Origin of the sequence: Streptomyces sp. NPDC059247 (assembly GCF_042754005.1) — a bacterium.
Taxonomy (GTDB): Bacteria; Actinomycetota; Actinomycetes; order Streptomycetales; family Streptomycetaceae; genus Streptomyces.
Map to the genome: position 1 here is coordinate 1 of NZ_JBHYZW010000002.1, position 115343 is coordinate 115343.

Here is a 115343-nt window from a genome sequence, read left to right on the forward strand (position 1 = left end):
CCATGAGACCGCCCCCGACCACCTATCAGCCCACTACACTCCCGCCGCCCGGTGAAAGCCACAGCTCAGACAGCGAAATCCTGCTGGAGTACTAGTCGCGGAGGGCGAACTCGCACCAGACCGCTTTGCCGCCGCCCGGAGTGCGGCGGCTTCCCCAGGACGAGGCGATCGTCGCGACGATGGAGATCCCGCGACCCGCCTCGTCCTCCGTTTCGGCGCGGCGGCGGCGCGGCAGGTGGTCGTCGCCGTCGGTGACCTCGATGATCAGGCGCCGGTCGGTGCGGCGGAGCCGCAGCCGCATGGGCGGGGTGCCGTGCTGGAGGGAGTTCCCCACCAGTTCGCTGGTGGCGAGGACGCCGAGGTCGCGGAGCTCCACGGGGAAGCGCCAGGACGACAGGACGCCGGAGGCGAAGGCACGCGCGCGGGGAGCGGCCTCGACACCGCCGAGGAGTTCCAGGGCCGCGTTGTGGAACAGCTCCGCGTCGGAGCCCTTGCGGGACGGGTGCTGGACGACGAGGACCGCCACGTCGTCGTCGTGTTCGGCGGTGACGCCCAGGGAGCGGAGCAGCCGGTCGCAGACCACCTGCGGGGTGCCGCTGGCGCCGGAGAGGGCGCGGGCCAGTGCGGCGACGCCCTCGTCGATGTCCTCGCGGCGGCGCTCGACCAGACCGTCGGTGTAGAGGACGGCGGTGGAGCCGGGCGGCAGGGCGATGGAGCCCGAGGTGTGGAGCCAGCCGCCGGTGCCGAGCGGGGGTCCGGTCGGGTCCTCCGCGCGGCGGACCGTGCCGTCCTCGTCGCGGACGAGGATCGGGAGGTGGCCCGCGGAGGCGTAGACCAGCTTTCCCTCGTTGGGGTCGTGGATCGCGTACACGCAGGTCGCGATCTGGCTGGCGTCGATCTCGGCGGCGAGACCGTCGAGGAGCTGGAGCACTTCGTGCGGGGGCAGGTCCAGGCGCGCGTAGGCCCGGACGGCGGTGCGGAGCTGGCCCATGACGGCGGCGGCGCGCACGCCCCGGCCCATCACGTCCCCGATGACGAGCGCGGTGCGTCCGGCGCCGAGGGTGATCACGTCGTACCAGTCGCCGCCGACGGCCGCGTCGGTGCCGCCGGGCTGGTAGGTGGCGGCGATCCGCAGGTCGTCGGGCTGTTCCAGTTCCTGCGGGAGCAGGGAGCACTGGAGGGTGACGGCGGTCTCCCGGTGGCGGCGCTCGCTGGTCCGCAGCCGCTCGGCGGCCTCGGCGTGGTCGGTGACGTCCGACGCGTGCACGAGGACCCCGCCGCCGTCGACGCGGGGGCTGTCGACGGGCAGGCAGGTGACCGTGTACGAGCCGCCGTCCCGGGTCCTGCGGGACTTCACGGTGCGGGGCTTGCCGCTGCGCAGGACCTGGTCCATGAGCGGCAGCAGGCCCAGCTCCTCCGCCTCGGGGCAGGTGTCGGCGACGGTGGCGCCCGAGGGGCGGGGTCCGAAGGCCGCGGCGTACGCGTCGTTGACGTACGCGATGCGGTGCTCCGGGCCGTACGCGAGGGCGATCAGGCCGGGGAGGCTGCCGAGCAGCTCCCGTACGGCGAAGTCCTCCAGGGTGGGCACGGCCGCTTCGGCCGCTTCGGCGGTGAGCTGCTCCCGCTGCCGCGCGTACTCACCGCGGGCGGCGGGCACGGAGCCTTCGCTCCCCCGCGCCGCGCGTCGCTGTGTGCCGGGGAGACGGGCGCTCCAACGGGTGAAGTTCACGGATCTGTATGCCTCGTGGTGTCGGTGCCGTGCAGAGTCACGCTGTGCAGGTGTGAGCCCACCTATGGTCACACGTCCAGTGGGGACGAGTGCACTGACAGTGATGTCAGGACGACCGCTCGTCGTCGTGGTCGGGCGGCGGTGCGGCTGCCAGTTCGAATTCGGCGCGCGGGTGTTCCAACGAGCCGAGGGAGACGATCTCCCGTTTGAACAGGCCGGACAGGGTCCACTCGGCGAGGACCCGGGCCTTCCGGTTGAAGGTGGGCACCCGGCTGAGGTGGTAGGCGCGGTGCATGAACCAGGCCGGATATCCCTTGAATTTGCGTCCGTAGATGTGGGCCACGCCCTTGTGGAGGCCGAGGGAGGCGACGGAACCGGCGTACGCGTGCGCGTACTCCCTGAGGGGCTGCCCGCGCAGGGAGGCCGTGATGTTCCCGGCGAGGACCTTGGCCTGGCGGACCGCGTGCTGGGCGTTGGGGGCGCAGGTCGCGCCGGGTTCTCCGGCGGTGGCGTCGGGGACGGCGGCGGCGTCGCCGGCCGCCCAGGCGTGGTCGACGCCCTCGACGGAGAGCCGGGCGGTGCAGCGGACCCGGCCGCGCGCGTCGAGCGGCAGGCCGGTCGCGGCGAGGACGGGGGCGGGCCGGACGCCCGCCGTCCAGACGACGGTACGGGTGGGCAGCCGGGTGCCGTCGCTGAGGACGGCGACGCGGTCCTCACAGGATTCGAGGCGGGTCTCCAGACGTACGTCGATGTTGCGGCCCCGCAGCTCGCGGACGGCGTACCGGCCCATCTCCTCGCCGACCTCGGGGAGGATGCGGTCCGCGGCCTCGACCAGGACCCAGCGCAGGTCGTCGGGCTTGACGTTGTGGTGGTACCGCGCCGTGTAGCGGGCCATGTCCTCCAGTTCGGCGAGCGCCTCCACGCCCGCGTACCCGCCGCCGACGACGACGAAGGTGAGGGCCGCCTCGCGGACGGCGGGGTCGCGGGTCGAGGAGGCGATGTCCATCTGCTCGATGACGTGGTTGCGCAGCCCGATGGCCTCCTCGACGGTCCGGAAGCCGATGCCGTGGTCCCGGAGGCCGGGGACGGGGAGGGTGCGGGAGACGGAGCCGGGCGCGAGGACGAGTTCGTCGTAGGGGAGGGCGACGGCTCCGACGCCCTCCTCGGCGGTGGCCAGGGTCGCCAGGGTCGCGATCCGTTTGGTGTGGTCGACGGACCGGACCTCGCCGATGACGATCCGGCAGCGGTCGAGGACTCGGCGGAGCGGGACCACCACGTGGCGCGGGGAGATCGAACCGGCCGCCGCCTCGGGCAGGAACGGCTGGTACGTCATGTACGGCTCGGGGGTGACCACGACGATCTCGACGGCACCGGCTCCGAGTTCGGCCCTGAGCTGCCGCTGGAGGCGCAGCGCGGTGTACATGCCGACGTAGCCACCGCCGACGACGAGGATGCGCGCAGGTTCGGTCACTGTCCCATGACGCACCGCCGTCCGTTGTTTGTCCACAGGCCCGGCAAATTGTGTGACGGGAGGGGTACGGAGGCGCGGGGTGGCGCGCGCGCCGGGAGCGGACGCAACCACGCAGGTCACGGCGGGCGCGCCGGGGCGTGCGGGGGGTCGGAATCGGGAGTGATCCGGTCCTTGCTCCGATCGGGGGGCGCACCGTACGGAACTCCCCCTTCTGAATTGACCCCGACTCAACTATGTTCGTACTTCGTCGGGGTGTCGGTGGGGAGCGCGTGGACCGATGCGCTCGCAGGCCGGAAGTCCCGTTTCAGGGCGGGGAGTCTCCGGGGGGAGACACCATGAGCGGGGGAACGCTTATGCAGATTCAGGATTCACGCTGGCAGTCGGGTGCCGGTACGGCGACCGTGGACGACGGGTTCCACGCGGGCGCCGGTGGTGTCGACGCACGGGTCGGCGCGCTGGCCGGTGGCCGGTCGGCGCCGCTGCGGGTGGACGCCCAGCGCAATCTGGAGCACGTGCTGCGCGCCGCGCGCGAGGTGTTCGGCGAGCTGGGCTACGGGGCTCCGATGGAGGACGTGGCGCGCCGCGCCCGGGTCGGCGTCGGCACCGTCTACCGGCGTTTCCCCAGCAAGGACGTGCTGGTGCGCCGCATAGCCGAGGAGGAGACCTCCCGGCTGACCGATCAGGCGCGGGCCGCGCTCGGGCAGGAGGACGAGCCGTGGTCGGCGCTCTCCCGGTTCCTGCGGACCTCGGTGGCCTCGGGCGCGGGCCGTCTCCTGCCGCCGCAGGTACTGCGGGTGGGTGTGGACGACGCGGTGGTGCTGCCGTTCTCCGACGGTACGGACGACGCGGCCCGGGTGCCGTACCAGCGGGGTGTCGGCGAGCCCGCCGACGCGCGCGTGGTCGCGCCGCGCGCCGTGCCCGCCGGTGAGCGGGACGACGCGGGGGCCTCGGAGCTCCTGGAGGTCGTGGGCCGGCTCGTGGACCGGGCGCGGGAGGCGGGTGAACTGCGGCCGGACGTGACGGTGTCGGACGTGCTCCTCGTCATCGCCACCGCCGCCCCGGCGCTGCCGGACGCGGTGCAGCAGGCTGCGGCCTCGTCGCGCCTGCTCGACATCCTCCTCGAAGGGCTGCGCTCCCGGTAGGGGGCCTGTACGGGAGCGGTAGGGGGCCTGTACGGGGCCGTTCGGCGCGGGTGACCGTGCCGGGGCCGGAGGTCGCCCTTCGGTGCCGGAGATCGCCCCGGTCCGGGAGACCGTCCCGGTGCGGGGTGGCTGACTCGTCCTCGTATGCCTTCGGGCGCGGGAGTCGGCCGAGGTCGCCGTGCGCCGTCGGTCACGGACGGGCCGGAGGTCCTGGTGCGCCGGGCGCTTCCGGGGCGCGGGGTTCTCCGTGCGCCGGGCGCGCACCCCGTGGTGTGCGGAGACTCCGGGGTGGCGGTGGGGCATCGCCCCCGTACGTACGGGCGGACCGCCGGGGAGCGAGGGCCCGCGCACTCCGCGGTCGACGTCGTCCGTGCGTCCGGGCGGACCAACCGGCATGACACGAACGTGTGAGCGGTTACGCCCGGATATGCGAAGTCGCCCCGGACGAGTGGTAAGTGGACGCGGCGCTTCGGCGTGCCCGCGCTCTGTGGCAGGCTTGACCGGTGTTCGGGTCCGAGCGTGCGTACGGGGGCTTCCGCGATGAGCGGTGACAGTCGGGACGATCCACTGGGCGGAGGCGGCGCGGAGACCGGCGGCCTGCCCTCCCGGCAGGTGCCGAGCCAGGGCGGGCCGGGCGGCCAATCCGGCGCCCCGGACACGGGCACGGCCGGTGCCGCATCCGGTGCGGACGCACCCGGCGCGGACCCTCGGGGGCCCGGTGCGGACCCGCCGGACTACGACGCGGACGCCAGCGTGCCCCCACAGCGGGCCGGGCACTCCCCCGCCACCGGGTGGGTACCCGGACCCGGCAGACCCTCGGGCACCGAGGGCACTCATCCCGGAGCGACGGCTCCCGGGGGCGTCGCGGGGGCGCCCACCGGGGGGTTCGGCGGAGACGGGGCAGGTGCCGGGGACTTCGGTGACGGTGGCGCCGGGGACAGTGGCGCCGGTACAGATAGCGCTGGTGCAGATAGTGCCGGTGCGGACGGCTTCGGTACAGATAGCGCTGGTACAGATAGCGCCGGTACGGACGGCTTCGGCACGGACAGCTCCCGTGCGGACGGCTTCGGTGACGAGGGCGAGGAGCCCGACACCGTACTGCCGCCGCCGCTCGAACTCCCGCCCTCCGACTCCGAACTCGTCCAGCTCATGCGGGACGGCGACGACTCCGCGTACGAAGAGCTGTTCCGCCGCCACTCCGACGCGGTGCGCCGGTACGCCAGGACCTGCTGCCGGGACGCGCACACCGCCGACGACCTGACCGCCGAGGTCTTCGCCCGCACCCTCCAGGCCGTCCGGGGCGGCGCCGGTCCCGAACAGGCCGTGCGCGCGTATCTGATGACCACCGTCCGGCGGGTCGCCGCGACCTGGGCCAGGACCCAGAAGCGCGAGCACCTCGTCGAGGACTTCGCGGTCTTCGCCGCCGACGCCGCCCGTACCTCCGAGGTCTCCGACCAGGACACCCTCGACCTCGGCGCCGACGTCCTCGCCATGCACGAGGCCGAACAGTCCCTCGCCATGCAGGCCTTCCGCTCGCTGCCCGAGCGCTGGCAGGCCGTGCTGTGGCACACCACCGTCGAGGAGGAGTCCCCGAGCGAGGTCGCCCCGCTCTTCGGGCTCACCGCCAACGCCACCGCCGTCCTCGCCAGCCGCGCCCGCGAGGGCCTCAAGCAGGCCTACCTCCAGGCCCACGTCAGCCAGTCCCTGACGGCGGGCGGCGACTGCGCCCGCTACGCCGACCGGCTCGGCGCCTACGCCCGCGGCGGTCTGCGGATGCGCGCCGAGCGCGGTCTGCGCAAGCATCTCGACGAGTGCGCCCGGTGCAGGCTCGCCGCCGGTGAACTCGCCCACGTCAACGCGGGCATCCCCGCGCTGCTGCCGATCGCGGTCATCGGCTGGTTCGCCGCCGGGTACTCCCTCAAGGCCGCCGGGGTCGTCGCCGGTGGCGTCGCGGGAGCGGGCGCGGCCGGTGCCGCCGCCGCTGCCACCGGGTCCACCGGCACCTCCGGCGGCGCTGCCTCGGGCGGCGCCGTCGCCGAGGGGCTCGGCGCGCCCGCGAAGGCGGGCATCGCCGCCGCCGTCGCGGTCGCCGCCGCCGCCGGGCTCGTCTGGGCGATGAGCGGGAACCCGCGGCCGGTCGCCGCGCCCCGGCCCTCCCCGCCGGTCGTCGCCCCCGTCGTGCCTGCGGCTCCCGCCCCGCCGCCCCCGGCGGCGCCGAAGCCCGTACCCCCGCCCCCGCCCGTACCGACCGTGGTGCCCACCCCGGCCCCGACGCCCCCGCCCAGCCCCGAGCCGCCGACCCCGACCCCCACCCCGGAGCCGACGCCCCCGCCCGAACCCAGCCCCACCCCGACGCCCACGCCCACCCCCACACCGACACCCAGCCCCGAGACCCCGTCCCCGGAGCCGACCCCGACGACGCCGCCGCCCGAGCCGCCGCGCGTCTACCAGGTCAACGAGCTGGAGTACGGGATCTTCGGCGACGGCAGCAAGCCCGAGGTCGCCCTCGCCGACAGCGGCTGGATGTGGCAGCGGGAGAACCTGTCCATCGGCGGCACCCCGTACGCGCACGGGGTGAGCGTCCACGCGCCCTCGTCGCTGCTCATCGACCTGAACCGGCAGTGCACCACTTACGAGGCGGTCGTCGGCATCGACGACCTGAGCGCCCTCCTCGGCATCGGCGGCGTCCGCTTCTCCGTCTACGGCGACGACGAGCGGCTCTGGCGCTCGGACGTGATCGAGGCCGGTGACCCGCCGGTCCCGGTGCGGGTGGACATCTCCGGCCGCCGCACGATCCGGCTGGTCGTCGAGGAGCTGACCCTGTTCGGCCGGGCCGCCGTCGCCGACTGGGCGGAGTCCCGGATCAGCTGCTCCTGACCACTGACTCCGCGAGGGCCAGCACCTCGTCGACGCCGAGGCCCGCGCCCGCCGCGCGGGCCTCGGCCACGCCCGCCGGGCCCAGCGCCGCGAGCGCCCGCTCCGTCACCTCACCGGCGTCCCGCATCCGGGGCACCGAGCGCGGCCCCCGGCCCGGCCACTCCTCCAGGGCGGCCAGGACCCGTATCGCGGGACCCGCCGCGCCCGCCTCCGACAGGACGACGGCGAGCCCCTCGGCCAGGCCCGTGGTGATGAACTCGGCGGACTCCGCGTCCCGTGCGACGCGCAGCGCCTCCACGGCCGTGGCGACCGCCTCCGCGCCGGGCTCCTCCTGCGACCGCACACGGGCCGTGAGCCCGACCATCACCGCCGCGAAGTGCGGCGGCGGCGCACCGGTCGCCACCGTGGCGCCCGCCGTCTCCAACTGGGCGCGGGCCTCCGCCGTGGCACCCCGGTGGACGGCGAGGGTGGCGCGCAGGAAACACACGTACACGGCGGAGTCGCGCACGTGATAGCGCTCCGCCTCGTGGGCGGCCTCGTCCAGGCCCCGCTCGGCGGCCTCCATGTCGCCCAGCCGGAAGGAGAGTTCGGCCAGACGGGCGAGGAGGAACGGGGACTCCGCGTGCGCGCCCACCTCGCGGGCCAGCCGCAGGCCCTCCCCGTACGCCTCACGGGCCTCCTCGCTGCGCCCGCGCATCATGTGGGCCTCCGCCGTGGCGCTGGCGATCTGCGCGCCCATCCAGCGGTCGCCGACCCGGCGGGCGAGGACGGCCAGCTCGGCCAGGTCCTCGTCGACGCCGGGCATACCGCCGGGCATGTCGACGACCATGTGCGTACGGAACATCAGACTGACGCCGATCTCCCAGTCACCGCCGTACCGGCGGCAGTTGGCCACAGCGGCGTCGAGGAGCCCGCGGATCACGGCGGGTTCCTCGGTGAGGTACGAGGTGAACGGCCAGAGCAGGCCGGGGAACCGGGCGGCCTCGGGCCCTGGGCGGGCTCCGAAGGCGTCCCGCACCCGCCGGACCAGCGCGATCGTCTCCGGCTGCTGGAAGTCGCCCATCGTGTGGCTCTCGACCGCGAGGAAGAACTGGAGCATCCGCAGATGCATCCGGGGCCAGTGCCGGGGGTCGTCCTCGTCGTCCGGGTCGGTGCCGAGGGCGGCTGCCCGGTCGGCCCAGTTCAGTCCCTCGGGACGGTAGTTGCGCAGCCACCAGAACCAGCCCATGGCGAAGACGAGCCGGTGGGCGGCGGCCTCGTCGGGGGCGGTGACGAGGGTGCGGTGCAGGGCGGCCCGGATGTTGTCGAGGTCGCCCTCGATCCGCTCGATCCACGGAAGCTGCCCGGCGGACCGCAGTTCGGGCTCCGCCGCCTCGGCCAGGGCGGTGAAGTGGGCGGTGTGGACGGCCTCGGCGGCGGCCAGCAGTTCCGGGGTCCCGGCGGCGCGCTCGGCCGCGTACTCGTGGATGGTCTCCAGGAGCCGGTAGCGCATCTCGCCGCCGGTGGCGGGGGTGGCGACGACGAGGGACTTGTCGACCAGGGCCCCGAGGACGTCGGCGGCGCGCGGGGAGAGGGCCTCTGCGGCGGCCAGGTCCCAGCCGCCCGCGAAGACCGAGACCTGGCGCAGGAGGGTCCGTTCGTCCTCGTCGAGGAGGTCCCAGGACCAGTCGACGACCGCGCGCAGGGTCTGCTGACGGGGCAGGACCGTGCGGGAACCTGAGGTGAGGAGCCGGAAGCGGTCGTCGAGGCGGTCGGCGATCTGGCGGGGGGTGAGCAGCCGCAGCCGGGCCGCGGCGAGCTCGATGGCGAGCGGGAGCCCGTCGAGGCGGCGGCAGATCTCGTCCACGGCCGCGCCGCCGTCCCGGGCCAGGTCGAAGGAGGGGCGGACCGCGCGGGCCCGCTCGGTGAAGAGGCGGTGCGCGGGGTCGGGCGGCAGGGGCTCGACGGGGCGGACGGACTCGCCGGGGACCCCGAGGGGTTCCCGGCTGGTGGCGAGGACGCGCAGGCCGGGGCAGTGGGTGAGGAGGGTCTCGGCGAGGGCGGCGGCGGCGTCGATCACGTGCTCGCAGTTGTCGAGGACGAGGAGCAGCGGGCGGCGGGCGAGGTGCTCGACGAGACGGACGGCGGGGTCGTCCTGGAGGGCCGTGCCGTCGCGGCTGATCAGGTTGACCTCGCGCAGGCCGAGCGCGGAGAGGACGGCGCCGGGCACGGCCCCGGGGTCGTCGAGCGGGGCCAGCTCGGCGATCCAGGCGGCGGGGCCCTCGGCGCGCAGCGCGGCCTCCTCCGCGAGCCGGGTCTTGCCGGAGCCGCCGGGCCCGGTGAGCGTGACGAGCCGCGAACGGGTCAGCTCGACCCGCAGCGCGGCGAGTTCGGGCTCCCGCCCGACGAAGGAGGTGAGCCGGGGGCGGATGTTGCCGGGGTCGGGAGTCCGGTCGGGGCCCGGGGCCGGGGCCCGCGCCCGGTCAGGGGCGGGATGGGTGGCCCGGTCGGAAGCCGTACCGGTGCCCCTGTCCGGGGTGGGGCCGGGGGCCGTACGGGGCCCGGGGAGTGGGGAAGGGACGGGCGTACGGGGTGAGGGGTCGGGCTCCTGGGGCGGACGGGGGTGGGGATCTGGTCGGAGCCGGGGCCGGGGGCCGGGTGGGGCGGCGGGTGCGGCGAGCGCGGCGGGGCTCGGGGGTTCGTCCGGGTGGCGGCTCGGGGGTTCGTCCGGGAAGGCGCTCCGGGGAATGTCCGGGGCACGTCTCGGGGAGCCGTTGGAGGGCGGGCTCGGGGGCGTGCCCGTGAGGAGCGCACGGTGGAGGGCGGTGAGTTCGGGCCCCGGGTCGGCGCCGAGGCCGTCCGCGAGGGTGCGGCGGGCCGCCTCGTACGCGGTGAGGGCGTCCGCGTGCCGCCCCTCGGCCCGCAGGGCGCGTATGAGGTGGGCGCGGAAGGTCTCGTCGTACGGGTACGTGGCCGTCAGCTCGGACAGCTCCGGTACGAGTCCGTCGGTGGCGCCCCGGCGCAGATCGGCCTCGACGCGCCGCCGCAGGGCCGCGAGCCGCTGGGCCTCGGGGCGGACCCCCGCCGGGTCGGGCAGGTCGGCGAGGGCGGGGCCGCGGAAGAGCGCGAGGGCTTCTCCGAGGAGCGCGGCGGCGGTGTCGGGGTCGCCCGCGTCGAGAAGGGCGCAGGCGTCCCGGACGCGGCGCTCGAAGACGTACAGGTCGATGTCGTCGGGGGTGGCGACGAGCCGGTAGCCGGGTCCGGGGGTGGAGACGACGGCCTCCCGGCCGAGGACGCGGCGGAGGCGGCCGACGAGGGCCTGGAGCGCGGCGGGGGCGTCCTGCGGCGGTTCGTCGCCGTACACGTCGTCGGCGAGTTCGCCCGTGGAGGCCGCCCGTCCGCCGCGCAGGGCGAGCGCGGCGAGCAGCGCGCGCAGCCGGGCGCCGCCGAGGGGGAGGGGCGTGCCGTCGGGACGAAGGGCCTCGGTGGTGCCGAGGATGAGATACCGCACCGGCTCATTGTGTCCGGTGGGTGCGGGCGTGCGCCTCGGGGTTTACCCCGGAGTGTCCCCGGTACGGCCCCGGGGGCGTGCGCGCGGGGGCGCGGGGGCGCGCGGCGCCGGAGGCGGGAAGCGAGCGGATCCGCACGGGGTGCGGGCGGGAGGAAGCGGGGGCGCCGGAGGCGTACGGGGCGGGGCGGAGGGTCTCCGGGCTCTGGCGGCCCGCCGGGCGGGGGCGGACCCTCGCGCGTACGGCCTCCGGAGGCGGGTGACACCTGGACGCGGGCGGCCTCCGAGGAGGGCGGCTCCCGAAGAGGGCGGCTTCCGGGCACGTACGGCACCCGCGACCTCCGGGCGCGTACGGCACCTGCGGCCTCCGGGCACGTACGGCCCCTGAGGAGCGGGCGGGGCCCCGTGTGCGTACGGCCTCCGAGGGGTGGGCCGCTCCCCTTCGGGCGGGGCGCGGCGGGTCAGAACGCGCCGGTGTCCAGTTCGAAGCCGAGGGGTGCGGGGAGCGGGACGACCGTCCCCAGCTTGTGGACGTGCTTGTGGGCGTAGTCGTCGCCCTGGGGTTCGGCGCAGACGACCGCCTCGCCCGCCTCGCGGTCGACGAGCAGGTACAGGGGGATGCCCGCGCGCGCGTACGCCCGGATCTTCTGTACGCGGTCACGGCGCGCGGTGGAGGAGGAGGTCACCTCGGCGACGAGGAGGACGGGGTCGGGCGCGTGCCACTCGTGCTGGTCGTCGAAGCTGCCCTTGGGGGCGATGACCAGGTCGGGGATGACCCGGACGGCGTCGGTGGTCCCGGGGAGGCTGAGGCCGACGCCGGTGTAGCGGCCGACGCCCTTGTCATGGTCTCGGACCTGCCCGTTCAGTTCCGAGACGATTTCCTCGTGCTCGCCGTTGGCCGGAGGCACCACGTAGATCTCTCCTTCGATCAGCTCCACGCGCCAGCCCTTGGGTGCCAGCGCACTGAACAGCTCGAAGGTCTTCCCGACACTCGCGCCCTCGTGGTCGGGCGTGCCCGGGGAGAACGCGTCTTCCGGAACCGGCAGGGGCATCGCCATGCTGGAACCTCCTTCGCTCGGTACGACGCTCTCAGCTTAGGACGGGGGGTCCCGCCGGGTCCGGAACCGCTTCACCCGAACGAGCGTGCTGAGACGTTTCCGCCGGTCCCGGCCCCGCGAACTCCCACGACCGGGCGAACTCCCCGGCCCGGCAAGACCCCCACGGCCCGCGGGCCCTCACGCCAGGAGCGATCTCGACGCCGGGATCAGGGGGCCCTGGACCGCCCGGTGGGCGCGGGGTTCCGCGGTGCTGGTCCAGCAGGAGCCCCTGCGGGCCATGAGGCGGCGGAGCCAGAGTTCGGTGGAGACCAGGTCGGCGAGGCCGTCGAGCGGGACGGGGGCGCCGTCGGCGGCGGCGCGGAGGGCCTCGCGGACGACCCTGGCCTCGACGAGGCCCGCGTCGGCGAGCAGCGGGGCGTCGAAGAGGGCCATGAGGTGGGGCAGCGCGGCGCGCAGCCCCGCGCGGGCCGCCGCGGCCGGGACCGCCGGGTGCGGGACGCCCCAGCCCGGCGGCAGTTCGTGGACGCCCGCGCCGGAGAGGACGGTGCGGAGCACGCCCGCGCGTGCGTCGGGCTGGACCCGGAGCGATTCGGGGAGCGTCCGGCAGGCGCGGACGACCTGGTTGTCCAGGAAGGGGGCGTGCAGTCGCTGGCCCCGGATCTCGGCGGCCTGTTCGAGGACGCGGTGGTCGGCGGCGGCGCGGACGAGGGCGGCACGCGCGCGTGCCTCGCCCGGCCGCTGGACGGCGGCGGGCAGGGTCGCCGCCCGGTGCAGACGAACCGATACTTCGGCCAGGGCCTCCCCCGTCAGCCAGCGCGCGGCGGGCCCCGGCCGCGACCAGGCGAGCGCGGACAGGGAGGCGCCCAGCGGGCCGAAGTCGTCCTGGGGGGCGCGGTTCGCCTCCAGGACCCGCCGGGCGGCGGCCTCCAGGCCCGTGCGGTACGGGGTGCGGGCCAGTCTCCGGGCCGCCCGGTAGACGGTCAGCGGCACCAGGAGCGAGCCCGCCGAGGGGCCCGAGGCCCTGGCGAGCGCGGTCACGGGACGGACCAGGGACCGGCGCCTGCGGTCCATGAGGAGGTCGGCGAGGCGCGCGGGGTGCGCGTCGAGGACCTGTTTGGCGCCCATGCCGGTGAAGTGGTCGGCGCTGCCGCCCGCGAGCCGTCTGCGGTGCCGTTCGGCGGAGACGAGGGCGGGTCCCGGCTCGTCGGTGAGCGGCCCGTCCAGGGCCGCGTACGGCAGGGCCTCCTCGCCCGCCGCGACGACCACGTGGTGCAGGCGCGGGTCGGCCGCCAGTTCGCCCGCCCGTTTGAGTTCCTCCGCGCGGCCGGACCCCGCGCGCGTGGCGAGGTCGTTGAAGGTGACGGCGAGGAGCCGTTCGCCCGCTCCGGTGCCGTGTCCGGTGATCGTGCCGGGCACTCCGGGGAGCCCGGCGGCGAGCAGGGCGAGGGTGCCGGAGGCGCTGCCGCCGGAGAGGTCGGCGCCGATGCCGGGGGCCGGTCCCGCGCCCCGGGCGGCCCGCCGGTCGGCGGGTCCCATGCCGGGGACGGGTCCGGGGTCGGGCGGGGGGGCCTCGGGGGCGTGCCGGGGGGCGGTGAGCCGGGCCCGTACGGCTTCGACGAGGGCGTCCCGTACGCCTTCGACGGCCTGTCGGGGGTCCGCCTCGGGGGCGGCGACCGCGAGCGAGGCGACCTGTTCGTATCCGGTGATCTCGCGGGCGCCCTCGCGCAGGATCAGGGCGTGGCCGGGGGGTACCCGGCGGACCCCTTCGTAGGGGGTGGTGTCGCGCAGGGCCTCGGGGGTCTCGGGGCAGGCCAGGAGTGCGGCGAGGTGGCCGATGTCGAGCTGGGCCTCGACGAGGTCGGCGAGCGGCAGGGCGGCGGTGGCGTAGGCGGTGCCGCCCGCCCAGGGGGTGTGGAAGACCGGCCGGGCGCCCGCGACATCACCCGTGACGGTGACGCGTCGACCGGCCTTGACGACGGCGGTGTAGCTGCCCGGCCAGGCGGTGAGGTGGCGCAGGGCGCCGCCGCGCGCGGTGAGCAGGCCGATGCGGAGGTCCTCGTCGCTCGCGGCGCAGCAGCCGAGGACGGCGAGCCGGGTCCGGTCGTCGACGGCGATCACGCGGACCTCGTCGGGGCGCCAGTCGCCGACCGCCCACAGCGGGTCGGGGTCGCCCCAGAGGAGTTGTGCGCCCACCGGTTGCACCGTGCGCCCCTCGGTGGCGGTGGTGGGTCCCGTGCCGGGGGTGCGGGGGCCGCGGCCGCCCCCGGGCGTGCCGTGCGCGCCGCTGACGTACCCGCCCCGCTCGTCGCCGTAGCCGCCGGGGCCGCCGTATCCGCCGGGCCCGGTGCCGTACCCGCCCGGTCCGCCGTCGGGACCGCCGTACCCGTCGCCGTACCCCCCGCCGTGCCCCGGGGGGGACCCGTACGGGCCGCTCGTCGATCCCGTCCGTGGCCCGGGGGCGGCGGCGAGGTTCGCGGCGGCACTGCTCCAGCCCACCAGCCATCGCATCGGCGCCTCCACGTCCGTTTCGGTGGAGGACATGCTGCCACGACAACGGCACACGGGGCGGAGACGGGGTGCGGGGGCGCGAAAGGTGAATGCGCCCCTGGCATGGGCCAGTTGGGGACCGACGTCATTCGGCCAAATATCGACCCTGCCCCGAGGGGCGGGAAGGCGCGCGGGCACGCGTCGGCGCGCCCCGGCGACGGCCGGGCGTCCGGCAGTCCGGGGGGCACGCGCGCCCCCCGGAGCCGTCCGCCGCCCGCGGGGAATGGGGCGGCGATTCCCCCAGCCCACTGGTCCGGGACACCGCTCCCGGCCGAACGGGCCGACCCACGCGTTCTTCATGGAAGCGCTCTCCGGCCGGAGGCGACGAGAGCGCACGGCCGGGCGCACGGCCACACGGCGGGAGCACGGGCCGGACGGCCAAGACCGATCGTCGGTCGTTCACACAACAATCTCGCCATACGGAACACCGCCCCTTAACGGTAGGGATGCGGCGAACTACGCTGTGCTTACGAATGCCGCACGCCTATGCCCGGTGTCGTGGCGGCCGTCTGGGTGGTCGAGGGGTGGCGTCATGTCCAGGGAGCAACGCGGGCCGAACGAAAAGCTCGGCACGGTTCTCGGCCTCGCGGGAATCAGCAACGCCGGGCTCGCCCGGCGCGTCAACGACCTCGGTGCGCAACGGGGCCTGACGCTTCGTTACGACAAGACCTCGGTCGCCCGGTGGGTGTCCAAGGGCATGGTGCCGCAGGGCGCGGCGCCGCATCTGATCGCCGCCGCGATCGGACAGAAGCTCGGCCGTCCCGTGCCGCTGCACGAGATCGGGCTCGCGGACGCCGATCCGGCGCCCGAGGTGGGGCTCGCCTTCCCGCGCGACATCGGCGAGGCGGTCCGCTCGGCGACCGACCTGTACCGGCTCGACCTCGCCGGGCGCAGGACCGGTGGCGGGATCTGGCAGTCGCTCGCCGGGTCGTTCGCGGTGAGCGCGTACGCGACGCCCACCTCCCGCTGGCTGATAACGCCCGCCGACCCCTCGGTGGAGCGGGACGCGCCGCGCCCGGCGGCCGGTCCCCGGCCCGGGGCGGTCGCGGAGCACGTGCGGGTGGGCCACAGCGATGTCGCCAAGCTCCGCGAGGCGGCCGAGGACGCGCGCCGCTGGGACTCCAAGTACGGCGGCGGGGACTGGCGTTCCTCGATGGTGCCGGAGTGCTTACGGGTGGACGCGGCGCCGCTGCTCCTCGGCTCGTACTCGGACGAGGTCGGCAGGGCCCTCTTCGGCGCGACCGCCGAGCTGACCAGGCTCGCGGGCTGGATGGCCTTCGACACCGGGCAGCAGGAGGCGGCCCAGCGCTACTACATCCAGGCCCTGCGGCTCGCCCGCGCCGCCGCCGACGTGCCCCTCGGCGGCTACGTCCTGGCGTCCATGTCCCTCCAGGCCACCTACCGGGGCTTCGCCGACGAGGGCGTGGACCTCGCCCAGGCGGCCCTCGAACGCAACCGGGGGCTCGCCACCGCCCGCACCATGTCCTTCTTCCGGCTGGTCGAGGCACGGGCGCACGCCAAGGCGGGCGACGGAGCCGCCGCGGCCACCGCGCTCAAGGCCTCCGAGGGCTGGCTGGAGCGCTCCCGGGACGGCGACGGCGACCCGAGCTGGCTGGGGTTCTACTCGTACGACCGGTTCTGCGCCGACGCCGCCGAGTGCTACCGCGACCTGCGGATGCCCCGCGAGGTCCGCCGCTTCACCGAGCAGGCGCTCTCCCGGCCGACCGAGGAGTTCGTCCGCTCGCACGGGCTGCGCCTCATCGTCTCCGCCGTCGCCGAACTGGAGTCGGGAAACCTGGACGCCGCCTGCGCGGCGGGCACGCGCGCGGTGGAGGTGGCGGGCAGGATCTCGTCGGCACGGACCACGGAGTACGTACGGGACCTGCTGCACCGGCTCGAACCGTACGGGGACGAACCGCGCGTCATGGAGCTGCGGGAGCGCGCCCGCCCGCTGCTCGTCGCGCCGGCGTGATCCGCGTCCCACGGCTCGGGCGTTTAACCGCGTTGTCAGTGGGCCAGTGCACTATCGGGGGTGGGAGGTGGCGCTGGTGTTTGACTGTGACGTGCTGGTGATCGGCGGCGGGATCGTCGGTCTCTCGACGGCGTACGCGCTGACGCGGGCCGCGCCCGGCACCCGGGTCAGCGTCCTGGAGAAGGAGCACGCCCTCGCGCGCCACCAGACCGGGCGCAACAGCGGGGTGATCCACAGCGGGCTCTACTACCGGCCGGGCTCGCTCAAGGCCCGTTTCGCGGTCGAGGGCGCGGCCGAGATGGTCAAGTTCTGCGCGGAGTGGGACATTCCGCACGAGGTGACGGGGAAGCTCGTCGTCGCCACCGCGCGCGAGGAGCTGCCCCGGCTGCACGCGCTCGTGCAGCGCGGCCGGGAGAACGGCATTCCGGTGCGCGAGCTGGGACCGGCGCAGATCAGCGAGTACGAGCCCCGGGTGCGGGGCCTGGCCGCGATCCACGTCGGGACCACCGGCATCTGCGACTACGGGGCGGTGTCCGCGCGGCTCGCCGAGTCCTCCGGCGCCCGGATCGCGTACGGGGCGGAGGTCGTCCAGATCGACCGGCGCCCGTGGGGCGTCGCCGCCCGGACGGCGGACGGCCGGATCGTCCGGGCGCGGGTCCTGGTGAACTGCGCGGGACTGCACTGCGACCGGATCGCCCGGCTCGCGGGCGACGACCCGGAGATGCGGATCGTCCCCTTCCGGGGGGAGTACTACGAGCTGACCGATCCGTCCCTCGTGCGCGGACTGGTCTATCCGGTGCCCGATCCGGCGTTCCCCTTCCTCGGGGTGCACCTGACCCGGGGCATCGACGGCGGCGTCCACATCGGGCCGAACGCGGTCCCGGCGCTCGCCCGCGAGGGATACGGCTGGTCCGTCGTCCGCCCCCGCGAACTGGCCGGCACCCTCGCCTGGCCCGGCTCCTGGGCCATCGCCCGCGCCCACTGGAGATACGGGGCGGGCGAGCTGCGCAGATCGGTGTCGAAGCGCGCCTTCACCGAGGCGGTACGGCGGCTGCTGCCGGTCGTCGAGGAGTCCGACCTGCGCCGGGCCGCACCCGGCGTGCGGGCGCAGGCGGTGCTGCGGGACGGCACGCTCGTCGACGACTTCCTGATCCGCGAGGCCGCCCGTACGGTCCACGTGCTGAACGCGCCCTCGCCCGCCGCGACCGCCTCGCTGCCGATCGGCCGTGAGGTGGCGGGCCGGGCACTGGCCCTGCTGTAGCCGCACCGGTCCCGGACCGCTCCCGGAGTCCGGCCGCTCCCGGACCGTACGGGCGCCGCCGGACCCCGGGGCCGTACGGGCGCGGCCGGGCTCCCCGAGGCCGCCGGGCCCCACCCGTAAGGCCCCGGAGCGCCTGAGGGCCGCCGGGCGCGCCGTTAGAATCGGGGCATTGTGTCTGAGCAGCCAGAGAACACCCCACAGCCCGCCGCCGCGCCCGCCGAAGCCGTCCAGCCCGCGCGGCGGGGCAGCAGGATGTTCGCCCCCGGCGAGGGACCCCTGCCCGACCCTGCGGGCGCCCACCACGAGCGGCGCATCCGGAGCTTCCAGCCGCGCCGCAGCCGTGTCACGTACGGGCAGGCCGAGGCCATGCTGAAGCGCTGGCCCGACTGGGGTCTCGACATCGACGGCAAGCGGGTCCTCGACCTGGGCGAGATGTTCGACGGTCTCCCGGTCGTCCTGGAGATCGGTTTCGGCATGGGCGAGGCGACCGCGCAGATGGCGGCGGCGGACCCCGGCACCGGCATCCTCGCCGTGGACGTGCACACCCCCGGCCAGGGCAATCTGCTGGGCCTCGCCGACCGCAACGGCCTGACGAACGTGCGGGTCGCCAACGGCGACGCGATCATCCTGCTCCGCGAGATGCTGGCGGAGGACGCCCTCGACGGCTGCCGGGTCTACTTCCCCGACCCGTGGCCCAAGGCCCGCCACCACAAGCGGCGGCTGATCCAGGCCGAGTTCCTCACCCTGCTCGCGACCCGGATGAAGCCCGGCGCCGTACTGCACTGCGCGACGGACTGGGAGGAGTACGCGGAGCAGATGCTGGAGGTGCTCTCCGCGCACCCCGACTTCGAGAACACGCGGGCCGACGGCGGGTACGCGCCCCGCCCCGACTTCCGCCCGGTCACCCGCTTCGAGGGACAGGGCCTGGACAAGGGCCACGTCGTGCACGACGTCCTCTTCCGCCGGAAGTAGCCGGACGGGGCCGGGATCGGCCCGGACCGGGACCGGGACCGGGACCGCCAGGCCTACTGGGACCGCCGGGACCGGCCGCCCGGCCCCGGCGGTCCCGGCGGTCCCAGTGGTCCCGGTACGCCCGGTCACCCGTTCGACGTGATCCTGTCCACGGAATCGCCTCGCCCTGTGTCGGTGCCGGTCGTTAGGGTCGCTGACGTGTCGAACCCCGTCCCCACCACAGCGGAGGCCACGGCGGACGCCCTGGCGGAGACCACGGCGGACGCCGCGTCCGAGGCCGCTCCCGTCCCCCACCGGGACACCGAGGAACCGGCCTTCCCGGCCGCCGCCGACCGGTCCCAGTGGCGCTACCGGCCGCGCCGGGACTTCTGGCGGAGCAGGCTGTTCCGGGCCGTCGTGGTCGTCATCGTCCTCACGACCTGCGCCCTGGTCATCCTGGCCCTGGTCCGTGAGCAGACCGGCACCCAGGGCTTCCTCGTCGGTCTGGGCCTCGCCGTGCTTCCCGTACCGCTGCTCATGGCCGCCTTCCGCTGGCTCGACCGGGTCGAGCCAGGCCCCTGGAAGAACCTGCTCTTCGCGTTCGCGTGGGGCGCCTTCGCCGCCGCGCTCGTCGCGATCCTGGCGAACTCCTTCGCGGTCCGCTGGATCGCGACCGCCACCGCCGACCCCGACTCGGCGGACACGCTCGGCGCGACGGTCGTCGCACCCGTCGTGGAGGAGAGCGCGAAGGCGGTGGCGATCCTGCTGCTCTTCCTCTTCCGGCGGCGGAACTTCGGCGGGCTCGTCGACGGTGTCGTGATCGCCGGATTCACCGCGACCGGCTTCGCCTTCACCGAGAACATCCTCTACCTCGGCAACGCCTTCGGCGAGGACCAGGCCTTCGGCTCCGCCGGGCTGGGCTCGGTGACCGCCGCGACCTTCTTCGTCCGGGTCGTCATGTCGCCCTTCGCGCACCCGCTGTTCACCGTGCTCACCGGCGTCGGCTTCGGTCTGGCCGCGCTCGCCCCGCGCGGAAGACGGCCGCGGAAGGTGCTGCTCCCGCTCGTCGGGCTGCTGCTCGCCATGGGACTGCACGCCGCCTGGAACGGCTCGGCCACCTTCGGCGGCCCGCTGGCGTTCTTCGCGGTGTACGGGGTGCTGATGGTCCCGGTCTTCGCCCTGCTGACCTGGCTCGCGCTGTGGAGCCGGCAGCGCGAGCTGCGCACGGTCTCCGGGGAGCTCCCGGCGTACGCGGCGGCGGGCTGGCTCTCCCCCGCCGAGCCCCCGGCGCTCTCCTCGATGCGCGCCCGGCGGCTGGCCCGCTCCTTCGCCGCCCGCGCGTACGGGCCGTCGGCCGCGCGGACCGTCGGCGAGTACGAGTCGTTCGCCACGGCCCTGGCGTTCCTGCGGGACCGGGCCCGGCGGGGGACGGCCGGGCCCGATTTCGCCGCCCGCGAGCAGGAGCTGCTCCATCACCTCTGGCAGCGGCGGCGGATCGCGTCCCCGGCGCTCACCCACGCGGCGCGGGCGACCGGCCGGGCCTGGTCGCCGCCGCAGTACCTGGACTACGACGGCTACAACCCGTACCGGGGCTGACCGCCCGCCTCCCGTCCCGGGACGTCCCCGCCCCCGTGGGACGGACCGCGGGGTCCCGGCCGCGCGTACCTTTGCGGGAGAACGACGGAACGGCGTACGGCACGTGCCCGTTCCGACGGGGGTACGGGAAGCCCCCGGCCCGGTGGAACGCCGGACCGGGGGCTTCCGCGCGCCCGTCAGGCGGACGCCTCCGTGAGCAGCTTCAGCTCGGTCTCCGAGAGGGTGAGCCCGGCGGCGGCCACCAGCGCCGGGACCTGCTCGACGGTCCGCGCCGAGGCGATCGGGGCGGCGACGGTCGGGCGGGCGGCGAGCCAGGCGAGGGCGACGGTGGCCGGTTCGGCGCCGTGCGCCTCGGCGACGGTGTCGAGCGCGGAGAGGACGGCCCGGCCGCGCTCGGTGTCCAGGTGCCCGCCCGCCCCGGTGGCGCGGACGCTGTCGACGGTGGAGCCGGGGCGGTACTTGCCGGTGAGGAAGCCCGCGGCGAGGCCGTAGTACGGGACGGCGGAGAGCCCGGCCCGCTCGACGGTCTCCAGGAGGGGGCCCTCGTAGGTGTCGCGGGAGACCAGGTTGTAGTGCGGCTGGAGGGCCACGTACCGGGTGAGGCCCTCGGACTCGGCGAAGTCGAGGGAGGCGCGCAGCCGCTCCGGGGAGATGTTGGAGGCGGCGACGGCCCGCACCTTGCCCTCCTTCACCAGTTGGTCGAGGGCGGTGACGATCTCCTCCACGGGGACCGTCTCGTCGTCGAAGTGGGTGTAGTAGAGGTCGACGCGGTCGGTGCCGAGGCGGCGCAGGGAGGCTTCGGCACCCGCCTTGATGGTGCTCGCGGAGAGGCCCTTGAACCGCGGGTGGGCGCCGACCTTGGTGGCGACGACGATGTCGTCGCGGTTGCCCCGGGAGGCGAGCCAGCGGCCGATGACCGTCTCGGACTCGCCGCCCTCGTTGCCCTCGACCCAGGCGGAGTAGGAGTCGGCCGAGTCGACGAAGTTGCCGCCCGCCGCCGCGTAGGCGTCGAGGACCGCGAAGGACTGCGCTTCGTCGGCGGTCCAGCCGAAGACGTTGCCGCCGAGGGCGAGCGGGAAGACGCGCAGGTCGGAACTGCCCAGCGGGCGGAGAGAAGTCATGGGACGCTCAACTTCCGCCCGCCCCGGAGTATTCCGGTCCCGCCCGGACGGTGCCGCCCGGGAGGGACCGGTGCCGGTGCCGCCCGGGAGGGACCGGCACCGAGGACGCCGGGTCCCGTCCCGGAGCGTTCCGGGACGGGGGCGCGGTCAGAGCGACAGGCCCTTGGAGCGGAGCCAGGCGGCCGGGTCGACGCCGCTGCCGCCGGGGGTGTGGACCTCCATGTGGAGGTGGGCGCCGGTGACGTTGCCGGTGGCGCCGACGCGGCCGATGGTCTCGCCGGTGCCGACGGACTGGCCCGCGCCGACCGTCATGGACGAGAGGTGGCAGTACCAGACCTCGCTGCCGTCGGGCAGTTCCAGGACGATCCGGTAGCCGTACGAGCCGGACCAGCCCGCCGACTTGATGGTGCCGCCGTGCACCGCCTTGACCGGGGTCCCGGTGGGGGCGGCGAAGTCGAGGCCGGTGTGCTGGCCGGAGGACCACATCGAGCCGGACTGCAGATAGGTGGCGGTGAGGGTGTACGAGGAGACCGGCAGCGAGTAGCTCGCGGCGAGCCGGGCGAGGCGCTCGGCCTCCGCCTTCGCCTCGGCGGCTGCTTCCGCCTTCGCCTTCGCTTCCGCCTCGGCCTTGGCCTTCGCCTCGGCGACCGCCTTCTTCGCGGCCTCGGCCTTGGTCCGCGCCTCCGCCGCCGCCTTCTCGGCCGCCGCCTTCTCCGCGGCGGCCTTCTCGGCGGCGTCGGCGGAGACCTGCTGCTGTTCGGCCTGCTGGAGGATGCGGGCGCGCAGGGCCTCGCCCGCGTCGCCGGTGGCGCTCGCGGCCGTGACGGTCCGCTCAGCCGATACGGCGGTGGCGGTGCCCGGCTGCTCGTCGACGGAGGTGTAGGAGGCGGTCAGCGGGTGCGGGTTGGCACGGGCGACGGGGACCGTCTCGTGGTCCTCCTCGGGGAGGAGGTCGCCGACGAGGGGGAGGTCGTGGGCGTCCGGGAGGTCCGGCAGGGATATCGCGACCTTCGGCTTCTCCTGCGCGGTGGCGAGGCCGCCCGCGCCGACCGCGGCGATGACGCCGACGCCGAGGACCGTGGAGGAACGGGCGAAGTTGGAGCGCTGCTTGACGACCCGGTGCCGGCCGCCGGAGCGGTTCTGGGCGCGGAGGGTGTCCTCGGTCGGGTTCCACTCGGTCCCGGGGGCGGCGGGAGCCGAGCCACCGCCGAAGGCGTCGAAGGGGGTTTCGGGTACGGGAGTGTGGGACGCCACGGGGGCGCGCTCCTTTCCTTCCTTCTCGCCTACCGGGTTAGCTGACGGGTTCGGAGCAGGAAGGTCTCCTACGGGCCGGTCGCACGGGTGCGAAGGGCCCGATTCACCCCAAGTGGTGGTTCCCCGGTTCCCTTTCGGGATTCGGCGCGTGCGCACGGTGCCGCCTCTTGCGACGGCTGGGACGACCGCGCTGCGTTATCGAACGTTAATAGACAGGGGCGCTCGATTCCAAGCCGTCCCTCTTGATCATTAACAGGAATGAGGGGAAATCGGGGGAGTTGACCGCGCTTCGACGGAGACCGGCGGAGCCGACGAGATCTGACGTTGTGTCAATTGTTATCGCAGCGACACCCGGTGACTACACCCGGTCACTACGGCCGGTGACCGGGTCTGCCCGGCGGCACCACCGGCATCGTCCGCCGCCTCGCCTGCTGCCCCGCCGCCGGGCGGCTCACCGCGAGCAGGGCCATGTCGTCCGTCGATCCACCGCCCGTGTGCAGCCGTACGTCGTCCACCAGCGCGTCCAGGAGTTCCTCGGGTCCCGGGAAGATCCGGCCCAGGAGCCGCGCCCCCGGGTCGTAGAAGACGCCCGCCGCGTTCCGCGCCTCCGAGAGGCCGTCGGTGTAGAAGAGCAGGGTCGCGCCCGGCGGGAAGGGCCGCGCGTCGGCCCGGTCCGGCCAGCTCGCCAGCTCGCCCATGCCGAGGGGCAGCGCGGGCTCGGGCGGCTCCAGGAGGTCGAGGCGCCCGTCCCCGTGCAGCAGCAGCGGCGGCGGATGCCCCCGGTTGACCATCCGTACGAAACCGTCGAAGGTGCCGTTGCCGTCCCCGCGCGGGATCTCGGCCAGGACGGCGGTGGTGAACCCCTCGAAGGCGTCGATGCCCTCTCTCCGGGTGCCCTCCCGGGCCAGCGCCCTTTCGAGACGGCGGGCCACGCCCTCCAGGTTCCGTTCCTGCTCGGCCGCCTCCCGGAAGGCCCCGATGACCACGGCTACGGCCTCGACCGCCTCCATCCCCTTGCCCCGGACGTCCCCCACCACCAGCCGCACCCCGTAGGGGGTGTCCTGGACGGCGTACAGGTCGCCGCCGATGAACGCGCCCGCGTGCGCCGCCTCGTAACGGGCCGCGCACTGGAGTCCTCCGATCCGCTCGGCGGGCGTCGGGAGCACGGCCCGCTGCACGGTCTCGGCGATGACCCGCGCCGAGGCGAGCCGTTCGCCGCTGCGGCGCACGACCCGGTTGATGAGGAGGGCGAGCGCGGAGACCGTGGCGACGGTCAGGGTCTCGGTGAGGGCCGGGATGCGGCTCGCGGTGTCGTTGTAGAGGTGCAGCCCGGCGGAGGCCAGGACGGCGGCGATCCCGGTGAGCAGGGTCGTCAGGGTGGAGAAGAAGGGCGCGGCGATCAGCGGGGCGGCGGAGAACAGCGGCGCGGCCGTGTACTCGGGCGGGGTCAGGATGTCGTAGACGGCCCCGCCCAGGATGATCAGCGGGGGCAGGGCGCGGATGAACCGCCGGGCGCGCCCGTACGGAAGCCCGTCGTCGCCCCGCCATCCGCCGCCCGCCGCTCTCAGGGGGTGCCCCACCTGTGCTCTCCTGCCCGGTCCGTACCGGCCGCGGCCCCGTACCGCGCCCTCCCAGGGTGGCCGCCGCCGGGCCTGGCGGCGACCCCCGGGGGCCGACTGGCTTACGGAGGGTCGGTACGGACCGGAACGGGAGGCCCCCGGAGAACCCCGAGAGCAGGACTACGGAGGCCAGCCCTTACGGGTCTTAGGGGTCTTAGGTGCCTTACGGGCCCTAAGGCGCCTTAGTGGTCTTACGGACCTTAAGAGACTTTAGGCCCCTAAGGGCCCTTAAGGCCCCTCACACCCTCAGCCGTCCCCCACGGGACAGCAGGGCCATCGCCCCCGCGCACACCAGGCCCACCGCGCACAGCGCCAGCCACGGCACCGCCGACCAGCCGGTCACGTCGAGCAGTGCGCCCGTCCCCAGGTTCCCCAGGGTGATCCCGATCCCGCACACGGTGTTGTAGAGCCCGTAGTGGGTGGCCACCCAACGGCCCTTGGCCAGCGCGACGACCGTGTCCATCTCGTACGGGTAGAGCACCGCGTTCGCCACGGCCAGGACCGCCGCGCAGAGCAGCAGCCCCGGCAGGCCCCGGCCCAGGGCCGCCGGGAGCAGGAACGCCCCGCCCATCAGGGCGAGCCCGAGGACCAGGCACCGCTCCCGGCTCAGCCGCCGCTTGCACCAGGCGGTGATCCGCAGCTGTCCGGCCAGCGCGACCAGCGCCGAGACGACGAAGAGCGCCGTCGTGGGCCCCGTCCCGCCCGCCGCGAGCGGCAGCGCCAGATAGACCTGGAAGGACAGCACGTACGAGCCGGTCATGGCGAGCGAGAAGAGCCAGAAGGTCCGGTGGGAGAGGACCGTGCGGAACTGCCCCCGCCCTTCCCCGTCCCCGGTCTCCCGCGCGTCCTTCCCCGCCCTCACGGGCATGTACCGGAGCTGCACCAGGGTCAGTACGGCGAACAGCACCGCCGCCACCAGGCACGTCAGCTGGAACGACACCCCTGTCAGGGCCACCCCGACGAGCGGCCCGAGCAGGATGCCCGCCTGGTAGTAGACGTTGAACAGGGCGAAGGCCTCCACCCGGCGCTCCTCGCCCGCCTCCGCCGCGAGGCAGGCGCGGACGGCGGGGTTGAACAGGGCCCCCGCGAGGCCCGTCGCCAGGGAGGCGGCGATCAGCATCGGCAGCGACTGGGCGAACGCGAGCGCCCCGAACCCGGCCGTCCGCAGCGCGCAGCCCGCCACGATGAGCGGCTTGAAGCCGAACCGGTCGGCGAGCGCCCCGCCGACCAGGAACATCCCCTGCTGGGACAGGTTCCTGGCGCCGAGGACGAGCCCGACCGCCCAGGCGGCCATGCCGAGCCCGTCCGCGAGGTGCGCGGCGAGGTACGGCATGAGCATGTAGAAGCCGAGGTTGATGGTGAGCTGGTTGAGGAAGAGGAGCCGGACGGCCGGTTCGAAGCTCCGGCTCTGCTTCCACACCCCGCCCCGGGCCGCCTTCGCGGGGCCCGGGGCGGGGTCGGTCGTGGTGCTCAACGGTTCCGTCCCGCCCGGTCCATGGCCCTGCGGGTCCAGCCGTCGACGGACATGCCGTCCTCGTACCCGGCCGGGTCCTCCCGTACGGGCCCGTCGAGCAGGCCGTGCGCGGCGCAGAACTCGTCGTTGAAGACGGTGTCGAAGTACCGCTGCGGGCCATCGGGGAAGACGGCCGCGATCCGGGTGCCGCGCGGCCGGGTGCGGGCCAGCCAGCCGGCGACGAGCGCCACCGCGCCGACGCTCCAGCCGCCGGTCGCGAAGTGGTGCGAGGCCAGGCGGCGGGCCGCCCGTACCGCCTCGGCGGGGCCCACCCAGTGGACCTCGTCGAAGGCCCCGTGGTCCACGTTGCCCGGGTGGATGGAGGAGCCGAGGCCGCGCATCAGCCGCTCCCCCGCGGGCAGTCCGAAGACGGTGGAGCCGATGGAGTCGACGCCGACGAGTTCGAGGGCGGGGCTGCTGGTGGCGCGCAGGGCGCGGGCGATGCCGCCCGAGTGGCCGCCGGTGCCGACCGCGCAGACGAGCACGTCGATCCGGTCGAGCTGCCCGGACAGTTCGGCCGCGAGCCCGGTGTAGGCCTCGGGGTTGTCGGGGTTCCCGTACTGGTTGGGCCACCAGGCCCCGTCGAGGGACCCGAGGAGTTCGGTGACCCGGTCCATCCGGGCCTGCTGCCAGCCGCCGTGCGGGCTCGGCTCCGGCACGACGTGGACGCGGGCGCCGTGGGCGACGAGCATCCGCTCGACGATCGGTTCGAGCCCGGGGTCGGTGACGACGTGCACGGGGTGGCCGTGCAGCACCCCGGCGAGGGCGAGCCCGAGCCCGAGGGTCCCCGAGGTCGACTCGACGATCGGGGCGCCGGGCCGCAGCTCTCCGCGCCGACGCGCCCGCTCGACCATGTGGAGGGCAGCACGGTCCTTGATGCCGCCGAAGTTGAAGCCCTCGAGCTTGGCCCAGTAGCCGTCGTCGGTCCACAGGACGGGCGTGTTGCCGACGGTCTGCTCGGCGAGCGGCAGCAGCCCCCCGGGCAGCGTCCGGTCCGTGGGCGGCAGCGGAGCCGTGGGGGAGCCGGGGGACGAAGACGAAAGGGGCGCCGAAGGCGAAAGGGGTGACGGGGACGGAAGGGGTGACGGGGACGGCGGGGATGCCACGGGGCCCGGGGAGGTCCGGGTCGCCCCGGAGACCGGGGGGACGGGTGCGACCGGGGAGGTCGCGGACAAGGTGGTGCCGGGCAGCGAGGTGCTCATGACGGATACGTCCTTGGGATGGCATGGGGAAGGAACCTGGTCACGCGTGAGGCGGGACCCGGCTCAGTTCCGGTCCACTCCGAGGGCGATCAGCAGCCTGCCGGGCTGGGGGCCGGGGCCCGCCCGGCCCCGGACGCACCGCGCGCGGGGGTCGGTGCCGGGGACGGGGGCGTACGGCAGGAGGACGGCTCCGCCCGCGTCGGGTGTGGCCAAGGAGGCGGCGGAGTACTGCGCGGGGAGGTGGGCGTCGAAGGACCAGCCGCTCCCCGACTGCTCGCAGCCGTGCGGCAGGACGGGCGCGGAGACCGTGGCCCCGGCACCTGACGAGGGCAGTATGTGCCCCTGCGCACCGTGGCAGACGCTGACGACGAGCGCGAGGAGCGCGAGGAGGACGAGGAGGGCAGGCGCCCTCCGGTGCACATCGGCGGGCGCCCGCCGATGCACGTCCGTCACAGTGTCGTCACTCATGGTGTGCGCGACACTACGATGGGACACCGCCCGCCCGCAAAACGGCGGGCGCGGTTTTGGACACCGTTTACTTCCGGTGCTTCCGGGACTTCCGGCTGCCGGAGCCGTCCGGCTCCGCGCCTCCGGCGCGTCCGGCCCTCCGGCTAGAGGTTGCGCTCCGCGTAGATCTCCAGCGCGTCCCGGACCAGGACGGCGGTGCCCTCGCCGTGCTGGTCGTAGTGGGCGGCGAAGCGCGGGTCGTCGACGTACATACGGCCGAGACCGATCACGTACTCCTTGGTCGGGACCGTGGTCGCCGAGAGCCAGACGACCTGGCGCCGCGCGATCTCCTGCACCGCGTCGTCACCGGCGGCGAGCCCGTCCGCCAGGGCTCGCGCGAAGTCCCGGGCGATGCCCTTCTGCTCGCCGAGGAACGCCTTGCGCTCCTCCTCGCCGAGCCCCCGCCACCACCGGTCGCCCTTCTCGTAGGCGCCACGCCCCCAGCGCTCGGTGACCTCCTTCTCGTGCACCGTGTGGTCGAAACCGTCGAACACTTCGTCTGCCATGAGTTCCTCTCCCTTCTCGGTCCTGTCGAGAGTGGTCCGTACGGACGCGATCCGGCGCCCCAGCAGCTCGCGCTCCTGCTCCAGGAGCGCGAGATGGGTCCGCAGGGCCGCCGCCGTGTCCCGCTGACCCGCGAGGACCTCGGCGATGGCGGGCAGCGAGAGCCCCAGCTCGCGCAGCAGCAGGATGCGCTGGAGCCGTACCAGCGCGTCCTGGTCGTAGTACCGGTAACCGTTCGCGCCGATCCGGCTCGGCTCCAGCAGTCCGCGCTCTCCGTAGTGCCGGAGGGTGCGGCTGGTGGTGCCCGCTTTCCTGGCGACCTCTTGGATCGACCACTCCATGCCGAGAACGCTAGAACTTGACGCCGCGTAAAGGTCAAGCCCGCGCGGGCGGGGCGGGGCGCGACCCCGAGGGCGCACACGACGAAGGCCCGGATCCAGTGACTGGATCCGGGCCTTCGCTGCTACTGAGTAGCGGGGACAGGATTTGAACCTGCGACCTCTGGGTTATGAGCCCAGCGAGCTACCGAGCTGCTCCACCCCGCGTCGGTAAACACGACTCTACGTCATGACCGGGGCGATCCGGAAATCGGACTCCACCGGCACCACGGAACGGGCACCGCCGACACCGGCGAGCAGCGGCCCGGCACCGGCGGACGGGGGCATCCGCCCTGGTCACCAGGGGTTTCAGCACCGACCGCCGACGGAGGTCAGCACCGGACACGGGGCCGCCCGCACCGGCCACAGGCCGAGGTCAGCACCGATCACGGGGCCGCCCGCACCGGCACCGACCACCCGGGGGCGCCCCGCACCGGCCACCGGGGGCCGTCCGTACCGGCCACCGGCCGACATCAGCACCGGCCGCCGAGGCCGTCCGCACCGGCGCCCCGGGGCCCCGCACGGGTCACCGGCCGTCGACCGGTGTCAGCAGCCGCACTCGCCCTCGACCGGTGCCGTGAGCGGGTCCGCGGTCTTCTCCGCGGGGCCCTCCCACGTCTCGTACGCGAAGCCCTCCCGCACCCAGTACTCGAAGCCGCCGAGCATCTCCTTGACCTGGAAGCCCCGCTCGGCGAGGGCCAGCGCGGCGCGCGCGGCGCCGTTGCAGCCGGGACCCCAGCAGTACGTGACCACCGGCACCGCCCGGTCGAGCAGCCGCTCGGCCTGCTCGGCGATCAGCGCGGTCGGCAGATGGGTCGCGCCGGGCACGTGCCCCTGGTCCCACGAGGCGGTCGAGCGCGAGTCGATCACCACGAAGCCCGGGTCGGTGCCGTCGGCCGCGGCGGTGGCCAGCGCGGACGCCACATCGGAGACGTCCGCGTGGAAGGCCAGGCTCGCGGAGAAGTACGCGGCAGCGGCGGCGGGCGAGGCCGGCGGGGTCCGGAGAACGGGGTTGACCTGCGTCGATGTCGTCGTCATGGCGATCAATCTACGGACGGCGACCACCGGGCTGAAGCGACGATCCACGGCGATCGGGGCCACCGGCCGGGGAATCCCGGGCGTTCACCCCGAGGCGGCGTGGATCTCACGCACCGGACCGGAACGAGCCGGAACGGACCCCACCGGACGGGACCGGGCCGGGGCAGGGCCGAGGGCCGGGCCTGTCCGGGGGGCCGGAGCCGTCGCCCACGCCACGAGCACCGCCGCCGCCCGCCCGTACACATCGGCGCGGTCCGATCCGCCATGAGGGCATGGGGGGCGGTACGCAAACGGGGGGGCTGGGGCCCGGCAGGGCTGGGGCCCGGCAGGGCTGGGGCCCGACGAGATGGGAGCCCCTGAAGGGTCCCCTGAGGGGTCCTTCAGGAATCCCTGGGGGGTCCCTGAGGGCCGGTCACTTCCTCCAGGTGCGCGGCAGGGACGCGCCGACCGCCAGGGACACGACGGCGCTGCCCATGCCGAGGACCGCGCCCGCGGCGACGTCACCGGGATAGTGCACGCCCGTGTGGACCCGGGAGTAGCCCACAGCCATCGCGAGCACCTGGAGGGGGACCGCCGCCGGGGGCAGCACCACGCCCACGGCGGTGGCGAAGGCGACCGCCGACGCGGTGTGCCCGGACGGGAACGACGCCGAGTCCGGCATCGGCACGTGCCGGCCCGCCACCACCCGGGCCGCTTCACGGTCCGGGCGCGACCTGCGGACCAGCCGCTTCCCGAACAGGTTCGCCGAGGCCGAGGCCACCGCGACGGCCCCGAGACCGGCGAGCGCCGCCCGGCGCGGACGCCCGGGGAAGAGGGCCAGCGCGCCCGCCACCGCGAAGGAGATCTTGGAGTGGTTCGCGGTGGTGGAGAGCCTGCGCAGGCCCGTGTCGAGCGTGGGCGTGGGAGTGGCGGCGACGGCCGCGTACACGGCTCCGTCGAGCGCGCGGAGATCCCGGAGGACCGCCCGGAGGGGTCGGGTCGTGGTCGTTCCGGTGGTGCCGGTCATGTGCCGCTCCTCGATGCGGGGTGATGGGTCGGGGGGAAGGCGAGCCGGACGACGCGCCGCCAGTCCATGGGCGGCTGGGGGTCCGCGGCCCCGGGCCGGTACCTCGGTACGAGCACCCGCAGCGCCCGGGGCCGGAGCACACAGACGACGGGGGTGTCCATGACCAGCGCCTCACCGTCGACGGCGACGGCGATGGAGGTGGAGGTGGAGCCGGTCCCGGAGCTGGTACGGGATTCCGTACGGGATTCGGAGTCGGTACGGGAGTCGGCGCCGCCCCCGGAACCACCCCTGGAACCACCCCCGGTACCGGACGCGGAACCGGACGCGGAACCGGACGCGGGCCCCCGACCGGGGTCGGACGACCCGCCGGAGTCCGGGCCGGGAGCGGACCCGGGTGCCGGGCCGGGGCCCGAGAAGAGGCCGGGTCTGGGGGCCGTCGGCGCCTCCGCCTTGCCCGTGACCTCGACGCGGGTCGCGGTAAGGACGTTCAGGCCGGTCGCCTGGGTACCCCGTACCGCCAGTTCCGCGGCCTGCGCGGCGCCGTCGACGCGGACGCCGATCACGCCCAGCGTGCCGCCGTCGAGCCGGGGACGCCGTGGCGTGGCCGCGCCGAACGGGTCGGGCGCGACGTACGGGTTGTTGCTGACGAGCAGGGCCTGCTGGGCCGGGAGCGGGGCGCCGTCCACGAGGGCGTCGAGCCGGTCGCCCTCGCCGCCCTGGAGCAGGTCGGGCAGGGCGTCGAACGCGGTGCCCGCCTTCGCGTCGCGGTACTCGGGGCGCTGGACGACGTCCGCGTACACGCCGAAGGAGACCGTGTTGACGAAGGGGCGGCCGGAGACCCAGCCCAGGTCGACGCGGAGTTCCTCGCCGTCGACGAGCGCGTCGAGGCAGTTCGCCGGGTCGACCCGGTCGAGGCCGAGGTCGAGGGCGAAGTGGTTGCGGGTTCCCGCCGAGACGACGAGGAACGGCAGGTCGTGCTCGGCGGCCACGGCGGCGACGAGCGCCTGGGTGCCGTCACCGCCCGCCACCCCGAGCAGATCGGCGCCGTCGGCGACGGCCCGACGGGCAAGGGCGGCGACGTCGGTCTCGACGGAGGGGTCGATCAGGATCACCCGGGCGCCGAGGCGTTCGGCGCGCTCGACGAGCCCGAACCGGCCGACCTTCCCGCCCCCGGACTTCGGGTTCATGATCAGGACGGGCTTCCGGGGCCGGGGCCGCCGCTCGCCGCGCGCCCGGTCGGTCCGCCCGCCGTCGCCGCGCGCCGCCCGCAGACGGCGCAGCGAGGCCCGCCCGCAGAGCGCCGCCCCGGCCCACAGGGCGAGGGCGACGAGCGCGATCAGCCACAGCCCGCCGACGACGTAGAGGCTGAGGACGGCGAGGGGCGCGCCGACCGCGAGGAGCGCGCCGAGGATGCGCAAGGTCCCCCGGTGCGCGAGGAACCACCAGAGGCCCACGGCCGAACAGGCGAGCCCGACGAGCCCGCTGAACAGGATCAGCAGCCCCCCGGCGCCGAGCCCGGCCAGCAGCACGACGGCACTGGCCGCCGCGGCACCCAGCGCGCACCGGGCCAGCAGTCTGGCCTCCCCCACCGGATCACCGGATCCGCTCTCCGTCACCGACCCCACCTCCACCATGTACGGCGTCCCCGCCCAGATTCCCCCACGCCACCCGGCACCGCGCCCCGGGGAACCCTTCCGACCCGGCACCGTCACTCTCCTACCCGTACAACGCGGGACATGCCTCACCGGGTTGAGCGAAGCGAACACCCGGCACCCCGTCCGGCGGACCGAGGCGGCATCCCGCCGCCCCCGTGCCGGGGTGGCGCCCCCACTCACCCACCGCGAAACCCCCCTCGTCCAGGCCGATGACACCACCAGCTCCAGACACCCGACGCCTTGACCGCCGCTTCCGTCCACGCACCGCTCACCCAGCATGACCGACCTCCGAGCCCTCCGACGAGGAAGCGCTTCCTCACAGGTCACAGGTCACAGGCTCGCGCCCGCCCCGTGCCTGGTAGGCCGTGTGGCACTCGAACCCACAACCAACGGATAAAAGTCCTGGCCGGGTCCGAGTGGGGGATGCCGGAAGGTGTACTCCGTCCGGAGATGTCTTGCCAGACAAGGTGAGCGGTGCCGCACGATCCGGCCGGAACCGGGCTGTACCGGGGAACGCCCCCTCACGCGTCGCTCACGCACGGACGGCGCTGTGACCCACCGTCGTCGTCGGGCCCGCGAGACATCCCGTCGTTTGTGGTCACGTCTGGTGGGCAGTGGGCTCGGACTGTACCGCGGAGGATTGGGGAGCAGGTCGGCTCCCAGTGGCTCTCCGTTTGCCACGCCGCCGGTAGTTTCCCGATCGGAGCCTCTTCCCGGACACGCTGGAGCGCTACGCGGAGGAATCACGCTGGTCAGCGGGACCCGCAGCTGGCTGGTTCGACGGGAAGGACAGATCGTGGATATGAGCTGGAAGCGCAGCTTTTCCGCCGATGAGTCGGGGGAGTAGCTGAACTGGTGCCCTGCAGTGCACCTCGTTGGCAATCGATTGGGTGGGTTGTATCTGATTCAGGCAGCGAACCGCGCTGCCCGCTCACGTAGCTCTTGGGCCTCCGGGACTCCGTCGTACCGGCGCAGGCGGACCCGCATGTCCTGGAGTGCGGCCTGGACCTTCACCGAGCGGATGCCGTCGGCGCAGTCGAGGAAGTCGCGCCAGGTGGCCATGGCTCCGTCGACGTCACCCTGGCGGAGGCGGACGCCGCCGAGGTCGGCGAGGACGATGGCACGGGTGCGGCGGCGGTCGAGGCCGTGGATGTCGAGGGCGAGGTGGAGATGCTCCTCGGCGGCGTCGAGGTCGCCCAGGCGGGAGAGGATCATGCCGGATTCGTGGGCCCAGCGGCCGGGGGAGTAGTGGGCGGCCCAGGAATCGCCGGGCGCGGCGGCCGACTTGCCGATGGCCGCCTCGGACAGGGCGAGGTGCTTGGTGGCCATGCGGCGGTCGTCGTCCTGAGCGGCGGCGTTGGCGAGGGTCGCCTCGTAGTAGGCGACGGCACGCGGGTTGTCGAGGTCGCGGCCGTAGTCCACGCAGGCTTCGCCGAGCTGGACGGCCTCGGCGCGGTAGCCAAGGTCGGCGCACTGCACGGCGAGACCGCGGAGAGCCGTCGCCGACAGCTCCGGGTCACCGGCTTCGGCCGCAAGGCGGAAGGAGTGCGCGTAGTAGCGCTGGGCGAGCCCGCGCAGTTCGGGGGTGTCGCCTTCGTCCTGGGCCATCCAGCCGGCGAGGTGCACGAGCTGGGAGGTCGCCGCGAACAGGTCACGGCCTGTGGTTTCGCTGAAGCGGCCTTCCAGCCAGGGGGCGACGTCCTGGGTGAGGTAGCGGACGGCCAGGTGGCGGGCGTGCCCGCCGCCGAGTTCGGAGGCGGAGTCACCGAGCGCCTTGACCATGTGACGTACGGCGGCCACCTCGCCCTGGCCGACGCGGACGGCTCCGGGAAGGGCGGTCTTGGTCCGGCGGGTGATGCTGTCCATGTCGGGCAGGCCGAGTGCGGACAACGCGTATCCGCTGGAGGCGAGGATGAACTCCCGACGTTCCACGTCGCTCCTTCCCAGGTGCAGGACTGATGCAACGGTATCTGCGCGGAGTGCCGCAGGCATGGGCTCCGGAAGGTTGATCGCCTCGGGGTCCAGCCCCAGCACCTGCGCGATGTAGGGCCACCAGTGGCCGGGAGTCCGTTCGCCCTCGATCCATCGTCGGGCGTGCTGGCGCTGCAGACGGCGCGGGTCACCGCATTCGGCGAGACCGAGGGCACGAGCCAACTCCGAAGGCCCCCAGCCCCGTTCCCGGCAGGCCCGCTTGATCAGCTCCGCGACGGCCGGGTTTCTCGGCACCCCGTCACCCTCCCCACCTGGATTACGCGGGATTACGCAGGACTACACCCTGGGCCCTGTCCCGGGAGTGCGGACCGCCGTTGACTGAACATCACCCCGCAGATCTCCGAATGGCTCGAACCGGCTCTTTCCAGGGCCTGTTGGCGCCTGTCCGGACACGTGAGAGGAACCGACGGTGGCGATCCCACGGACAGCACGCGGACCCGCACGAGCCCGCCTCCCACCGCAGGCCTTCCACGGTGCTTCGCCCGCCTGCCCGCTCTCCGCACCCAGCGAAGGGAAGCCGATGTCCAGTCCGTACGACAGCGACACGTACCCCCACCCCGTGTCCGTCGCTTTCAGCGGCCCCGACAACACCGGGAAGACCAAACAGATCGGGATCCTCGCCCGGCGCATGGGCCGGGCCGCGACCTCCGCGGGACCGCTCGACCGCTACGACCCCCGCTGGGCCGCCATCAAGGCCGACGGCACGGCCCGCTGGTGGTTCGAGGCCGGACCGGTCGAGGAGGTCGCCGACGTCCTCGCCGCTTCCTATCTGGAACGCTCCCGGCACTCCTTCTCCGCGCCGGTGCGCCTGCTGGACCGGGGCATCCCGATGCTGGAGGCGTCCCTCGCCGCCACGGTCGCCGTACGGGAGGACCTGGGCGCCGAGCAGGCCGCGGACCGGGCCCGCCTCCTGCTGGCCCCGTACGGGACCGACCTGCGCGCCGCCGAGAAGGGCGAGCACGCCCTCGTCCTCCTGCACTGCGACGACCCGGAGGAAGGCGCCCGCCGGAGCCTGGCCCACGAGGCGACCGTCACCGGCACCTACGCGGCGTACCAGCGCCATCTCCACGAGCAGATCAACCGGCTCGTGGACGGCGGGCGCTTCCCGATGACGATCCGCATCGGCGACCGGCCCACCATCGCCGTCCAGGACGAGGTGCGCCGACTCCTGTCGCCCTTACACCCGGACGTACCCCGCCGGGCTCTGGCTGGAGTCCACGTCACCGCGCTGGGCGGCATGTCGGAGAGCGGCAAGAGCACGACCGGCGAGTACCTGCGCACGCAGCACGGCCACGCCCGCCTCAAGATCGGTCACCTCATCGAGGAAGCAGCCGGCCGGGCGGGGATCCACGACCCGTACCGGCTGGGACCGGTCGTACAGGCCGAGCTGATCGTGGACGCCCTTGACCGCTTCTGCCAGGCCCACCACTTCCTCGACTCCGTCAGCATCGAGTCGCTGCACGACGTCGAATCGACCGCCGAACTCGCCCGGATGCTCGGACCTCAGCTCACCATCGTCTACCTGGACGCCTCCGAGGCCACCCGCACCCGGCGGGGCACCGCCGGGGCTCAGGACGTCACCGACCGCGACCGCGTCAAGAGCGCACGAGGTGCGGACAAGATCGTCTCCCTCACCCACGAGGTCATCGGCAACGACGGGCCGCGCCTGGAGCTGGAGCGACGCCTTGACCGCATCGCGCTCGACCGCCGCTGGCCGGAGCACCAGCCCTCCACCATGCCGGTCAACGCGCTCGGACTCCCCGTGCACCTGGAGTCCTACCTGGCCGAGTTCCTCGACCGCGCCACCGGCCTGCGACCGTTGATCGACCTGCTGGTCGTCACCGGCAGCGGCGCCCGGGGCAAGTACCAGCACGGCTGGAGCGATCTCGACGTCCTCGTCGTGGCCGACACCTCCTCCCTCGACGAGATGCGTCAGATCCTCGCGGACTTGGAAGCCGAACTCGGTGGGGTCAAGCTGGGCATGACCGTACTGACCCGGGCCGAGTGCCGGGCCGGTGCCGTCACCTCCCGGCTCCTCCACGTCCTCGCGCTCATCGGCAGCGGGGCGCTGGTCCCCCTGTGGGTCACCCCCGGGCTGACCCTGCCCGCTCCGGACGCGGCCACCGACGTCGCCGTGAGCCTGCGCGACGGCATCCAGGCCGCCGTCGAGATCCGCCGTCAGCTCCTCAAGGGAGCCCCCGACCTCCGCGCCCTCTACAAGGTCACCGCGCTGCTCTCGAAGATCCAGCTCCGCTTCAGCGGGATCGAGTGTTCTTCGGACAGCGACGCCCTCACCGTCCTCCTCGACGCCGGACGGCAGGACACGACGATGGCGATCAGGGCCCGCACGGACCGATCCGCCGCCGAAGCGCTCGCCCGCACCGTCCTCCAGGCGTGGCTGGACACCCTTCCCCGGGAGACACGGTGAGCGCCCCACGGCTCGTGCCGACGACGGACGTCTTCCACAAGCCGGTGGGTACCCGCGAGCGGGCCGAAGCCGAGGCGAAGGGATGGGCACGGCTCGCCTCACGCCTCGCGGTCCCGGCTCTCCGCGGACAGATCGCGCTGCCGGACGGGCGGCGGCTCTTCGTATACGAGGACGTCTTCGCCACCGGCCGGTGCGAGCTGCTCCTGGGCGACGTGATCGCCCTCGCCGACCGCGACCCGGCCGTGCGGCCCCGCCTGGAACGCCTCGTGGACGGCGTCTGCGCCGACCTGCGGGCAGCGGCCGAGGAGACCGGGAGGAGCGTGCCGCTGGCCGAGTGCGTCCCGGACCTCTCCCTCGACCGCATCCGTCCCGGCGGCCGACTGGACCGCTGGTACCTGCGCCACGACCTGCCGCTCACCCTGCCCCACACCGATACGACCCTCACCCTCCGGGAGCTGGCCGACTTCACCCTCACCGCCAACGGCAGACAGCTGAGGCTGAACGTCGCCGACATCATCGACAGCCTCCGCCACACCTTGGCCCCCGACCGTCGCAGGCTCGCCGGTCTGACGCAGGGCGACCCCACAGAACCCAACATCGCCGACCCGCTGTGCTGGCTCGACTTCGAGTTCGCCGGCCGCAACACCATCGCGGGCGAGGCCGCCAACCTGCTCTGGTACCTGATGGCCCTGGGCGGCTGGCTCGTCCCCCGCTACCAGCACGACGTCTACGCCCGCACCCTCCGCCTCTCCCTGCCTCCCCCGACCCGCCCGCGCATCGAGCACCTGGAACTGCACCGGAGCAGTCGGCACATCGACGTCCGGTACTCCTGGAACACCGGCCCCGGCCGGGGCGCGGCCCTCACCCGCGCCCTGGAGGGCCTCGGCGGCGAGCGCGGCAGCGGTCTGGAGGACATCCGTGCCTTCCTCGCCCTGCGCATCCTCGGTGTCGTCCCGCCCTCCCGGCTGACCGGACACGACCTCCTGCTCGTCCTGATCAAGCTCGCTGAGAGCCAAGACCCGCTCACGACGCTCGACACCTTCTTCACCACCGCGTCGGCCCCCCACCCTGGTGAACGGAGCAGCAATGTCCCTGCACCTGCTTGAGACCCCTCTCCGGACCCGGCCGCTCCAAGGCCGCACCGCCCTCGTCACCGGCGGGGCCACCGGCATCGGTGCCGAGATCGGGCGGGCGCTCGCCACCGCCGGAGCGACCGTCGCGATCAACCACCTCGGCCAGGACCCCGACGCCCACACCCTGCTCACCGCTTTCGAGCGCGCGGGCAGCCCCGGGATCGCGGTCAACGCCGACCTGACCGACCCGGGCTCCGTCCGGACCATGGCCGACCTCGTCCGTGCCGAGATCGGCCCCGTCGACATCCTGGTGAACAACGCGGGCGCCTACCCCCGCGTCGCCTGGCAGGACACCGACGAGGCCGCTTGGAACCACTCCCTCGACGTGAACCTCACCGCCCACTACCGCACCTGCCACGCACTCACCCCCGGCATGATCGAACGCCGCTGGGGCCGGATCGTGAACATCGGCAGCGTCAACGCCCGCGTCGGCCGGACGAACCTCGTCGCGTACAGCACCGCGAAGGCCGGACTCCTCGGCCTGACCCGCTCCCTCGCCCGCGAACTGGGCCCGTACGGGATCTGCGTCAACACGGTCATGCCCGGCGCCATCCAGGTCGAGGCCGAGAACGCCCTCCCCGCCCGGCACCGCGCGCGGCCGGAGGACCAGATCAAGCGCCAGTGCGTCCCACGCCGTGGCCGGCCCGAAGATGTCGCGGCCCTGGTGGCGTTCCTCGTGAGCCCCTCCGCCTCGTTCATCACGGGGCAGTCCGTCCACGTCGACGGCGGCTGGCTGCTCCACTGAGACCGCCGACAAGCAGACCCGGCGACAAGCAAGGAGACGAACCGAAATGATCGAACGAGTCCGCGCAGTCCTCGTCACAGCGGACGACACGATGCTGGTCATCCGCCGCACCCGGCCCGGCATCCCCGAGTACTGGGTCCTGCCCGGCGGCGGCGTCGAGCCCGGCGACGCGTCCCGGGAGGCCGCACTCCACCGGGAGATCCACGAGGAGATCGCGGGGAAGGCCGACATCGTCCGCCTCTTCCACACGATGGAGTCCGACGACGAGCGCCAGCTCTTCTACCTCGCCCGCATCGCGACCTGGTCCTTCGACGACCGCACCGGCCCCGAGTTCAGTGCCGAGGGCCGCGGTGAGTACGCGCTGGAGGAGATCCCGCTGACCGTGGAGGGGCTCGACGGCATCGACCTCAAGCCCGAGGAGATCGCCCACGTCCTGCGGGAAGCCATCGGCGCCGGAAGCCTCGGAGTCGAGGCATCGCTCTGAGCCGTCGAGTACGTCAACACGCCTCAGGGCCCATTCCGAGACGAGTCGGCCCTGAGGACATTGCCACGTGCTGCCTCTCCTCAGGCTCCGCGAAGACAAGAGGAACCACGGGCGATGGGCCGAGTAGGACTCGCCACTTGGGTCGCCACGGTCGCCGACGCGGACCCGAACTGGCTCAAGCAGTTCGACCTGACGTCCTGAACGAATTCGGCCTCTTCCTGTAGAAGCACGAGGCCCGTCCGCTCACCCACCTGCCCCGAACGACGGAGCGCCCCGATCAGCCGAAGCCAATCGAGGCGCTAAGTAGCAGGTCAGAGGGTTAACCTCCACCCGCGAGCAGTAGGCCATGTCGGACTCGAACCGACAACCAACGGATTAAAAGTCCGCTGCTCTGCCAATTGAGCTAATGGCCCGTGGACAGCACACCCGTGCAGCATAGCCCGAGAGGCACCCGGAACCGATCGGGTATCCGACACGGGGGTCTCGTGCCGTGGGGTGGAGGCCGGGGCGGGTGGTGGGTCGTCGTCCGTCCCGGTCGCCGCCGACCGTTCGGGGTCGGAGCCGGGACACGGGGACGTTCCAGCCGTCCGCCCCCGCCGGGTCGGGTCCAGGGCGGGCAGCGGCCCACCGCCGCCCGCCCCGGATCACGCCGCCCGCTCGGGGTCAGAACTCGGGCTCAGAACAAGGACGTGAAGACGTTCCAGCCGCCGCCGAGGAGCACCCGGCCGCCGTACAGGCCGCCGCCCGTGCCGTGGTACGCGTACAGCGCGCCGCCGGTGTCGCGGGCGACCAGGTCCGTGCGGCCGTCGCCGGAGACGTCACCGACGCCCGCCAGGGACGTGTACACGCCCCAGCCGCCGCCGACCCGCACCCGGGCCGTGACGCCGCCGGTGGCCGTGCCGTAGTACCGCCACAGCACGCCCGCGCCGTCCACGCCGAGGAGGTCGCCGCGGCCGTCGCCGTTCAGGTCGCCCGCGCCCACGATCTTCTTGTACAGCTTCCAGTTCGTGCCGGTCCTGACCCGGCTCTTCACCCGGTGGTCGGCCGTACCGGCGTAGAAGTACATGTCCCCCGTGGACGTCTGGCGGGCGATCAGGTCGGTGTATCCGTCCCCGTTCACGTCGCCGGGGGAGGTCAGGACGTCGTACTGGCCCCAGCCCGAGCCGATCGTCGTGTACGGCGACGACGCCGACACCACCGCGCCGCAGCCGGGGCGGTACGCGCGGAGCTGGTCGCCCACCTTGGCCAGGACGTCCGCGCAGCCGTCGCCGTTCACATCGCCGAAGGGCACCAGGACGGTGCCCTTCGCGAACTTCGCGCCGGTACCGGTGACGCGGGCCGCCAGACCGCCGAACGCGTTGCCCCGGTACATCGACACCTGCCCCGCCGCGTCCGTCGCCAGCAGGTCGCCCTGCCGGTCGTTCCCGGCCAGGTCCCGCCGTCCGGGCGTGCCGCCGGTGAGGGTGACCGTGCCGGAGAGCACCAGGTCGCGGCCCTTGCCGTCGGCGGTGCTCGCCGTCAGGTCCCAGGTGTACGGGCCGTTGGCCGCGAGCTTGCCCGCCGAGGTCCGGCCGTCCCAGACGGCCTCGATCCGGTCGCGGGTCTCCTGGCCGCCGAAGGAGCGGACGGCCGCCCCGGTGTACGGGTCACGGACCGTCAGCCGCCAGATCGACGCGGGCTTGGAGAGCGCCCAGGACGTCTTCCAGCCGTCCTGGACCCGTGCGCTGCCCGGAGTCCTCGCCGAGGCGGCGGTCAGGTCGGAGGTGGCGATGCCGGGCCACACCACGTGGACGAGTCCGTCGGCGTCCTTGTAGGCGACGCCACCGCCGAAGCGGTCCACGGCCCATGCCTCGCGGCGGGACCCGTGCACCGGGGCGGAGTCGGTGAGGCCGCTCACCACCGCACGGCCGGAGGTGAAGTCGACCAGCCGGAGCGAGGAGCCGTTCAGGTCCACGTAGTAGCCGTCGCCGAGGAGACCGCCCTCGCCGTACGAGCGGGGCAGGGTGATCCTGGCGCCGCTCTTCAGGTCCACGACGCCCTGCTTGGCGTACGAGCCGCAGGCCCAGTACAGCCAGCGACCGCCCGCCGCCTGGAGCTCCGTCAGGGGGCAGCCGGAGCCGGTCGCGACCTTGCCGAGGCCCTTGCCGGTGGCGAGGTCCTCGCGGGCGACCTCGCCGGTGGCCCCTGTACCGGTGAACAGGGTGTCGCCCCACAGGGCGGCGGCGGTCTGCGTCCGCCGGGACAGCACCTTCGAGGCGTCGGTGTCCACGACGACGGTCTGCCCGTCGCCGACGAGCTGCCCGGGGAAGGAGGGGGTGCCGGTCTGGAAGACCGTCCAGCGGCCGAAGGCGTCGGCGATCCGGCCGTCCTGGCCGACGGCGACCCGGGTCGTCCGGCCGTCGGCGGCGCGGGAGACGACCGCCCGGTCGGTGTACGGGATGCGGGGGTAGGAGACGGTACGGCCGTCGCCGCTGTCGAAGAGCGGGGTCGGCCGCTGCTCGGCGTCCTTCTCGACGCCCTGCCACACCGGGGCGGACTGTCCGCCGTGGACGGGGCCGACGGACAGGGTCCGGCCGTAGAAGCCCCGGCCCCCCGGCCCGTCCTGCTCCAGGGTGGTGAGGCGGCCCGCGCCGAACGCGATCCCGTCGGTCCTGGCCGCCAGCGGCTCGATCCGGCGGAGCTTCTCCAGGACCGGGGCGCCGCCGCCCTTGCCGGGGACGGCCTTGAGGAGGGACCAGTCGGTGGCGGAGGTGCCGCCGACGACGGCGGTGCCGCCGCCGGTGATCTGGGTCAGCCGGTCCTCGGCGGCGCTCAGCAGTCGCTGCCGCCGTCCGTCGGGGTGGAGCGCGACGAGCTCCCGCCGCAGGGAGGCGTCGGTGCCGGACGCCTCGCCGAGGGCGAGGACCCAGTCCCCGACGATCCCGATCCGGGCTGCGGAGAGGTCCTCCGGCAGGGCGAAGGCGCGCTCGGCGCCGGTCGGGTCGGTCCGGTCGCGCAGGTGCACGGTCCGGTCGCGGTCCACCCAGGCGAACCGGTCGGGGCTGACCGCGACCGGGGCGACGAGCACCTCCCGGGAGGAGGTGGGCGCCGGGACCACGGTCATCACGCCGGTCCGCAGGTCGACGAGACCGAGGTCGGTGAAGTCGTACGCGTACGGGTCGGGGGAGCGTCCGAAGCGGATCACGGCCGTGGTGGCGTCCCCGGCGGCGAGCCGCGCGCGGTGCGGCTGGGCGTCGGCGGGCCAGCCGGTGACCTCCACGGGCGGTGCCGCCGGATCGTCGGCGCGGAGCAGGTAGTAGCCGGTGGTGGTGCCGAAGTCGTCGGCGGAGGCGTACCGCTGGAAGAGCAGGGTGTCGCCGAGCAGCCCCCGGTAGCTCGCGTCGCGGGGCATGTCGAGCGGGCGCTGGGTGCCGGTGACGAGGTCCCGCAGGACGTGGATGCCGATGCCGGGCTGGGCGTACGCGTACCGGCCGCCGGTCCCGAAGTCGGCGAAGGTGCCGTTGCCCGCGCCCGCGCCGAGCGGGGTGTCCGTGCCGGTCGTGAGGTCGGTCCACACCACGCCGTCGCCGAAGGACTCGTCGGCGTCCTCGGGCGCGTGCGCGTAGCCGGTCGGGCCGGCGGAGAGGACGGTGTCGTGCCGGGGCACGGTCCGGGGGTTGGGCGTGATGGCGAGCCGGTCGAACCGGTCGGTCCCGGCGGTCGGCGCCGCCGTCGCGAAGGGCGCGAGACCGGCCCCGGAGGCGAGCAGCGCGGTGGTCAGGACGGCGATCCGCGCACGGGGTCGCCGCGCGCGCGTGAAACGAGACAAGAGGGGTCCCTCCCCGGGGGTGACCTGCTGTGCGGGGCGGAGGGGAGAGCCTTCGCCGGGCCCCCTGGCCGGCGCTCCCCCGCGTCTCCCCCGCGTCGATCGGCCGAGCGTATCCGGTCGTACGGGGGTACGAATCGGGGCCCGTACGACACGAGGTCGTACGGGCCCCGCACATGACAGGGCCCGCACGAGCGAGTGGTGCTCGTACGGGCCCTGTCAGGTCAGATCAGCGGCGCTCAGCCGTTGCGCTTCCAGCGCGGCTTGTCGTCGCGGCGACCGAAGGAGCCGCCGGTCGTCGGGCCGGTGCCACGGTGGTCGTCACGACGGCCGTAGGGACGGTCGCCGCCGGAGCGGAAGCCGGTCGACGGACGGTCACCGGCGGGGCGGTCGTCACGACGGTCGCGGTTGAACGGACGGTCGCTGCCACGGTGGCCGGTGGAGGGACGGTCGTCGCGGCGCTCGAAGGAACGGCCACCACGGTCGCCGCCACGGTCGTCGCGGTTGAAACCGCCGGACGGACGGTCGTCGCGGTTGAAGCCGCCCGAGGGGCGGTCGTCACGACGGAAACCACCGGACGGACGGTCGCCACCGGAGCGGAAACCACCACGGTCGCCACCACGGTCATCACGGTTGAAACCACCGGACGGGCGGTCGTCACGACGGAAACCACCCGAGGGACGGTCGCCACCGGAGCGGAAACCACCACGGTCGCCACCACGGTCATCACGGTTGAAACCACCCGAGGGGCGGTCGTCACGACGGAAACCACCGGACGGACGGTCACCACCGGAGCGGAAACCACCACGGTCGCCACCACGGTCATCACGGTTGAAACCACCGGACGGACGGTCGTCACGACGGAAACCACCGGACGGACGGTCACCACCGGAGCGGAAACCACCACGGTCGCCACCACGGAAACCGCCACGGTCGCCGCCGCGGTCGTCACGGTCGCCACCACGGTAGCCGCCACCGCGACGCTCGAAGTTGCCCCGCTCGTCACGGGCCGGGCGCTCCTCGCGGCGCTGCTCCTCGGCGCGCGCGGCACGCTCGGCCTCGACGGCGGCCGCGGCGACCTCGGCCTCGGCGGCCTCGGTCATCTCGGCCACGGCGGCCTCCGGGTCCTCGCCGCGCTCACGGGCGGCGCGGGCCACCAGACGGTCGGCCTCCTCGCGGAGCTCGACGGCACGGCGCTGGAGGCGCTCCAGCTGCTTGGTCAGGTCGACGACCTCGCGCTCGGCCTGCTTGGCCGAGTTGTTCGCGGAGTCGGCCTGGACCTCCGTCAGCGAACGGGCGCCGGTGATCTCGGCGACCTCCGGGTCGAACGCGCCGGCACCGCCGACGATGTGGCGCGTGGCGTCGACGCCCGCGTCCTCCATCAGCCGGAAGATCTGGCGGCGCTGGTGCGGCAGCGCCAGGGAGACCACGACACCGGAGCGGCCGGCACGGGCGGTACGGCCCGAGCGGTGCAGGTAGTCCTTGTGGTCGCCGGCCGGGTCCACGTTGAGGACCAGGTCGATGCCGTCGACGTGGATGCCACGGGCGGCGACGTCGGTCGCGACGAGCGCGTTGACGTAGCCCTCCTTGAAGTCGGCGAGGGTCCGCGTACGGGCGCCCTGGGTCATGCCGCCGTGCAGCGCGTCGGCCTTCACCCCGGCGTCGCGGAGCTGCTCGGCGATGCGGTCGGCGCCCAGCTGGGTGCGGACGAAGATGATGGTGCGGCCCTTGCGGGCGGCGATCGCGGCCGTGACCGGCGCCTTGTCCTTCGGCTTCACGACGAGGACGTGGTGGGTCATGGTGGTGACGGCACCGGCGGACGGGTCCACCTCGTGCGTGACCGGGTCGACCAGGTAGCGCTTCACCAGGGTGTCGATCTCGTTCTCCAGGGTGGCGGAGAAGAGGAGGCGCTGACCGCCCTCGGGAACCTGGTCGAGCAGCTCGGTGACCTCGGGCAGGAAGCCCAGGTCGGCCATCTGGTCGGCCTCGTCGAGGACGGCGACCTGGACGGCCGACAGGGAGCAGGCGCCCCGGTTGATGATGTCGCGCAGTCGGCCCGGGGTGGCGACGAGGACGTCGACACCGCGCTCCAGGGCGTAGATCTGGTTGCCCATGGACGTACCGCCGCAGACGACCTTCATCTTGAGGCCGAGCACGTCGCCGTACGGCTGGAGGGCGTCCGCGACCTGCATCGCGAGCTCACGGGTCGGGGTGAGGATGATGCCGCGGGGCTTCTTCTTCTCGGTGCGGCCCTCGGCCAGGGTGGTGAGCAGCGGCAGACCGAAGGAGAGGGTCTTGCCGGAGCCGGTACGGCCGCGGCCGAGGATGTCCTTGCCGGCCAGGGCGTCCGGGATGGTCGCCGCCTGGATCGGGAAGGGGGCGGTCACGCCGTTCTGCGCGAGCTTGCGGACGACGCCCTCGGGGAGACCGAGGTCACCGAAGGTGAGGGTCGGCTCGGCGGACTCGTCGTCGGCCTCGGACTCGTCGTCGGCGTCCGTCTCGATGTCGGCATCGAGCTCGGCGTCGATGTCGGTGTCGAGCTCGGCGTCGATGGTGTCGGCCTCGGTCACAACGGTCTCGGTGGCCTCGACGGCCTCGACGATCTCGTCGTTCTCGGGCATGACGGCGTGGTCAGAACTGAAAATGGACATGCGAAATGCGAAACCTTCCGGAGTCTCGGCACGCGCCCGTCAACTCCGTGATTTCGCAAACGACCGCCTCAATGCGGTCAGCCACGGCTAGGGAGAGTACGCGCCACACGGCGCTCTTCTGTGTCGGCGCCGGGCAATGGGATCAAACGATCTACCACCATACGCACCCTCCCCCACCTATGGCAAATCGGACTGCGTCACACCGGTCCGACCTGCGGAGATGCCACCGGCTCCGGGGGTGCGCCCGGTCCGTCCGCCATACGGAGGGCGCCCATCTGGGTGTCGGTGCCGGACTGCGGCGGATCGGTCGGGTTCGAGGTCGGTTCGGGAGTGGGTTCGGGCGTCGGATTCACGGTCGGCTCGGGGGTGGGTTCGGCGGTCGGCACCGTCGGCTCGGGGGTCGGGGTGGCCCCGCCGGGGCCGCCGGAGCCACCGCCGCTCCCGTTCCCGCCGCTCCCGCCGGAGCCGCCGGAGCCGTTCCCGGCGGTCCCGCCCGTACCGCCGCCCGGGTTCTCGTGGCCACCGCCCGTCGGCTTCGGCTTCGGGGTGCCGCCCGGCCCCTCGACCGGCAGCACCTCGCCCACCGAGGCGCGCGCGGTGCCCGAGGGGGAGCCGCTGGGCACCGGGGAGTCCCCTCCGGCTCCGGCCACGTCCGGCCCGGTCTGGCCGGGACGTCCGTTCCAGGATCCGGTGTCGCCGCCCGCGCCGCCGCCGGCCTCGGACTCGGCGGCCACGCCCCGCTTCCCGCCGGACGCGCCGGGCGTCGGCTTCGACCCGTCGTCACTCACACTCATACAGCCGCTCAGACCGGCACAGGCGGCGACGGCCAGCGCGGTGGCGGCCCATCTCACCGGGGTGGGCAAATGGCGCACGGAGGCACCTCCAGGGACACAACAGGCAGGAACGGAACGCGTTGCACTGCCCAACTCCCCAGGCGCCACAAGGGACACGCCCGAAACGGCCTCAGCCGTAGCCGAGGGCGTGCAGCCGTTCGTCGTCGATGCCGAAGTGGTGGGCGATCTCGTGCACCACGGTGATCTCGGTCTCCGCGACGACGTCCTCGCGCGACTCGCACATGCGCAGCGTCGGCCCCCGGTAGATCGTGATCCGGTCCGGCAGCACCCCGGCGTACCACTCCCCCCGTTCGGTCAGCGGCGTCCCCTCGTACAACCCGAGCAGCTCGGGATCGTCGGGGGCGGGCTCGTCCTCGACGAACACCGCGACGTTGTCCATCAACCGCGTCAGCTCGGGCGGAATCCGGTCCAGCGCCTCGGCGACAAGCTCCTCGAACTCCTCGCGCGTCATCTCCAGCACGGACCCATTCTCCCCCCGCCGGAAACCGTTTTGGCGATAGCGCCCGCCATCCCATATGCTTCTCACGTCCCCGAGGCGCTGCGAAGCGCCCAGGTGAGCCTCTGGCCCTCATCGTCTAGTGGCCCAGGACGCCGCCCTTTCAAGGCGGTAGCACGGGTTCGAATCCCGTTGGGGGCACGCACAACCCTGTGCGAGACTGGTTCTCGCACAACATATGGCTCTGTGGAGCAGTTGGTTAGCTCGCCACCCTGTCAAGGTGGAGGTCGCGGGTTCAAGTCCCGTCAGAGTCGCTGAGACTGGAAACAGTCTCGTGGCTGGGTAGCTCAGTTGGTACGAGCGATCGCCTGAAAAGCGATAGGTCGCCGGTTCGATCCCGGCCCCAGCCACACGACAGAAGGCCCCGTTCGAGAGAACGGGGTCTTTTTCGTGTCCGGACGGCACCGGGACGGCCCGGTCCGGGACACCGGAGACCCGGACCGCCGAGACCGGGACTCTGCCGAGCCCCGGAGCGGTCCGGACGGGGAGCACCGGACGGAAGAGGGGCCGGTACGGGGAGGAGCCGGGCGCCTCCCTTGAGCACCGTCACGCCCCTCCCCTGAGCACCGTCACGCCCCTTCCCGCTCCTGCTCCCCCTGCCGCCGCCCCCGCCTGCCCCGCACCGCGAGCACCAGCGCCACCACGGCCACCACCGCGACCAGCAGCGCCCAGTCCGGGACCGCCCTGCCGAGGGAGGCCACCCGCTGCTCCACCGCGAACGACTCGTCCACCGACAGCAGCCCCGGCAGCGCGGTCGTCCCGTCGAAGACCAGGAACAGCGCCCCGAGGGCCACGAAGAACAGCCCCGAGAGCACCGAGGTGGAGTGCAGCGTGAACCGGCCGAGCCGCAGCGCGCGACCGCGCAGCCAGGACCGCCGCCCCAGGTCGTAGCGCTCCCAGAGCAGCGCGAGGACGAACAGCGGGACCGCCATGCCCAGCGCGTACACCGCGAGGAGCAGTCCCCCGTACGCCGGGCTGCCGCTCAGCGCCGCCACCGTCAGGACGCTGCCCAGGATGGGGCCCGCGCAGAAGCCGGCCAGGCCGTAGACCAGACCGAGGGCGTAGACGGAGAACGCCGACGTGGGCCTGATGCGACCGCTCGCCTCGGCGATCCGGCGGGAGGCGAAGCCGAGACCCAGGATCTGGAGGACCCCGAGCCCGACGATCAGCCAGCCGCCGACGGTGACCAGCAGGTCCCGGTGGCCGTAGAAGAGGCGGCCCGCGAAGGACCCGGCCGCGCCGAGCGGGACGAGCGTGGTCGCCAGACCCGCGTAGAGGATGCCGGTCCTCGCCACCAGCTTCGCGCGCGTGTCGACGGAGTACGCGAAGAACGCCGGGAGCAGCAGGGCGCTGCACGGGCTGAGGAGGGCGAGCAGTCCGCCGAGGAACGCGGCGAAGTAGCCGATGCCGGAGGTCACTGTCCGGCCCCGGAGGACTCCGGGGTGCCGGGCTTCCCGGGAGTGCCCTTCGGGGCGTTCTCCGGGGTGTTCTTCGGGGCGCTCTCAGGAGTGTTCTTCGCCGCCTTCGCCGCCTTCGCCGCCGCCTCGATGGCCTCGGTGAAGGTCTCCAGGGGCTGGGCGCCCGCGATGGGACGGCCGTTGACCAGGAAGGACGGGGTGGAGGTCGCGCCCAGGGAGTAGCCCTGCTCCTGGTCGGCGCGGACGGCCGCGCGGGCCGCCTCCCCCTCGGTGTCCCGGGCGAACCGGGCCGCGTCGGGTACGCCCGCCTCCCGCGCGAGGGCGGTCAGCCGCTCCTTCCCGAAGCCCTTCTCCTTGGCGCCGTCCGCGTAGGCGGCCCGGTGGAACTCCCAGAACCGGCCCTGCTGCCCGGCGGCCCAGGAGGCGCGGGCGACGGCCTCCGACTCGGCGCCGAAGATCGGGAAGTTCCGCCACTCGATGCGCAGGACGCCCTCGTCGACGTACTTCTCCACCAGGAGCGGTTCGGTGTCCCGGGCGAACTTCCCGCAGTAGCCGCACTTGAAGTCGGCGTACTCGACGAGCACCACGGGCGCGTCGGCGCGGCCGAGGGCGAGCTTGTCGGCGGGGTCGCGGCGGGCGTACGCCTCCAGCTCGGCGTAGACCCCGGCGGACGGGTCCACGGAGACGTCGGCGACCGGGGAGGAACCGGAGGCGCCGGGGGCCGGGGGCTTGGTCGCGGTGTACGAGACGAGGCCGAGCAGCGCGGCGGCGGCGGCCACCCCGGAGACGACGGCGATCCGCCGGGACCGTGACCCGGCCGGGGACTTGGCCGGGGACTTGGGGGCGGCCTTCTTGGGCGTGGGCTTGGACTTGGGCGTGGACATGCGGAAGCGCTCCTGGACACGGAGAAGGGGACGGGAGGACGGAGGCGGAGTGCGGCCGTCCGTCTACACCCTCAGGACGGAGAGCTCCACGGGAGACGGGGGTACGCGCGCGGGTGGCTCCCGTCCCGGCGGGACCGGCGGGGCGTCCGCCCCGGGGTGCCGGGCGCCGGGCACCGTACGGTCGGCGGCGAGCGCGGGCAGCACCTCGGCGAAGCCGTGCGCGCGCGGCGGCAGGACCGGCCGGGCGGCCCCCTCGCTCCCGGACCGCCCCGGGCCGTCACAACCGGGCACCCCCAGGCCCTCTCCGACGACCGCGCGGGCCCCGGCGGGCCCCGGCGTACGGGCGGAGGAGGACCGGACGGCGGGGACCTCCGTGAGGAGATCCGCACGGACGGCGGAGGTCCGGACGGTACGGCCCCCGACCGGTCCGGCAGCCGTACGCGCCGCCGCCGCCCTGGGAGCATCCGCCCCAGCAGGGGCATCCGCCCCGGCAGACACATCCACCCCGGCAGGGGCATCCGACCCGATGGGCACATCCGGTCCGGAAGGAGCATCCGCCCCACCGGACACACCCGTCCTGGCAGACGCACCCGTCCCGGCGGACACGTCCGTCCCAGCAGCCACGTCAGCCCCGGTGGCCATGCCCGTACGGGCCTCGGAGGCGCCCGCCCCGGCGGCGGGACCGGCGGCGGGACCGGCCCGGAGGGCGGTCGGTGCGGGGCGGATCGTCGGGCCGCAGGTCAGCAGCAGACCCAGCACCAGGGCCGCGAGGGCGGCGAAAGCCACCGGCCCACGGGCGGTGCGGAACATGCGAAACCTCTCCGGTCCGGTCGACGTGTCCGAAATAGTACGCACCCGTGCCGCCACGCCCGGGGACGCCGCCCGTAAATCGGTTCGCCGCTTCTCGGCCGCAGGTGCGATCCTGGACGCCGTATGTCTACTTCCTTCGCCGCCCTCCAGTCCGTCCTGGCCGAGGTCTCGCTGCGGGACTCCCACCGGCTCGGCCGCCGTCTCGAAGGCGCCCGCCGCATCCGCAAGCCCGAGGCCCGCGCGGCCGTCCTGGACGAGATCGCCGCCGAGGCGGCCACGGCCAAGGAGCGCGTCGACGGGCGCGCCGCCCGCGTGCCCCCGGTCACCTACCCCGAACAGCTCCCCGTCTCGCAGAAGAAGGACGAGATCCTGGAGGCGATACGCGACCACCAGGTCGTGATCGTCGCCGGTGAGACGGGCTCCGGGAAGACCACCCAGATCCCCAAGATCTGTCTGGAGCTCGGCCGGGGCGTCCGGGGCATGATCGGGCACACCCAGCCCCGCCGGATCGCCGCCCGCACGGTCGCCGAGCGGATCGCCGAGGAACTGCGGACCCCGCTGGGCGAGGCCGTCGGCTGGAAGGTCCGCTTCACCGACCAGGTGAACCCCGAAGCGACCTTCGTGAAGCTGATGACCGACGGCATCCTGCTCGCCGAGGTCCAGACCGACCGCGAGCTGCGCGCCTACGACACGATCATCATCGACGAGGCCCACGAGCGGTCCCTCAACATCGACTTCCTGCTCGGCTATCTGGCCCAGCTGCTCCCCAGGCGCCCCGACCTCAAGGTCGTGATCACCTCCGCGACCATCGACCCGGAGCGTTTCTCCCGCCACTTCGGCGACGCCCCGATCGTCGAGGTCAGCGGGCGTACGTATCCCGTCGAGGTCCGCTACCGGCCGCTGCTCGAAGAGGACTCCGAGGACGCGGACCGCGACCAGATCACCGCGATCTGCGACGCCGTCGACGAACTCCGGAAGGAAGGACCCGGCGACGTCCTGGTCTTCCTCTCCGGTGAGCGCGAGATCCGGGACACCGCCGACGCGCTGGAGAAGCGGAAGCTGTCCGGCACCGAGGTCCTCCCGCTCTACGCGCGCCTCTCGCACGCCGAGCAGCACCGGGTGTTCCAGGCGCACTCCGGGCGCCGGATCGTCCTCGCCACGAACGTCGCCGAGACCTCCCTGACCGTCCCCGGCATCAAGTACGTGATCGACCCGGGAACCGCCCGGATCTCCCGCTACTCGCACCGCACGAAGGTGCAGCGGCTCCCGATCGAACCGGTCAGCCAGGCCAGCGCCAACCAGCGCAAGGGCCGCTGCGGCCGTACCTCCGACGGCATCTGCGTCCGGCTGTACTCGGAGGACGACTTCCTCACCCGCCCCGAGTTCACGGACGCGGAGATCCTCCGTACGAACCTGGCCTCCGTCATCCTCCAGATGACCGCCGCCGGGCTCGGCGAGATCGAGAAGTTCCCCTTCATCGACCCGCCGGACCACCGCAACATCCGGGACGGCGTACAGCTCCTCCAGGAACTGGGCGCGATCGAAGCGGCGGAGAAGTCCCCCCAGGAGGGGAAGCAGGAGGGGAAGCAGGAGGGGAAGCAGGAGGGGAAGCAGGAGGGGAAGAGGGGGCAGCGGCTGACCCCGGAGGGCCGCAAGCTCTCCCAGCTGCCCGTGGACCCGAGGCTCGCCCGGATGGTCCTGGAGGCCGACCGCAACGGCTGCGTCCGCGAGGTCATGGTCATCGCGGCGGCGCTCTCCATCCAGGACCCGCGCGAGCGGCCCTCCGAGAAGCAGGCGCAGGCCGACCAGCAGCACGCCCGGTTCAAGGACGAGACGAGCGACTTCCTCGCCTATCTGAACCTGTGGCGGTACGTCCGCGAGCAGCAGAAGGAGCGCGGCTCGTCCTCGTTCCGCCGGATGTGCAAGCAGGAGTACCTGAACTTCCTCCGCATCCGCGAGTGGCAGGACATCTACAGCCAGCTGCGGACGGTCGCCAAGCAGATGGGCATCCACCTCAACGAGGAGGACGCGCCGGAGCAGTCCGTGCACGTGTCCCTGCTGGCGGGTCTGCTCAGCCACATCGGTCTGAAGGACGTCAAGGAGTCCAAGGACGGGGCGAAGGACAACACCCGCCGGGAGGGCGGCCGGAACGAGTACCTGGGCGCGCGGAACGCCAAGTTCGCGCTCTTCCCCGGCTCGGCGCTCTTCAAGAAGCCCCCCCGGTTCGTCATGTCCGCCGAACTGGTGGAGACCTCCCGCCTGTGGGCCCGGGTCAACGCGCGGATCGAACCCGAGTGGATCGAACCGCTCGCCCAGCACCTGGTGAAGAAGACGTACAGCGAACCGCACTGGGAGAAGGACCAGGCGGCCGTCATGGCCTTCGAGAAGGTCACCCTGTACGGCGTCCCGATCGTCACCGACCGCAAGGTGAACTACGGCCGGATCGACCCCGAGGTCTCCCGCGACCTGTTCATCAGGAACGCGCTCGTCGAGGGCGACTGGCGCACCCACCACAAGTTCTTCGCGGACAACCGCAAGCTGCTCACCGAGGTCGAGGAGCTGGAACACCGGGCCCGCCGCCGGGACATCCTCGTCGACGACGAGACCCTCTTCGACTTCTACGACAAGCGCGTCCCCGAGCACGTCGTGTCCGGCGCCCACTTCGACTCCTGGTGGAAGCACAAGCGCCACGAGGAGCCGGAGTTCCTCGACTTCGAGCGCGAGATGCTCATCAACGAGAAGGCGGGGGCGGTCACCAAGGACGACTATCCGGACTCCTGGCGGCAGGGCCCGCTGAAGTTCCGGGTGACGTACCAGTTCGAGCCCGGCGCGGACGCCGACGGCGTGACCGTCCACATCCCCCTCCAGGTCCTCAACCAGGTCACCGACGAGGGCTTCGAGTGGCAGATCCCGGGGCTGCGCGCCCAGGTCGTCACGGAGCTGATCCGCTCCCTGCCGAAGCCGATCCGCCGCCACTACGTCCCCGCGCCCGACTTCGCGGGCCGCTTCCTCGACACCGTGGTGCCCGTGCAGGAGCCGCTGACGGGCGCGCTCGCCCGCGGTCTCCAGCGGATGGTCGGCGTCCCCGTCACCCCCGAGGACTTCGACTGGGCGAAGGTCCCCGAGCACCTCAAGGTCACCTTCCGGATCGTCGACGAGCGGCGCCGGAAGGTCGCCGAGGACAAGGACCTGGAGGCGCTCCGCCTCCAGCTGCGTCCCAAGGCCCGTCAGGCCCTCTCCCAGGCCGCCGCGGCGGCCACCGGCGGCCCGGACGGCTCCGGGCCCTCCCTGGAGCGCACGGGGCTCACCGACTGGACCATCGGGACGCTCACCAAGGTCTTCGAGACCCGGCGGGCGGGCCAGCCGGTCAAGGCGTACCCGGCGCTCGTCGACGAGGGCGCGACCGTCGCCGTCCGGCTCTTCGACACGGAGGCCGAGCAGGAGCGGGCGATGTGGCGGGGCACCCGGAAGCTGATCATGCTGAACATCCCGGTGAACCCGGCGAAGTTCGCCTCGGACAAGCTGACCAACCAGCAGAAGCTGGCCCTGTCGGCGAACCCGCACGGCACGATCCAGGCCCTCTTCGACGACTGCGCCACCGCGTCCGCGGACAGGCTGATCGCGGACCACGGCGGCCCTGCCTGGGACGAGGAGTCCTTCCGGAAGCTGTACGACAAGGTCCGCGCGGACCTGGTGGACACGACGGTGCGGACGGTGGGCCAGGTCCAGCAGATCCTGGCGGCCTGGCAGGCGTGCGAGCGGCGGCTGAAGTCCGCGAACAGCCCGGCGCTGCTGCCGAACCTGCGGGACGTACGGGCGCAGCTCGACCGGCTGGTGCCGGCCGGCTTCGTGACCCTGACCGGGCTGAAGCGGCTCCCCGACCTGATGCGCTATCTGGTGGCGGTGGACCGGCGGCTCCAGCAGATGCCGACCGGGGTCCAGCGGGACACCACCCGGATGGAGAAGGTCCAGGAGATGCAGGACGAGTACGCCTGGCTGCTCGAACAGCTCCCGAAGGGGCGCCCGGTGCCGTCCGAGGTCACCGACATCCGCTGGATGATCGAGGAGCTGCGGGTGAGCTACTTCGCCCATGCCCTGGGCACGGCGTACCCCGTGTCGGACAAGCGGATCGTGAAGGCGATCGACGCGGCGGCCCCCTGAGGGGCCCGGTCGTCGGCGAGTTCGACCGCACCCGCTGACCTGGGGTACAGTCATCCTCGCAGCCGCTTACAAGGGGTTGCGAGCAAGGTCCTGTGGAGCAGTTGGTTAGCTCGCCACCCTGTCAAGGTGGAGGTCGCGGGTTCAAGTCCCGTCAGGATCGCCCTCCGAAAGGCCCGCATCGTGAGATGCGGGCCTTTCTTCGTGTCCGCTTCCTTGACGGGGCCGGGCGGCCACCGGTACCCCGTACTTCAGGGAAACGGGGCCCCACACCGGAGGTGGCGCATGGCCGCGGCGTCCATGGCACGGCACGACACCAGAGCACTGCTGCGCGCCCATCTGGCCGCCGCCGCACGCCTCGGACATCTGACGCGCCACTGCGCGGTCTGCCACCGGCTCCTGAGGCTCGCCCTGGAGGGCGGAGAGGGGCCGGAAGCCGTCGGGTACGGGCGGAAGGACCCCGGGCCCCCGAACCCCTCCGTGCCGTCCGTACGGGCCGCGCCGCCGGAGCCCCGCGAATCCTCCGGGACTTCCGGGTCCCCGGGGTCCTCCGGGTCCGGCGACTCCCCCGACTCCGGTGGCTCCGGTGGCCCGAGTGATTCCGGTGATCCCCGTGGCCCCGGAGGCCCTGGTGACCCCGGGGACGAAAGTCCTGTCCGCCGGTGACCAACGGCGGGTCGAGCGCGCTCCCCGGAGTGGGAGGCTGTTCTTTGGCAAGGCTTCGCCAGTGTGACGGGTGTCACTGAAAGAGTTTTAGAAACCGCTTCACTTACACCCTTCCTACACCAGCACGATTTAATATGTGCAATTGCACCACCAGGAACAGAGTAGCGCCGGGCACAAAAGAAGATCGCGCCAGACCCGGCGGAGTCCAGCGCGATCGGTGGCGGAGTCCTGTTGGGGCAGGAGTTCGCCGGCAGAGCTAGGGGTGGGCGACCGGATTGGGGGATCCGGACGGGCCCGGTGTTACGGGTGGTGCGGGGTGTGCGCGACCTCAGGCCTCGCTGCGCTGCTGCGGAATACCCGCCAGCAGGGCGCGGACCTCAGCCTCGCGGTAGCGGCGGTGCCCACCCAGGGTGCGGATGGACGTGAGCTTCCCGGCCTTCGCCCAACGGGTCACCGTCTTCGGGTCCACGCGGAACATCGTGGCAACCTCGGCAGGGGTCAGCAGCGGCTCGGCATCAGGGGTGCGAGCGGTCATGAGCGGCCTCCTCGGGAGAACCGAACCAATCTCGGTTCTTTCCTCTAAATTCTGCACCTTGACCCGCGTTGCCCGAAATGGCAGAAGCGGGCCGAGTCGGTTATAGGACGAACGGCTTGTCCTCGGCACTACAACTACACCATCCGTCCAGCCACGTCGGCCAAACCGATGGAATTGCCCTCGCAGGTGTTCATCAGCGGCGGAAGTCGATGGACCATGCCATAACGGACAGTCACGCGACTGTGACGATCAGTCACAGAGCGATCAGGAGTCCTCAGACCCCCCATAGAGCGCAATGTCGAGCGTTCCGCCCATAGATGGACGGAAGGAACCCTCCCCGGACTCCTTGTCCTATTTTGGCACGAGGGTGGGCGATGGGCGCAAGGGTGCGTTAAGTGCTGTCCGTCACGCTTGAGCCAAAGGCCCGGATCGGGACCAACGGCCCCGCCCGGCAGGTGCCGAAGGACCCGGACACCACCGCGCGACCAGAACCGGCCACCCGGAACATCCACGTCCTGAAGATCATTTACACCGGTCGGACATGTCTTGTCGATACCGACCTGACGAAGATGCCCGACTGATGTCAGTTCGCGAACCTCAGCTCCCTGACGATCCGCCAGCGCTCGGCCAGCCGCCCGTACGCCTCGCCCGCCGCCTCGGTGTCCCCCTCCCGCAGCGCCGCGAACCCCTCCGCGAGCTGCGCGGCCGACCGGTCGCCCGCCAGCCACTCCTCGGGAACCGCGTGCACCAGACCGCCGAAGTCCAGCTCCACCAGGGCCCTCGGATGGAACTCCTCCAGCCAGCGCCCGACCTCGATCAGCCCCTCCGTCATCGGGCCCTCGTCGATCGACTCCCGCAGCGTCCGGAGCGCCCGCGCGAGCCGTCGGCGCGCCTGCGCCATCGTCGTCCGGTACCGCAGCACCGGAGCCCGGCCCTCCGCGCCCCCCTCCGCCGTTCCCTTCGCCCGCCCCGGCTCGTACTCCCGGTCCTCGTCCCCGAAGAGCGAGAACCACCGCAGCGGCACCTGCCACACCGCCGTACGGATCCACGGGCGCGCGTCCGGGTTCCGCTCCAGCCAGCGCTCGTGGTCCGCCGCCACCTGCGCCCGCACCACCGGCGGCAGCATCGCGTCCAGGACCGGCCCGGGGAACTGGTCCGCCAGCTCCCCGAGCGCCAGCCAGCCGCGCAGCCGGGTCCGCCACGGACAGATCACCACCACCCCGTCCAGCAGGGCCACGAAGGCGTCCGCGCTCTCGTGCACCGGCACCGGGACCGGCGGGGTCGGCAGCAGGTCGGCGAGGGACCCGCGCAGCTCGTCCTGCGCCCCCGGGGTGCGCGGGAGCCGCGCGTACCGGGCCCAGTGGCTCCGCTCCGGCTCGGGGAACGCGGCCAGCGGTTCGTACACCCGCAGATAGGACGCGTAGGGGACGAGGACCGAGGAGGCGACCGACATGTCGCGATCCTTCCACGGAGGTACCCCCCGAGGGGGTGATCCTGGGCACTGCCGCTGATCTACGCCCAGGTAGGACTTACCCTCGTGCCGAACTGGTCCTCCCCCACCCGTAGGGAGGCCCGAAACCGCCGCTTCGTACTTGGGAGTCACCACCGTGACCGATGTGACCGGCGTTCCTGCTGACGTACTGCGCACCCTGTTCCACTCGGAGCAGGGTGGCCACGAGCAAGTCGTGCTCTGCCAGGACCGCGCAACCGGCCTCAAGGCCGTCATCGCCCTCCACTCCACCGCCCTGGGCCCGGCCCTCGGCGGCACCCGCTTCTACCCCTACGCCACCGAGGCGGAGGCGGTCGCCGACGCCCTCAACCTGGCGCGGGGCATGTCGTACAAGAACGCCATGGCCGGTCTCGACCACGGCGGCGGCAAGGCCGTCATCATCGGCGACCCGGAGCAGATCAAGACCGAGGAGCTCCTCCTCGCCTACGGACGGTTCGTCGCCTCCCTCGGCGGCCGGTACGTCACGGCCTGCGACGTCGGCACCTACGTCGCCGACATGGACGTCGTCGCCCGCGAGAACCGGTGGACCACCGGCCGCTCCCCCGAGAACGGCGGCGCGGGCGACTCCTCCGTCCTCACCGCCTTCGGCGTCTTCCAGGGGATGCGCGCCTCCGCGCAGAGCCTGTGGGGCGACCCGACCCTGCGGGGCCGCAAGGTCGGCGTCGCGGGCGTCGGCAAGGTCGGCCACCATCTGGTCGAGCACCTCCTGTCGGACGGCGCCGAGGTCGTCGTCACCGATGTCCGCGAGGAGTCGGTGCGCCGGATCACCGACCGGCACCCCCAGGTGACCGTGGTCGCCGACACCGAGGCGCTGATCCGCGTCGAGGGCCTGGACATCTACGCGCCCTGCGCGCTCGGCGGCGCCCTGAACGACGAGACCGTGCCGGTCCTCACCGCGAAGATCGTCTGCGGCGCGGCCAACAACCAGCTCGCCCACCCCGGCGTCGAGAAGGACCTCGCGGACCGGGGCATCCTCTACGCGCCCGACTACGTGGTCAACGCCGGTGGCGTGATCCAGGTCGCCGACGAGCTGCACGGCTTCGACTTCGACCGCTGCAAGGCGAAGGCGACGAAGATCTTCGACACCACCCTGGAGATCTTCGCACGTGCGAAGTCCGACGGGATTCCGCCGGCCGCGGCGGCCGACCGGATCGCGGAGCGGCGGATCGCGGACGCCCGGCTCGTCTGAGCCGCGCACGGACCGGCCCGCCGCCCGGGGCGCGGAGGAGGCCACGACGGGGACCCTGGCGGGGGCCCGTGGCGAGACTTCCCTCACGCCCTTCGGCGGGTCGGCCCTCAAGAAGAGGTTAAAATCGCGATTGACCAGCGAGGGAAGGGCACCTCGATGGTTCTGTACCGGGGTATGTGATGCGCGCGGCGTACCGTAGACCCGCGGAAACAGGTACCGTTGAAGCCCTACGGGCCGGTCTCTCTGTCGAGAGTCCGTTCCGACTCATGAACGCGTGTCAAGACTCTGGGGCCGACGAGCCCCGTCACCGAGGGGGTCGAGCCATGGGGCGCGGCCGGGCAAAGGCCAAGCAGACCAAGGTCGCCCGCCAGCTGAAGTACAGCAGCGGCGGGACGGACCTGACGCGTCTGGCCAATGAGCTGGGCGCTTCGACTTCGAACCAGCCGCCGAATGGCGAGCCGTTCGAGGACGACGACGACGAGGAAGACGACCCGTACGCCCAGTACGCGGATCTCTACAACGAGGACGACGAGGACGAGGACGACGAGTCCGGTCCGAGTGGTGCGTCCCCGCGTCGCGCTTGACCTTCTGAACCACCGAAACCCGGTCCGGGACCACCCGGCCGGGTTTCCGTGCTGTCCGCACGCCCTCGTGCCCGGGACCGGACGCGACGCCGTGTCCACGGTCTGTGGACACAGCCTGTGTCCACAGATCTGTGTCCACGGCCCGGGGCGCCCCCGCGCCTCCCCGGACTGGCACGTCCCGTCCTCGTGGCGTCCGGTACCGGACGCGTCCCCGTGTCCGTACGGAGGGACCGGGCGCGGGCACCCCGTACGGGAGGCACGGCCCCCAGGCGTCGGACGGGGGTGTCACGCGGACGGGGCGCCCCTCAGGAGCGCCCCGTCGCGTACCGCTTGCGTCCCGCCTACCGCGCGTAGTCCCCGACCAGCTCGGCGCCCGTGGTGTGGTCGCCGCGCCCGGTGATCTCGCCCGCCACCCAGGACTCGACCCCGCGGTCCGCGAGCGTCGTCAGGGCCGCGTCGACGGAGTCGGCGGGGACGACGGCCATCATGCCGACGCCCATGTTCAGGGTCTTCTCCAGCTCCAGGCGCTCCACCCGGCCGGCCGTGCCGACCAGGTCGAAGATCGCGCCCGGCGCCCAGCTCGAACGGTCCACGACGGCGTGCAGGCCGTCCGGGACCACCCGCGCCAGGTTGGCCGCGAGGCCACCGCCCGTGATGTGGCTGAAGGCGTGGACCTCCGTGGTCCTGGTGAGGGCCAGGCAGTCGAGGGAGTAGATCTTCGTGGGCTCCAGGAGTTCCTCGCCCAGCGTCCGGCCCAGCTCCTCGACCCGCTGGTCGAGGCTCATCCCGGCGCGGTCGAAGACCACGTGCCGGACGAGCGAGTACCCGTTGGAGTGAAGCCCGGAGGAGGCCATGGCGATGACCGCGTCCCCCTCGCGGATGCGGTCGGGGCCGAGCAGCCGGTCGTGTTCCACCACGCCGGTACCGGCGCCCGCGACGTCGAAGTCGTCCGGGCCGAGGAGGCCCGGGTGCTCCGCCGTCTCGCCGCCGACCAGGGCGCAGCCCGCCAGGACGCAGCCCTCGGCGATGCCCTTGACGATGGCGGCGACCCGCTCCGGGTGGACCTTGCCCACGCAGATGTAGTCGGTCATGAAGAGCGGTTCGGCGCCGCAGACGACGATGTCGTCCATGACCATCGCGACGAGGTCGTGGCCGATGGTGTCGTACACGCCCAGCTGACGGGCGATGTCGACCTTCGTGCCGACGCCGTCGGTGGCGGAGGCGAGCAGCGGACGCTCGTAGCGCTTGAGGGCGGAGGCGTCGAAGAGTCCGGCGAAGCCGCCGAGGCCACCCAGGACCTCGGGGCGCCGCGTCTTCTTCACCCACTCCTTCATGAGCTCGACGGCGCGGTCGCCCGCTTCGATGTCGACGCCCGCGGACGCGTAGCTGGCACCAGTGGTCTCAGACATGGGTTGAGAGCTTTCGTGTCGTACTGCGGGGCGCAGCGGGGTGTGACGGGATTACGGGCGGCGGAGCGCGTCGGCGGCGGCCGTGGCCGCGGGACCGGCGGCCAGCTCGGTCTCCAGGAGCTGCTTTCCGAGCAGCTCGGGGTCCGGCAGTTCCATCGGGTACTCGCCGTCGAAGCAGGCACGGCAGAGGTTCGGCTTCTGGATGGTGGTCGCCTCGATCATCCCGTCGAGGGAGATGTACGAGAGCGAGTCCGCGCCCAGCGACTTGCCGATCTCCTCGATCGACATGCCGTTGGCGATCAGCTCCGCGCGGGTGGCGAAGTCGATGCCGAAGAAGCACGGCCACTTCACCGGCGGCGAGGAGATCCGGATGTGGATCTCGGCCGCGCCGGCCTCGCGGAGCATCTTGACCAGGGCCCGCTGGGTGTTGCCCCGGACGATCGAGTCGTCGACGACCACCAGGCGCTTGCCCTTGATGACGTCCTTGAGGGGGTTCAGCTTCAGCCGGATGCCGAGCTGGCGGATGGTCTGGGAGGGCTGGATGAAGGTGCGCCCGACGTAGGCGTTCTTCACCAGACCGGCACCGAAGGGGATGCCCGAGGCCTCGGCGTAGCCGATGGCGGCGGGAGTGCCGGACTCCGGCGTCGCTATGACCAGGTCGGCCTCGGCGGGCGCCTCCTTCGCGAGGCGGCGGCCCATCTCCACCCGGGAGAGGTACACGTTCCGGCCCGCGATGTCGGTGTCCGGGCGAGCCAGGTACACGTACTCGAAGACACAGCCCTTGGGCTTCGCTTCCGCGAATCGCGAGGTGCGGATGCCGTTCTCGTCGATCGCGATCAGCTCGCCGGGCTCGACCTCGCGGACGTAGCTGGCGCCGCAGATGTCGAGGGCGGCGGACTCGGACGCGACCACCCAGCCGCGCTCCAGTCGGCCGAGGACCAGCGGGCGGATGCCCTGCGGGTCACGGGCCGCGTAGAGCGTGTGCTCGTCCATGAAGACGAGGGAGAAGGCGCCCCGGACCTCGGGGAGGACCTTCGCGGCGGCCTGCTCGATGGTGAGCGGCGTGCCGTCCTCGTCCGACTGGCCCGCGAGGAGCGCGGTGACCAGATCGGTGTCGTTGGTGGCGGCGACGCGAGTCGTCCGGCCTTCCCTCTTGGGCAGGTCGGCGACCATTTCGGCGAGCCGCGCCGTGTTCACCAGGTTGCCGTTGTGGCCGAGCGCGATGGAGCCGTGGGCGGTGGCCCTGAACGTCGGCTGCGCGTTCTCCCACACGGACGCCCCGGTGGTCGAGTAGCGGGCGTGACCGACCGCGATATGACCTTGGAGGGAACCGAGAGAGGTCTCGTCGAAGACCTGGGACACGAGGCCCATGTCCTTGAAGACGAGGATCTGGGAGCCGTTGCTGACCGCGATACCCGCGGATTCCTGGCCCCGATGCTGGAGGGCGTAGAGCCCGAAGTACGTGAGCTTTGCGACCTCTTCACCCGGAGCCCAGACACCGAAGACGCCACAAGCGTCCTGGGGGCCTTTCTCACCGGGGAGCAAGTCGTGATTGAGTCGACCGTCACCACGTGGCACGTTGCCGAGTGTAGACGGGCTCGACCACTGGTCCGAATTGAGGAAATGCGGGGACGTCCGTACTCGTGCGATCGCACGAAATGATCGTTTCCGGCTCGGAGGGGCCCACACATCAGGCGCGGGAAGGGATTCCGGCCCACGGGCCCGGCCGGACGGACGCCCGTACCGGCCCGGACGACCCCCCGCGATGTGACGGAGTGCACCTTCCCGGGCCTGCGGGAGCCTTCGCCGGGCCCCGGGGACGATCACTCCTTCCGGGGCTTCTGGGAGGTTCCTCCCGAACGTCCGGGAGGGCCGGGTGGCGGTCGGGGAGCGGGGCGGTCGGGCCGCTGGCCCGGGGCGGGGGAGGGCCGGGCGCCTGTCCCGGGGAGCGGGAGAGCCGGGCCGCGCCGTCCCCGGGAGCGGGAGGGCCGGGTGCCCGACCCGGGAAGAGATGGTCGGGCCGTCGTCCCGGAGGGCGGGAGGGCCGGGCACCTGGCCCAAGGAAGGACGGTCGGGCTGCCGCCCCCGGGAGCGGGAGAGCCGGGTGTCTGCCCCAGGGGCCGGGAGAGCCGGGCGGGAGCGGGAAGCCGGGCGCCTGGCCCGGGGAGCGGGAGAGCCGGGCCACCGTTCCAGGGAAGGACGGTCGGGCCGCCACCCCCGGGAACGGGAAGAGCCGGGTGCCCGACCCAGGAAGGGGCGGTCGGGCCGTCGTCCCGGAGGGCGGGACGGTCGTTGACAGGTGCACGCGGCTTCCTCCAGGCTCACGTCCATGCAGCTCCCGCGTGACCGTTCGGTCACCCTCGTCCAGCGCCGACACGTGGACCTCGTCCGTGTCACCAGCGCTGCCTGTCGCTGCGCCTGACGCTCCTTCCGCTTCCCGGAGCCTCCGCTCCCCCCTCCGTGCCCCCGTGCCGTGCCGTCCCCGGCCGCCGGGTCCCGGAGCGTCCGCGCACGCCCGCTCCTCCCCCAGGAGACCCGTATGTCCACGCCCCCCGGGCGCCTGTCCCGCCGCGCCCTCGGCGGTGCCGCCGCCGGTGCCGCCGCGCTCGCCGCCGTCGGCACCGCCCCCGCCGAGGCCGCAGGTCCGGCCTCCCGCACCACCGGGGAACGCCCCTTCGCCGCCGCCCGCCCCCGCCGTCACTCCCGCCGCCCCAACATCCTCTTCGTCCTCGGCGACGACCTCGGCTGGGCCGACCTCTCCTCCTACGGCTCCCCCCACATCAGGACCCCGCACCTCGACCGGCTCGCCCGGCAGGGCGTCCGCTTCACCGACGCCTACTCCGGCTCCGCGACCTGCTCCCCGACCCGGTTCAGCCTCTACACCGGCCGTTACCCGGGCCGTACGAGGGGCGGGCTCGCCGAACCCATCGCCGACCGGTCCGTCGGCCTGGAGCCCACCCACCCCACGCTCGCCTCCCAGCTGCGCACCGCCGGTTACGCCACCGCCCTCATCGGCAAGTGGCACTGCGGCTACCTCCCCGACTACTCCCCCACCCGGTCCGGCTGGGACGAGTTCTTCGGCAACTTCGGCGGCGCCCTGGAGTACTACTCCAAGCTCGGGCTCTCCGGCGAGTACGACCTCTACGAGGGTGACGCGCCCTACCAGGACCTGCGCTACTACACCCGTGTCCTCACCGAGCGGGCGAGCGCCTACATCGAGGACCGCGAGCACGACCGGCCCTGGCTGCTCAACCTGAACTTCACCACCCCGCACTGGCCCTGGATCGCCGACGGCGACGAGGAGCTGAGCGCTGAGATCGTCCGCAGGATCAGGGCGGGCGACCGCTCCGCGCTCTGGCACCAGGACGGCGGTTCCGTCGAGAAGTACGCGCGGATGGTCGAGGACCTCGACCGCTCGGTCGGCCGGGTCCTCGACGCGCTGCGCCGCTCCGGCCAGGAACGCGACACCCTCGTCTTCTTCGCCAGCGACAACGGCGGCGAACGCTTCTCCTACAACTGGCCGCTCGCCGGGAACAAGGGCTCCCTCCAGGAGGGTGGCATCCGGGTGCCGTCGATCCTGCGCTGGCCCGCCCGGATCGACGGCGGCCAGGTCAGCGACCTGCCCGTCTTCACCCCCGACTGGACCGCCACCCTCCTCGAACTCGCCGGAGCCCGCGCCCATCCCGCGTACCCCCTCGACGGCACCAGCCTCGCCGGGTACCTGCTGCGCGGCGAGGAGGTGCCCGACCGGGACCTGTTCTGGCGGGTGCGCGGCGAACGGGCCCTGCGCCGGGGCGACTGGAAGTACTACCGGGGCAGGAACGGGCGCGACCAGCTCTTCGACCTGGGCACGGACGCCCGCGAACAGGCCGACCGGGCCACCGCCGAGCCCGCCCTCCTCGCCTCGCTCAGGACCTCCTGGGAACGGACGGACGCGGGGCTGCTGGCGTACTGAGCCGGGGGGCGGTTGTCGGGGATCGGGGGTGGGGCGGCCGTACGGGGATGCTCGTACGGGTCCGGGGGCGCCGCCCTGCCGGTTCCCGAGCCGCCCCCGCCCCTGCCCCCGCTTCCACTCCCGCTTCCCGCTAGCGGTCGCCCGGTTTCGCGGCCGTCGCCGTGAGGCCCTCGCCTGAGGCGTCGGTGAGGGTCAGGACGCGGTGGTCGAGCCGGTAGGTGAGCGGGCCGCCCAGCAGTTCGTACAGACGGGTCTCCAGCCGCATCCGCAGGCCCGTGCACATCATCCGGGTGGTCGCCACCGGGCCCTCGACCGTGAGGGTCCCGCCGGCGGTCCGGGCGGTCGCGGAGAAGTTGTTGCAGCCCAGGTTCCCGGTGACCCGGCCGTCCTCGCCGATCACCAGGCGCGCCTTCGTCCCGCTGTCCCCGGGCAGCGAGGACACCGTGGCCCCGGAGACCAGGCCGTCGATCCGCCAGGTCGTACCGCGCAGCGGGGCCGCCGGTTCGGCGGTCAGTTCGAGGACGTACCGGCCGTCGGGGGCGGTCAGGGTGAGGCGGGGGCCCTTCAGGGTTCCCCGGAGGGGTCCGGCGAAGGCCTTCGTCCACACGGTCTCGAAGCGCACGGCGTCCTCGGGACAGGCCGTCTCCGACTTATCCCGCGCGGAGACGGTGAGCGTGTCCCCGCTCAGGACGACATCGGACGCGAAGGCGTTGCAGCCGGTGCTGCCCCGGGCGGTCCCGTCCGTCCCGAAGTCGATCCGGGCGCCGTCCGGGGCGGCGGACCTGACTCCGTCGCTCGTCACGGCGCCGATCGTCCAGTGCGTACCGGCGACGGGCAGGTCGGGCGAGTCCGCGCCCGAGCCGCCTCCCCGGCCCCCCGCGCCGCCGCAGGCGGTAAGGAGCGCGACCAGGGCGGTGGCCACGAGGAGGCGCGGCGGCGCGTTCCGTCCCGGCCTCCGCCCCTGCCGTCGCTTCCGCTGTCGCGTCCGGCGCTGTGTCTGCCCCTGGGGCTGCGTCTGCTCCTGCGTCTGCTCCTGCATGGCGATGGGACGGATCGGGGTGCCCCCGGGTTCCCCTACGGGGCGCCCCGGAGCGCTCGGGGGCGCTTCCGGGGTCAGCCCATCAGGGGCAGGAGGTCCGTCAGATCGGCGCGTTCGCCGCTCGCGCGGACGTGCGCCGCGTCGAGTTCGGCGGCCCACCGCGTCCGCCCGGCCGCCAGCCTGATCCAGGTCAGCGGGTCCGTCTCCACCACGTTCGGCGGGGTGCCCCGGGTGTGCCGGGGGCCCTCGACGCACTGCACCACCGCGTACGGCGGGACCCGGACCTCGACCGCCCCGCCGGGGGCCCTCGCCGCGAGCGCGTCGGCGAGGAGCCGGGTGCAGGCGGCGAGGGCCTGGCGGTCGAACGGGATCCCCGCGCCGGTCGCCGCGTTCAGGTCGTCGGTGTGGACGACGAGTTCGACGGTCCTGGTGACGAGGAAGTCCGCGAGGCTCATCGGCCCGAAGCCCACCGGCAGCAGCCGCCCGTCGGGGGCGTCCGCGACCGCCCGCCCGTAATCCTCCGCCACGCGCGCGTAGAGCCCCGGCAGATCGGCGGCGTCGAGGCCCCGGGTGTGCGTGTCGATCCGTCCGGCCGCCCCGGCGGTCACGAACGGCCAGTCGAGCAGGGCCAGCCGGTCCTTCCCCGGCTCGGGCTCGGGCTCCGCCAGGAGCAGCGGCACGGAGTCGACCATCCACGCGAGGTGCGCCGCAAGGTCCCGGACCGTCCAGCCGCCGAGCCGGGTCGGCCCGTCGAGCTGGGCGGGCGTGAGAGCCCCGACGGCCTCCCGTACGTGCCCGAACTGGGCGAGCACGGCGGCCCTGGTCCTGGCGGAGTCGTAACTGCGGGTGCGCTTCTTGGCCGGTGGCATGGGGGCGAGGGTAGCCGGAGCGCGGGACCCGGCCGAGCCGCCGGGCCACCCGACGGCCGTGGCCCCCCGGCGGTCCCCACCGGGCCCACGATCACCGGACCGTACGGGCGTACGGGCGGACTCCGCCACGGACACGGCGGCCGGGCCGCGCGGGCGCCCCGGAGCACGGCCGGGATCCCGGCCGGGAAGACGGCCCCGTGGCCGGGCCGCGCGGGCGGATCACGCCGTGGCCGTGGGCACCTGACCGTACGACGGTTCCGCCGGAGCAGACGTCACCAGGCCTGCCGGGACCCTCCTGGCCGAGCAGGTCAGGCCGCGCGGGCGGTCCCGGGCACGGGCTCAGCCTCGGCATCGGCATCGGTCGCGGGCTCGGCCTCGGCCTCGGCATCGGGCTTCGCCGTGGTCACGGCCTCGGGCTTCGCCATGCACTCGGCCTCGGGCTTCGCGTCGGTCGCGGGCACGGGCCCCGTCCCCGCTCCCTCGCCGGTCTCGAACGTCTCGCCGTTCGCGGGGACGCCGACCCCGTGCCAGGTGAACGGGACGCCCACCGCCGTGTCCAGGTCCGGGCCGTCCATCAGCTGGAAGTGCACGTGCGGCTCGGTGGAGTTGCCCGAGTTCCCGCACCGGGCCAGTTCCCGCCCGGCCGTCACCCGGTCGCCCGCGCGGACCGTCAGCGAGCCGTGCCGCAGGTGCGCGTACATCGCGTACGTACCGTCGCCCAGGTCCAGGACCAGGTGGTTGCCGGTCACCCGGCGCGCCCCGGCCAGCGACCTGACCAGGGACTCGACCACCATCAGGTACACCAGGGCGGGCAGCGAGGTGCGGCTGCGGTGGTCGCGCTGCCGGTCCTCGGCGTGCACGACGACGGCGTCCGCGACGGCGTACAGCGGGGCGCCGAAGCCGGGGTACTCCTCGCTGCGGCGGCTCAGCGGCCACAGCGCGGCGAAGGCGGGCCTGCCGTCCCCGGCGCCGTCCGAGGGACCCGCCGCCACGATGTCGATCGCGTACGTCTGCCCGTACAGGTGCGTCCCGTGGCTCGGGGTCCGGTCCGCCGGGCTGTTGAGGGCGGTCCAGCGGCCGGTGACCGGCGGGGCGATCTTGACCGGGGGCCGGTCCGCGGCGGCGGCGCGGCGGGGGCGGGCGGTGACGAGGAGGCCGATGCCGACCGCGGCGGCGGCGACCGCCGGGAGCCAGCCCACCGCGTACGGGTAGGGCGGGGTCACGAAGACCGAGGCGAGCGCCTGCGCGACGAACAGCAGCGTCAGCAGCCGGACGGCGATGGTGGCGAGTTTCCGTGACGACATGGACGTTCCCCCTGGACGGACGGTGGTGACGGGTTCGGACGGGCGACGGGCAGGCGACGGGCGAGCGACGCGCGGCCCGTCGGAAACGGGCGGCCGTGAAGGACGGACGACCGTGAAGGACGGACGGCTGGGAAGAACGGACGGCCGGGGAGGGACGGGCGGGACCCGTCAGGGCCGGGCGGCCGTGAGGACCACCAGGAGCGGGACGACCCGGGCGGCCGGGACCTCGTACCGGCCGCGCCCGCTGGTGTGCAGCCAGCCCGCGCCGGTCAACTGGCGCAGGTGGTGGTAGATCTGGCCGGTCGTGCCGGTCTCGGCCGACTCCGCCAGCTCGGCGGCGGTGCGTCGGCCGCCGAGGATCTCCCGCAGCAGCCGGAGCCGTACGGGATTCCCGAGCGCGGCGAGGCTCTCGGCGCCGAGGGCCCAGTCCTCGTCGAGCAGCCGCCCGGTGAAGGCGCCGAGCTGCCACTCGTACCGCTCGTCGGTCGGCAGCCTGACCGAGCCCGTGAACAGGACCGCGCCGTCCTCACCAGCCGCCCCCGCCTCCTCGATCCGCGCTCTGAGCCCCTCCAGGGCCCAGAAGGTGCCGTCGACGGTCTCGGGCGCGGGCCGCTCGACGCCCTCCAGGGCCGCGACGCGCTCTTCCAGCGCGGCGACCCGCTCTTCCAGCTCCATGACCATGAGATTACGTAATTACGTAATCTCATGCAACCAGTCGTCGGAGCCCACACGCGCCGCGAGACGCGGCCCGCACACGGAAGAGCCCCCGCCCGGACCCGAAGGCCGGACGGGGGCTCCCCCGTCACTTCCGCGCGACGCGATCAGGCCAGCAGGCCCGGGATCGTCGCCTCGTGCGCCGTGCGCAGCTCCGCGAGGGAGAGCGCGAACTCGCCCTGCACGTCCACCGCGTCACCGTCGACGACACCGATCCGGGCCGCCGGGAGACCGCGCGCACCGCACATGTCGGTGAAGCGGAGCTCCTCGCTGCGCGGAACGGCGACGACCGCGCGGCCCGCCGACTCGGAGAACAGGAACGTGAACGCGTCCAGGCCCTCCGGAACGACCAGACGCGCGCCGTTCCCGCCGCGCAGGCAGGACTCGACGACCGACTGCACCAGACCGCCGTCGGACAGGTCGTGCGCCGCATCGATCATGCCGTCGCGGGACGCCGAGATCAGGATCTCGCCCAGCAGCTTCTCGCGGTCGAGGTCCACGGCCGGCGGCAGACCGCCCAGGTGCTGGTGGATCACCTCGGACCAGGCCGAACCGCCGAACTCCTCACGCGTGTCACCCAGCAGGTAGAGGAGCTGGCCCTCTTCCGCGAAGGCGATCGGCGTACGGCGGTCGACGTCGTCGATCACACCGAGGACGGCCACGACGGGCGTCGGGTGGATCGCCACGTCACCGGTCTGGTTGTAGAGCGACACGTTGCCGCCGGTCACCGGGGTGCCGAGCTGGAGGCAGCCGTCCGCGAGACCACGGGTGGCCTCGGCGAACTGCCACATCACGGCCGGGTCCTCGGGCGAGCCGAAGTTCAGGCAGTCCGAGATGGCGAGCGGCTTGGCGCCGGACGCGGCGACGTTGCGGTACGCCTCCGCGAGGGCGAGCTGCGCGCCCGTGTACGGGTCGAGCTTCGCGTACCGGCCGTTGCCGTCGGTCGCCATGGCCACGCCGAGGTTGGTCTCCTCGTCGATGCGGACCATGCCCGCGTCCTCGGGCTGCGCCAGGACCGTGTTGCCCTGCACGAACCGGTCGTACTGGTCCGTGATCCAGGACTTCGACGCCTGGTTCGGCGACGACACCAGCCTCAGGACCTGGTCCTTCAGCTCGGCGCCGGTCGTCGGCCGGGGCAGCTTGCCCGCGTCGTCCGCCTGGAGCGCGTCCTGCCACTCGGGGCGCGCGTACGGCCGGTGGTAGGTCGGGCCCTCGTGGGCGACGGAGCGCGGCGGCACGTCGACGATCTGCTCGCCGTGCCAGAAGATCTCCAGGCGCTCGCCCTCGGTCACCTCACCGATGACGGTGGCGATGACGTCCCACTTCTCGCAGATCTCCAGGAAGCGGCCGACGTGCTCGGGCTCGACGATCGCGCACATGCGCTCCTGCGACTCGCTCATGAGGATCTCCTCGGGCGAGAGCGTCGCGTCGCGCAGGTGCACCAGGTCGAGGTCCACGCGCATCCCGCCGGAACCGGCGGAGGCCAGCTCGGAGGTGGCGCAGGAGAGCCCGGCGCCGCCGAGGTCCTGGATGCCCGCGACCAGCTTCTCCCGGAAGATCTCCAGGGTGCACTCGATGAGGAGCTTCTCCTGGAAGGGGTCGCCGACCTGCACGGCGGGGCGCTTGGTGGGCTTGGTGTCGTCGAAGGTCTCGGACGCGAGGACCGAGACGCCGCCGATGCCGTCGCCGCCGGTGCGGGCGCCGTACAGGATGACCTTGTTGCCGGGCCCGGAGGCCTTGGCGAGGTGGATGTCCTCGTGCCGCATGACGCCGATGCAACCGGCGTTGACCAGCGGGTTGCCCTGGTAACAGGAGTCGAAGACGACCTCGCCGCCGATGTTCGGCAGGCCGAGGCAGTTGCCGTAGCCGCCGATGCCCGCGACGACACCGGGCAGCACGCGCCGGGTGTCGGGGTGGTCGGCGGCGCCGAAGCGCAGCGGGTCGACGACCGCGACCGGGCGGGCGCCCATGGCGAGGATGTCGCGGACGATGCCGCCGACGCCGGTGGCCGCGCCCTGGTAGGGCTCGATGTACGAGGGGTGGTTGTGCGACTCGACCTTGAAGGTGACCGCGTACCCCTGGCCGACGTCGACGACGCCCGCGTTCTCGCCGATGCCGACGAGCATGGCGTCGTTCTCCGGGACCTTCTCGCCGAACTGCTTCAGGTGGACCTTGCTGCTCTTGTACGAGCAGTGCTCGGACCACATGACGGAGTACATGGCGAGCTCGGCGCCGGTGGGACGGCGGCCGAGGATCTCGCGGACGCGCGCGTACTCGTCCTCCTTGAGGCCGAGCTCCTTCCAGGGCTGCTCGCTGTCCGGCGTCTCGGCCGCGTGCTTGACCGTGTCCAGAGTCATCAGGCGTTGACCAGCTTCTTGAGGATCGAGGTGAAGAAACCGAGGCCGTCCGTCTTGCCGGTGCCGATGAGCGGCTCGACGGCGTGCTCCGGGTGCGGCATGAGGCCGACCACGTTGCCCGCGGCGTTGGTGATGCCCGCGATGTCGCGCAGCGAGCCGTTGGGGTTCACGTCCAGGTAGCGGAAGGCGACCCGCCCCTCGGCCTCCAGCGCGTCGAGCGTGTGCTCGTCGGCGACGTACCGGCCGTCCATGTTCTTGAGCGGGACCTCGATCTCCTGGCCCTCGGTGTAGTCCGAGGTCCAGGCGGTGCCCGCGTTCTCCACCCGCAGCTTCTGGTCGCGGCAGACGAAGTGGAGGTGGTTGTTGCGCAGCATCGCGCCCGGCAGCAGATGAGCCTCGGTGAGGATCTGGAAGCCGTTGCAGATGCCGAGGACGGGCATACCCGCCTTCGCCTGCTCGATGACCGTCTCCATCACCGGCGAGAAGCGGGAGATGGCTCCGGCCCGCAGGTAGTCGCCGTAGGAGAAGCCGCCGGCCAGGACCACGGCGTCGACCTGCTTGAGGTCCTTGTCGCGGTGCCACAGCGAGACGGGCTCGGCGCCCGCGAGACGGGCGGCGCGCAGCGCGTCCTGGTCGTCGAGCGTGCCGGGGAAGGTGACGACGCCGATGCGTGCGGTCACGACTCCACCTTCACGACGAAGTCTTCGATCACGGTGTTGGCAAGGAAGGTTTCGGCCATCTCATGGATGCGGGCGAGGGCGGCGTCGTCGACCGGTCCCTCCACCTCCAGCTCGAAGCGCTTCCCCTGACGGACGTCGGCGATTCCGGCGAATCCCAGGCGAGGCAGTGCACGCTGCACCGCCTGCCCCTGAGGGTCGAGGATCTCCGGCTTGAGCATGACGTCGACTACGACGCGTGCCACTGGCACTCCCGGTGGTGTGTTGCGTGGGCGGTTCACTCAGCGTACCTGCCTCCAAATTCTACGCGGGTAGAGATCTGAAGGATCCTACAAAAGCCAGGTCACGGACCTGCCCGGCCGACGGACGCCACCCGCACCCGAGCCCCTCCCCGCCCACGCAAAATTCCTGTGAAATATCGCTGTCCCCGCCGGATCTCATCGACTCCCGCCACACTCCCCGGCGGTTCTCGGCCGGATCTCCGCCACATCTCCGTCGCATCTCCGCCGGATCTCATTGCGCCGGGACACGCTCAAACAATTGCCGGGGCTTCCCCCTGCGACACCTGCCGCTGTAGAAAGGAATCCAGAAGAAAGCAGCTTTGTCCCGGCACAGCCGTAAGGTCGTCATCGCCGCACGTCAGAGGCGCCACAAGCGTCCTCACCCCGGCGTCGGCCACAGGAAAGGACCTATATCCGTGGCTCAGCGTGTGGTGGTCACACTCTCCGACGACATGGACGGCGGAGAAGCGGCTGAAACGGTCGCGTTCGGCCTCGACGGGAAGATGTACGAGATCGACCTGAATGCTGCCAATGCAAAGAAACTCCGCAAGGCACTCGCCCCGTACCTCGCGGCCGGACGCAAGCAGTCCGCGCGCGGGGCGGCCGGCCGGAGCGCCCCGGCGGAGACGTACACCCACACCTCCGTGGCCCCCGCACCCGCGGCCGTCCGCGCCTGGGCCCAGTCCAACAAGATGGACGTGCCCGCCCGGGGCCGCATCCCGAAGCGGGTCTACGAGGCGTTCCAGGCGGCGAGCTGAGCCGAGGAGCCGCCGGGCCGCCCCCCGAGGAGGGGGCCCGGCCGGACCGTCCGGGGAACCGATTTGCATTCCACCCCCCATGATCGGCTAAGGTTTGGAACACGCCGAGGGGCAAGGCCGAAAGGTCCGGCCCCGAGCAGCGTGCGGGTGTAGTTCAGTAGCAGAACATCCCCCTTCCAGGGGGAAGGCGCAGTGTGCAATTCCTGTCACCCGCTCTGCATCGCAAGACCGAAGCACTCCTGTGCATCGGGTAGAGTGATGCCCGCACCGCCCGGTGAAAGCCGAGCGGCAGCAATGCGGACGTAGCTCAGCTGGTAGAGCATCACCTTGCCAAGGTGAGGGTCGCGAGTTCGAATCTCGTCGTCCGCTCCAGATCGAAGGCCCGGTTCTCAGGAACCGGGCCTTCGTCGTGTTCCCGACCGTTCCCCGGCCGTCCCAGACCGTTCCTGGGCGCCTGGCCGTTTCGTCGCCTGGCCGCCCGTCCGTCCGTCCTTCCTCCGTCGACCGGCTGACGGACCGACGGACCGGCCGACGTCGGCGTCCTCGCCCGTCCCTGTCTGTCCTCGCCGCTCGGCGCCCCTCGGCACCGGTCGGTCCGTCCGCCGCATGACATTTGTCAGACGCGGGTGATGACGGCACGCACTGCCGTACGTCCCGCGGCGCCGGGAACCTGGATCCATGACCCACGCGATCCAGGCGGAAGGCCTCCGCCGCACCTACTCCGGCGGTTTCGAAGCCGTCCGCGGCCTCTCCTTCGCCGTCCCGCGCGGCGAGGTCTTCGCCCTCCTCGGCACCAACGGCGCGGGCAAGACCTCCACCGTCGAACTCCTGGAGGGCCTCGCCGCCCCCAGCGCGGGCACCGCCCGTGTCCTCGGCCACGACCCGTACCGGGAACGGGCCGCCGTCCGCCCCCGCGTCGGCGTGATGCTCCAGGAAGGCGGCTTCCCCTCCGACCTCACCGTGGCCGAAACCGTACGGATGTGGGCGGGCTGCACCAGCGGCGCCCGGCCCTCCGGCGACGTCCTCGACGCCACCGGTCTCACCGGCCGCGAGAAGGTCCGCGTCAAGCAGCTGTCCGGCGGCGAACGGCGGCGCCTCGACCTCGCCCTCGCCCTCCTCGGCCGCCCCGAGGTCCTCTTCCTCGACGAACCCACCACCGGACTCGACGCCGAGGGCCGCCGCGACACCTGGGCCCTCGTCCGCTCCCTCCGCGACGACGGCACCACCATCCTCCTCACCACCCACTACCTGGAGGAGGCCGAGGTCCTGGCCGACCGGCTCGCGATCATGCACGGCGGCCGGATCGTGCTCTCCGGCACCCCCGCCGAGGTCACCGCCGCCCGCCCCGCCCGCATCCTCTTCACCCTCCCCCACGACGTCCCCGCCGCCCGGCTCCCGCTCCACCTGCGGGCCGCCGAGGACGGCGGCCGGGTCGAGATCCGTACCACCGCGCTCCAGGACGACCTGGCCGCGCTGCTCGGCTGGGCCCGGGACCACGACGTACGGCTCGGCGGGCTCGACGCCCGCGCCGCCTCCCTCGAAGAGGCGTTCCTCGACATCGCCGGACGGATCACCACGGAAACGGAGCCCGCCCGATGAGCCTCCTCGCCCCCTCCCGAGCCCGGCCCGCCGTCCCCTCCCGCGCGCGGCTCGCCGCCCTCGGACGGGCCGAACTGACCCTGCTCCTGCGCAACCGCACCGCCCTCTTCGGCGCCCTCTTCGTCCCCGTCCTCATGGTCGAAGCCGTCCGCACCTCCCTCCGGAGCGCCGACCTCGGCGACACGGGCACGAGCATCGCGGAGATCGCCGTCACCGGCGCCGTCGCCATGGCCCTCCTCATGGGCGTCTACAGCAACCTCGTCGGCGCCTTCGTCACCCGCCGCGAGAGCCTCGTCCTCAAACGGCTCCGCACCGGCGAACCCACCGACCCCGAGATCCTCACCGGCATCGCGCTGCCCGCCGCCGCCCTCGCCCTCGCCCAGTGCGCCCTGCTCACGACCGGCGGCCTCACCCTCCTCGGCCTGCCCGCGCCCGCCCGGCCCGAACTCCTCCTCGCCGGGGTCCTCCTCGGCACCGTCCTGCTCGCCGCACTCGCCGCCGTCACCTCCGTCGTCACCCGCACCACCGAGAGCGCCCAGCTCACCGCCCTGCCCCTGGTGATGCTCTCGGCCGTCGGTTCCGGTCTCTTCGTCCCCCTCTCCGCCCTCCCCGACCGGATCGCGTCCTTCTGCGAACTGCTGCCCCTGACCGGCTCCGTGAGCCTCCTCCGGGCGGGCTGGACGGGCGGCGCGACGGCGGGCGACCTCGCCGACGCCCTGCTGCCGACGGTGGCCTGGATCGTGGTCTCGGTGTTTGCTGTCCAACGGTGGTTCCGCTGGGAACCCCGCCGCTGAACCCCGCACCGGCCCCAGGCACCGGACACCCCGCACCGGACACCCGCCGCCCGGCCCCGGACGACGGGCGAGGGGCACACCGCGCACCCGTGCGCCGAGACATCGAGAGGGGCCGACACCATGAGGAGCCTGCGCGCCCTGAGCCGCCGCAGCGGCCTGGACAAGGTCGACCTCTACACCCGCGTCACCGCGTACATGCTGCTGTGGACCGCCGTGTTCGTCCTCGGACTGCTGCTCCTCGTCCGGCAGGTGCGGCACGAGGCCCCGCTGCCGCTCGTGGTCGTCGCCCCGCTCCTCAACCTCGCCAACGGGCTCTTCTGCCACCGCTTCCTGCGCCTCGCCATGGACGCCTATCTGCGCCCCGGCACCCCGGTCCCGACGCACGTCGTGCGGTACGCGGCGACCGCCGGGGCCGCGACCGTCGGCGCGGTCCTCCTCGAAGCGGCCACCGCGAGCATCGGGGACCTGCTGCCCTCGATGCTCGCGGCGGCGCTCATCCCCTTCGTCGCCGGGCACTGCCTGGTCCTCCCGGTGCGCCGGATCGTCCTCCACCAGGCGCTCCTGATCGCCCTGCTCGCCGCCCTCGTCCCGCTGACCGGCCCGAACCTCGGGCAGACCCTGGCGGTCCTGGGGGTCGTCGTGTTCTTCACCGGCTGGCTGGCCGTGACCATCCGGCTCTCGCTCTGGGTGCTCGGCGTCGTCTTCGAGCTGCGCGCGGCACGGGACGTGCAGACCCGGCTCGCCGTCGCCGAGGAGCGGCTGCGCTTCGGCCGCGACCTGCACGACATCCTCGGCCGGAACCTCTCCGTCATCGCCCTCAAGAGCGAGCTGGCCGTCCAGCTCGCCCGGCGCGGACGTCCGGAGGCCGTCGACCAGATGACCGAGGTCCAGCGGATCGCCCAGGAGTCCCAGCGGGAGGTGCGGGACGTCGTGCGCGGCTACCGCGAGGCGGACCTGCGGGTGGAACTGGAGGGCGCGCGGGGCGTGCTCGGCGCCGCCGGGATCGGCTGCGCCGTCGACGCCCCCGCGCTCGACCTGCCGGACCCGGTCCGGTCGGCGCTGGGCTGGGTGGTCCGGGAGACCACCACCAACGTACTGAGGCACGGGGACGCGCGGAACTGCGCGATCACCGTGCGGGAGGAGAACGGCACGGTGCTGCTGACGGTCGTGAACGACGGGGCGGACGCCCCCGGGGCGGGCACGGACCTGCCCGGCCGGGGCTCCGGCCTCGCCGGACTGCGCGAACGGCTCGCGGCCGTCGACGGCACGCTGGAGGCGGGCCGCGGCGACGGCGGCACGTTCAGGGTGACGGCCCGGGTACCGGCCACGGGCTCGGGTACGGGTGCGGGTGCGGGTGCGAGCCTGGGTACGAGAGCAGGTACGGGCTCGGGTGCGGCCACGGCTACACCGGTGCCGCCGGTGCCGCCGGGGACGCCGGGGACGCCCGTGACCGTGCCGGTGACGCCCGTACGGGCCGTGGCCCCCGCCCCGGAACCTCCGCTCTCGGGGCCCGCACCGGGGAGGGCACCCGCGCCAGCCTCGCCCCCCGCACCCGAGCCGCCGACCTCGCCAGCCTCGCCCCCCGTACCCGAGCCGCCGTCCACGCGGTCCGTTCCTCCCCCGCCGGGGCCGCCCTCCGCTCCGGTGCCGCTGCCCGCGCCCCCGCACGGGTCCCCGTCCGCGCCGCTGGCGAAGGCGGTCGACCGATGACCGCGCCCGGACCGGGCTCCGTACCGGAGCAGGGCGACGCGCCCGCCCCCGGAGCCGCACCCCACCCCGTACCCACGCCTGACCCCGTACCCGTACCCGCGACGGAGCCGGTGGCCGGGAGCTCCGCCCCGGCCACCGCGCCCGTACCCCCGCCCCTCCGTGTGCTGCTCGCCGACGACGAGCATCTGATCCGGGGCGCGCTCGCCGCGCTCCTCGGTCTTGAGGACGACCTCGTGGTCGTGGCCGAGGCGGCGACCGGGCCCGAGGCGCTCGCCATGGCCCTGGCCCACCGCCCCGACGTCGCCGTGCTCGACCTCCAGATGCCGGGGGCGGACGGTGTGAGGGTCGCCACAGCCCTGCGGGACGAACTGCCCGGCTGCCGCACCATGATCGTGACCGGCCACGGCCGTCCCGGGCACCTCAAGCGGGCGCTCTCCGCCGGGGTCCGGGGCTTCGTGCCGAAGACCGTCAGCGCCCGGCGGCTGGCCGAGATCATCCGTACCGTGCACGCCGGAAACCGCTACGTGGATCCGGAGTTGGCGGCGGACGCCATCGCCGCCGGGGACTCCCCGCTGACCGCCCGGGAGGCCGAGGTGCTCGAACTCTCCGCCGACGGAGCCCCCGTGGCGGAGATCGCCCGGCGGGCCTCCCTCTCCCCCGGAACCGTCCGCAACTACCTCTCCTCCGCCGCCGCGAAGCTCGGTGCGGAGAACCGGCACACGGCGGTGCGTCTCGCGCAGACCAAAGGATGGGTATAGTTAGCCCCGCGCAACAGCACATGCGGACGTAGCTCAGCTGGTAGAGCATCACCTTGCCAAGGTGAGGGTCGCGAGTTCGAATCTCGTCGTCCGCTCCACGAAGAAAGCCCCCGGTCAATCCGACCGGGGGCTTTCTCGTGCCTCCCGCCCCCACCGGCGGCGGAGGCGGGAGCACGGGCGGCTAGAAGCTGTCCGACCAGGTCTTCCCGGTCAGCAGCTCGTACGCCTCCAGGTACTTGGCACGGGTGGCGTCCACGATCTCCTGCGGGAGCGCGGGCGGCGGCTGCTCGCTCCGGCGGTCCCAGCCGGAGGCCGGGGAGGTCAGCCAGTCACGGACGAACTGCTTGTCGTACGAGGGCTGGGCACGGCCCGGCTCCCACTGGGCGGCGGGCCAGAACCGCGAGGAGTCCGGGGTGAGCACCTCGTCGGCGAGGACGAGGGTCTCCCCGTCGAAGCCGAACTCGAACTTGGTGTCGGCGAGGATGATCCCGCGCTCACGGGCCACGTCCCGGGCCCGGCCGTACACCGCGAGCGTCGTCCGGCGCAGCAGCGCGGCGGTCCCGTCGCCGACCTGCCGGGCGACCTCCTCGTACGAGACGTTCTCGTCGTGGTCGCCGACCGCCGCCTTCGTCGCGGGGGTGAAGATCGGGGCGGGCAGCTCGGAACCGTCGCCGAGCCCCTCGGGGAGTGCGAGACCGCAGACCGTACGGGACTCGTCGTACTCCACGAGACCGGAGCCGGTGAGGTAGCCCCGGGCCACGCACTCGACCGGGACCATGGCGAGCGACTTGCAGATCAGGGTGCGCCCGGCCCAGTCGGCGGGGGCGCCGGCCGGAAGCTCGGTCGAGAGCACATGGTGCGGGACCAGGTCGGCGAGCCGGTCGAACCACCACAGGGAGAGCTGGGTGAGGACCCGGCCCTTGTCGGGGATCTCGGTGGGCAGGACCCAGTCGTACGCGGACAGGCGGTCGCTCGCCACCATCACGAGGTCACCGGCCTCGTTCCGGTACAGGTCGCGCACCTTGCCCGTGTGGAGATGGGTCAGGCCCGGGACCTGGACGGGCTCGGGCTTTTCTACGAATCCGGACACGGTTCCTCCGCGTAGGTTGATCCAGGAGCGCTTCGATTCTCTCGCACCCGGCCGCCACCACGGCGAGCGGCCCCGGTCATCCCTGGTCAACCCCGGTCGGTCCCGGTCTGCGGACGCCCGGACCCGGTCAGTCCCTCTTGCAGATCCGGTCGAGGAGGTTCGCCGTGGCCCGCTGCACCCGGGCGTCCACATGCCCCGGCCGGTCGAGCGCGGGCGACCAGGCGAAGGTGCCGGAGGCGAAGACCCACGCCCCCGAGGGCGCCCGGTACAGCGAGGTCTCCTGGTGCCGCAGCGCCCCCTCCCCGTCCTGGTACGGCGAGTGCGCGAGCAGGATGCGGCCCTGGTGCTCGGGCAGCGGCGTGCGCGGGAAGTAGCGGTCCGCCTCGCCCGCGACGAGTCCGGGCAGTTCGTCGCCGTCGCCCGCCCCGGTCGCCTCCCACAGCCAGTGCCCCGCGTTCCTGACGACCAGCGGACGCGGCTCCGGCACCCGCCCCGCGTACTGGATGCCGAGCAGCTGCTGCTCCGGCCGGTCCACCTCGCGCCAGAGCGCGGACCGGCCGGGACCGCGCCGCTTCCGGCAGGTCAGGAGCCGGTCCGGCACCCCCGAGGGCGACGGGCCCAGCTCCACCTGCCAGTACATGGTGTTGGCGGAGAGGAAGACCAGCGAGGTCCCCTGGTCGCGGGCGCGCTCGACGGTCCTGCGCATCGGCACCGACCAGTACTCGTCGTGCCCGGGGAAGACGAGGCCCCGGTAGCGCCCGGGATCGACCCGGCCCGCGTGCAGGTCGCGGGTCTCCGCGTACGCCAGGTCGTAGCCGTAGCGCTCGGCCCAGCGGATGAAGTCGTACGCGTGCCCCACGTGCAGCGGCAGTCCCGCGCCCGCGTAGGGACGGTCGAAGGAGACGGTGACGGCCGCGTCCTCCTCGCCGAGCAGCCGGCCCTCCTCGTCCCACGCGTGGTAGAGGCTCGCGCCGGTGTGCCCGTCCTCCGGGTAGAGGTTGTACGCCTGCCAGGTCACGTCCGGCAGGACGAGCAGCAGGTCCGCCGGGTGGCTGTCCCGGACGGTGAAGGGGATGTGCGAGCGGTGCCCGTCGACGGTGGTGAGCACGGCCACGTACGCGCCGATCGACCAGTAGGACGGGACCTGGAGCCGCCAGGACTGCCACCAGTGGTGACAGGAGACCGTGCGGTCGGCGGTGAGCGGGGCGGGCTGGACGATCCCGGAGAGCCGGGGACTCGTGGTGATCTTCGCGGCGCCGTGGCCGCCGTAGTGACCGATCCGGTAGATGTCCACCGAGAACTCCTGCGGCGGGTCCACCGTGATGTGGAAGTCGATCGACTCGCCCGGTGCCACCGCGCCCTCGGAGGCGAAGCCCTTGATCTGGCGGCGCACGTCGTCCGCCGTGCGCGGGCCCCCGTTGCCGCCGCTGGCCAGGATCTCGTCCGCGTACCAGGGCACCATCTGCCCGGTGTCGTCGAAGTAGTTCTCGGAGCCGCGCAGCCAGGGCAGCGGGCCCTGGCCGAAGGGATCGGAGACGGCGTGTGCCAGCGCCCCCGATTCCCACCTCCTGATCTGGTCCGCCCCCATGGTGCGCCCTCCCTCGACTCCCCCGGTCGTTCCCGGTCGGTCTCGGTTCCCCCGGCTCGGTCGATCGGCCCGTGGCTGGTCCGTGCCACTGGCGCGGACGTCCGGTGCGTGCCTCTGTCAGTGGCGGTCTCCAGCACATCACATAACGCGCGCACTCCGTCACCGTTCGTCGCGAATTGACGAGAGTGGAACCCCTGACTCCGGGCGGAACGGCCGGAGAGGCGGCCGAAAATAGCCGTGAAACCAGGACAACAGCCATGAAATCGCACCGAGCCCTGTCCGAGAACCATCGGGTGACCCGCCCCGGGAACGGCCCGGTGGCCGGTCCTGGCTGGTTCAGACCAGTCGTACGGGCTTCTCCGGGCGCACTCCGGTACGGGCCAGCCAGAGCCGTAGCGGCTCGGGGTCCCCGTCCTCCACCAGAGCCAGGACCCGGGGGCCGAGATCGGCCGCGCGCTCGCCGCCCACGAGCAGGGAGGGCCCGTCGAGCCAGTCGAGTCCGGGTACCGCCTCGGCGGTGTCGACGGCCGCGCAGCAGACCATCGCGGTCACATGGTCGGCGAGCAGGTCACGGCCGCTCCGGGGCGGCTGGAGCGGGAACAGCGGCAGGGGCCCGTCGGGACCGCTGAAGACGACGGGCGGCGGCGGGAGGGCCCGATCGGCCTCGGAGTCGGACACGGAGCCCGCCGACCGGGCTCCGATGATGAAGTCCGTCCCGGACGCGGACCCGGCCCCGGGTGTGGACCCGGACGTCGGGGCGGCCCCGGACCCGGATGTGGACCCGGACGCCGGGGCGGCCCCGGTCGCGGACTTCGCTCCGGACCCGGACTTCGTCCCGGACTTATTCTTGCCCGACTCGGCCGCCTCGGCCGACTTCGCGGCCTTGGCCGTCAGGGACGCACCGGCGGCCACCCGTGCCTCCCTGACCGCTTCCTCCCGCGCGAGGAGACCGCTCAGCGCGGCGGCGAGGGCCTCGGCGGCGGGATTGACCGGCTCGTCGTCGAGTACGTCGAAGGCGTCGGGATCATCGGGGGAGCCGGGCCCGGCGGGGGTGCCGGGGACGACGGAGGCGCCGGGGACGCCCGGATCAGCGGGGGCGTCGGAAGCGGGACCGGGACCGGGACCCGCGAAGGCATCGGGCCCGGCGGGGGCGCCGACTTCGTCAGGACCGGCGGGTGAGCCGGGAGCGGTGGGGCCGCCGGGATCGATGGGGCGGCCGGGAGCGACCTCGGCGTCCACCGCCCGGTTCTCCGTCCAGCCTTCCGGACGGTCTTCCAGATGGCCTTCCGTCCAGCCTTCCGGACGGCCCGCCGTCAGATGGTCGATCACCCGGGCCAGGGTCGGGCCGTCGTCGGGCGCCGGGCCGCCGCCGGTCACACCGAGGCCGTCGAGGACCCGGTGCAGCCGGGCCGCGTCCGTACGCCACTTCCGGTCGACGACCTCCTCCGGATACTGGCTCCACTCCACCGGCGACCAGTCGGGACACGGCTCGGCCGGGCCGCCGTGGAAGAGCCGGGCGGCGAGCAGCGAGGTGGCCTCGTCGACCGCGCCGGGCTCCTCCAGGAGGTCACAGGCAGGGCGCTCGCCGAGCCGCGAGGAGAAGCCGTCCGCGAGCCGGTCCCGGCGGGACAGTTCGGTCAGCGCGGAGACCACACCCGCGTCGAGCCGGGCGGGCCAGCGGCCCATGCGCCAGGCGGGCAGCGCGACCCGGGTCAGGAGCCGGTCCCAGCCCGCGTACGCGAGACCGACCTGTTCCTGGGCGACGATCCGCACCCCGTAGTCCACGGCCTGGGCGCGCTCCGAGCCCGCGGCGGCTACCCCGCGCTCCATCTCGGCGGCGTGCGTCCGGCAGGCGCGGAGCAGGACCCGGGCGATCCGGGCGACCCCACGGGCGCCGAGCCGCCGGAACGGGTCGAGACCGGGCTCGTCCGGTACGGCGACGGCGGCGTCGAGCCCCCGGACGAAACGGCGGGCGGCGGCTATGTCGGGATGCGCGGCGGGGCCCGTACCGGCGACGACGGGGGCGAGGATCGCCCGCAGTTCGCCGACGCGCATCCACCACAGGAAGGGCGAGCCCATGACGAGGACGGGGGCGCTGCCGGAGCTCCGGCCACCGGCGCCGCCCGGGGCGCGCAGCGCGCGATGGGTGCGGTCCTCCAGCCAGCTGTCGCAGTCGGGGGTCAGGGCTATCGCGGAGGGCGCGGGGACGTCGAGCCGGTCGGCGAGGTCCCGGACGAGCCGGTAGAGGTCGGGGGCGGCGGTCTCGGAGAGCTCCACCGTGGGCGTGGCCGCCGGGCGGGCCCGGACGACGACGAGCGTGACGGCCGCGGCGACCACGAGGACGACGGCGGCGAGGACGTCGACCGCCCAGCGGGCCGCCTCCCAGCCGGGGCCCGTGAAGTGGCCCGCGGCACCGCCCGCGTGGAGCACGACGGCCACGGCGGCGGGCAGGACCGCGAGGCCCAGGGCCCTGCCGCGGACCCGGAGGACCGCGAGGGCCCGGGAGTGCGCGGCGCGCGCTCCCCACTCCTCGGCGACAACGGAACCGGTACCGGACACGCCGTACATCACCCCCTCCTGCCCACGTCGGGACTGCCTGTGGCGGTGTTGCTCACTCCCCCACTGTGGCACCCGGCACCGACATCGCAATGCCGGTGGGCCAAGTGCCGGAACGCCTTCGCCGCACCCTAGTTGGGGCTGTGGCGGACGTCATCCGGATGGCTCAACCGTCACTCGATGGAATGGCCTTGGGCAAAGGTGATGGCGTTCGGGAGGCCGTGCGGTGCAGTGTTGCTCCACCGCACGGCCGGGGCGCTCCCCCAAGGGGGATCAGGCCTCGGCGGCCTTCCGCGCGATGTCCGTGCGGTGCTGGGAGCCGTCAAGACGGATGCGGCCGACCGCCGCGTAGGCGCGCTCACGGGCCTGCGCCAGGTCCGTACCGGTGGCGGTGACCGAGAGGACCCGGCCGCCCGCGCTCAGCACCGCGTCGCCGTCCCGCTTCGTACCGGCGTGGAGGACGTACGCGAGCGGGGCGTCCTTCTCCGCGACCTCGGTCAGGCCCTCGATCGGGTCGCCGGTGCGCGGGGTGTCCGGGTAGTTGTGCGAGGCGACGACCACGGTGACGGCGGCCTCGTCGCTCCAGCTCAGCGGGGCCTGGTCGTCCAGGGTGCCGTTGGCCGAGTTCAGCAGGACGCCCGCCAGCGGGGTCTTCAGCCGGGCCAGGACGACCTGCGTCTCGGGGTCGCCGAAGCGCGCGTTGAACTCGATGACCCGCACCCCTCGGCCGGTGATCGCGAGGCCCGCGTACAGCAGGCCGGAGAACGGGGTGCCCCGGCGGCGCAGTTCGTCGACGGTCGGCTGGAGGACGGTCCCGAGGACCTCCTCGACCAGCTTCGGGTCGGCCCAGGGCAGCGGCGAGTAGGCGCCCATGCCGCCGGTGTTGGGGCCCTCGTCGCCGTCGAGCGCGCGCTTGAAGTCCTGCGCGGGCTGGAGCGGGAGGACGGTGACGCCGTCGGTGATCGCGAAGAGGGAGACCTCGGGCCCGTCCAGGAACTCCTCGATGACCACGCGGTCGCAGGCGAGCGCGTGCTCCCTGGCCCGTGCGAGGTCGTCGGTGACGACGACTCCCTTGCCCGCGGCCAGACCGTCGTCCTTGACCACGTACGGGGCGCCGAAGGCGTCGAGCGCCTCGTCGATCTCCTCGGGGGTCGTACAGACGTAGCTGCGGGCGGTGGGCACCCCGGCACCCGCCATGACGTCCTTGGCGAACGCCTTGGAGCCCTCCAGCCGCGCCGCTTCCCGCGACGGGCCGAAGACGGGGACACCGGCGGCGCGGACCGCGTCGGCGACCCCGGCGACGAGCGGCGCCTCGGGTCCGACGACGACGAGTTCCGCCCCCAGCCGGGTCGCGAGGCGCACGACGGCGTCGCCGTCGAGCTGGTCGACCGGGTGCAGCTCGGCGACCTCCGCGATTCCGGCGTTGCCGGGCGCGCAGTGCAGAGCGGTGACGTCGGGATCGAGGGAGAGAGAGCGGCACAGGGCGTGTTCGCGGGCGCCGCCGCCGATGACGAGGACCTTCACGCCTGCCAGGGTAGCCCCCGGCACGGGATGCCCTTTGTGCGGGCCACCGAGCGAGACGGTCCTACTGGTTCGGATATTCCTCCACAACGGTGGCGCCCAGCTCGCGCACGATCAGGTCGTGACCGGAGAGCGCCGAGTCGACGAGGTCGGGGTCGTCCTCCTCCGGCACGTCGTCCTCGGGCGCCACGGGCTGCGGCGCGGACGGCGCGTACGAGGGCGGGGCGGCGGGACCGGACGCCGGGGCCGACGGGGAGCCCGCACCCGGGAAGCCGCCGCCCCTCGGCGGGAAGGCGGGCGCGGACTGCTGCTGCTGTACGGGGGCGGGCGGGGCCTGCGGGAACGCCGGGGCGGGCGCCTGCGGACGGCCGCCGCCGAAACCGGTGGCGGCGGGCGGGGGCGAGGCGCCGCCCGAGGGATCGATGATCGCCTCGATCTTCCAGTTCACCTGGAACTGCTCGGCGAGGGCCTGCTTGAGGACTTCCTCGCTGCCGCTGGTGGCGAAGTTGTCACGGGCGCCCGCGTTGAGGAAGCCGAGCTGGAGGGTGGCGCCGTCGAAGCCCGCCACCTGCGCGTTCTGGCTGAGCAGGATCCACGTGAAACGGCGCCGGTTCTTGACGGCGTCGAGGATCTGCGGCCAGAGGTTCCGCACCTGTGCGGTGTCCCCGCCACCGGAAACGGCGGCCGGGGCGGGCGCCTGCGGCTGCTGTACGGGCGCGGGGGCGGGAGCCTGGGCGGGCGCGGGTGCCGCCGGGGCTCCCGCGCCGGGCCAGGCACCGGGGGCACCGCTGCCAGGGGTGGCGGCGCCGGGCCACGCGCCGGGCCGGGACGCGGCGGGCGCGGCCTGCGGGGGCTGTGCGGCCTGCTGCGGCGGCTGCGGCTGCTGTACAGGAGCGGGCCCGGCCGGGGCGGGTGCGGGGGCCGTCTGCGCGGGGGCGGTCGGGGGGAGCGGGGGCGGGGCCATCGGGGTGTGGGCCTCGGGCCCGGGGACGTATCCCATCGCGGGCGCGGGCGGCCCGGCGGTGAAGACCGGCGCGGGCGCGGCGGCGGGCGGGGCGGACGCCATCCCGCGCTCCAGGCGGTCGAGGCGCGCCTGGAACGACCGCTCGTCGTCGAAGGCGGCGGGCAGCAGCACGCGCGCGCAGATCAGTTCGAGCTGGAGCCGGGGCGAGGTGGCGCCCCGCATCTCGGTCAGCCCGCTGTTGACGAGGTCGGCGGCCCGGCTCAGCTCGGCGGCGCCGAACACGGACGCCTGGGCCTGCATCCGCTCGATCACATCGACCGGGGCGTCGATGAGGCTCTTCTCCGCGGCGTCCGGGACGGCGGCGAGGATCACCAGGTCGCGCAGCCGCTCCAGGAGGTCGGCGACGAAACGGCGGGGGTCGTTGCCGCCCTCGACGACCCGGTCCACGACCTCGAAGGCGGCGGCGCCGTCCCCGGCGGCGAACGCGTCCACGACCGCGTCGAGGAGCGAGCCGTCCGTGTAGCCGAGCAGGGAGGTCGCCATCGAGTACGTCACACCGTCGTCGGCGGCACCGGCGAGGAGCTGGTCCATGACGGACATCGAGTCGCGCACGGACCCGGCGCCGGCGCGCACCACGAGCGGCAGCACGCCCTCCGCGACCGGGATGCCCTCGCGCCCGCAGACCTCACCCAGGTACTCCCGCAGGGTGCCGGGGGGCACGAGCCGGAAGGGGTAGTGGTGGGTGCGGGAGCGGATGGTCCCGATGACCTTCTCGGGCTCGGTCGTGGCGAAGATGAACTTGAGGTGCTCCGGCGGCTCCTCGACCACCTTCAGGAGGGCGTTGAAGCCCGCCGGGGTGACCATGTGGGCCTCGTCGATGATGTAGATCTTGTACCGGCTGGAGGCGGGCCCGAAGAAGGCCTTCTCCCGCAGGTCACGGGCATCGTCGACACCACCGTGCGAGGCGGCGTCGATCTCGATGACATCGATCGAACCGGGCCCGTTGCGCGCGAGGTCCTGGCAGGACTGGCACTCCCCGCAGGGGGTCGGAGTGGGCCCCTGCTCACAGTTCAGACAGCGGGCCAGGATGCGCGCGCTGGTCGTCTTCCCGCACCCGCGGGGCCCGCTGAACAGGTACGCGTGATTGACCCGGTTGTTCCGCAGGGCCTGCTGCAACGGGTCGGTGACATGCTCCTGCCCGATGACCTCGGCGAAGGACTCGGGGCGATAGCGGCGGTAGAGCGCGAGAGACGACACGTGTACGAGGTTATAGGCGCACACCGACAACCCGGGAAAATCCGCCGCGGACGGACGCCGGGACCGGGCCGGAGCGGGACGGACACGTGGTCCGTACGGGGCCGGGGCCGGAACAGGTTCCGGAGCGGGACGGGACGGCGAGGCGGTACGGGCGGGGCACGGACCGCGCGGTCCGTGGGGCGCCGGGCGGCAGGCCCCTGGAGCACGAGGCGGGCCCGCGTGGGGCAGCGGGGCAGCGGGGCAGCGGGGCAGCGGGAGATGGTGGGGGGCGATCGGGGAACGCAAGCGCCCCCCACGCACCTGCCAGAGCCGACCTACCCTTGCTGCCTTCCGGCCCTGGGGGAGTTCAGTCAGATAGCACCGCGTGAGGGGCTCCGCTCAGCGTACCCGATCCCGGGGGCTCCCCGGTCCGACTCCCCCACCTGGAACACCTCGGGAACCCGGCCCCGGATCGAGTTCGCAAGCACCCTCCTCGGTCATGTAATGTTCGGACCGGAGGATTCGCCTAGTGGCCTAGGGCGCACGCTTGGAAAGCGTGTTGGGGGCAACCCCTCACGAGTTCGAATCTCGTATCCTCCGCCATTGCTCTCACCGGGCAATACGTCGAAGGGCCCCACCGCTTGCGGTGGGGCCCTTCGACGTTCCCTGGTCTCAGTTCTGGTCTCAGTTGCCTCCGGAGCCCTGGCTCGGGCTACCTCCCGTTCCGCAAGGCATGACACACGCCACAGAACATGGCCGCGTCACGCCCGTAGCGGCGCATCACCTGGCCACACTCGGAGCACGGCCCCAGCTCCCACGGTGGGCAGCCCAGGGCGGCAGAGGCGGCAGAGGCGGCAGAGGCGGCAGCCCGCTCGACGGGCGTGATCAGCAGGGGTTCCGGGACCTCTGCGGCGGCATCCTGGGCGGGGTGAAGCCGTCGGCTGACCAGTAGGAACACCACGGCCTTCGGGTCGCCGCCCTTTCACCAGCAAGGACATCCCAGGCTGATGGCAGTGACCCAGCAGGGGATCGAGAACCGTTTGGGGGACGCCGCCGACGAGCTGCGCGTGGCGATGACCGAAGCGCAATACGCCTCGGTCGTCTTCCCGCTGATGTTCTGGAAGTACCTGTCGGACACCTGGGAGCACCACCACCAGAAGTTCCTGGCCGAAAACGAGGGCCTGGACGACCTGTCCGCCGAGGAAGCGCACGAGATCGAATACCGCGACTACCAGTCGTTCGAGATCCCCTTCATCCACCCCGGCACCGTCCAGCAGCGTCATGCCTCCTGCTCGTCGGTCCTCGCCACCATCGCCCACCCCAGCCCCGACGACGACAACGCGCTCCCCGGCAGTCATGACCGTGGCCCGAGGCCGCTCAGGAAGGCAGAGCCGCGTCCAGGTACTCCTGCACCGGCTCGAACAGTCCGTACGGCACGTACTCCGGGATCTCGCCATGGGCGACCCAGGCCAGTTCGGCCAGTTCCTCGGTGTCCGCGACGTGGGCCGTGCCGACGAGTGCCTCGCAGGCGGTGTACGACATGAGCCGACCCGTCTTCGGGTGTACGCGCTCACCGAGCAGCTTGACGGCCTTCACGGTCAGCCCGGTCTCCTCCTGGGTCTCCCGCACGGCGGCGTCCTCGCGGGCCTCGCCGGGCTCGACCTCGCCGGCCGGGAACTGCCAGGAGAGCTGTCCCTCGCTGACCCGGCGGCGCACCATCAGCACGCGTCCCTCGTTCACGACGATGGCGGCGGCGATGCCCGGGCGCTCGTCCGTGTTCTGGTTCGTCACGTCTGCTCCTCCAGGGCGGCCAGGATGGGTGGGAAGATCGTATCGACGGGGATGAAGCGGGGCACCGAGTTTCTGGGGACCCACATGACGTCGATGTTCTCGGCCGTGTCGCTGTTCGTGGCCTCGCCCGCCAGGTACTCGCACAGGAAGTACTCGCACAGCACGCCGGTTACGGGGTGAAGCCGGTTCCCGAGGTGCTGCCGGACCGCGCAATGGACACCCGTCTCGTCCAAGGTCTCCCGCACGGTGGTGGTCTCCGCCTTGCCTCCTGGCTTGATGACCCCGGCCGGGAACTGCCACGTGATTCCAGCAGCGTCGTCGTCCCGTCGGCACACCAGGAGGACATCGCTGTCGCGGACGACCACCGCGATGGCCACGCGCAGCGCCTGCGCGCCCGGCGGTGTCGAGTCGGCTGGGGCCCGTTCCTTCGCCAGCAGGAGCGCGAAGCGCTGTCGAGCAGTCTCCGGAGCCTGCTCGTGGGCTGTGTCGAGGAGCTGCTGCATCTCCCTGCGAGGCACGAGGGTCGCGTCGGAGTGCCAGGTGGCCACCGTCCTCACGGCGATGCCGAGGTGGGCGGCGAACTGTTCGTTGCCGAGCCGTAGGGCGGACTGCAGCAGGCAGGCGTACCGGCCGCTCCAGCGCTCGATCACGTCCACAAGACTGCCCCCCTCGTCGCCGCCCCGGTGCAGGAATTCGCGCGCCGAAAGTGCACTCCCACTGCACTGGCACTTCATGGTCACGCGGGAAGAGCCCCGGAAGAATCGGAGTCACCAGGGCCAAGGAATCACCCGTCGAAGGCTCGGTCCCTGGAAAGCGTATTGAGAGGCGCGAGAGCGCCAGACGACCACAGGGAGATTCTAGATGCGTACCCCCAGCGGATAGCGGAGACAGAGAAGTTGGCCGAATCGGGCCTCTCGGTCAGCTGATCGGCCGCATCCTGGCCGGCATTCGCCCGTCTGGGGCATTGCCCGCACGCCCGAACCGCCCCGCCAGCGCCGGTAACCTCAGCAGATGACGGCTGATCGTCCGTCATGTTCGGTTGCTAGCAAGGCGAAAGGGAATCAATGGCCGAGGTTCAGGCACACACTGTCGAGCGCACGCTCGTCCTGCTCAAGCCCGATGCGCTGGCGCGTGGCCTGGCAGGAAGGGTCATCACTCGATTCGAGGATGCCGCGCTGAAGATCGTCGGCACGAAGATGAAGTGGATGGACGAGGAGTTCACCCGCAAGCACTATTTCGATCTTGAAGAGCGGCTGGGTTCGGAGGTCTACAACCTCACGGCGACATTCATGCAGCAGGGGCCGGTTATCGCCCTGGTGCTGGAGGGCTTCGACGCCATCGCCACGGTTCGCAAGATCGTCGGCAGCACGTACCCGAACCAGGCTCCGGCCGGAACGGTACGAGGTGACTTCTCGCACTACAGCGCGGCGGCCAGCATCGCCTCGGGCAAGGCGGTCGCGAACCTCGTGCACGCCTCCGGCAACGCGGAGGAGGCCAAGCAGGAGGTGGAGCTGTGGTTCGACAAGGACGAGCTGCAGGACTACAAGACGCTGGCCGAGATCTACACGTACTAACGGCGGGTCACGGCGTCACCGCAGGGACGCCGGGGCGTTGATCACCAATGGGGCACGACCGTTTGAACCGAGAGGGCACCATGACCAACCAGACCCGCCTGGCCTCCACCGACGAGCTGGAGTCGATCTTCCAGCGTGAGCTGGCGACCGACCGGTGGGCGGCCACCGAGACCGCGTACGCCCTGGCTCTGCGCCACCGCGACCTGGGCGACTGGCCCGCGTCGCAGGAGTGGGCCCAGCAGTGCCTGCGTCTGCTGGAGGGCTTCCCCAGCGAGACGGAGGAGCAGGTCGCCACCGGTCGTACGTCGGTGGGAGGCGTCCAGCTGCCGACGTACCTGCACTCGGGTGTGGTCAAGGAGCGCTTCGGCACCCTCAGCTGAGACCCACCGATCCACCGGGGTGATGCGGTCGGCACCCGCATCGGCCGCATCACCCCGCGCTCGACCACCAACCCCCATAGCGATCGCCCGACCGGACGGCCCCCCACACGGCAGGGTCCGGCTGGCTTCGCCATGCCTGAAACGAGGAGGCAGCAGCCCCGTGGCCGTCGAGATCGAGATGCGCGCCCGCTTCACCAAGGAGGTCCACGACCAGCTCGTCACCCGCCTGAAGGCGGACGGGAAGGACCTGGGCCCCGACGACAAGCACATCTACTTCTACGTGCTCCCCGACCAGCTCCTGAAGGTCACCGACAACACCGTCGTCGGCACCGCCAAGATCACCCTCAAGGGGAGCAAGATCGGGCAGGGTGCGGCCTTTGCGGAGACCGAGTTCGCCATCGCCCCCGCCGACGTCCCCGCCGCGGTGAAGGTGTTCAACGCCCTCGGATTCGAGACGGCGATGCACGAGGCGTTCAACTTCCGCCACAACTTCCGCTTCGACGGGGTCGAGATCGCGGTCAAGTGGAGCGAGGCGTGGGGCTACCACGCCGAGTTCGAGGTGCTGCTGGAGGACGACGCCTCGGACGCGGCCCGCGCCGAGGCGGAAGCCAAGATCACGGACGTCGCCACGGCGCTCGGCGTGACCCTGATGACGGAGCAGGAGCTGGCCGACTTCACCGCTGCCTTCGAGGCCGCCGAGAAGGACCGCAAGGAGCACGAGCAGCAGGCCGCGCCGATCCGGTAGGGAACACCACCGCGGAGACCACCAAGGGGGTGGGCACGAATGAGCACGACCCCGTTGACCGCAAGTCTGATCGACCTGGCTGCCCGAGGGCAGCTCCCGCTCCACCAGCACATGGACCACGCCACCATCGCGTGGATCAGCGACCACAGGCCCGACCTCCCGCCGGCACCGCAGCCGGCCTTGCGCCCGCGGTCGAAGGAGCTGCTCGCGCACGGCGGACTGCCCACCCGGTGGTGGGCCGACCCCCGCCTGTACACCTCGCTCCACGGCGTCCGCCACGCTATGAGGACGGCGGCGCTCGCCGCCGTCCTCGCCGAGACGAACGGCCTCGACGACGCCGACACCGCCACGGCGATCCTCGCCGCCGCCGTACACGACTGCCAGCGGCGCCACGACCAGGACGACTGCGGACATGGCGCCCGCGCGGCCATCTGGCTCGCCGCGAACGCCGACACCGTCTGGGGCCACTTCGGCCTCGCCACCGCACCCCGGCGGATCGTGCAGGCGGCCACCGCCGTCCGCCTGCACGACGTCCCGTACGAGGCGTTCACCGCCGACGACAAGTCCGACCACGCTCGGGCCGAGCGCATCACCGACGTGGTCAAGGCCGCCGATGCCCTGGACCGCTACCGCCTGCCGAAGCTGAAGTGGTGGCCGGACTCCCGGTACGTCCGCGAGCCCGCCTTCGACCAGCTGCGCGGCCTCGCCTTCGATCTGGTCCTGATCTCGGAGCGGGCCTACCTCGCCGGGGCCAGCGGCACTGCGGCCGTCCGCTACGCGCTCGCCGAGAAGGGCCTGGTCTGACCATGGACTTCCTCGACGCCTACCGCCTGTGGGCCGACGCCCACGCCTTCTTCGACTCCACCCTCATCCCCAGCCCCTCCGACCACACCGACCCGCTCGCCACCCAGACGGCGGGCTGGGAACGACGGCTCGCCGAGGAGACCCCGAACGGCCACCTGCTTCGGCAGAACGCCCTCTTCGAGGCCCTGAGCGGAAACGGCAAACTGCACCTGCTGCACGTCACCCACGCCCTGGAGGAGATCAGCCGACAGGGAGTGCTCTACCCGTCGGGCGGCTGCCTCGTCGGAAGCATCTACTGCGCGCCGCTCACCGCGACCGACCAGGGCTTCCGTATGCACAACCTCGGCGCCTACGTCCTGACCAAGGAGGCGCCGACCTTCCTGGCCAAGCTCGGCGTCACCGATCGCGCACCCACCCCGCTGATCTTCGAGATCGACACCCCGCAGCAGGCATACCGCGGACTCGCCGGAGTGGACTACCTGCGGCTGGGACTCATCCACCTGCAGATCTACAGCCACCTCGAATACCTGCTGAGCAAGAGCGAGCGGTACCAGCTGCGCGAGACAGTCGTCGGCCGCGTCAAGAACTCGGCCTCATTCCTCTCCACCGCGGCGACCGTGGCCTACCAGGGCACCCGTGTCGACGCCGAGCCGTACCTCCGGCTGCTCGACGAGACGATCCCCCGCCTGCCGATCCTCGGCTACCTGTACTTCGAAGCGGTCGCCGAGTACCTGATGCTCCACTCGGCCTCGCACCACACCCGGCGCCTGGCCGAGCTCGGCGAGCTGAACAACTGGCTCTACAAGGAGATGCTGTTCGTCTCCTTCCCCGCCATGGCCGGCAAGTTCGACCTCGCGAGGTTCCGTCCCCGCCCGAAGCAGCTGGCCGCACTCATCCACCGAGTCGATCCGACCATCGACACCAGCCACGCGAGCGCGTACCTGGTCGAGCGGATCAGCTACCTCGTCGCCGCCCGCCTCTTCGCGCCCGGCGACGCCCCGGAAGCCTGGCACCACACGCGCTGGGAGTTCGACTCCCTGGCCACCCAGCTCGGACCGCTGCTCGGCCACCTCATCCACCGGGAACTGCGCACCTTCGGCCGCTACCCCGACTTCTACTTCTACTTCGACCAGCACAAGGCGCTGCAAGCCTGGAACTACTGGAACCACATGGACATCGTCGCCCCGTTCAACGGCACGATGCCCAAGGGCGAGATCGGCATCAACCCGGCCTACCCCGACCTCGACTACCGCGTCTGGCGCGCCGAGCAGGACGGCGCCGGCCACCTCCACCCGGCCGAGGAGCTCTCGCTGACCATCGCCCCGCGCCTGGTGGACATCAAGTACACCCTCATGCGCAACAACCAGTGGACCGCCCCCGCGCCCAGCGCCGCCTGATCACCGCCGCCGCCATCCGCGGCCCACCCACCCCGAGCAACCTCACACGCAGGAGATCCGTGATAAGTCCCTCCGCCATGCCCTCCGTCGACCTCCTTGGCGAACAGATCGCCTCCGTCCTCGCCGACCTCGCCACCACCCACGGCCTCGCCCGCACCCTCCGGGCCGCCGCCAAGGAGATCGAGCTCCACCGCCACCACCACGCCAGCCGGCGCGCCTGGCCCAACGGCCGCATCGACGACAAGCCCGCCAGGGTCCAGATCGGCGGCGGAGCCCACCGCATCGACGGCTTCTTCAACATCGACCTCGTCCCGCCGGCCGATCTCCTCTGGGACATCCGCGAGGGCATCCCCCTCCGGGACGACAGCACCGACGAGATCTTCTCCGAGCACTTCCTGGAGCACATCGACTACCCGCGCTCGGCCAAGCATTACGTCCGCGAGGCCCACCGCGTCCTCGCGCCGGGCGGCCGGATCATCACCGGCGTTCCCGACGCCGCCTTCGCCCTGAGCCAGTACCCCGGTCCCCTGGACACCTCCGACGAGACGATCGAGCGCTGGTACGCCAAGCGCGACTGCCGCGGCGACATCAACACACGGCTCGACCTCGTCAACCTCGTCTTCCGCGACCAGGACGACGACCCCACGTACACCCCGCACCTGTGGGCCTACGACCACGAGAAGCTCGTCCAGCTCTTCACCGAGGCCGGCTTCACCACCGTCGAGCCCTGGACGTTCGACCCCACCATGGCCAACCCGAAGCGCCGCTGGGGCAGCGTCTACGTCGTCGCCACGAAGTAGCGCCTCAAGCAGCCCGCGAGGCCGAGACACCCCGTCCCTAGCCGCCCCGGACTCGCGGGCCTCCACCCACGCCAAAGCGCCGCACCCGCCCGGCCACGCCGCCGAGGGAGCCACCTACATGAACCAGGTCCCACCACCCATCAGCGAGCTGACCCTCACCGTCACCCCCAACGCCGTCGGTTGGGCCCGCCGCCACACCGTCGACATCCTCAAGCGCTGGCACTTCCCCGACGAGGGCATCGAAGTCGCCCGGCTTCTCGTATCGGAGCTGGCTACCAACGCGATCCGGCACGCACGCCCCACGAAGACGTCTGAAGCGGCCACTCATTCCGTCGGCATCGGCACGATCGTGCTCCCGCTCTGGACCACCGATGGCGGCATCATCCTCGCGGTCAGTGACCCCGACCCGCGACCGCTGGCGCTTCGCGCCAGTGACGCCAGCGCCACCGGGGGCCGCGGACTCGTCCTCATCCAGACCATGGCCAACCGCTGGGGCTACTCCCCCACAGGGCCGCACCCCGGGAAGGTCGTCTGGGCAGAGGTTCCCGATCATCCCAGCAGCGCCCTGGGTGAGCCAGGCTGCGGCGGCCAGCAGGCCGCTCCGATGCTCATCGGACGAGTCCTGACCGGCCTGCGCGAGCTGTAGTCGAGCCGATTAATTCGGAAGTCGGGCGCACGAGCAGCGCCACTGCCTATCTCTGACCGAGCGGAAACCCTCAGTCAGGCACGGAAGATTTCGGTCGGAATTTCAGTTGCTGCACCGAACACCGCGGTGCGGGATAGGCATTGAGTAAGGGATGCCGTTCAAAGGACCGGCACCACGAAGTCCCAGGGGGTACGCATGGCCCACGAGCTGAGCGATTTTCGAGCCTGGCTCATGCGTCACTTCGAAAGCAGCGAAGATGAGCGCCCCAAACTCGGCTTTCAACACGTTCTCCTCCTCCGGAACATCGAGGGGCTCATCCCCATCGCAAGTCCCTATGCCCCCGCGTAGTTCACCAACGCCTCACTGGCAGTACGAAACTCCGTGCGAGCCGAGTACCGTCGATCTGGCCACCGCGGGCCCGTGACCAGCTACAGGATCAGGCTGCCGGTCTGGAGACGACCCAGCTTCGTAGTCTCAGTTCTGGTCTCATTCGCCGCCGTCCGGCTCCGTCCGAACAGGGCCATCCCGAACGCTCCGCACCAGTTCAGGACGGGTGCACCCCCCTCCGGCCCCCCGTACGAAAATTTGGAAAGCGTGTTGGGGGCAACCCCTCACGAGTTCGAATCTCGTATCCTCCGCCATTGCTCTCACCGGGCAATACGTCGAAGGGCCCCACCGCTTGCGGTGGGGCCCTTCGACGTTGTCGGGTCCAAGGTTCGGAGGGTGTTCGGCCGTCGGTCCTCGGCGCTCGGCGCACGAGGGGTGTCGGTCATACCGGGCAGGGGCGGTACTCCAGGCTGAGCGCGCGGTCCACGGCCTGGCTCGTCCGCTTCGACGCGTCGATCACCTGCCGCCAGGAGCCGTACTTGGCGTAGAGCTGGTCGGCGGTCGGGCCGAGCGGATTGCCGTACTTCGCGATGTTCCGGGCCTCCAGGACGCGGACCTCCTCGGGGCTCATGCCCGCGCGGGTGATCTCCTTCGCCTCGTTCCGCATGTCGACCAGTTCGCGCGCGATCTCCTCGTCCGTGGCACCCGCCTCGCGCATGGCCGCCTCCGTGCGGTGCATCTCCTCCAGGAGCCCGTGGTAGCTCATCCGCGTCCGCTGCGCCTCGACCTTCTCGTCCATCGGCAGGACGCGGATACGGCACACGACGGGGTCGGCACTGGGACAGGGCTCGTCGGCGGGTACGGGCCGGTCGAGCGGCGCCGTGATGATCGAACCGCACGACTCGACGGCACCGGCGACGGTGGTCCCGGCGGTGCCGAGCAGCGCGACGGCGGCGACGAGGGGGACGAGGGCACGGCCGAGGAGGGAGGAAGAACGCATGGGGGCCACCCTGACGACCCCGCCCCCGCCCCTCACGCAGGCGCACCGGCGATCACTCCTACGGGGAGTGAAAGGGGCGCGTTCACCGGGAGAGGGGCGCGTTCACCGGTTCGGGGGGTGCTGAGGGGGAGGGACGTTCCTGCGCCATCCGGTGTGTAGTGATGTCGATACTTTCTGTGATGACCAGTCGGCACACGAGCCAAACAGGGGTTATCGATGAGGAAGTTCGCTACGGCAGTGGTGGCCGGGGGGCTGTTCTTCGGGGGGATGGGGGTGGCGGTGGCGAGTTCGGAGCACCGCTTGACGATGCAGACGCCTGGCGTCTCGTTCGTCGGCAAGTACCAGTGGCAGCCCACCGACAAGGCCCCCAGCGGGCTGCGGGTGAGGGGCGATCTGTACGACAAGATCCCCGACGACGGCCACAACGTCTACCTCCGCGTCAAGATCGAGAACTACGCGTGGGGGAAGGTCAAGGGCGTGCAGAGGAAGGCCGTCAAGATCGACAAGGTCTTCTACGACGGCGCGGTCCTGAAGACCAAGGAAGTGCGGATGCAGGTGTGCCTCGACCGTGGGTCCCTGCAGCCCGACAGCTGCTCCGAGGAGCGGCTGTTCGCCCGGCGGTAGACGAGAGCCAGGGGCTGCCGACCCGTGGCAGCCCCTCCTGCAGAAAGTGCGCGATCACGATGGACGTCATTCTCCGCGCCGAGGGCGTGGATCTCTTCTACGGCACCGAACAGGCCGTCAGCGGTGCCGAGTTCACGCTCGAGCGCGGTGAGGTGGCCGCCGTCATGGGCAGCAGCGGGTCGGGGAAGTCGTCGCTGCTGTACTGCCTCGCCGGTGTCCTCCCCCCGTCCGCCGGGACCGTCACCTTCGACGGGATCCGGCTCGCCTCCCTCCCCGACGGGGAGTTGAGCGCCCTGCGCCGTACCCGCCTCGGATTCGTCTTCCAGTACGGCGAACTCCTCCCGGAGCTGACCGTCGAGGAGAACGCGGCGCTCCCCCTCCGGCTCGCCGGGATCAGCAAGGCGCACGCCCACGTCATGGCCGCCCATGTGCTGGGGCGGCTCGGCATGAGCGATCTCCTCCGGCGCAGGACCTCCCAGCTCTCGGGGGGCCAGAGCCAGCGCGTCGCCGTCGCCAGGGCCCTGGTCCACCGGCCGGACGTGGTGTTCGCGGACGAGCCGACGGGATCGCTGGACAGCGTCAACGCGGAGACCGTCCTGAAGGAGTTCCTCTGGCTGGCCCGACGGCAGAAGACGGCCGTCGTCATCGTCACCCACGACGCCGAGGTCGCCGCCCGGGCCGACACCCGGTACACGATGTCGGACGGCGTGCTGGCCCAGCGGGTGGCGGTGTGAACCCGTTCGTCCTGGGGATCCGCCTGCTGTGGAGGAGCGGTCGCAGGGGGAGGATCCGCTTCCTGCTGATGGCGTCCGGTTCCGCCCTGGGGGTGGCCTGTCTGGCGGCCGTCCTCACCATCCCCACCATCCTCGCCGCGCACGACGGGCGCACGGCGAGCCGCGCGGTGTACCCGGGCGACAACAGGAACGTCGTCTACCAGGAGTACCTGGACCCGTACGGCTCCCAGCCGCTCCGCCGTGTCTTCCTCGGCCGTACGGGCTCCGGCCCCGCGCCCGTTCCGCCGGGGATCACCCGACTTCCCCGGACGGGCGAGGCCCTCGTGTCGCCGAAGCTGGCCGAGGTCCTGGCCGCCAACCCCCGGGCCGCCGGGCTCGTACCGGGGCGGGTGACCGGCACCATCGCGCCGGCCGGACTGGGCGGCCCCGACGACCTCTACGCCTACATCGGCGCCGATCCCGCCGCCCTGCCGGAGGGCAGGGCCCTCGGCCACTTCGGCGCCGACGGCGTGCGGGACGAACTGGTCGACCCCTCCACCCTCGACATCCTGCGCTTCACCCTCGGCTGCGTCGTGCTGCTGCCCCTCGTCATCTTCCTCTCCGTCTGCGCCCGGCTCTCCGGTGAGTCCCGGGCCCGGCGGCTCGCCGCCCTGCGGCTCGTCGGGCTCAGCGCGAAGGACACCCTCCGCGTCAACGCCGGGGAGAGCGTGGCCGCCGCCTCCGCCGGGGCCGTGATCGGGATCGTGGGGTACCTCGGGGCCAACGAGCTGATGGCGCGGATCGGGCTTCCGGGGCTGCGCTGGTATCCGGCGGACGGACGGCCCGAGGTGACGACCCTCGTCGTGTGCCTGCTGGGATGTCCCGCGCTCGCCTGGGTCGTCGGGCAGTACGGCGCCCGCCGGGCCGCCTCCTCCCCGATCAGCGTGCGGAGGACCGGTGAGCGCCGGGCGCCCCGGAAGCTCGGGACGCTGCTGCTCGTTCCCGGGCTCGGGATCATCTGCGGGTACTGCGTGCTCAGCCTGATGGGGCGGGATCCCTCGGGAGGCCCGGCCAGCGCGGTCCTCGTGCCCGGCGCCGTACTGCTGACCGGTGCCGGGCTCGTGTTCGGTCTGGCGCCGGTCACGGCGTGGCTCGCGCGGCGGGTGGCCGGGACGACGAAGTCGTTGCCGGTGGCACTGGCGATGCGACGGACCGAGGTCGATCCGGGGTCGTCCCTGCGGGTGGTCACCGGGCTGGTCCTGCTGGTGTTCGGGGCGTCCCTGACACAGGGGGTGCTCGTCGAGCTGGACCAGGTGAGCCGGCAGACCGCTCCCCTCCAGGAGTACAGCGTCGGCCTGGGCGACCTCGACACCGCCCAGCGGCAGGACCTCGGGAAGGTGCCGGGGGTACGGACGCAGGTGGCCGCGTACGACTCCTGGGATCCGCTCGACGGCAGCGACGTACCCCACGCGCACATCGTCGTCGCCACCTGCGCGCAGCTCACCGCCTCGACGGAGCGGGCGACCGGCTGTGTCGACGGCAAGGTCATGCAACTGCGTGACGAACGGAGCACCTTCGCGTACGACCCGAAAGCGGGCGAGCGCTATCCCTTCGCCCTGGAGCACGGCCGGAAGGCCGTGTTCACCGTGCCGAACGAGCGGATCGACGTACGGCCCTGGGACCTGTCCGTCTTCTCCTCCGGCGCCCTCCTCGTCCCCCCCGCCCTCCTCCCGACCGATCTCGACGACTCCGCGGGCACTCTGACGCTCGTCAGCGCCGCCGACCCCGCCACCGTCCGTTCGGTGCTCGACGGGATCGGGGCCGTGGCTCCCACCGCTGACGTGCAGCCCGTGGGGATCGTCATCGACTCGCTCGCGCAGCTCGCCGTGATCCGGAGCCTGCTCGGTGTGGGGATGGTGCTCGGGCTGGTCATCGGGGTGGCCGCGTTCGTCGTGTCCGTGGCCGACCGGGCCATGGAGCGGCGGGGGCAGGTGGCCGCGCTCGTCCTGCTGGGGGCGCGGGCCCGGACCTTGCGGGTGGTGCAGGTGGTGCAGGTGCTGCTGCCGCTCGTCGTGGGGCTCGGGGGCGCCCTCGTCGCCGGGTGGCTCGCCGAGTCCAGCTATCTGATCACCGGGGGCGGTGCCGTGCACTGGGACTGGGACGGGCTTCCGCCGCTGCTCGGCTGCGCCCTCGGCGTACTGCTCGCCGCCGCCCTCGCCTCCCTGCCGATGGTGCGGCGGCACGTCGATCCCGAGCACATCCGACGGGACTGACACCCGTACGGCCACGGGTCCGCCCCCGCCCACGCCGACGCGACGGCACTCTGCGGCTCGTGCGGCGGCACCGCTCGCCCAGCCGAGACCAGACCGGCTCGGGGCCGCCGCTCGTTCCGGCCGTCTTCGTCCGGCCTCGGGTCCTCACTCGGCCGAACCGCCAGGACAGAACTAACTCACCTGTTCCACACGGGGGTTGGGGGCCATCCGGGAGGCCCGTACCACCGAGGCGGCGGAGGTCGTCGCCGCTGCCCTCGGCCAGTTCCGGACCCTGCCGCCGCCGAACTGGGCGTCCCCCACCCCCGTACGGAAGTCGCCGATCGGCTCCCCGGCTCGTGTTCCACACTCACCCCCTAGGGAACTCCCCGGACTTGATGGATCATGGAAGGATGACGAATTCCTCCGGTTCCCCCTGGTCAGAGCGGCATGTCAGCAGGGGCGGGATACGGCTGTCCGTACGCGACTGGGGTGGCTCCGGCACCGATGTCCTCCTGCTCCATGGGCTCGCCGGGCACTCCGGCGAATGGGACGCCACCGCACGGCTGCTGCGCGACTCCGGGTACCGGGTCGTCGCCCTCGACCAGCGCGGGCACGGCGCCAGCGAGCGCCGCCCCGAGGACGTCTCCCGGGCCGCGTACGTCTCCGACGCCGTCGCCGTCGCCGAGGAACTCGGCCTCGACCGGCCGGTGTTGATGGGTCAGTCGCTCGGCGGGAGCACCGCCCTGCTCACCGCCGCCGCCCATCCCGCCCTGCCCCGGGCCCTCATCCTCGTCGAGGCGGGGCCCGGGGGCGCGCACCCCGGCGCCCAGGAGCAGATCGCGGGCTGGCTGGCCGCCTGGCCGGTGCCGTTCCCCTCGCGGGAGGTGGCCGCCGCCTATCTGGGCGGCGGGAAGGACCCCGTAGGGGACGGCTGGGCGGGCGGCCTCGAAGAGCGCGCCGACGGGCTGCACCCCCGGTTCGACCCCGAGGTCATGGTGCGCTCCCTCGACGAGAACGTCCGCCGGGCCTTCTGGGACGAGTGGGCGGCCGTCGCCTGCCCCGTCCTCGCCGTCCTCGGGCAGGGCGAACAGGGCGGGATCGTCGGGGGCGACGAGTACGCGGAGATGGTCCGGCTCCGGCCCGCGCTGCACGGCGTCAGCCTGCCCGGCGCCGGGCACGACGTCCACCTCGAACGTCCGGACCTCCTGCACCGGCTGGTCCTCGGCTTCCTGCGGGACGTCTCCTGACATCCGGGGCCGATGGGCTGTCGGCACCCGGCACCTGACACCTGGGGGCCGTGGCGCCCGAGCACCGGGAAGGACGGCGAGGACCCCGGCATCCGGACCCCGGACCCCGCACTCCCGTACCGCTCCGGGCCGCTCCCGTACCGCTCGGCTTCCTTCCGCTGCCGCCCCTCGCCCTCGCCCCTTGCGCTGGAGCGCACTCCACTTCCTAGAGTGCCGCCATGCGCTATCGCACACTCGGCGGGACCGGGATCGACGTCAGTACCTACTGCCTCGGCACCATGATGTTCGGCGCCATCGGCAATCCTGATCACCAGGACTCCGTACGGATCATCCATGCCGCCCTCGACCGGGGCGTCAACTTCGTGGACACCGCCGACATGTACTCGGCCGGCGAGTCCGAGGAGATCGTCGGCAAGGCGCTGCGCGATCCGCACCGCCGCGCCGCGACCGTCCTCGCCACCAAGGTGTACTTCCCCGTCGGCGAGGAGGGGCCCAACCGGGGCGGCTCCTCCCGCCTCTGGATCACCCGGGCCGTCGAGAACAGCCTCAAGCGGCTCGGCACCGACTGGATCGACCTGTACCAGGTCCACCGGCCCGACCCCCGTACGGACATCGAGGAGACCCTCGGGGTCCTCGGCGACCTCGTCGCCCAGGGGAAGATCCGGGCCTTCGGCTGCTCGGCCTTCCCCGCCGAGGACATCGTCGAGGCGCACGCCGTCGCCGAGCGGCGCGGGCTGCGCCGCTTCCGCACCGAGCAGCCCCCGTACTCGCTGCTCGCGCGGGGCGTCGAGGCGTCCGTCCTGCCGGTCGCGCGGCGGTACGGCATGGGCGTCCTGACCTGGTCCCCGCTGGCCTCCGGCTTCCTCACCGGCACGTACCGCAAGGGGCGGCCGGTCGATCTCGGCAGCGGGCGGCCCGCGCTCACCCCGCACCGCTTCGACCCGGCGGCCCCGGGCAACGCGGCCAAGCTCGACGCCGTCGAGGAGTTCGTCGCCCTCGCGGACGAGATCGGCTGCTCGCTGCCCGGACTCGCCCTCGCCTTCGCCGCCGCGCACCCGGCCGTGACCTCCGTGATCATCGGGCCGCGCACCGGGGAGCAGCTGGAGGGGCTCCTGGAGGGGGCTCCGCTGGTCCTGACGGACGAGGTCCTGGACCGGATCGACGCGATCGTGCCGCCGGGGACGAACCTCTACCAGCCGGACGGCGTCTGGCGCCCCCCGGCCCTCACCGAACCGGCGCTGCGGCGCAGGCCGTTGGCGGAGCGGGCGGCGGGCTGAGCCGTGGGCCCCGCGCGGCCCGGCCGGGTTCCGGGAGACTGTCGGTGCGCTGCGCCATCCTGGGACGCATGGGTGAGACGAGGACGATCGGCACGGCGGAACGCAGGGCGCGGCTCGGGGCGCGGCACCTGCTGACGGAGGGCGCGCGGGCGGGCTCGGCGGAGGAGGTCGCGGACGCGCTCGTGGCGCTGCACGGGACGGACCCGGCGAGCGTGTTCCTCGCGGTGGGGGCCAGGCTGGCCGGGACGGTCGGCCCGGTGGCGGACGTGGAGCGGGCGCTGTACGAGGACCGGTCGCTGGTGCGGATGCACGGGATGCGGCACACGGTCTTCGTCTTCCCGGCCGCGCTCACGCCCGCCGTGCAGGCCTCGACGACCCGGCCCGCCGCCGTCCGCGAACGCACCGCGCTGGTCAAGCACTTGGTGGCGGGCAGCTCCTTCGACGCGGCCTGGCTGGCGGCCACCGAGGACCTCGTCCTCGCCGAACTGGCGCGGCGCGGGGAAGCCACGGGCGCCGAACTGGGCGATGCCGTGCCGGAGTTGAGATCGACGTATCTGTACGGCCTCGGCACCCGGCAGGAGGGCGTGCAGTCGGTGTCGAGCCGGGTGCTCCGGGTGCTCGGGATGGAGGGGCGGATCGTACGGGGCAGGCCGCAGGGGTCGTGGACGTCGAGCCGTTTCCGCTGGGCGCTCGGCGCTCCGCATCCGGAGCGGGCGCCCGCCGAGGCGCGGGCGGAGCTGCTCCGGCCCTGGCTGGCGGCGTGCGGTCCGGCCACGGAGGCGGATCTGAAGTGGTGGACGGGGTGGAAGGTGACGGAGGTGCGGGAGGCGCTGGCCGCCGTCGGGGCGGTGCGGGTGCGCCTGGAGCCGACGGAGGGTGAGGGCGGGACGGCGGGCGAGGGCGGGACCGGGTTCGTGCTGCCGGACGACCTCGCGCCCGTACCGGAGGGGGAGCCGTGGGCGGCGCTGCTGCCGACGCTGGATCCGACGGTGATGGGCTGGCAGGGCCGTGACTGGTATCTGGCCCCGGAGTTCCGCCCGGCGCTGTACGACCGCAGCGGCAACATCGGGCCGACGGTGTGGTGGAACGGCCGGATCGTCGGCGGCTGGGCGCAGCGCCCGGACGGCACGGTCGTCCACCGGCTCCTGACGGACGTGGGCGCGGAGGCGGAGCGGGCGATCGGCGCGGAGGCGGAGCGGCTGGCGGCCTGGGTGGGGGACGTCCGGGTGACCCCGCGCTTCCGCGCTCCCCTGGAACGCGAGCTGAGCGCGGGCTGAGAGCGGGCTGAGCCGGGGCGGCGGCGCCCTTCGGCGAGCGGCTCGGTGGCGCCCGTACGGACTCACGGTCGTACGGCCCCACGGTCGTACCGGACTCGGGGTCGTACCGGACCCACGGTCGTACGGACTCGCGGTCGGGTCTGCGGACGTACGGGCCTCCGGACGTGCGGGCCTGTGGACGCGCGGCTCCCTGGTGTGGGCGCGGGTCGGCTCAGTGGCGTACGTACAGACCGGGGACGCCCAGGGCGGCGAGGCCGTCGAGGACGAGGTCGACGCCGACGGCGGCGAGGAGCAGGCCCAGGAGGCGGGCGAGGAGTTCGATCGTGGCGTGGTGGGTGCGGCGCAGCACACGGGTGAGCAGCAGGACGCAGATCAGGTCGAGGGCGATGACGGAGACGTACGCGCCGACGACGGTGGAACGCCAGCTGAAGGAGTCGCGGGCGGCGCCCTCGATGAGGACGGCGGTCAGGGCGAGGGGGCTGACGACGTACGGCACGAGCAGCTCGCGCACGCCGCTGGCCAGGTCGGGGCCGTCCTGGTGGGTGGGGGCGGAGCCGATGTGGAGGCCGAGGACGAGCCCCACGGCGTAGATGAAGAAGATGACGCCGCCCGCGATCTGGAGTGCGGGTGTGCTGATGTGGAAGAGGTCGAGCAGCCAGGGGCTGGCGAGTCCGGTGAGCAGTCCGACGAGGACGGCGGCGCCGGAGGAGATCAGGGCGATGGTGCGGAGCTGCCGGACGGGATGCACCTGGGCGAGCCCCGCGAAGGAGAGGAGGACCTTCGGCGGGCCGACGACGGAGAAGAAGGTGATGAAGGCGGCGGAGTAGGTGAAGGTGTTCACACCGGAATCATGGTGCGGCCGGGTGATTTCTCCGGTTTCGACGCATTTTCCCGCGCGGTGTCGAGAACGGCCCGGCGGTTCCGGCCGTTCCGCGAGAAGCGGTGGAGGCCGCACGGAACGCGGAACGCGGAGGACGTCATGAAGTACCTGGTGATGGTGCAGGGCTCGGCGGTCGACCACGAGGCGATGGCGGGCCGTCCGGGACCGGGCGGCCCCACGTGGACCCGGCAGGACCTGGACGCCGTGTTCGCGCACATGGGCGCGTTGAACGAGGAGCTGCGGGCCTCGGGCGAGCTGCTGGACGCGCGGGGCCTCACCTCCCCGGCCGCGACCCGTCTCGTGACGGTGGACGACGGGGGCGCGCCGGTCGTCACGGACGGCCCGTACGCGGAGACCGAGGAGGTCGTCGCCGGTTTCTGGCTCCTGGAGTGCGCGTCCCTGGACCGCGTCACGGAGATCGCGGCCCGCGCCGCCGCCTGCCCCCGGCCGCCCGGAGCTCCGGAACATCCGGTGGTGATCCGCCGCGTCGACGAGGTGGGACCCCGGCAGGACTGAGTCCCGCCACGGGGGAAGGCGGAAGGCCGCCGGGAGGGCGGGAAGGGCGGTGCCGCCCTTCCCGCCCTCCCGTGGTGTCACGCGTCCGGTCCCCGGTGGAGGCGGGTCAGGGTGGTGTCCAGGTCCGTCGCGCAGGCGTTCGCGCGGTTGTACGGGAGCTTGCCGAGCATCAGGGCCATGCCGCAGGTGTTGGTGAGCGCCGAGAAGACCAGGCCGCCCGCGACGCCCGCCGAGAGCAGGGAGAAGGCGGGGTGGACCAGGAGGCCCAGGAGCAGGCCGAGGAGGACGAGCGAGCCCGCGACCAGCCTCACCTGGCGGTCCATCGCCCACACCGGCTTCGCGGGGGCGCCCGCCGGACGTGCCAGGCCGTGGCCGCGCGCGGCCCAGCCGCTCGTACCGCCGTCGAGGTCGTAGACCCCGATGCCCTCGCCCGCGAGCCGGGCGCAGGCGTTGGCCGAGCGGCTGCCGGACTGGCAGACGAGGAGCAGGCCGCCGCGCGCCGCCGCCTCCCGGAGGGCGGGGACGGCGCGGTCGAGACGGTCGAGCGGGACGTTGACGGCGCCGGGCACGTGTCCGGAGGCGTACTCGCCGGGCGTGCGGACGTCCACGACGGTGAGGTCGGCCAACCGGGCGCGGGCCTGGTCGGGGTCGAGCAGGAGGGGTGCGTTCATTGCAGGTGTCATCCTTGGTCTTCGACGGGAGCCCCGTGCTGGGGAGTAAATTACCCCCTGGGGTATCTGTGGAGGAGTGGCTGTGGAACTGGATCTCGCGGGTGCGGAGCTGAAGGCGGTCCTGAACCGGCTCCGCCGGGCTCAGGGCCAGATCTCCGGCGTGATCCGGATGATCGAGGAGGGCCGCGACTGCGAGGAGGTCGTGACCCAGCTGGCCGCCGCCTCCCGCGCCCTCGACCGGGCCGGGTTCGCGATCATCGCGACCGGGCTCCAGCAGTGTCTGACGGACGTCGAGGACGGCCAGCGGAACGGCGAGGACCGCGACGCCATGCGGGCCCGTCTGGAGAAGCTCTTCCTGTCGCTGGCGTAGGCCGCGGGGGGGCCGTCGCCGTCTCCAGGGGCGGCCTCCTTTTACGGGACCGTGCTGGTCTCAGGGCGGTCCGCCCCTGGGGCCGTGGTGGCTCCTGGGGCCGTGGCGACCCCCGGGGCCGAGGTGACCTCCGTAGTCGTGGCGGCATCTGTAGTCGTGGCGGTCTCCGGGGCCGTAGCGGCCTCCGTGGTCGTGGCGGTCTCTGGGGCCGCAGTGGCCCCCGGGGCCGTGGCTGCCTCCGGGGTCTCCGGCCCCCAGGGCATCCCTCCCGGCGGGTCCCGGGTTCACAGGACCGTCGCGTCCAGCAGCATCAGCGCCGCCGCCGCGAGGAGCGCCGCGCCGAAGATCCGGCGCAGGGTGGTCCCCGAGACCTTCGAGGCGAGGCGACGGCCGTCCCAGGCGCCGAGGATCGCCGCCCCCGCGAAGGGGGCGACCACCGCCCAGTCCAGCGGCTCGGCCGCGCCCGACCGGGCGAGCAGCGCGACCAGCGCGTTGGCCGCGACGACCAGCAGGCTGGTGCCGACCGCCTGACGCATCCGCAGTCCCACGACCTGGACCAGGGCGGGGACGGTCAGGAAGCCGCCGCCCACCCCGAGGATCCCGGTGACCGCGCCGAGTCCGGCGCCCGCGCCCGCGACGGCCGGGCCCGAGCGGCGCACTCCCTCCGCCGGGGCCGTGGGCCTGAGCATCCGGACCGCCGCGATCCCCGCCACCCCCGCGAACCCGGCGGTGAGCAGCGCCTCCGGGAGCCGGGCCGCGAGGAGGCCGCCGAGCGCCGCCGGGACCAGCCCCGCCGCCGCGAAGAGCGCGCCGGTCCGCCAGCGGACGTTGCCGTCCCTGGCGTGCCCGTGGAGCGCGGTCGCGGAGGTCGCGAGGACGATCAGGAGGCTCGCGGTCGCGGCGGCGGTCGGGGTGAAGCCGAGCAGATAAATCAGCACGGGCACGGCGAGGACGCTGCCCCCGCCGCCGAGCGCCCCGAGCGCGAGCCCGACGACGGCACCGGCCGCGAGGGCTATCAGCATCGGGCCGGTCCCGCCGGGCTCGCCGGACCTGTGGGGTCCGTGGGGCCCGTGGGAGGGCAGACGGGCGGACCGACACGGGGGCCGGGGCGCGTGGTGGTGGCGGGTCGGGCGGTGAGCGGGTCGATGGACGGCACGCCGCGCTCCTTTCGGGGCCGGGAGGCCGGAGGGTGGTCCCGAGCTGGGACTTATTACCCCCGGGGGTATACCAACGACCCTAACAGACGTACCCCCGGGGGTATTTTCCCCCGGGGGTACGCGAGTGCGGCGCCCGACCGCGGGGTCAGTCGACGGCCAGCCCCTTCAGCCGCTTCGCGATCTTCGCCAGGCGGGCTCCCTGGTAGCGGGCGGCGGCCAGGACGTTCTCCTGCGGGGCGCCGTTGGCGCCCGGGTGCGCGGTGCCGTACGGGTTGCCCCCGGCCGCGTACACCGCCGGGTCCGTGAAGCCCGGCGAGACGATGACCGAGCCCCAGTGGTGGAAGGTGTTGTAGAGCGCGAGCAGCGTCGACTCGTTGCCGCCGTGCACGTTGTGCGCGCTGGTGAAGGCGGTCGCGGGCTTGTCCGCCATGACCCCGCGCTGCCACAGGCCGCCCGTGCCGTCGACGTACTGCTTCAGCTGCGCGGCCACGTTGCCGAAGCGGGTCGGGGAGCCCAGCGCGTACGCGTCGGCCCACTCCAGGTCCTCCAGCGCGGCCACCTCCACGTCACCGGTGGCGTCCACGTGGGCCCGCCAGGCCGGGTTCGCGTCGATCGCGGCGTCGGGGGCCAGCTCCGGCACCCGGCGCAGCCGTACCTCGGCGCCCGCCTTCTCCGCGCCCTCCGCGACGGCCTGGGCGAGTCGATGGACGGAGCCCGTGGACGAGTAGTAGATGACGGCGACCTTGACGGACATGACGATCTCCTCAACCGGATTGCATTCCGTTTCCATCGGGAGCCTAAGTGGATTTCTATCCGGTTCGCAAGGGGGCCGAGTATGCTCGACAGCGAGGAACACCGGGACGGGCGGCCTGAGCAGGGGGAACGGGACGCGGCGGCGACAGGACGAAGGAGTCGGCAGATGAGCACGGAGAACCCCGGGATCGGGTGTACCGGGTGTACGGAGGACCGGGCGGCTTCACCGGCGACCCCTACCCGGGCGACCGGTCCCGTCACCGGTCCGGGCACCAGTCCCGTCACCAGTCCCGTCACCAGTCAGGGCGCAGGCCCGGCCGCAGGCCCGACCGCAGGTCCGGCCGCAGGTCCGGCCGCAGGGGCAGCCGCAGGCCCGACCGCAGGCCCGGCCGCAGGGGCAGTCGAGGCCGCGGCCACGAGGCCCGTCAGGGCCACGGGGACCGCCGCGACCACCGGGTCCACCACCTCCTCGCCGACCCCTCGAACCACAGCAGCCACAGCACCCACCCCCGCTACTCCGCCCCTCACCGGCCCCGCCGGTTCGTCCGTCCCCTCCGGTTCGTCCGCGCGGGCCGCCGCCCCTGCCCCGCCGTCCTCTTCGCCCGCGTTCGCCCTCCCGCTGCTCCCCGCCCCCGGCGCCCCCGCGCCCGAGCGGGCCGACGCCGCCCGCAACCGGCGCAGGATCCTCGACGCCACCGCCCGGATCGTCGCCGAGGAGGGCCCCGCCGCCGTCACCATGAACCAGGTCGCCCACGCCAGCGGCATCGGCGTCGGCACCGTCTACCGCCGCTTCGGCGATGTCACCCAGCTCCTGTGGGCACTCCTCGACGACCGCGAACGCCGCTTCCAGGAGGCGTACATGAGCGGCCCGCCGCCGCTCGGCCCCGGCGCCCCCGCCGACGAACGGCTCGACGCCTTCCTCGACGCCCTGGTCGACCGGATCGGCGAGCAGCGCGAGATCCTGCTCGCCGCCCACTCCGCCTCGCCGCGCGCCCGCCACCACAGCGGCGCGTACCAGGTGATGCACACCCATGTGTCGCTGCTCGTCGCCCGGCTCAGGCCCGGCGCCGACAGCGCGCTCCTCGCGGACCTGCTGCTCGCGCCGTTCGCCCCGGACGTCATGCACCACCTGGCGGTCGAACGGGAGCTGTCCGCCGACCGCCTGAAGGCGGGCGTACGGGAACTGCTCCGGCTGCGGGCCTGACGACCGGACGGCCGGGACGACGGGACGGCTGGACGGCGGTACGGGACGGGGCGGCGGTACGGGACGGCGGTACGGCCTCGGACGCCCCCGGCCGATCCCCGTCCAGCCGTCGGACCCCGCTGGACCCGGGGGTTCCGGGGAGCGCACGATCCCCGTATGACGAGCGACCCCCGGACCTTCCTGATCCTGCACGGCTACGAGAACCACCGGCCGCCCGGCCACTGGCAGCACTGGCTCGCCGGGGAGCTGCGGGCGCGCGGCCACGAGGTGCGCTACCCCCAGCTGCCCGCGCCCGACGCGCCCGTCCTCGACGACTGGCTCGCGGCCCTGGAGGAGCACGGGAAGCGGCCCGCGACCGGCGAGTTCGTGGTGCTCGCGCACAGCCTGTCCGTCCTGCTGTGGCTGCGGGCGGGCCCGCGCAGGCCGGACGCGGACCGGGTGCTGCTCGTCGCCCCGCCGTCGCCGCCGGTGACCGCCTCGATCGGGCCGATCGCCGCCTTCGCCGAAGGGCTCGACCTCACCGAGCGGGGGCTGACCGCACGGCTCGTGCACGGCGAGGGGGACCCCTACTGCCCGGACGGCGCCGATCTGCACTACGGGCTTCCGCTCGGCCTCGACACCGACCTCGTACCGGGCGGGGAGCACCTCAACCCGGACACCGGCTACGGGCCGTGGCCCTCGGTCCTGGCCTGGTGCGAGGACCCGGCGGTACGGATCGGGGGGCGCTGACGGGACGCCCTCCCGGCCCGGCGCGGCCCGTCGGCCCCCGTCGGCCGGTGGACGCCCTCCGCGGCCGGTGCGCGAAGGGGTGAGTCCACCGGGCGGGCGGCCCGCGCCGACGCGATGATCGGTCCATGAGCCCCGCGTCGCAGAGCCCCGGGCCGAGCCCGGTCCACGAGATCCACCTCGCCCAGCACCCCGAGGCCGACGCGCTGCTCGGCAGGTCGCCGCTCGCCGCGCTCGTCGGGATGCTCCTCGACCAGCAGGTGCCCATGGAGTGGGCGTTCTCGGGGCCGTACACGATCGCCTCCCGGCTCGGCGGGGACGACCTCGACGCGCACGAGATCGCCGTCCGCGACCCGGAGGAGTTCGCCGCGCTGCTCTCCGCGAAGCCCGCCGTGCACCGCTACCCGGGGTCGATGGCCCAGCGGGTGCAGCAGCTGTGCCGGTTCCTCGTCGAGGAGTACGGGGGTGACGCCGGGGCCGTATGGGCGGACGCGGCCACCGGGGAGGAACTGCTCGCCCGGCTGGAGGCACTGCCCGGTTTCGGCAGGCAGAAGGCGCAGATCTTCCTCGCGCTGCTCGGCAAGCGGTACGGGGTGCGGCCGAAGGGCTGGCGGGAGGCGGCGGGCCCCTACGGGGAGCGCGGGTCGTACCGCTCGGCCGCCGACATCACGGGCCCCGAGTCGCTGGCGAAGGTACGGGCGCACAAGCAGGAGATGAAGGCGGCGGCCAAAGCCGCCAAGGCCACCAAGACCACGAAGGACGTCAAGGACGCCAAGGACGCCAAAACGGCCAAGCCGACCAACACCACCAAGAGCACCAAGAGCACCAAGAGCACCAAGAGCACCAAGAGCACCAAGTCTGCCGAACCGGGCGAGGGCGGCGGAACGGTCAAGAGCCCCAGCGCCGCCCGAACCGCCAGATCCGGAGAGTCCGCCGGGACGACCGGACTGGCTGGATCGATGAAGAGAACGAAAGCGACCAAGCCGCCGAAATCATCAGGGAATTGATAATTCCAGATTTCAATCCTGCTCTATGTGGCAGGAATTGCGGAGAAGGTGTTCACAGAAGGCCCTGCTGATCGCTAACTTCCCCTCAACCTCGTCCGTAACGGGAAGGACTTCTGTGAACGCAACCCAGCGTCGTGCCGCGGCCATTCTGGCCGTCGCCGCCCTCGCCACCCCGCTGGTCCTCGCTTCCCCCGCCACCGCGGGGCAGGACCCCACGGCCGCACCCGCCCGTGATGCCGCCAAGCTGGCGAAGAAGCTGGTCAGCGAGACCACCGCCAAGGACGCCTTCAAGCACCTGCAGAAGTTCCAGGCGATAGCCGACTCGGCCGGCGGTCACCGCGCGGCCGGTTCCCTCGGCTACGACGCCTCGGCCGCGTACGTGTTCACGCAGCTGAAGAAGGCCGGCTACAACGTCTCGTACCAGAAGTTCGACTTCGAGTACACCGAGACGCAGGCCGAGAAGGCGTCCGTCGTCTCCCCCGCGCCCCGGACGCTCGACGTCAAGGCGATGACGTACACCAAGTCGACCCCGGTCGGCGGCATCACCACGGGCCTCGTGGCCGTCCCCGTCGACGCCGACGGCACCACCGGCTGCGAGCCGACCGACTTCGCCACCGGCACCTTCACCGGCAAGATCGCGCTGATCAAGCGCGGCGGCTGCACCTTCTCCGTCAAGCAGCAGAACGCCGCCGCCGCCGGTGCCGCCGCGGCCCTCATCTACAACAACACCGAAGGCGCCCTCTCCGGCACCCTCGGCAGCGCCGCCGACGGCAAGATCCCGACCGGTGGCCTCACCCAGGCGGAGGGCTCGCAGCTCGCCGCCGACCTGGTCAACGGCCCGGTCACGCTGAAGGTGGAGATCCGCCAGCTCCAGCAGATCCGCACCACCAACAACGTCCTCGCGGAGACCAAGGGCGGCAACGCCGCCAACACCGTGATGCTCGGCTCGCACCTCGACTCCGTCACCGCGGGCCCCGGCATCAACGACAACGGCTCCGGCTCCGCCGGTCTCCTCCAGACCGCCCTGGAGCTGGCCAAGTCGAAGGACAAGGTCCGCAACAAGGTCCGCTTCGCCTGGTGGTCTGCCGAGGAGAACGGCCTGCTCGGCTCCGAGCACTACGTCAAGAACCTGACGGCGCTCGACAAGAACGAGATCAAGCTCTACCTCAACTTCGACATGATCGCGTCGCCGAACTACGGCCAGTTCGTGTACGACGGCGACAACTCGGACGGCGTCGGCGCGGGCCCCGGCCCCGAGGGCTCCGCCCAGCTGGAGAAGGGCATCAACGACTACCTCGACAAGAAGGGCATCCCGCACTCGGGCACCGACTTCGACGGGCGCTCCGACTACGGCCCGTTCATCGAGGTCGGCATCCCCTCCGGCGGCACCTTCACCGGCGCCGAGGGCATCAAGTCCGCCGCGCAGGCGGCCAAGTTCGGCGGCACGGCGGGCGTCGCGTTCGACGTGAACTACCACGCCAAGGGCGACGACATCAAGAACGTCAACATGAAGGCGTTCGCCATCAACATCGGCGTCATCGCCAACGCCGTGGGCACCTACGCGCACGACATCTCGTCGCTGCGCAAGCCGGTCCCCTTCGTCCCCACCACCGGTGAGGACAACGGCAGCGGCGGTCTGCACGACCACCACGAGCCCACCAGCTGAACCACCGCACCACCGGTCCGGACGGCGTGATCAGCGCCGTCGGCGGGCGGTCCCGAACAGCGAACGGCTGATCTCCCGGCCCAACTGGGTGCCGATCGACCGCGTGAGGGACTTGAACATCCCGCTGCCGACGACCTGTTCGACGAGCGAGGGCTCCTCCTTGGGGGCCCTCGCTCCCGTCGGTACGGGCCCGGCGGGCCGCTCCGGCGGGGCCACCGGGCCCGCCTCCGCCGCCGCCGCGCCCGCCTCCCGCGCCGCCAGCTTCTCGTACGCCGACTCCCGGTCCACCGCCTGCGCGTACCGCCCGAACAGCGGCGAGTCCCGCACCGCCGCCGCGAGGACCGCCGCGTCCACCGGACCCATCAGCGACTCCGGGGCCCGCAGCCGGGTCGCCGCCACCGGCGTCGGCGCCCCCCGCTCGCTCAGTACGGTGACCACCGCCTCGCCCGTACCGAGACCGGTCAGCACCTCCTCCAGGTCGTACGGCGAGTTCGGGAAGGTCCGCACGGTCGCCTTCAGGGCCTTCGCGTCGTCCGGGGTGAAGGCGCGCAGCGCGTGCTGTACCCGGTTGCCCAACTGCCCCAGCACATCGGCCGGTACGTCCTTCGGGGTCTGCGTCACGAAGAACACCCCGACGCCCTTCGAGCGGATCAGCCGGACCGTCTGGGTGATCGACTCCAGGAACGCCTTCGACGCCCCCTTGAACAGCAGGTGCGCCTCGTCGAAGAAGAACACCAGCTTCGGCTTGTCCAGGTCGCCGACCTCCGGGAGACCGTTGTAGAGGTCCGCCAGCATCCACATCAGGAAGGTCGAGAAGAGCTGCGGCCGGTCCCCCACCGAAGGAAGCTCCAGGACCGACACGATCCCGCGCCCGTCCGGCGCCGTCCGCAGGAACTCCGCCGTGTCGAACTCCGGCTGCCCGAAGAACTCCCCCGCGCCCCCCTGCTCGAAGGCGGTGAGCGCCCGCAGGATCACCCCCGCCGTCGCCGTCGACAGACCCCCGATCCCCTTCAGCTCGGGCTTGCCCACGTCCGACACCAGGAACGCCACGACCGCCCGCAGGTCCTTCAGGTCGTCCAGTTCCAGGCCCTTGGAGTCCGCGTAGTGGAAGATCAGGCCGAGGGACTGCTCCTGCGTCGGGTTGAGCTGGAGCACCTTGGAGAGCAGGACCGGGCCGAAACCGGTCACCGTGGCCCGCACCGGGATGCCGGGACCGGTGCCGCCCAGCCCGTAGAACTCGCAGGGGAAGCCCGTCGCCCGCCACTCCTGGCCGACCTGCGCGGCCCGCTCCCGGACCTTCCCGCCGTCGGCGCCGGGCGCCGAGATCCCCGAGACGTCCCCCTTGATGTCGGCGAGGAAGACCGGCACGCCGTTCGCCGACAACTGCTCGGCGATCAGCTGGAGCGTCTTCGTCTTGCCGGTGCCGGTCGCCCCGGCGACCAGTCCGTGCCGGTTGAGGACGGCCAGCGGGACGCGGACCGGCGCGTCCGGGTGACAGACGCCGTCCCAGAGCAACGCCCCCAGTTCGAGTGCCGCGCCCTCGAAGGCGTACCCCTCGGCGATCGCGGCGGCGGGCCCCGCAAGGGCCTCCGGCGGCTGCTCACTCCCGCTCATCACGGCACCCCGATTCCGGTTTGTCATAGTTCGCACCAGCATCGCACTGCCCGCGCATGGCTGCGCCGGGAGCCGCTCGCCCGGTAGGCTTTCCGTGTGATCTTCAAGCGCATCGGAAACGGAAAGCCGTATCCCGACCACGGCCGGGAAAGCACCCGGCAGTGGGCGGACGTCGCCCCGCGCCCGGTCCGTCTCGATCAGCTGGTCACCACCAAGGGCCAGCTGGACCTCGAGACGCTGCTCGCGGAGGACTCCACCTTCTACGGCGACCTCTTCGCGCACGTCGTGAAGTGGCAGGGCGACCTCTACCTCGAGGACGGACTGCACCGCGCCGTCCGCGCGGCGCTCCAGCAGCGTCAGGTGCTGCACGCCCGCGTCCTGGAAATGGACTGACACCGCGCCCGGCCGCCGCTCCGCGACTGACCCTTTCGGGGCCGGTTCACCCCCATCCGGACGCGATCACATGATCATCAAGTAGGCATCGCCGACGGCCGGCACTACGCTGCGCTCATGAGCATGCTCACTCCCCCAGGAATGGGCGGAAAGTACCGCATCACAGGGGACACCTACCCCCGAATGCGCCGCCCGCGGCGCCGTCGCAGGATCGTCCTCGCGGCCTCGGCCGCCGTGGTCGTGCTCGGCGCGGCAGGCTGGGGCACGCTCCAGCTCGTCGACGTCTTCTCGGGCGACGGGGGCAAGCAGACGACGGCCGGGAAGCAGACCGACTGCAAACCCGCCCCCCGGGCGACCGCCGCGCCCGCCGCCGCCCTCCCGAAACCCGCCCAGATCACGGTCAACGTCTACAACGCGACCCCGCGCGGCGGACTCGCCAAGACGACCGCCGACGAGCTCAAGAAGCGCGGCTTCACCATCGGCAAGGTGGGGAACGCCCCCGCCGCCTACGACAAGAAGGTCCCCGGCTCCGGGCTGCTGCTCGGCGCCCCCGGTGCCACCAAGGGCGCCTTCCCGGTGCTCGGCACCCAGCTCAAGGGCGCCACCACCAGGACGGACACCCGGGGCACGGCCGACATCGACCTGATCATCGGGACGGCCTTCAAGAACCTGGACCCGAAGGCCACGGCGGACGCGGCCCTGACCGCGCTCACCAAGCCCGCACCGGCCCCGGCCGGGAAGTGCTGAGCCCGCTCCGGAAGCGGCGGAGCCGCCGGGGCCGCTGAGGTGCCCGGGGCCCGTGGCCCCGCGCCGGAGGACACCCGGCGCGGCCACGGGCGTGTTCCCCGGGACCGCCCCTGCGCGAGAAGAGCGGGAACACGGAAGAGGGCGGACCGGAGACCGGTCCGCCCTCTTCCGTGTTCACAGTTCAGATGCCGTCGGGGTCACCTGCCGTCGGGGTCCCGACAGGGGGAGCCCCACCGGCGAAGTCCCCGCCGGTGGGATCCTCAGCCGACAGCCGACGGAACCCCCGCTCGGTGGAATCCCTACTCGGCCGAGCCGTACATGCGGTCGCCCGCGTCGCCCAGGCCCGGGACGATGTAGCCCTGCTCGTTGAGGCGCTCGTCGACCGAGGCCGTCACCACGGTCACCGGGGTGCCCGCGAGGTCCCGCTCCATGACCGCGACGCCCTCCGGGGCGGCCAGCAGCACCACGGCGGTCACGTCGTCGGCGCCGCGCCTGATCAGCTCCTGGATCGCCGCGACCAGCGTGCCGCCGGTCGCCAGCATCGGGTCCAGGACGTACACCTGGCGGCCCGAGAGGTCCTCCGGCATCCGCGTGGCGTAGGTGGACGCCTCCAGCGTCTCCTCGTTGCGGATCATGCCCAGGAAGCCGACCTCGGCGGTCGGGAGCAGCCGGACCATGCCGTCGAGCATCCCGAGCCCGGCGCGCAGGATCGGGACGACGAGCGGGCGCGGGTACGACAGCTTCACACCGGTCGTGGCCGTGACGGGGGTCTCGATGTCGACCTGCTCGGTCCGCACGTCCCTGGTGGCCTCGTAGGCGAGCAGGGTGACCAGCTCGTCGGAGAGCCGACGGAAGGTCGCGGAGTCGGTGCGCTTGTCGCGCAGCGTGGTGAGCTTGTGGGCGACCAGCGGGTGGTCGACGACGTGGAGACGCATGACTCAACAGTAGCCCGCCGCGCACTGGCGTCGACCCACGCCACTGGGGGAAGGTGGGGAGCACGGGGACCCAGCGATGGGGTGGAGTGACCGATGCCCGACCTGGAAGAACCGGCCGACGGCGCCGCCGAGGGGGCGGCCCGGACACCGGGACCGGAGACGGACGCGGAGCGCCGCAGGCGCCGCGCCCAGTTCCTGCGTGAGCTCCACGAGGCGAAGGCGCTGCGCGAGCGCGTACAGCCCAGACGCGCACGGGCCGCCCGGATGCGTCAGGCGATGCGGATGCGAACCTTCCGCTGGTGAGGGGGCCGGAGCGGCGCGAGCGCGGCCAAACCGGCTGGGTCCGGCCGTGCGCCCCCCGTGTGCGCCGGGGTCGCGCGCCCGTCCGATCGCGGGGTCGTTCAGACTGATGCACGACGCAAGAGCCGAAGACCTCTCCTGT

At 73.0% G+C, this 115343-nt stretch carries 90 protein-coding genes, 10 tRNA genes, 1 other RNA gene, 2 pseudogenes and 1 riboswitch; of the genes and pseudogenes, 53 read left to right on the forward strand and 50 right to left on the reverse strand.

Annotation, left to right across the window (positions count from 1 at the left end):
* Positions 1–91 precede the first annotated feature (91 nt).
* Complete coding sequence (locus ACFXGN_RS03905; RefSeq protein WP_384853132.1) at positions 92–1729, reverse strand: SpoIIE family protein phosphatase; 1638 nt, start codon at positions 1727–1729, stop codon at positions 92–94.
* A 106-nt stretch (positions 1730–1835) separates the two neighbouring features.
* Positions 1836–3200, reverse strand: coding sequence for an NAD(P)/FAD-dependent oxidoreductase (locus ACFXGN_RS03910; protein ID WP_384853135.1), 1365 nt, complete (start codon positions 3198–3200; stop codon positions 1836–1838).
* A 353-nt stretch (positions 3201–3553) separates the two neighbouring features.
* Here ACFXGN_RS03910 and ACFXGN_RS03915 point away from each other — a divergent pair, with 353 nt between their 5' ends.
* Both ACFXGN_RS03915 and ACFXGN_RS03920 read left to right on the forward strand, forming a co-directional pair.
* Positions 3554–4342 carry a TetR/AcrR family transcriptional regulator gene (locus tag ACFXGN_RS03915; RefSeq protein ID WP_384853138.1) on the forward strand — a complete coding sequence of 263 codons (789 nt, stop codon included), beginning with the start codon at positions 3554–3556 and terminating at the stop codon, positions 4340–4342.
* Between the two features lie 1149 nt (positions 4343–5491).
* Complete coding sequence (locus tag ACFXGN_RS03920) at positions 5492–7219, forward strand: sigma-70 family RNA polymerase sigma factor (protein WP_384853141.1); 1728 nt, start codon at positions 5492–5494, stop codon at positions 7217–7219.
* Here the strand turns inward: ACFXGN_RS03920 and ACFXGN_RS03925 are convergent.
* From ACFXGN_RS03925 to ACFXGN_RS03935, 3 genes are all read right to left on the reverse strand, one after another.
* Positions 7206–10709, reverse strand: coding sequence for a BTAD domain-containing putative transcriptional regulator (locus ACFXGN_RS03925; RefSeq protein ID WP_384853144.1), 3504 nt, complete (start codon positions 10707–10709; stop codon positions 7206–7208). The genes ACFXGN_RS03920 and ACFXGN_RS03925 overlap by 14 nt on opposite strands.
* A gap of 458 nt (positions 10710–11167) precedes the next feature.
* Positions 11168–11758: a Uma2 family endonuclease gene (locus ACFXGN_RS03930; RefSeq protein ID WP_384854463.1), complete on the reverse strand. Its 591-nt coding sequence runs from the start codon at positions 11756–11758 to the stop codon at positions 11168–11170.
* A 183-nt stretch (positions 11759–11941) separates the two neighbouring features.
* Entirely contained in the window at positions 11942–14272 is a 2331-nt protein-coding gene (locus ACFXGN_RS03935) for an asparagine synthase-related protein (protein WP_384854465.1), read from the reverse strand.
* 571 nt (positions 14273–14843) lie between these two features.
* Here ACFXGN_RS03935 and ACFXGN_RS03940 point away from each other — a divergent pair.
* From ACFXGN_RS03940 to ACFXGN_RS03955, 4 genes are all read left to right on the forward strand, one after another.
* Complete coding sequence (locus ACFXGN_RS03940; RefSeq protein WP_384853147.1) at positions 14844–16283, forward strand: MFS transporter; 1440 nt, start codon at positions 14844–14846, stop codon at positions 16281–16283.
* Between the two features lie 76 nt (positions 16284–16359).
* A complete protein-coding gene (gene lhgO / locus ACFXGN_RS03945; RefSeq protein WP_384853150.1) occupies positions 16360–17544 on the forward strand; it encodes an L-2-hydroxyglutarate oxidase in 1185 nt (394 codons plus the stop codon).
* Positions 17545–17796: 252 nt separating this feature from the next.
* Positions 17797–18516 (forward strand): tRNA (guanosine(46)-N7)-methyltransferase TrmB, encoded by a 720-nt coding sequence (trmB, locus tag ACFXGN_RS03950; RefSeq protein ID WP_384854466.1) that lies wholly within the window; start codon positions 17797–17799, stop codon positions 18514–18516.
* A gap of 243 nt (positions 18517–18759) precedes the next feature.
* Positions 18760–20091 carry a PrsW family intramembrane metalloprotease gene (locus ACFXGN_RS03955; protein ID WP_384854469.1) on the forward strand — a complete coding sequence of 444 codons (1332 nt, stop codon included), beginning with the start codon at positions 18760–18762 and terminating at the stop codon, positions 20089–20091.
* A 176-nt stretch (positions 20092–20267) separates the two neighbouring features.
* On the opposite strand, the gene ACFXGN_RS03960 is transcribed toward ACFXGN_RS03955, so the two are convergent.
* The 12 genes from ACFXGN_RS03960 to ACFXGN_RS04015 form a co-directional block, all read right to left on the reverse strand.
* Complete coding sequence (locus ACFXGN_RS03960; RefSeq protein ID WP_384853153.1) at positions 20268–21212, reverse strand: aldo/keto reductase; 945 nt, start codon at positions 21210–21212, stop codon at positions 20268–20270.
* Between the two features lie 147 nt (positions 21213–21359).
* Positions 21360–22466 (reverse strand): M23 family metallopeptidase, encoded by a 1107-nt coding sequence (locus ACFXGN_RS03965; protein WP_384853156.1) that lies wholly within the window; start codon positions 22464–22466, stop codon positions 21360–21362.
* Between the two features lie 11 nt (positions 22467–22477).
* Positions 22478–22623: riboswitch (cyclic di-AMP (ydaO/yuaA leader) on the reverse strand.
* Between the two features lie 214 nt (positions 22624–22837).
* The gene (locus tag ACFXGN_RS03970; protein WP_384853159.1) at positions 22838–24046 is read right to left on the reverse strand and encodes a PP2C family protein-serine/threonine phosphatase; all 1209 of its coding nucleotides are present in this window, start codon (positions 24044–24046) and stop codon (positions 22838–22840) included.
* 277 nt (positions 24047–24323) lie between these two features.
* On the reverse strand, positions 24324–25559 hold the full coding sequence (locus ACFXGN_RS03975; RefSeq protein WP_384853161.1) for an MFS transporter: 1236 nt from the start codon (positions 25557–25559) through the stop codon (positions 24324–24326).
* Entirely contained in the window at positions 25556–26800 is a 1245-nt protein-coding gene (locus tag ACFXGN_RS03980; RefSeq protein WP_384853164.1) for a PLP-dependent cysteine synthase family protein, read from the reverse strand. Before ACFXGN_RS03980 ends, ACFXGN_RS03975 begins: the two co-directional genes overlap by 4 nt.
* Positions 26801–26863: 63 nt before the next feature.
* Positions 26864–27268, reverse strand: coding sequence for a hypothetical protein (locus ACFXGN_RS03985; RefSeq protein ID WP_384853166.1), 405 nt, complete (start codon positions 27266–27268; stop codon positions 26864–26866).
* Positions 27269–27411: 143 nt separating this feature from the next.
* Complete coding sequence (locus ACFXGN_RS03990) at positions 27412–28152, reverse strand: MerR family transcriptional regulator (protein WP_384853169.1); 741 nt, start codon at positions 28150–28152, stop codon at positions 27412–27414.
* 130 nt (positions 28153–28282) lie between these two features.
* Positions 28283–28356, reverse strand: a tRNA-Met gene (locus tag ACFXGN_RS03995).
* 378 nt (positions 28357–28734) lie between these two features.
* Entirely contained in the window at positions 28735–29226 is a 492-nt protein-coding gene (locus tag ACFXGN_RS04000) for a rhodanese-like domain-containing protein (RefSeq protein WP_384853171.1), read from the reverse strand.
* Between the two features lie 412 nt (positions 29227–29638).
* A complete protein-coding gene (locus ACFXGN_RS04005) occupies positions 29639–30232 on the reverse strand; it encodes a phosphatase PAP2 family protein (RefSeq protein WP_384853174.1) in 594 nt (197 codons plus the stop codon).
* Positions 30229–31866, reverse strand: a complete 1638-nt coding sequence (locus ACFXGN_RS04010) for a diacylglycerol/lipid kinase family protein (protein ID WP_384853177.1) — start codon at positions 31864–31866, stop codon at positions 30229–30231. The genes ACFXGN_RS04005 and ACFXGN_RS04010 overlap by 4 nt, the downstream gene beginning before the upstream one ends.
* Positions 31867–32793: 927 nt before the next feature.
* Positions 32794–34113: a tetratricopeptide repeat protein gene (locus ACFXGN_RS04015; protein WP_384853179.1), complete on the reverse strand. Its 1320-nt coding sequence runs from the start codon at positions 34111–34113 to the stop codon at positions 32794–32796.
* Positions 34114–34438: 325 nt separating this feature from the next.
* Between ACFXGN_RS04015 and ACFXGN_RS04020 the strand changes: the two genes are divergently transcribed.
* From ACFXGN_RS04020 to ACFXGN_RS04035, 4 genes are read left to right on the forward strand one after another with little or no spacing between them, the layout of a single operon-like run.
* Positions 34439–36307 (forward strand): nucleotidyltransferase domain-containing protein, encoded by a 1869-nt coding sequence (locus tag ACFXGN_RS04020; RefSeq protein ID WP_384853182.1) that lies wholly within the window; start codon positions 34439–34441, stop codon positions 36305–36307.
* Complete coding sequence (locus ACFXGN_RS04025; RefSeq protein ID WP_384853185.1) at positions 36304–37413, forward strand: hypothetical protein; 1110 nt, start codon at positions 36304–36306, stop codon at positions 37411–37413. Before ACFXGN_RS04020 ends, ACFXGN_RS04025 begins: the two co-directional genes overlap by 4 nt.
* A complete protein-coding gene (locus tag ACFXGN_RS04030) occupies positions 37394–38185 on the forward strand; it encodes an SDR family NAD(P)-dependent oxidoreductase (protein WP_384853187.1) in 792 nt (263 codons plus the stop codon). The genes ACFXGN_RS04025 and ACFXGN_RS04030 overlap by 20 nt, the downstream gene beginning before the upstream one ends.
* A gap of 46 nt (positions 38186–38231) precedes the next feature.
* Entirely contained in the window at positions 38232–38669 is a 438-nt protein-coding gene (locus ACFXGN_RS04035; RefSeq protein WP_384853190.1) for an NUDIX domain-containing protein, read from the forward strand.
* Positions 38670–39009: 340 nt separating this feature from the next.
* Here the strand turns inward: ACFXGN_RS04035 and ACFXGN_RS04040 are convergent.
* The 5 genes from ACFXGN_RS04040 to ACFXGN_RS04060 form a co-directional block, all read right to left on the reverse strand.
* Positions 39010–39082, reverse strand: a tRNA-Lys gene (locus ACFXGN_RS04040).
* Positions 39083–39345: 263 nt separating this feature from the next.
* Positions 39346–42477 carry an FG-GAP-like repeat-containing protein gene (locus ACFXGN_RS04045; protein WP_384853193.1) on the reverse strand — a complete coding sequence of 1044 codons (3132 nt, stop codon included), beginning with the start codon at positions 42475–42477 and terminating at the stop codon, positions 39346–39348.
* Positions 42478–42713: 236 nt separating this feature from the next.
* The gene (locus ACFXGN_RS04050) at positions 42714–45125 is read right to left on the reverse strand and encodes a DEAD/DEAH box helicase (RefSeq protein ID WP_384853196.1); all 2412 of its coding nucleotides are present in this window, start codon (positions 45123–45125) and stop codon (positions 42714–42716) included.
* Between the two features lie 197 nt (positions 45126–45322).
* Positions 45323–45997: a hypothetical protein gene (locus ACFXGN_RS04055; protein WP_384853199.1), complete on the reverse strand. Its 675-nt coding sequence runs from the start codon at positions 45995–45997 to the stop codon at positions 45323–45325.
* 91 nt (positions 45998–46088) lie between these two features.
* Complete coding sequence (locus tag ACFXGN_RS04060) at positions 46089–46439, reverse strand: metallopeptidase family protein (RefSeq protein ID WP_033208941.1); 351 nt, start codon at positions 46437–46439, stop codon at positions 46089–46091.
* A 104-nt stretch (positions 46440–46543) separates the two neighbouring features.
* On the opposite strand from ACFXGN_RS04060, the gene ACFXGN_RS04065 reads away from it, so the two are divergent.
* From ACFXGN_RS04065 to ACFXGN_RS04075, 3 genes are all read left to right on the forward strand, one after another.
* Positions 46544–46616 (forward strand) — tRNA-Glu (locus ACFXGN_RS04065).
* A 39-nt stretch (positions 46617–46655) separates the two neighbouring features.
* Positions 46656–46729, forward strand: a tRNA-Asp gene (locus ACFXGN_RS04070).
* A 22-nt stretch (positions 46730–46751) separates the two neighbouring features.
* Positions 46752–46825, forward strand: a tRNA-Phe gene (locus tag ACFXGN_RS04075).
* Positions 46826–47044: 219 nt separating this feature from the next.
* On the opposite strand, the gene ACFXGN_RS04080 is transcribed toward ACFXGN_RS04075, so the two are convergent.
* Positions 47045–47893 (reverse strand): cytochrome c biogenesis CcdA family protein, encoded by an 849-nt coding sequence (locus ACFXGN_RS04080; RefSeq protein WP_384853202.1) that lies wholly within the window; start codon positions 47891–47893, stop codon positions 47045–47047.
* Complete coding sequence (locus tag ACFXGN_RS04085; RefSeq protein WP_384853203.1) at positions 47890–48777, reverse strand: DsbA family protein; 888 nt, start codon at positions 48775–48777, stop codon at positions 47890–47892. The genes ACFXGN_RS04080 and ACFXGN_RS04085 overlap by 4 nt, the downstream gene beginning before the upstream one ends.
* 933 nt (positions 48778–49710) lie before the next feature.
* On the opposite strand from ACFXGN_RS04085, the gene hrpA reads away from it, so the two are divergent.
* The 3 genes from hrpA (at position 49711) to ACFXGN_RS04100 (ending at position 54411) form a co-directional block, all read left to right on the forward strand.
* The gene (gene hrpA, locus ACFXGN_RS04090) at positions 49711–53748 is read left to right on the forward strand and encodes an ATP-dependent RNA helicase HrpA (protein ID WP_384853206.1); all 4038 of its coding nucleotides are present in this window, start codon (positions 49711–49713) and stop codon (positions 53746–53748) included.
* A gap of 86 nt (positions 53749–53834) precedes the next feature.
* A tRNA-Asp gene (locus ACFXGN_RS04095) sits at positions 53835–53908 on the forward strand.
* Between the two features lie 137 nt (positions 53909–54045).
* On the forward strand, positions 54046–54411 hold the full coding sequence (locus tag ACFXGN_RS04100) for a DUF6274 family protein (RefSeq protein ID WP_384854471.1): 366 nt from the start codon (positions 54046–54048) through the stop codon (positions 54409–54411).
* Between the two features lie 328 nt (positions 54412–54739).
* On the opposite strand, the gene bldC is transcribed toward ACFXGN_RS04100, so the two are convergent.
* On the reverse strand, positions 54740–54946 hold the full coding sequence (gene bldC / locus ACFXGN_RS04105) for a developmental transcriptional regulator BldC (protein ID WP_003949541.1): 207 nt from the start codon (positions 54944–54946) through the stop codon (positions 54740–54742).
* Positions 54947–55341: 395 nt separating this feature from the next.
* On the opposite strand from bldC, the gene ACFXGN_RS04110 reads away from it, so the two are divergent.
* The gene (locus ACFXGN_RS04110; protein ID WP_384853209.1) at positions 55342–55527 is read left to right on the forward strand and encodes a hypothetical protein; all 186 of its coding nucleotides are present in this window, start codon (positions 55342–55344) and stop codon (positions 55525–55527) included.
* Positions 55528–55529: 2 nt separating this feature from the next.
* On the opposite strand, the gene ACFXGN_RS04115 is transcribed toward ACFXGN_RS04110, so the two are convergent.
* The gene (locus ACFXGN_RS04115; protein WP_384853211.1) at positions 55530–56399 is read right to left on the reverse strand and encodes a hypothetical protein; all 870 of its coding nucleotides are present in this window, start codon (positions 56397–56399) and stop codon (positions 55530–55532) included.
* A gap of 154 nt (positions 56400–56553) precedes the next feature.
* On the opposite strand from ACFXGN_RS04115, the gene ACFXGN_RS04120 reads away from it, so the two are divergent.
* Both ACFXGN_RS04120 and ACFXGN_RS04125 read left to right on the forward strand, forming a co-directional pair.
* On the forward strand, positions 56554–57645 hold the full coding sequence (locus tag ACFXGN_RS04120; protein ID WP_384853213.1) for a Leu/Phe/Val dehydrogenase: 1092 nt from the start codon (positions 56554–56556) through the stop codon (positions 57643–57645).
* A gap of 323 nt (positions 57646–57968) precedes the next feature.
* The gene (locus tag ACFXGN_RS04125) at positions 57969–58229 is read left to right on the forward strand and encodes a DUF3073 domain-containing protein (RefSeq protein ID WP_384853216.1); all 261 of its coding nucleotides are present in this window, start codon (positions 57969–57971) and stop codon (positions 58227–58229) included.
* 341 nt (positions 58230–58570) lie between these two features.
* Here ACFXGN_RS04125 and purM read toward each other — a convergent pair whose 3' ends face one another.
* A complete protein-coding gene (gene purM / locus ACFXGN_RS04130) occupies positions 58571–59638 on the reverse strand; it encodes a phosphoribosylformylglycinamidine cyclo-ligase (RefSeq protein ID WP_384853219.1) in 1068 nt (355 codons plus the stop codon).
* 51 nt (positions 59639–59689) lie between these two features.
* Positions 59690–61216 carry an amidophosphoribosyltransferase gene (gene purF, locus ACFXGN_RS04135; RefSeq protein ID WP_384853222.1) on the reverse strand — a complete coding sequence of 509 codons (1527 nt, stop codon included), beginning with the start codon at positions 61214–61216 and terminating at the stop codon, positions 59690–59692.
* Between the two features lie 751 nt (positions 61217–61967).
* Here purF and ACFXGN_RS04140 point away from each other — a divergent pair.
* Both ACFXGN_RS04140 and ACFXGN_RS04145 read left to right on the forward strand, forming a co-directional pair.
* Positions 61968–62060 carry a putative leader peptide gene (locus ACFXGN_RS04140; RefSeq protein WP_366444853.1) on the forward strand — a complete coding sequence of 31 codons (93 nt, stop codon included), beginning with the start codon at positions 61968–61970 and terminating at the stop codon, positions 62058–62060.
* Positions 62061–62177: 117 nt separating this feature from the next.
* Positions 62178–63593 carry a sulfatase gene (locus ACFXGN_RS04145; protein WP_384853225.1) on the forward strand — a complete coding sequence of 472 codons (1416 nt, stop codon included), beginning with the start codon at positions 62178–62180 and terminating at the stop codon, positions 63591–63593.
* A gap of 130 nt (positions 63594–63723) precedes the next feature.
* On the opposite strand, the gene ACFXGN_RS04150 is transcribed toward ACFXGN_RS04145, so the two are convergent.
* From ACFXGN_RS04150 to purS, 7 genes are all read right to left on the reverse strand, one after another.
* Positions 63724–64632 (reverse strand): META domain-containing protein, encoded by a 909-nt coding sequence (locus ACFXGN_RS04150; RefSeq protein WP_384853228.1) that lies wholly within the window; start codon positions 64630–64632, stop codon positions 63724–63726.
* A 74-nt stretch (positions 64633–64706) separates the two neighbouring features.
* Positions 64707–65501 carry a sterol carrier family protein gene (locus ACFXGN_RS04155; RefSeq protein ID WP_384853230.1) on the reverse strand — a complete coding sequence of 265 codons (795 nt, stop codon included), beginning with the start codon at positions 65499–65501 and terminating at the stop codon, positions 64707–64709.
* Between the two features lie 308 nt (positions 65502–65809).
* Positions 65810–66805 (reverse strand): peptidoglycan DD-metalloendopeptidase family protein, encoded by a 996-nt coding sequence (locus ACFXGN_RS04160; RefSeq protein WP_384853233.1) that lies wholly within the window; start codon positions 66803–66805, stop codon positions 65810–65812.
* 168 nt (positions 66806–66973) lie between these two features.
* Entirely contained in the window at positions 66974–67480 is a 507-nt protein-coding gene (locus ACFXGN_RS04165; protein ID WP_384853236.1) for an ArsR/SmtB family transcription factor, read from the reverse strand.
* Positions 67481–67626: 146 nt separating this feature from the next.
* Positions 67627–69876 (reverse strand): phosphoribosylformylglycinamidine synthase subunit PurL, encoded by a 2250-nt coding sequence (gene purL, locus ACFXGN_RS04170; RefSeq protein ID WP_384853239.1) that lies wholly within the window; start codon positions 69874–69876, stop codon positions 67627–67629.
* On the reverse strand, positions 69876–70556 hold the full coding sequence (purQ, locus tag ACFXGN_RS04175; RefSeq protein ID WP_384853242.1) for a phosphoribosylformylglycinamidine synthase subunit PurQ: 681 nt from the start codon (positions 70554–70556) through the stop codon (positions 69876–69878). The genes purL and purQ overlap by 1 nt, the downstream gene beginning before the upstream one ends.
* Positions 70553–70798 carry a phosphoribosylformylglycinamidine synthase subunit PurS gene (purS, locus tag ACFXGN_RS04180; RefSeq protein WP_015035032.1) on the reverse strand — a complete coding sequence of 82 codons (246 nt, stop codon included), beginning with the start codon at positions 70796–70798 and terminating at the stop codon, positions 70553–70555. The genes purQ and purS overlap by 4 nt, the downstream gene beginning before the upstream one ends.
* A gap of 452 nt (positions 70799–71250) precedes the next feature.
* Between purS and ACFXGN_RS04185 the strand changes: the two genes are divergently transcribed.
* The 8 genes from ACFXGN_RS04185 to ACFXGN_RS04220 all read left to right on the forward strand — a co-directional run bounded on the left by ACFXGN_RS04185 (position 71251) and on the right by ACFXGN_RS04220 (position 76551).
* Entirely contained in the window at positions 71251–71592 is a 342-nt protein-coding gene (locus tag ACFXGN_RS04185) for an Lsr2 family protein (RefSeq protein ID WP_384853245.1), read from the forward strand.
* A gap of 143 nt (positions 71593–71735) precedes the next feature.
* A tRNA-Gly gene (locus tag ACFXGN_RS04190) sits at positions 71736–71807 on the forward strand.
* Between the two features lie 81 nt (positions 71808–71888).
* Positions 71889–71964, forward strand: a tRNA-Gly gene (locus tag ACFXGN_RS04195).
* Between the two features lie 306 nt (positions 71965–72270).
* Complete coding sequence (locus tag ACFXGN_RS04200; protein ID WP_384853247.1) at positions 72271–73191, forward strand: ABC transporter ATP-binding protein; 921 nt, start codon at positions 72271–72273, stop codon at positions 73189–73191.
* Positions 73188–73985: an ABC transporter permease gene (locus ACFXGN_RS04205; protein ID WP_384853250.1), complete on the forward strand. Its 798-nt coding sequence runs from the start codon at positions 73188–73190 to the stop codon at positions 73983–73985. The genes ACFXGN_RS04200 and ACFXGN_RS04205 overlap by 4 nt, the downstream gene beginning before the upstream one ends.
* Before the next feature lie 120 nt (positions 73986–74105).
* Positions 74106–75695 carry a sensor histidine kinase gene (locus ACFXGN_RS04210; protein WP_384853252.1) on the forward strand — a complete coding sequence of 530 codons (1590 nt, stop codon included), beginning with the start codon at positions 74106–74108 and terminating at the stop codon, positions 75693–75695.
* A 110-nt stretch (positions 75696–75805) separates the two neighbouring features.
* Positions 75806–76453 (forward strand): response regulator, encoded by a 648-nt coding sequence (locus tag ACFXGN_RS04215; protein ID WP_384854473.1) that lies wholly within the window; start codon positions 75806–75808, stop codon positions 76451–76453.
* A 22-nt stretch (positions 76454–76475) separates the two neighbouring features.
* A tRNA-Gly gene (locus tag ACFXGN_RS04220) sits at positions 76476–76551 on the forward strand.
* A gap of 83 nt (positions 76552–76634) precedes the next feature.
* Here the strand turns inward: ACFXGN_RS04220 and ACFXGN_RS04225 are convergent.
* The 6 genes from ACFXGN_RS04225 to ffs form a co-directional block, all read right to left on the reverse strand.
* On the reverse strand, positions 76635–77543 hold the full coding sequence (locus tag ACFXGN_RS04225; protein WP_384853254.1) for a phosphoribosylaminoimidazolesuccinocarboxamide synthase: 909 nt from the start codon (positions 77541–77543) through the stop codon (positions 76635–76637).
* Positions 77544–77670: 127 nt separating this feature from the next.
* Positions 77671–79131: a N,N-dimethylformamidase beta subunit family domain-containing protein gene (locus tag ACFXGN_RS04230; RefSeq protein ID WP_384853257.1), complete on the reverse strand. Its 1461-nt coding sequence runs from the start codon at positions 79129–79131 to the stop codon at positions 77671–77673.
* 336 nt (positions 79132–79467) lie between these two features.
* The gene (locus ACFXGN_RS04235; RefSeq protein ID WP_384853260.1) at positions 79468–81699 is read right to left on the reverse strand and encodes a hypothetical protein; all 2232 of its coding nucleotides are present in this window, start codon (positions 81697–81699) and stop codon (positions 79468–79470) included.
* Positions 81700–81960: 261 nt separating this feature from the next.
* Complete coding sequence (gene purD, locus ACFXGN_RS04240; RefSeq protein WP_384853262.1) at positions 81961–83211, reverse strand: phosphoribosylamine--glycine ligase; 1251 nt, start codon at positions 83209–83211, stop codon at positions 81961–81963.
* 61 nt (positions 83212–83272) lie between these two features.
* Positions 83273–85429, reverse strand: a complete 2157-nt coding sequence (locus ACFXGN_RS04245) for a DNA polymerase III subunit gamma and tau (protein ID WP_384853265.1) — start codon at positions 85427–85429, stop codon at positions 83273–83275.
* Between the two features lie 278 nt (positions 85430–85707).
* Positions 85708–85806, reverse strand: an RNA gene (ffs, locus tag ACFXGN_RS04250) — signal recognition particle sRNA small type.
* A gap of 117 nt (positions 85807–85923) precedes the next feature.
* On the opposite strand from ffs, the gene ACFXGN_RS04255 reads away from it, so the two are divergent.
* Both ACFXGN_RS04255 and ACFXGN_RS04260 read left to right on the forward strand, forming a co-directional pair.
* Positions 85924–86011, forward strand: a tRNA-Ser gene (locus tag ACFXGN_RS04255).
* 404 nt (positions 86012–86415) lie between these two features.
* Positions 86416–86643: pseudogene (locus ACFXGN_RS04260) on the forward strand (type I restriction-modification system subunit M N-terminal domain-containing protein); the annotation flags it as partial.
* 142 nt (positions 86644–86785) lie between these two features.
* On the opposite strand, the gene ACFXGN_RS04265 reads toward ACFXGN_RS04260, so the two are convergent.
* Complete coding sequence (locus ACFXGN_RS04265) at positions 86786–87199, reverse strand: NUDIX hydrolase (protein ID WP_384853268.1); 414 nt, start codon at positions 87197–87199, stop codon at positions 86786–86788.
* Positions 87196–87855 carry an NUDIX hydrolase gene (locus tag ACFXGN_RS04270; protein WP_384853271.1) on the reverse strand — a complete coding sequence of 220 codons (660 nt, stop codon included), beginning with the start codon at positions 87853–87855 and terminating at the stop codon, positions 87196–87198. Before ACFXGN_RS04270 ends, ACFXGN_RS04265 begins: the two co-directional genes overlap by 4 nt.
* 408 nt (positions 87856–88263) lie before the next feature.
* Here ACFXGN_RS04270 and ACFXGN_RS04275 point away from each other — a divergent pair, with 408 nt between their 5' ends.
* The 7 genes from ACFXGN_RS04275 (at position 88264) to ACFXGN_RS04305 (ending at position 93545) form a co-directional block, all read left to right on the forward strand.
* Positions 88264–88773 (forward strand): nucleoside-diphosphate kinase, encoded by a 510-nt coding sequence (locus tag ACFXGN_RS04275; protein WP_360797927.1) that lies wholly within the window; start codon positions 88264–88266, stop codon positions 88771–88773.
* A gap of 80 nt (positions 88774–88853) precedes the next feature.
* Positions 88854–89153 (forward strand): hypothetical protein, encoded by a 300-nt coding sequence (locus tag ACFXGN_RS04280; protein ID WP_384853274.1) that lies wholly within the window; start codon positions 88854–88856, stop codon positions 89151–89153.
* A 160-nt stretch (positions 89154–89313) separates the two neighbouring features.
* A complete protein-coding gene (locus ACFXGN_RS04285) occupies positions 89314–89898 on the forward strand; it encodes a hypothetical protein (RefSeq protein WP_384853276.1) in 585 nt (194 codons plus the stop codon).
* A 39-nt stretch (positions 89899–89937) separates the two neighbouring features.
* Entirely contained in the window at positions 89938–90702 is a 765-nt protein-coding gene (locus ACFXGN_RS04290) for a hypothetical protein (RefSeq protein ID WP_384853279.1), read from the forward strand.
* A 2-nt stretch (positions 90703–90704) separates the two neighbouring features.
* Complete coding sequence (locus tag ACFXGN_RS04295) at positions 90705–92099, forward strand: hypothetical protein (protein WP_384853282.1); 1395 nt, start codon at positions 90705–90707, stop codon at positions 92097–92099.
* A gap of 62 nt (positions 92100–92161) precedes the next feature.
* Entirely contained in the window at positions 92162–92899 is a 738-nt protein-coding gene (locus tag ACFXGN_RS04300) for a class I SAM-dependent methyltransferase (protein ID WP_384854475.1), read from the forward strand.
* 118 nt (positions 92900–93017) lie between these two features.
* A complete protein-coding gene (locus ACFXGN_RS04305; protein WP_384853285.1) occupies positions 93018–93545 on the forward strand; it encodes an ATP-binding protein in 528 nt (175 codons plus the stop codon).
* Positions 93546–94314: 769 nt separating this feature from the next.
* Here ACFXGN_RS04305 and ACFXGN_RS04310 read toward each other — a convergent pair.
* The gene (locus tag ACFXGN_RS04310; RefSeq protein ID WP_384853288.1) at positions 94315–94872 is read right to left on the reverse strand and encodes a hypothetical protein; all 558 of its coding nucleotides are present in this window, start codon (positions 94870–94872) and stop codon (positions 94315–94317) included.
* 216 nt (positions 94873–95088) lie between these two features.
* Between ACFXGN_RS04310 and ACFXGN_RS04315 the strand changes: the two genes are divergently transcribed.
* The 6 genes from ACFXGN_RS04315 (at position 95089) to ACFXGN_RS04340 (ending at position 102262) form a co-directional block, all read left to right on the forward strand.
* Positions 95089–95496 (forward strand): hypothetical protein, encoded by a 408-nt coding sequence (locus ACFXGN_RS04315; protein WP_384853290.1) that lies wholly within the window; start codon positions 95089–95091, stop codon positions 95494–95496.
* A 59-nt stretch (positions 95497–95555) separates the two neighbouring features.
* Positions 95556–96230, forward strand: a complete 675-nt coding sequence (locus ACFXGN_RS04320; RefSeq protein ID WP_384853293.1) for an ABC transporter ATP-binding protein — start codon at positions 95556–95558, stop codon at positions 96228–96230.
* A 68-nt stretch (positions 96231–96298) separates the two neighbouring features.
* On the forward strand, positions 96299–98482 hold the full coding sequence (locus ACFXGN_RS04325; protein ID WP_384853295.1) for an FtsX-like permease family protein: 2184 nt from the start codon (positions 96299–96301) through the stop codon (positions 98480–98482).
* Positions 98483–98871: 389 nt separating this feature from the next.
* A complete protein-coding gene (locus ACFXGN_RS04330) occupies positions 98872–99708 on the forward strand; it encodes an alpha/beta fold hydrolase (protein ID WP_384853298.1) in 837 nt (278 codons plus the stop codon).
* A gap of 218 nt (positions 99709–99926) precedes the next feature.
* Positions 99927–100985, forward strand: a complete 1059-nt coding sequence (locus ACFXGN_RS04335) for an aldo/keto reductase (protein WP_384853301.1) — start codon at positions 99927–99929, stop codon at positions 100983–100985.
* 68 nt (positions 100986–101053) lie between these two features.
* Positions 101054–102262: a winged helix DNA-binding domain-containing protein gene (locus tag ACFXGN_RS04340; protein WP_384853304.1), complete on the forward strand. Its 1209-nt coding sequence runs from the start codon at positions 101054–101056 to the stop codon at positions 102260–102262.
* Positions 102263–102473: 211 nt separating this feature from the next.
* On the opposite strand, the gene ACFXGN_RS04345 is transcribed toward ACFXGN_RS04340, so the two are convergent.
* Positions 102474–103103, reverse strand: a complete 630-nt coding sequence (locus ACFXGN_RS04345) for a MarC family protein (RefSeq protein ID WP_366445401.1) — start codon at positions 103101–103103, stop codon at positions 102474–102476.
* Between the two features lie 138 nt (positions 103104–103241).
* Here ACFXGN_RS04345 and ACFXGN_RS04350 point away from each other — a divergent pair, with 138 nt between their 5' ends.
* Positions 103242–103658, forward strand: coding sequence for a YciI family protein (locus ACFXGN_RS04350; protein WP_384853307.1), 417 nt, complete (start codon positions 103242–103244; stop codon positions 103656–103658).
* A 77-nt stretch (positions 103659–103735) separates the two neighbouring features.
* Here the strand turns inward: ACFXGN_RS04350 and ACFXGN_RS04355 are convergent, their stop codons facing one another.
* A complete protein-coding gene (locus ACFXGN_RS04355; protein WP_384853310.1) occupies positions 103736–104329 on the reverse strand; it encodes a rhodanese-like domain-containing protein in 594 nt (197 codons plus the stop codon).
* An 82-nt stretch (positions 104330–104411) separates the two neighbouring features.
* Here ACFXGN_RS04355 and ACFXGN_RS04360 point away from each other — a divergent pair, with 82 nt between their 5' ends.
* Positions 104412–104699: a metal-sensitive transcriptional regulator gene (locus tag ACFXGN_RS04360; protein ID WP_384853313.1), complete on the forward strand. Its 288-nt coding sequence runs from the start codon at positions 104412–104414 to the stop codon at positions 104697–104699.
* 284 nt (positions 104700–104983) lie between these two features.
* On the opposite strand, the gene ACFXGN_RS04365 is transcribed toward ACFXGN_RS04360, so the two are convergent.
* Together ACFXGN_RS04365 and wrbA are read right to left on the reverse strand one after the other, a co-directional pair.
* A complete protein-coding gene (locus ACFXGN_RS04365; RefSeq protein ID WP_384853316.1) occupies positions 104984–105721 on the reverse strand; it encodes a sulfite exporter TauE/SafE family protein in 738 nt (245 codons plus the stop codon).
* A gap of 280 nt (positions 105722–106001) precedes the next feature.
* Positions 106002–106610: an NAD(P)H:quinone oxidoreductase gene (wrbA, locus tag ACFXGN_RS04370; RefSeq protein ID WP_384853319.1), complete on the reverse strand. Its 609-nt coding sequence runs from the start codon at positions 106608–106610 to the stop codon at positions 106002–106004.
* Between the two features lie 165 nt (positions 106611–106775).
* On the opposite strand from wrbA, the gene ACFXGN_RS04375 reads away from it, so the two are divergent.
* The 4 genes and pseudogenes from ACFXGN_RS04375 (at position 106776) to ACFXGN_RS04390 (ending at position 111212) form a co-directional block, all read left to right on the forward strand.
* On the forward strand, positions 106776–107813 hold the full coding sequence (locus ACFXGN_RS04375) for a TetR/AcrR family transcriptional regulator (RefSeq protein ID WP_384853321.1): 1038 nt from the start codon (positions 106776–106778) through the stop codon (positions 107811–107813).
* 156 nt (positions 107814–107969) lie between these two features.
* Entirely contained in the window at positions 107970–108542 is a 573-nt protein-coding gene (locus tag ACFXGN_RS04380; RefSeq protein WP_384853324.1) for an RBBP9/YdeN family alpha/beta hydrolase, read from the forward strand.
* 125 nt (positions 108543–108667) lie between these two features.
* Positions 108668–109285: pseudogene (locus ACFXGN_RS04385) on the forward strand (HhH-GPD-type base excision DNA repair protein); the annotation flags it as partial.
* Between the two features lie 376 nt (positions 109286–109661).
* Positions 109662–111212, forward strand: a complete 1551-nt coding sequence (locus ACFXGN_RS04390) for a M28 family metallopeptidase (RefSeq protein WP_384853327.1) — start codon at positions 109662–109664, stop codon at positions 111210–111212.
* 30 nt (positions 111213–111242) lie between these two features.
* Here the strand turns inward: ACFXGN_RS04390 and ACFXGN_RS04395 are convergent, their stop codons facing one another.
* Positions 111243–112826: a helicase HerA-like domain-containing protein gene (locus ACFXGN_RS04395; protein WP_384853330.1), complete on the reverse strand. Its 1584-nt coding sequence runs from the start codon at positions 112824–112826 to the stop codon at positions 111243–111245.
* 96 nt (positions 112827–112922) lie between these two features.
* Here ACFXGN_RS04395 and ACFXGN_RS04400 point away from each other — a divergent pair, with 96 nt between their 5' ends.
* Together ACFXGN_RS04400 and ACFXGN_RS04405 are read left to right on the forward strand one after the other, a co-directional pair.
* Positions 112923–113219 (forward strand): type II toxin-antitoxin system VapB family antitoxin, encoded by a 297-nt coding sequence (locus ACFXGN_RS04400; protein ID WP_015034993.1) that lies wholly within the window; start codon positions 112923–112925, stop codon positions 113217–113219.
* A gap of 117 nt (positions 113220–113336) precedes the next feature.
* Positions 113337–113966: a LytR C-terminal domain-containing protein gene (locus ACFXGN_RS04405; RefSeq protein WP_384853332.1), complete on the forward strand. Its 630-nt coding sequence runs from the start codon at positions 113337–113339 to the stop codon at positions 113964–113966.
* A gap of 299 nt (positions 113967–114265) precedes the next feature.
* Here ACFXGN_RS04405 and upp read toward each other — a convergent pair whose 3' ends face one another.
* Entirely contained in the window at positions 114266–114901 is a 636-nt protein-coding gene (gene upp / locus ACFXGN_RS04410) for a uracil phosphoribosyltransferase (RefSeq protein WP_351789715.1), read from the reverse strand.
* A gap of 93 nt (positions 114902–114994) precedes the next feature.
* Between upp and ACFXGN_RS04415 the strand changes: the two genes are divergently transcribed.
* A complete protein-coding gene (locus ACFXGN_RS04415; RefSeq protein ID WP_351789713.1) occupies positions 114995–115204 on the forward strand; it encodes a hypothetical protein in 210 nt (69 codons plus the stop codon).
* The last annotated feature ends 139 nt before the right edge of the window (positions 115205–115343 follow it).

Coding starts and splice junctions, on each gene's coding strand:
- ACFXGN_RS03915 (WP_384853138.1), top strand. CDS start 3,554: ATGCAGATTCAGGATTCACGCTGGCAGTCGGGTGCCGGTACGGCGACC.
- ACFXGN_RS03920 (WP_384853141.1), top strand. CDS start 5,492: ATGCGGGACGGCGACGACTCCGCGTACGAAGAGCTGTTCCGCCGCCAC.
- ACFXGN_RS03930 (WP_384854463.1), bottom strand. CDS start 11,758: ATGCCCCTGCCGGTTCCGGAAGACGCGTTCTCCCCGGGCACGCCCGAC.
- ACFXGN_RS03935 (WP_384854465.1), bottom strand. CDS start 14,272: ATGCGATGGCTGGTGGGCTGGAGCAGTGCCGCCGCGAACCTCGCCGCC.
- ACFXGN_RS03940 (WP_384853147.1), top strand. CDS start 14,844: ATGTCCAGGGAGCAACGCGGGCCGAACGAAAAGCTCGGCACGGTTCTC.
- trmB (WP_384854466.1), top strand. CDS start 17,797: ATGTTCGCCCCCGGCGAGGGACCCCTGCCCGACCCTGCGGGCGCCCAC.
- ACFXGN_RS03960 (WP_384853153.1), bottom strand. CDS start 21,212: ATGACTTCTCTCCGCCCGCTGGGCAGTTCCGACCTGCGCGTCTTCCCG.
- ACFXGN_RS03980 (WP_384853164.1), bottom strand. CDS start 26,800: ATGAGCACCTCGCTGCCCGGCACCACCTTGTCCGCGACCTCCCCGGTC.
- ACFXGN_RS03985 (WP_384853166.1), bottom strand. CDS start 27,268: ATGAGTGACGACACTGTGACGGACGTGCATCGGCGGGCGCCCGCCGAT.
- ACFXGN_RS03990 (WP_384853169.1), bottom strand. CDS start 28,152: ATGGAGTGGTCGATCCAAGAGGTCGCCAGGAAAGCGGGCACCACCAGC.
- ACFXGN_RS04000 (WP_384853171.1), bottom strand. CDS start 29,226: ATGACGACGACATCGACGCAGGTCAACCCCGTTCTCCGGACCCCGCCG.
- ACFXGN_RS04005 (WP_384853174.1), bottom strand. CDS start 30,232: ATGACCGGCACCACCGGAACGACCACGACCCGACCCCTCCGGGCGGTC.
- ACFXGN_RS04010 (WP_384853177.1), bottom strand. CDS start 31,866: ATGGTGGAGGTGGGGTCGGTGACGGAGAGCGGATCCGGTGATCCGGTG.
- ACFXGN_RS04030 (WP_384853187.1), top strand. CDS start 37,394: ATGTCCCTGCACCTGCTTGAGACCCCTCTCCGGACCCGGCCGCTCCAA.
- ACFXGN_RS04035 (WP_384853190.1), top strand. CDS start 38,232: ATGATCGAACGAGTCCGCGCAGTCCTCGTCACAGCGGACGACACGATG.
- ACFXGN_RS04050 (WP_384853196.1), bottom strand. CDS start 45,125: ATGTCCATTTTCAGTTCTGACCACGCCGTCATGCCCGAGAACGACGAG.
- ACFXGN_RS04085 (WP_384853203.1), bottom strand. CDS start 48,777: ATGTCCACGCCCAAGTCCAAGCCCACGCCCAAGAAGGCCGCCCCCAAG.
- hrpA (WP_384853206.1), top strand. CDS start 49,711: ATGTCTACTTCCTTCGCCGCCCTCCAGTCCGTCCTGGCCGAGGTCTCG.
- ACFXGN_RS04100 (WP_384854471.1), top strand. CDS start 54,046: ATGGCACGGCACGACACCAGAGCACTGCTGCGCGCCCATCTGGCCGCC.
- bldC (WP_003949541.1), bottom strand. CDS start 54,946: ATGACCGCTCGCACCCCTGATGCCGAGCCGCTGCTGACCCCTGCCGAG.
- ACFXGN_RS04115 (WP_384853211.1), bottom strand. CDS start 56,399: ATGTCGGTCGCCTCCTCGGTCCTCGTCCCCTACGCGTCCTATCTGCGG.
- ACFXGN_RS04125 (WP_384853216.1), top strand. CDS start 57,969: ATGGGGCGCGGCCGGGCAAAGGCCAAGCAGACCAAGGTCGCCCGCCAG.
- purM (WP_384853219.1), bottom strand. CDS start 59,638: ATGTCTGAGACCACTGGTGCCAGCTACGCGTCCGCGGGCGTCGACATC.
- ACFXGN_RS04140 (WP_366444853.1), top strand. CDS start 61,968: ATGCAGCTCCCGCGTGACCGTTCGGTCACCCTCGTCCAGCGCCGACAC.
- ACFXGN_RS04145 (WP_384853225.1), top strand. CDS start 62,178: ATGTCCACGCCCCCCGGGCGCCTGTCCCGCCGCGCCCTCGGCGGTGCC.
- ACFXGN_RS04150 (WP_384853228.1), bottom strand. CDS start 64,632: ATGCAGGAGCAGACGCAGGAGCAGACGCAGCCCCAGGGGCAGACACAG.
- ACFXGN_RS04155 (WP_384853230.1), bottom strand. CDS start 65,501: ATGCCACCGGCCAAGAAGCGCACCCGCAGTTACGACTCCGCCAGGACC.
- ACFXGN_RS04160 (WP_384853233.1), bottom strand. CDS start 66,805: ATGTCGTCACGGAAACTCGCCACCATCGCCGTCCGGCTGCTGACGCTG.
- ACFXGN_RS04165 (WP_384853236.1), bottom strand. CDS start 67,480: ATGGAGCTGGAAGAGCGGGTCGCCGCGCTGGAAGAGCGCGTCGCGGCC.
- purL (WP_384853239.1), bottom strand. CDS start 69,876: ATGACTCTGGACACGGTCAAGCACGCGGCCGAGACGCCGGACAGCGAG.
- ACFXGN_RS04200 (WP_384853247.1), top strand. CDS start 72,271: ATGACCCACGCGATCCAGGCGGAAGGCCTCCGCCGCACCTACTCCGGC.
- ACFXGN_RS04205 (WP_384853250.1), top strand. CDS start 73,188: ATGAGCCTCCTCGCCCCCTCCCGAGCCCGGCCCGCCGTCCCCTCCCGC.
- ACFXGN_RS04210 (WP_384853252.1), top strand. CDS start 74,106: ATGAGGAGCCTGCGCGCCCTGAGCCGCCGCAGCGGCCTGGACAAGGTC.
- ACFXGN_RS04230 (WP_384853257.1), bottom strand. CDS start 79,131: ATGGGGGCGGACCAGATCAGGAGGTGGGAATCGGGGGCGCTGGCACAC.
- ACFXGN_RS04235 (WP_384853260.1), bottom strand. CDS start 81,699: ATGTACGGCGTGTCCGGTACCGGTTCCGTTGTCGCCGAGGAGTGGGGA.
- ACFXGN_RS04275 (WP_360797927.1), top strand. CDS start 88,264: ATGGCCGAGGTTCAGGCACACACTGTCGAGCGCACGCTCGTCCTGCTC.
- ACFXGN_RS04280 (WP_384853274.1), top strand. CDS start 88,854: ATGACCAACCAGACCCGCCTGGCCTCCACCGACGAGCTGGAGTCGATC.
- ACFXGN_RS04290 (WP_384853279.1), top strand. CDS start 89,938: ATGAGCACGACCCCGTTGACCGCAAGTCTGATCGACCTGGCTGCCCGA.
- ACFXGN_RS04295 (WP_384853282.1), top strand. CDS start 90,705: ATGGACTTCCTCGACGCCTACCGCCTGTGGGCCGACGCCCACGCCTTC.
- ACFXGN_RS04305 (WP_384853285.1), top strand. CDS start 93,018: ATGAACCAGGTCCCACCACCCATCAGCGAGCTGACCCTCACCGTCACC.
- ACFXGN_RS04310 (WP_384853288.1), bottom strand. CDS start 94,872: ATGCGTTCTTCCTCCCTCCTCGGCCGTGCCCTCGTCCCCCTCGTCGCC.
- ACFXGN_RS04315 (WP_384853290.1), top strand. CDS start 95,089: ATGAGGAAGTTCGCTACGGCAGTGGTGGCCGGGGGGCTGTTCTTCGGG.
- ACFXGN_RS04320 (WP_384853293.1), top strand. CDS start 95,556: ATGGACGTCATTCTCCGCGCCGAGGGCGTGGATCTCTTCTACGGCACC.
- ACFXGN_RS04325 (WP_384853295.1), top strand. CDS start 96,299: ATGGCGTCCGGTTCCGCCCTGGGGGTGGCCTGTCTGGCGGCCGTCCTC.
- ACFXGN_RS04330 (WP_384853298.1), top strand. CDS start 98,872: ATGACGAATTCCTCCGGTTCCCCCTGGTCAGAGCGGCATGTCAGCAGG.
- ACFXGN_RS04335 (WP_384853301.1), top strand. CDS start 99,927: ATGCGCTATCGCACACTCGGCGGGACCGGGATCGACGTCAGTACCTAC.
- ACFXGN_RS04340 (WP_384853304.1), top strand. CDS start 101,054: ATGGGTGAGACGAGGACGATCGGCACGGCGGAACGCAGGGCGCGGCTC.
- ACFXGN_RS04350 (WP_384853307.1), top strand. CDS start 103,242: ATGAAGTACCTGGTGATGGTGCAGGGCTCGGCGGTCGACCACGAGGCG.
- ACFXGN_RS04355 (WP_384853310.1), bottom strand. CDS start 104,329: ATGAACGCACCCCTCCTGCTCGACCCCGACCAGGCCCGCGCCCGGTTG.
- ACFXGN_RS04365 (WP_384853316.1), bottom strand. CDS start 105,721: ATGCTGATAGCCCTCGCGGCCGGTGCCGTCGTCGGGCTCGCGCTCGGG.
- wrbA (WP_384853319.1), bottom strand. CDS start 106,610: ATGTCCGTCAAGGTCGCCGTCATCTACTACTCGTCCACGGGCTCCGTC.
- ACFXGN_RS04375 (WP_384853321.1), top strand. CDS start 106,776: ATGAGCACGGAGAACCCCGGGATCGGGTGTACCGGGTGTACGGAGGAC.
- ACFXGN_RS04380 (WP_384853324.1), top strand. CDS start 107,970: ATGACGAGCGACCCCCGGACCTTCCTGATCCTGCACGGCTACGAGAAC.
- ACFXGN_RS04395 (WP_384853330.1), bottom strand. CDS start 112,826: ATGAGCGGGAGTGAGCAGCCGCCGGAGGCCCTTGCGGGGCCCGCCGCC.
- ACFXGN_RS04405 (WP_384853332.1), top strand. CDS start 113,337: ATGAGCATGCTCACTCCCCCAGGAATGGGCGGAAAGTACCGCATCACA.
- upp (WP_351789715.1), bottom strand. CDS start 114,901: ATGCGTCTCCACGTCGTCGACCACCCGCTGGTCGCCCACAAGCTCACC.
- ACFXGN_RS04415 (WP_351789713.1), top strand. CDS start 114,995: ATGCCCGACCTGGAAGAACCGGCCGACGGCGCCGCCGAGGGGGCGGCC.